This window comes from Pseudomonas fluorescens (assembly GCF_019212185.1).
In the GTDB taxonomy this organism is placed as follows: domain Bacteria; phylum Pseudomonadota; class Gammaproteobacteria; order Pseudomonadales; family Pseudomonadaceae; genus Aquipseudomonas.
In genome coordinates, this window is the sequence record NZ_CP078138.1 from 115,344 (window position 1) to 228,656 (window position 113,313).

The window sequence follows — 113,313 nt, forward strand, 5'->3', positions numbered from 1 at the left end:
TGTCCCAATTCCCGCCGGTCAGCGTCAGCGCCTCGGAGTTTTCCGAAGATGTCGCGCGTACCAACGTCGATCTGGTGCGCGGGTATAAAGCCCTGCAGAACGAGTTCTGAGATGAATAGCGTGCTGATTCGCAACGCGCGTCTGGTCAATGAGGGGCAGCAGTTCGATGCGGATCTGCTGGTAGATCACGGCCGGATCGTCAAAATCGCCAGTAGCATCGAGGGCGAAAATGCGGCATTGGAAATCGACGCAAATGGCCAATGGTTGTTGCCAGGGATGATCGACGACCAAGTGCACTTTCGTGAGCCTGGCGCGCCAGACAAAGGCAGCTTCTACACAGAATCGCGGGCTGCCGTGGTGGGTGGCATCACCAGTTTTATGGACATGCCCAACACTCAGCCCGCGACGTTGACGCTGGCCGCACTGGAGGACAAAAAACGCCGGGCTGCACTCAGTTCCGTGGCCAACTATGGCTTCCACTTCGGGGTCAGCAACGACAACCTCGATACGGTCGCGGCGCTCAACCCAAGCGCCGTGGCCGGCGTCAAAGTGTTCATGGGCGCCTCGACCGGCAACATGCTGGTGGATGACCCGCAGGTACTGGAGCGTCTATTTGCCGAAGTACCCACTGTGCTCCTGGCACACTGCGAGCACACGCCGAGCATTCAGGAAAACCAGCAGCGTTTCGCCGAGCGCTATGGCGACAATGTTCCAGCCGGCGCTCACCCGCTGATTCGCGACGCTCAGGCATGCTTTCGCTCCTCGTCACTGGCGGTGGAATTGGCCAAGCGCTTTGGCACCCGATTACACGTCCTGCACCTGACCACCGCGCAGGAGCTGACCCTGTTCGAGGACAAACCCCTGGCGCAGAAACAGATTACTGCCGAGGTTTGTCTGCATCATTTGTTGTTCGATGACCGTGACTATCCGCGCCTGGGCAACTTGATCAAATGCAATCCGGCAATCAAGACCCAGGCCGATCGTGACGCCCTGCGCCTGGCATTGTTGGGCAATCGACTGGACGTTATCGGCAGTGACCATGCCCCGCATACCTGGGCAGAGAAACAGCGCCCCTACCCACTGGCCCCAGCCGGTCTACCCTTGGTACAACATGCCCTGCCCGCATTGCTGGAACTGGTGGCCGACCACGTACTGCCGTTGACCACGCTGGTCGCCAAGACCAGTCATCGCGTGGCCGACCTGTTCGCCATTCCTGACCGCGGATACTTACGCGAAGGCTACTGGGCCGACCTGGTGCTGATTCGCCCAGAGCCCGAGGGTCGGGCGGTATCCCGCCAGCCGATTTTGGCGCAATGTGGCTGGACGCCCTTTGCCGAGCGGCGGTTTCGCCACAGCGTATCTACCACTTTAGTGTCGGGTCAGATCGCCTGGCACGCCGAAAGTCTTAATGACAGCTGCAAGGGTTTGCCCTTACGGTTCAACCGTTGAATCCGGTTACCTGTATGACTACCGGGGGTCACTGAGCATGCTCCAGATCACTCTGCCAGACGGCACACTGCGTGAGTTCGACCAACCCCTCTCCGTCTCCGAGCTGGCGTCGAGTATTGGCCTGGGCCTGGCCAGGGCCGCCGTCGCCGGTCGGGTCAACGGTACCCTGGTCGATTGCGCCTTCGTTATCCGCCATAACGCCCGCGTGGGCATTGTGACCGCCCGCGAACCTGAAGGCCTGGAAATCCTTCGACGCTCCTGCGCCCTCCTGCTGGCAATGGCGATCAAGCAACTGCACGCTCGCGCCAGCATCCTCGCCGGCTCAGTGGTCGGTGACGGCTTCTATTGCGAGTTCTCCCACAGCCGAACCTTGCACCCCGATGATCTGCGCCTGATCGAAGCGAGGATGTACGCCCTGGCGCTGGCCAATCACTCCATCCGGCATGTCCTGGCCTTGTATCAGTTGGCGCACTGCGCCACGGTCGGCGCAGGTCCCCACGCCCCGTCCACCAATGTATTGCGCGCCTTCAGCCTGGCGCATGTGAATGGCAGCGCACGGCAGCGGATCTACGGGGTGTGCTGGACCGATCAGCAAGAGCTCGACGCATGGCGAGCACCACAGCAGGCGATGGTGGTGAGCGTCGATGAGCGCCAGATCGAATACACCCAGTCGGTGACCGACGCCCTGCGTCGAGCCGGAGTACGAGCCAACTCCGACGTGCGCAACGAGAAAATCGCCGACAAAATCCGTCAGCACCGCTCACAAGCGGTGCCTTATCTATTAGTGGTGGGCGAGCGGGAAATGGCCGGCGACTTCGTCAGCCTGCGCAGCGGCGAGGGTGAGAATTTGGGTCAGATGAATATTGCCGCGGCCTGCGAGCGATTGCGTGGCGGGACGCTCGCTCGCGAGGGCGCAGCACCGTAAGTGCAGACTTCAGGCGCGCGGTTTGACCGTGCCGCAATCCTGCCCCAGCCATACGGCGCGGGTGTCCATGCTGCCCGCTTGCTGAATGCCGGTGGCATTGAAGGTGCCGTTGACCGAAGCATTGAACTCGCGGTCGCTGAGGAAAGTGGCGACGCCTGTGCCCTGGGCTTTCGGGCAACTGAAGCGGAACTTCCACTGATTACCACTGCGGTCGGTGACCTCTTGCTTGCAGCCCGATTGCGGGTCTTGCAGCGGGATATCGTCCGTCTTCACTTGCTCCGGGGTCAGGCACACACGAATCCCCTTGCCGCCCATATTGATCCCCTGCTTCTCCAGCGCCGCTTTCTGCGCCGGAGTGATTTGATTGCCCAATTGGCTGAGGATCAATTGCAGGTCCGGCAGGTTCTGGTTATCGACCTTCATATTGCTCGAGGTCAGTTCCCACAACCCCGGTTGTAGCATCTGCGCCTGCGCGGCGACAGGAACCGACAAGCCAACAGCCATGAGCCAACCCAGCAGACGTACGTTCATCAAGTAACTCCCAGTCAGTAATGGCCGTTAGACGTCGCCAATCTACTTCGGTTGCATGGCGAATTAAATAGCGACATTGCGCCTGGAACATGGTCTGTTAGGCATTGAATTCTCCGGAGCAAGGTTGCCCCATGGATTTTTTCGGACCTCATCTTTTTGCCTACCTGATCGCGCTCATTCATTCCCTGGGCTCGATTGCGGCCATCCATGCCGTTCTCACCGTGCGCACCGCACAAGGCTCAATCGCCTGGGCACTGTCGCTGGTCTTCATCCCCTACCTGACCCTGATTCCTTATCTGGTGTTCGGCCGCAGTACTTTCGATGCCTACATCAAGGCCCGACGCCAGGCCAACGAACAGATGCGCCGGGCCATCGCCGACTTGAACTGGCGACCGTGGGTCGAAGAAGCGCTGACCGCCCGTGCTTCAGCCGCCTACGCCTCTCTGCGCGCCATGCCCAAGCTGGGGCGGATGCCCTGCCTGGCAAACAATCAGGTGCGGCTGTTGATCAACGGTCATGCCACCTTCGACGCAATCTTCGACGCCATCGAGCAGGCACGCGAAGCGATATTGATCCAGTTTTTCATCGTCCATGACGACGAACTCGGGCGCCGCCTGCAAAGCCTGCTGCTGGAAAAAGCTGCGCAAGGGGTCGCGGTGTATTTGCTCTATGACCGCATTGGCAGCCATTCCCTGCCCCACAGCTATGTGCAGACCCTGCGCGACGCCGGCGTGCAGGTCAAAGCCTTCGCCACCCGCAGCGGCTGGCTCAATCGCTTCCAGGTGAATTTTCGCAATCACCGCAAGATCGTCGTGGTCGACGGCCTGCAGGGTTTTGTCGGCGGGCATAACGTCGGCGATGAGTACCTGGGCGCCAAGCCGCCACTGTCGCCGTGGCGCGACACCCACGTGGCGGTCAGCGGGCCGGTGGTGGCCTGCATGCAAGAGTCGTTCGCTGAAGACTGGTTCTGGGCAGCACGGGAGTTGCCACCGCTGATCCTGCCGCAAAGCTATCCGGATGACGGCGTTCTCTGCCAACTGCTGGCCAGTGGGCCGGCGGACCCTTATGAAACCTGCTCGCTGTTTTTTGTCGAGGCCATCCACGCGGCGACCGAACGAGTGTGGATCACCAGCCCCTACTTCGTCCCCGATGAAGCAGTATTCGCCGCCCTGCGCCTGGCCGTCCTGCGCGGCGTCGACGTGCGCCTGCTGTTGCCGTCGCGACCGGACCACCGCATCGTTTACGCCGCCTCCAGCCTCTATGCGTTCGAAGCTGTGCGCGCCGGCGTTCGGGTGTTTCGCTATCAGCCCGGTTTCCTGCACCAGAAGGTGGTGTTGATCGACGGTGAAATCAGCGCCATTGGCAGCGCCAACCTCGACAACCGTTCCTTCAGGCTCAACTTCGAGGTGATGCTGCTCACCGTGGACAGCGTCTTCGCTGGCGAAGTGGAGCGCATGCTTGAACAGGACTTTGCCCTGTCGCAAGAACTGAACAAGGATGCAGGCCGGCAAACCCACCGCCTGCAACAGCTCGGCATGCGGGTCGCCCGGCTGATTTCGCCGATTCTCTAGGGGTGGTAGATATCGTCGCGGGTCCAGGGCAACTCGTGACTGCCATCGGCGTGGGCTTTGACTGCGAGAATCTGGTGCAGGTTGATCCAGCCCCGCGCAAAGGCATAAGCGCAGCCAGCCAGGTATAAGCGCCAGATACGCAGCGCTTGCTGCGGAACCTCTTTGGCCGCGGCATCTAAGTTGTCTTCGAGCCGCTCGCTCCAGTGATCCAGGGTGCGCGCATAGTGCAGGCGCAGGCTTTCGACATCGACGATCTCCAGTCCGGCCTCACTGATCTCGGCGGAGATCATCGACAGATGGGGCAACTCACCATTGGGGAACACATAGCGCTCGATAAAATCACCCGCGCCCCGCCCCACCGGACGCCCATCGATCGATTTGGCGGTAATCCCGTGGTTCATCACCAGGCCGCCTTCACGTACCGCACCAAATAATGTCCGGCAATATTCGGCCAGGTTGGCATGGCCGACGTGTTCGAACATGCCGACACTCACCACCTTATCGAAACGGCCATCCTGCGGCAGGTCGCGATAGTCGAGCAGCTGCAATTCGACCTGATCCTGCAGCCCCTCTTCGTTCACCCGCTCCCGCGCCAGAGCCAACTGCTCCTTGCTTAAGGTAATGCCGAACACCTTGACCCCGAATTCCCGCGCGGCATAGCGCGCCAGCCCGCCCCAACCGCAGCCCACGTCCAGCAGGTATTCCCCCGGTTGCAACCGGAGCTTGCGGCACAGGTGACGGAATTTCGCCTGCTGCGCCTGCTCGAGGGTTTCGCTGCCGGTCTCGAAATAGGCGCAGGAGTACGCCATGTCGCTGTCGAGCCACAGCTGATAGAACGCATTGGACAGGTCGTAATGATAGGAGATCGCCGCCGCGTCGGTGGCTTTGTCGTGGGCGGTGCGTACCGGCTGGCTGTCATCGTCTTCGTTGAGCAGCGCCTGGCTCCACTCGTCACACACCCGGATCACATCGCTGATCGAGCCTTCCAGCTCCAGCTTGCCTTCAACAAAAGCTGCGCCGAGCAGGTCGAGGCTGGGGTGGGTGAACTGCGAGACCATCTGCGGATCCTTGACCACGATAGTGACACTGGGCGCCGGGCCCAGGTTGAATTCGTGGCCGTCCCAGAGTCGCAAACGCAGTGGCAAATGCAGGTTCTGCAAAGCCAGTGGAAGTTGAGCGAGCATGAAAACCCCCTGTTCCAGACGTCTGTCATGAGGGTAGACCATAGTAGAAAATTAGCAGGCTATCGAAATATACGCCTTTTTCCATCGGTCATAGCGCACAGAACGCTGTCGTTAAACCTGTCCTTCAGGCAGAAGAACGCCTGCACAGGCACGCCCTCACTGTGGTTGACTGTCAATTTTCGGCGCAGTTCGAATAATCATGACGGCTTGACTTTGAATCTGCGCAGCGCAAATATTACAAGCATAATATTATCTGGTCGCTACGTTTAATCTCCATCGCACACCGACACAGGAGTAATGCCATGAGCACCTACGACATCGTGATTCTGGGAGGCGGCCCCGGCGGCTACAACGCGGCGATCCGCGCCGGCCAACTGGGGCTCAAGGCCGCCTGTGTCGAAGGCCGAGCGACGCTGGGCGGCACCTGCCTTAATGTGGGCTGCATGCCGTCCAAGGCACTGCTGCACGCGTCCGAACTCTATGAAGCGGCGATGGGAACGGAATTTGCCCACCTGGGGATCGAGGTCAAGCCGACGCTCAATTTGGCGCAGATGATGAAACAGAAAGCAGAAAGCGTTGCTGGCCTGACCAAGGGCATCGAATTCCTGTTTCGCAAGAACAAGGTCGAGTGGATCAAAGGCTGGGGTCATATCGATGGCCCGGGCAAGGTCAGCGTCACCGACGTCGAGGGCAATAAAACAGAACTGCTGGCCAAGGACATCATTATCGCCACAGGCTCTGAACCGACGCCGCTGCCTGGCGTCACCATCGACAACCAGCGCATTCTCGACTCCACGGGCGCCCTGTCCCTCAGCGAAGTGCCCAGACATTTGGTGGTCATCGGGGCCGGGGTGATCGGCCTCGAACTTGGCTCGGTCTGGCGTCGTCTCGGAGCGCAGGTCACGGTGGTTGAATACCTCGACCGCATCTGCCCGGGCACCGACCTGGAAGCGGGTAAAACCCTGCAACGCGCCCTCGGCAAACAGGGCATCAATTTCAAACTGGGCACCAAAGTGACTGCAGCAACCCCCTCCCCCACAGGCGTGCAACTGAGCCTGGAAGCGGCGGCGGGCGGCAGTGCCGAATCACTCGAGGCGGATTATGTGCTGGTGGCTATCGGACGCCGGCCGTTCACCCAGGGCCTTGGCCTCGAAAACGTAGGCCTGACCACTGATTCACGCGGCATGCTGAGCAACCGTGGTCATCGCACCGAAGTGCCCGGGTTCTGGGTGATCGGTGATGTCACCTCGGGGCCGATGCTCGCCCACAAGGCCGAAGACGAAGCCATGGCCTGCGTCGAGCAAATCGTCGGCAAGGCTGGCGAAGTAAACTACGAGTTGATCCCCAGCGTGATCTATACCCGGCCGGAACTGGCCAGTGTCGGCAAGACCGAAGAGCAACTCAAGGCTGAGGGACACGCCTACAAGGTCGGCAAATTTCCGTTCAGCGCCAACAGCCGGGCCAAGATCAACCATGAAACTGAAGGCTTTGCCAAAGTCCTCGCCGACGAGCGCACCGACGAGGTCCTGGGCGTGCATCTGGTCGGACCGAGTGTCAGCGAGATGATTGGCGAGTATTGCGTGGCCATGGAGTTCTCGGCCTCGGCCGAGGATATCGCGCTGACCTGCCACCCACACCCGACACGCTCCGAGGCCTTGCGTCAGGCCGCGATGAATGTCGAGGGGATGGCGACCCAGATGTAACCACCTTTTCTTAACGCGCCCGGCGCCGGCGCAGCATCAGCAAGCCGGCGCCAACCACCAGGAGGATCGCAGTCACCTGCAACGTACGTTTGTAGGGGCGCAAGCCCGTACGCAGACCGTCCAGCGACTGGGTCACGTAACGTTTGTTGGCCGCAGTGAAATCGGGTTGCTGGCATTGCTGCCCGAAGTTCTCCGCCCAAGGCACGTACGGCCCTTGTTCGACATAGCGCCGGTATAACGCGCTCTGGTCGGCAAGGCTGGTGCCCCAACCCGAAGCCTGGCAAAGCACCGCGGCGAATGCCTGGCTGCTGTGGGGCAACAGATCGGCCGCTTGGCTCGCCAACCCAGTGGCGACGTAGCGGTAATGGAAACGCAGATCGGGTTGCGCGGCGCTGGCTTGTTGGCGCTGTACCTCGGCATCGGAAATCAGCGGTGCAGGCTTGATCTCAGGGATGTCCAGGCTGAAATTACCCTCGAAGGTGGCGTAGTCCGGCGCCATCTCGTAACCGAGCAACTCCATGCCATGCTCACGGGCCAAACGGCCGGCGTCGTAGAAAGCTTGCGCGCGTTTGGTCGGCCACCATCCCGATTGCGCCTGCTCGCGTAAGTCACCGTATTCCTTGGCCAGCACCTGCAATTGCGGGTTTTCGAAGTACGCCGGCGCTTGCTCGAAGCGCTGTTCACGCAATAAGCGACGCCCCAGCAGATCACGCAATCGCGCGGCTACCGGGATCGGCTCGTAGTTGTCGCGCTGCGCCTGAGTCAGGGGGGCCGGAGCCGGAACCTGTTGATCGACGAACTGCTTGAGTTCATCGACCGTCAGTACGCGTTCCGCCACCTGCGCCGCATCCTGCCAATACAGGTCCTGGCTGCGATAGAGCTGCTCGAAGGCTTGCAGGTAGTCACCGCGCTCCAGGGCCAGTAAGGCACTTTCGCCCTCGACCCGGCAACCCGGCTTGAGGGTTTCGAAGTCGCCACTCGCCGTGTCGCGATAGCCCCAATCCTCGTCCTGCGGAAAGGCTTTCGCCGCTTTTGCGTAAGCGCTCACGGCCGAGGCTTTGTCGCCATCGCGCAGGGCAATTTTCGCCCGCAACCACCACGCCAGGCCGCCGTCACCGGCATGCTCCAGCAAGGTTTTGCTGGTAGCGTAATCACCCACCTGATAGTTCAGCGCCGCCAGGCGATCGGCATTGTCGAGGCTGCCGGCGGTGTTATGCAGCAGCGCCTTGATCATTTTTTGCTCAGTCGGCGGTTGTTCGCCAAACGACCAGCCGACATGGCTGATCAGCGCCGCCGTGACCAACTGCTGCACCGCCTTGCCCTCGAGCAAGCGATTGAGTTGGGCCTCAGGTAGCGCATTGAGTTCCTGCACCAACTGCTTGAGCGAGCTATAACCCACCGGCGACCCCAGCGAACTCTGGCTGGCATACAACTCGACAGCCGTGTTCCAGTCACCGGCTTGACGCACCACTCGCGCCTCTTCACCCAGGCTGGCAATGCCCAGGTCCAATGGGTCGCTGAAGCCGTCGATGCTCAGTTGCCGGGCCTGGGAAAAGGCCTCGCGCGCCTGTTGCAAAAGGTCGTGGCGCTCGGCGTCATCCAGCTCGCTGGCCTGCTGACTGACAGCGACCAACGCCCGGCCCAGCGAATACGCCGCCCAGGTGCTGCGCAACCCACGCTGATCGGCCGGCAACGCCAGCACTTGGCGGAAATACTCCGCCGCCAGCGCCGCGTCGCCGGCATTGAAAGCGACCGCGCCGGCCGTGTACAGGCTCAGTTCGGCGGCCAGGCCCGCGCTCTCCGCTTGCACTCGCTGAGCAGTGCTCAAGGTTCGCAACTGCGCCACCAGCGTGCGCTGAGCGTCGTTCAAGCCCACTTGCTCCGCCGCAGTCCGCGCCTTCAGGTAGGGATCTTCGTCACTGCCATAGTCATAACGGGGAACCGTGGCCGTCGCCGGCTTGAGCCCGGTAATCGCCTTGCCCAGTCGATTGACCTCGAACTGGAAACTGCCTTCCGGCAACTCGCCGAGGGTCTGTGCCCGATCGCCCAGCAGGCGCAGTGGGAAATCCGGTCCGCAGGCCAGCGCCGTGCCCAGCGGCACACTCAGGCTAATGGCCAACAACAGCCGCGACCCGTTACGGGAAAACATGTGAACCTCCTTGATCGATGGTTGTGCAGCGTGCCCAGCCCAACGTGCGCTGGGCACCGGCAGGCAGGCGGCCGTCCTTGAGACGGCTGAATTCGAGTTGCCCTGGTGTCTGTTGCAACGCGTAGCCGTTGAGCCCGTCTGCCGCCTCACACTGGGTCGCCGCCAGCGTCAGCCGTGCCGGCAAGGCGCTGTCGAGGTTGCCATCATTGCGCAGGACGATGTCGTAGAGACCGTCGTTACCGGAAAGGTTCAGTGCCAAACCGCTGCGCAGCGGATTGCCCTGGGCCACAGCGCGCAAAGTGGTCAGGCTCCAGGCGCGTCGATCACCCGCAAGCGGCAGGCGAAACCAGATCAGGCCGGCGAGATGGGCTGGCGGTGCATGACGCAATTGAGCGGCCAAGGTCGACAGTTGTTGCGGGTCAGCCATCAGTTCACGGCGCTGCCCACCCTGCTCGATGGGTACCTCGCTTTCCACCAGCGGCGCCCCGCCATCGCCCGGCAGCACGGCGATACCGTAGGCCGGTAATGCCAGGTAGAACGGTTTGTCAGTCGCCCGGCTCCAGCGCTCCGCCCACTGCTTGGCCTGCACCGGATCGAACAAACCCCGTTTGGGATCGCTGACGGCGTGTACTTGCAACACGCTGCTGTCGACTTGCGCCAGAAGACCGGGCAGCTGCGGGCTGTCGAGCCAGGCCGGCAATGCGGTGATGCTCAATTTCAAGGAAACCGGCAGCGCATTACGCAACGTCTGGAGAAACTGCCGATAGGCCGGCAGCCGCGCGGTCCCGGCGTCGTGGTCGATTTCCACACCCGCCAGCGTCAGGCTCTGGGCCTGCCAATCGGCGGCTACCTGAAGGATTTGTTTGATGGTTTCGCTAGCGTCCAGCTGCTTGAGCTGCCCATCTAGCCGCACCACCGCAATCAATGGGCGCGCGTCGATTTTCAACAGGGCGCTATCGATCTGCGCCCGGCGCCAGCCAGCGTGTGGATGATTTTGCAGCGCCAACACTCGCAGGGTTGAAAACCCGTCACGCGATTGCGCCAGGGCCTCGGCATGGGCCGGGGTCCATTGCCGTTGCCAGATGTAGAGTTGTTGATCGAGGGACGGCGTACTTGATTGCCCGCAACCGCCTAGGAGCGCGAGGCTGCACAGCAGTGCACAACGCAGGAAATGAATCGTCGACATAACTGGCCTGTGGCTGCTACGGCACTGCCTTTGTAGGAGCGAGCCTGCTCGCGAAGGTCTTCAACGATGACGTTGTTAACCTGACACCCTGCGGCGAACTCAGGTTCTTCGCGAGCAGGCTCGCTCCTACAAGGGGCAGTGCTCGTGCAAATCACGCCAGCCTACGCAGCCTCCGGCTTGCGGGCAATGATCACCTGACTTTTCGCCACCACCCCATCCAGCGCCTGTTTGATCTGCGCCCCGCGCGGTGATTCCAGCACTGCATTCCAGGTCTCGGCCCAGTGATTGAGTAACGGGTGATCGGGATTGCTGAACTCGACCTTGGCTTCCCAGAACAACAGCATCCACAGCGACCAGTAAAAGCCGTATTGGCTATGACTGATCACTTCCAACCCGGCATCGCCGACCATCTGCTTGAACTGCGCCTCGCTGATGATGCGAATGTGGTTGGGCTTCTGGAAATACTCGTCGGCCGCGATGCCCTTTTGCAGGTCTTCGGAACTCGGGTGCGGCACGCTCAGCAGATACAACGCACCGGGTTTGCCGACGCGCACCAGTTCGCAGAGGAACTGCGCCGGGTCGTCGACGTGTTCGATAACTTCGGTGGACACCACGCGGGTCGCCGTTGCGTCGGCAATCGGTAGCGGCGCGCAATCGGTGACATGGCATTCGACGCTTTGCGCAATGGTATCGCCCAGGCGCTGGCGAGTGGCTTCGACCTTGGCCGCGTCGATATCAGCAATGATGATGTGCGCGCCACGGGTGGCACAAAAATGCACATTTCCACCGTCGCCGCAGCCGACATCCAGCAGCGTGTCGTCAGCGGTCACCGGGAAACCGGTAAACAGTTCGCCGGTCTTCTGGTTGAACCAGCCACTGAGCACCGCATCGCGCAAGCCCAGCATGTAAGGATCGACTTTATTCATGGGTGCGGTGACCGGCGCAGCCTCAGGTTGCACAGGTGCAGGGGCAGCAGCGCCCGCGGTCAGCTTCTTCAGCAGGCTCAGCATGAGGTAACTCCAGGTGATGGCAGGGGGTTGCGGGACGCACTCAAGCGTTTCACCAGCGCCGCGCCGCGATTACGCATGGGCATTTCGATCAAGCGATAGTTCAGCTCGCTCAACAGCACGATCAGCCCGAATGCCAGCACCAGCGTGACGACGGGATGCCCGGCCGGGCTCGGCAGCGAGGCCGCCTGAAGACGAAAGGTCAGCTCCCGCACCAGCGAGTAGGCCGGGATGTGAATCAGGTAAATGCCGTAGGAGCGGCTGCCGATCCAGGTCATCAGGGTCTTGAACAAGCCCGTCGGCATCAGGTAATCGCGGTTGTAGGACGCCAGCCAGACCAGCACCGCACTGAGCACGGCAATGGCACCGATGCGGTAATTCGTGAAGGTAAAACGATCGGTCGCCAGGAAGCTCATAAGCAACGCGATCGCCAGCAACAGCGATACCCCCGCCCAAGACCGACGCAGAAAAGTCGGCTCCCAACGCCAGTAACCCGACTGCGCACTCCACATCGCAAGCAATACGCCGAGCGCCAGGGCGTCGGTGCGGATCACCATCAGGATCGGTGTGCGCAGGGTCAACAGTTGCACCGCCACCAGCGCTAGCAACGCCCACACCAGGTACTTGCGGCACAGCAGGATCAGCAGCGGGAATAACAGATAGAACTGCTCCTCCAGCGACAGGCTCCAGTACACAAAACTGATGCCATATTCGTAGTGGAAGAAACTGTCGGCGAAACGAAAGTTGGCGTATTGCAACACCCCGGCCAGCGTCGCCTGCAGGTTGGCGCTCACGCTGCCAAAGGCGCCGGAGCGGTTGAGAAACAGGCAGGCCAGCAGCATCAGCGCCAACCACAGCCAGGCCGATGGCAACAGGCGAAAGGCGCGGCGCAGCCAGAAATTGCGTGTCTGCTGCCAGTACTCCTGACGCGTGGTGCAGCCTTGCAAGGCGGGAATCAGGCTGCGGGCAATGACAAAACCGGAGATCGCGAAGAACAGATCGACGCCCCACCAGGGTTGCCCAAGCGCATGGATCGCATCCAACAGTGGCAACGGCGTGGCAAACAAGCTGCCTTGCAAATGATGAAACAGCACCCCGAGCACGGCGATACCGCGCAACAGTTCGATGTCCATGATCCGCGTGTTGCTCATGCCTGGTCCTCGGCTTTCGGTTTGCGGGCAATGATCACCTGGCTCTTGGGCATGAACTGATCCAGCACCCGCTTGATCGCCAGCCCGTCGGGTTGCATCAGCAGGTCACGCCAGGTACGCGCCCAGCCTTCCATCAGCGGCGGGTACGGTGCCTGGATCCGGTCACGCACCGCCCCGCCCATGTCCTTGCCAGCCGCGCGTTCGCTGGCCCAGAAGAAGATCATGCCCATAACCCAGAAAAAGCCGGTGGCCTGGCGGTGCTCGATGATCAGCCCGGCGTCTTCGACCAATGCGCCGAAACGTTCGTGGGAGAAAATCTGCACATGGTTCGGTGCCTGGAAATAACCGGCCGGGGCTATCCCCTGCTGCAGGTGTTCACCCACCGGTGCCGGCACGCTGAGCAAATACTGGGCGCCCGGGCGCCCCATGCGCACCAGCTCGGCCATGAACCGCTCGGGTTCGTCGACGTGCTCCAGCACCTCCATGCACACCACTTTGCTCGCGCAGCCATCCGCCAGGGGTAACGGCAGGCTATTGCTGACCAGGCCCAAGGACGGAGCCTGACTCTGTGCCTCGACCAATCGAGCGAGGTCGCGGACCTTATCCTGTTCGCTGTCGGTAAAAATCACCGACGCGCCCTGGCGCACGGCAAACAAGGTCGCCGCCCCTTCGCCGCAGCCGACATCCAGCAGCGTATCGTCGGCGCTGATGGCAAAGCCCTTGAGCAACTCGCCGCTGGCACCGAGAAACCAGCCATCGAGCACCGCATCGGTGAAGCCGCAATCACGCGGCGACACCGCAGTTTCAGGTTCCACCACCGGTGCAGGCGCAGGGCGCAGCCAATCGAGCAGACGCCCGATCACGCCGGTTTCGCCTGTGCCGCCACGTCCGCAAGGAACATGCGCAGTCGCTGCTCGGCGACCGCCTGGCTGCAGAACCCTTGCAGCCGGTTGACGGCATGGGCGGCCATGCGCGCATAACGCACCTGATCGTGTTTGGCTACGGCGTAGCTGGCTTGATACGCCGAGCACAACGAGTCCCAATTGGTCACATAACGCAGCGTGCGGTAAGCCGCGCGCGGGTCGTGGGGCCAGGCGGTGAGTTCGTCAGTGGAGTCGACGATGAAGGCGTTATCGGCGTCGATATAGTCCGCCATCGCCGTGTTGAACGGTGCAACAGCCGGCTTGCCGCAGGACATGAACTCCATCAGCGGCAGGCACTGGCCCTCGCCGAACGAACTGTTGACCACAAAACTGGTGGCCTCCACCAGGCGCTCATAATCCGCGTCGGCCAGGAAGCCGTGGATCAGTACCACACGGCAGCGGAACGACTGATTCTTGTACAGGTGGTGGAGCATGTCGTTCAACGCATCAGAGATGTCATGGTGGGTCAGTTTCAACACCAGCGTGGCATCTGCCGTATCGCGGAAGGTCGTGCAGAACGCACTGAGCATGTCCTGCCAATTCTTGCGGCCATCGTAGGGATTGAACACCGAGGTGTAGATCACTCCGTCCAGTTCGACCTGGCAATCCCCCACCGGCCTGTCGAAAGACACCGGCTCGCCCTCGCGCAACGCAGGCGGACCATAGGGGCGCAAGTCGAGGGTACGACTGTCGAGCAACAGGCCACGCAGGTTGAGCGTCACCCGTTGCGCCAGCGCAGATTGCCCCAGAGCCTGGCCGCGATGGGCAAAGCGATCCCAGACCGGCGCCGGAATGGCACTGACGGGATAGGCCGGGCCCATGGCATCACGCACGGCCTGTACGGTGAAGCTGGAATGGGTGATAGCGGCACCGGCGGCCTCCAGCACCACGCGCCAGTCGTGGCGGGGTTCGCCGTGCCAGGTATCGGTGGGAATGGTGCTGAACTCCCAGGCGAAAACCGGAATGGTAGGACAGGCGTAGTGGATCGGCGTGCGATGAGGCGGCGAGAACGACAGGAACACACAGTCTTCGCCGCGGCTGCGGCAATCGAAATACAGGCGATCGACCAGTTCGTCCGGGTCGCTCACCTCGATCACCTGGCCGATGCGCTCCAGCACCGGGCGGAACTCTTTGAGCACAAAGTAATAGCTGTACTCGGGCCGACCGAGGTTCTGCTCGATGTTACTTTTGTTGGTTTCCGAATGAATGATGATCAGCATGATGCGGCCCCCGTCACAGCGACCTGCACCTGCGGCACATCGTCGAGAAAATCGCCAAGGCGCTGCTGTACCCCAGCGAAATTGCAGTACTCACGCATGCGTTCGTTAGCCGCCAGCGCCATCACCTGGTAGCGCTCGGGCTGCTCTTTCGCCATTTGGTAGCTGGCCAGATAAGCATTTTTCAACGACCCCCAATCCGGGCGATGGGAAACCGTGCGATACAGAATCCGCGAGTCCTGCGGCCATATCGCAGGTTGCTGACTGGAGTCGACGATGAACGCGACGCTGTCGTCGATGTAATCCAGCATCGCCGTGTGCCGAGGGGCGATCACCGGTTTGGCGCACGCCATGAACTCCATCAACGGCAGGCACAGACCTTCGCAGCGCGAAGCGTTGACATAGAAACTGGCGGCGCCGTACAGCCGGGAAAACTGTTGATCGTCCAGATAGCCATGCATGACTAACACGCGGCAACTGAAGGGCGAGAGTTGCGACAACAGCGTGAGCATGTGCACGTAATAGGTGGACAGGTCCTTCTGGGTCATTTTCAACACCAGGGTCGCGTCCTCGACATCACGCATCGCCCAACAGAACGCGGTGATCAACTGGTGCCAGTTCTTGCGCCCGTCATCGGGGTTGAACACGCTGACGTAGATCACGCCATCGACCTGGGTTTCGACCACTGCATCGGTCGCGGGAAACTGCGCTTGTGGGTGCATCTCCTCGACCGGCGCTTCGATGACGATCACCTCCTCCACCTCCGGCTCCACCTCGACCATCGGCTCCGGCTCCGGCTCTGCTACTGCTTCGACCGGGCGGTTGCCACGCAGCCGTGCCCGCAGGCTGTCCGGCAGCAGGTCGCTAAAGCCTTCGATGTAGGTCTGCCGCAGGTAATGCTTGGCGATGAACAGCCGGCGCCGCCAGGTCAGTGACGGCGCCTCGACGACAACGAGCGGTTCGGGTTCGGGAATCGGCTCTGGCTCTGGCTCTGGCTCTGGCTCTGGCTCTGGTTCTGGCTCAGGGATAATGGGCGCGATCAGGCCGTCAGCGGACAACCCCAAGCCCCGGCTGTCGATAATGCAACCCTGGATCTGCAGAGTGGCGCCCGGATTGACCGGGGTACTCGGAAACTGCTCACGAATCTCGGCGAATCGCTCCCACAGCGGTGTTGGCAGCACCAGCACCGGAAAGTCCTCACCCAACGCCCGGCGCACGGCTTGCGCGGTATGCGTTGACAGGGTGATCACACGGCCATGGCGCGCCAGGGTGCGACTCCAGTCCTGCTGAAAGTCGTTGTCCCAGTGTTCGGTGGGGATCGAGTCAAACTCCCAGGCCACTACGCAGAGCGTCGGGCAGCTCAGGTCGCAGGGAGTCTTGTGGGGTGGCGCGAACGACACGAACAGAGCTTCTTCACCTTCGGCGGCAAGACGCCGAAACAGCGGATCGACCTCGCCGACCGAGTCCACCACATGCACCCGGCCAAGACTCTCAAGAACCGGACGATAAGCCTTGAGCACGAAGTAGTAGCTGTATTCAGGACGGCCGAGACTCTGGCTGATCGAGCGGTCGTTCACATCCGAGTAAAGAATGAAATTCATGGCATCCCACGATGAGGGCGCCCCTTGGGCAACCTCACTCTGATGACGGCACAGCCACGGCTCGACCCGCACTTGCGGAGTTCGTCAGCGTCTGCATGCCCGTCTACGTTCTTGTTTTTTTGGTCAGTTCCAAGTGTCGAAAGACCCCTGAGCTGATCGCTGGGCAATGGTGCTGAGAGGCATTCTAAACACATCCGTTGGGGGTTCGTGAACACCGCAGGCGAATTAATACGATCGTCCCAATGAGAACTCATCAGTCACGATGAGACCTGTTGAAATTACCGCGCAATTGGCACAGATTGACGGGCAAACAACTACAACAACAACTTTGCTTACCAGAAATTCCTAATGGATTTGTAGGGCTATTCGGAATAGCAACCAGGAATTCTGGTGATGACAGAGTTGACCGACCAAGGGGACCGCTGCGTGAAAAAGCGTCTGTTCGTTACGGGCCTGAATGGATTTGTCGGCCGACATCTCCAGACGCGCCTGAACGCCGCCGACTCGCAATGGGAGTTGCTGCCAGCTGCCGCAGGCTATGACCTGCGCGAACCACAAAGCCTTGAAGGCCTGTGGCCGCAATTGCCCGACGCGGTGATTCATCTCGCCGGCCAGACCTTCATCCCCGAAGCCTTCCGCGACCCGGCCAATACCTTTCAGGTCAATCTGCTGGGCACCCTGAATCTATTGCAGGCGCTCAAGGGACGTGGCTTCCAGGGCACTTTCCTGTATGTCAGTTCCGGCGACGTCTATGGCCAGGTTGGCGAAGAAGCCTTGCCCATCGACGAGCGACAAGCGCCCTGCCCGCGTAACCCGTACGCCGTTAGCAAACTGTCGGCCGAACTGCTGAGCCTGCAATGGGGCATGACCGAAGGCTGGCCGGTGCTGGTCGCTCGCCCGTTCAACCATATCGGCGCCGGTCAGGCTGACAGCTTTGTCGTCGCCAGCGCCGCCCGGCAGATCTGCCGAATCCGCCAGGGCCTGCAAGCGCCTGAGTTGCAAGTGGGCGATATCGACGTCACTCGCGATTTTCTCGATGTGGGCGATGTGGTCTCGGCCTACCTGGCCCTGCTCGCCAAGGGTGAACCGGGCCAGGTCTACAACATTTGCTCCGGTGTCGAGCAGAGCGTGCGTGGGCTGATCGAGCAACTGGCCGACCTGGCCCAGGTCGAGGTTCAACTGATTCAAGACCCTGCACGCATGCGCCGTGCAGAGCAGCGTCGCGTCTGCGGCAGCCATGCCAGGCTGCAGCAGGCCACAGGATGGACGCCAGAACTGACAACACAACAATCTCTGCGGGCGATCCTGTCCGACTGGGAGTCACGGGTAAGACAAGAATGACTAAAAGTGCATTGATCACGGGGATCACTGGCCAGGACGGCGCGTATCTGGCCAAGCTGTTGCTCGATAAGGGTTATGAAGTCTACGGCCTGGTTGCGCGGCGCAGCAGCGATTCGCGCTGGCGCCTGCGGGAAATGGGCGTCGAAAGTGCCATTCACTACCTTGATGGTGACATGGCCGACGCCTGTTCAGTGCAGCGTGCGGTGATCAAGGCCGCGCCCGACGAGGTGTATAACCTGGCGGCGCAGAGCTTTGTCGCGGCGTCCTGGGATCAGCCGGTGACCACGGGCATTGTCGACGGCTTGGGCGTGACCCACCTGCTCGAAGCGATCCGCCAGTTCAGTCCGCACACCCGCTTTTATCAGGCCTCGACCAGCGAAATGTTCGGCCTGATCCAGGCCGCGCAACAGGACGAGAACACCCCGTTCTACCCGCGCAGTCCGTACGGCGTGGCCAAGCTTTATGGTCACTGGATCACCGTCAACTACCGTGAAAGCTTCAACCTCCACGCCAGCAGCGGCATCCTCTTCAATCACGAGTCACCGCTGCGCGGTATCGAGTTCGTGACCCGCAAGGTCACCGACGCCGCTGCCCGGATCAAACAGGGCAAACAACAGGAGCTACGCCTGGGCAACATCGACGCCAAGCGGGACTGGGGCTTTGCCGGTGACTACGTCGAAGCCATGTGGCTGATGCTGCAACAGGACAAGGCCGACGATTTCGTGGTCGCCACCGGCGTCACCACCACGGTGCGCGAGATGTGCCAGATCGCCTTCGACCATGCCGGCCTCGACTATCGTGATTACGTGAAGATCGACCCGGCGTTCTTCCGCCCGGCTGAAGTCGACGTACTGCTGGGCAATCCGGCCAAGGCACAGCGACTGCTGGGCTGGAAACCGAAAACCGATCTGCAGACCCTGATCCGCATGATGATGGATGCGGACATGAAACGAGTCGCCAAGGAGTAGGCCATGCTGATACCTGTGATTCTTTCTGGCGGTGCCGGTACACGGCTCTGGCCGGTTTCGCGTGAAGGCCATCCCAAGCCGTTCATGATGCTGCCCGATGGCGAGACGCTGCTGGGCAAGACCTACCGGCGGGCCGCTTCGCTGCTGGGCAGTCACGGCGACATCGTTACCGTGACCAATCGCGACTACTACTTCCAGAGCAAGGATCACTACCAGCAGGCTCACCTGGGTCATCATCGCGGGCACTTCATCCTCGAGCCGACCGGCCGCAACACCGCGCCAGCAATTGCTGCCGCAGCGCTCTCGCTGCAAGCGCTGCACGGCGACGACGCGATCATGGTGGTGATGCCGGCCGATCACCTGATCCGCAACGAAGAGGCGTTCCGTGCAGCGGTGAAACACGCGGTGAAGCTAGCCGAGTCCGGACACCTGGTGACTTTCGGCATCATTCCCACCGCGCCGGAGACTGGCTTCGGCTACATCGAGCGTGGTGAGCAACTGGATGAGCAAGGCGCATCCCGGGTCGCACGCTTTGTCGAAAAGCCCGATCTGCAAACCGCGACCCACTACGTCGAAAGCCAGGCGTTCCTGTGGAATTCGGGAATGTTCTGCTTCGCCATCAGCACCTTACTGGCAGAACTGAAAATCCATGCCCCGGAGCTGCTGGAGCAGGCGGACTGTTGCCTGGGGGCCAGCGCCGTGGTGGAAACCGGTGGCTGCCTGCAACAGGAACTGTCAACCGCGCACTTCGCGCAAATGACCGACATTTCCATCGACTACGCCTTGATGGAGCGCTCGGAAAAAGTCGTGGTGATTCCGGCCGGATTCGACTGGAGCGACATCGGTTCCTGGGGTGCAGTCAGCGCCCTGCTGCCAGCCGACGCACAGAACAACCGCGCCAGCGGCGAAGCGCTGTTTATCGACAGTCGCGACAACTACGTGCAAAGCGACGGGCGCATGGTCGCGACCGTGGGTGTGGATAACCTGATCGTCATCGACACCGCCGACGCCGTGCTGATCGCCCATGCCGACCGCGCGCAAGACGTGCGCAAGGTGGTCAAGCAGCTCAAGGACAACGACCACGAGAGCTATCGGCTGCACCGGACCGTCTGCCGTCCGTGGGGCACCTACACCGTGCTCGAGGAAGGGCCGCGCTTCAAGATCAAGCGCATCGTGGTCAAGCCCGGCGCCAAGCTGTCCCTGCAAATGCACCATCATCGCAACGAACACTGGGTGGTGGTCGAGGGCATGGCCAAGGTCACCAACAATGGTTCGGGCACACATCTGGTCGCCAAGAACGAGTCGACGTTCATCGCGGCCGGGCACAAGCATCGCCTGGAAAACCCAGGAGTGATCGACCTGGTCATCATTGAAGTGCAAAGCGGTGAGTATCTGGGAGAGGACGATATTGTCCGCTTCGAAGATCAGTACGGAAGGACGGTCTGAATGCTGCTTAACCTGTACCGCTCGATGCGCAGTTATCGTGGCTTCATCCTCGGTAGCGTCAAGCGGGAGTTTCAATCGCGGTATCGCAATTCGTTGTTCGGCGCGCTCTGGACCGTGCTCAACCCGCTGTCGATGATCGTCGTCTATACGGTGATCTTCTCGCAGATCATGCGGGCCCGCCTGCCGGGCGTGGATGACGGATTGGCCTATAGCGTGTACCTGTGCGCAGGCCTGCTGACCTGGGGCCTGTTCTCGGAGATCACCCTGCGCAGCCAGAGCATGTTCCTGGAAAACGCCAACCTGCTGAAGAAAATCAGCTTCCCGCGAATCTGCCTGCCGGTGATCGTGCTACTCAACGCCGGGATCAACTTTGCGATCATCCTCGCCCTGTTCATCGGCTTCCTGCTGATCAGTGGCCGCCTGCCCGGCATGGCGTTGCTGGCGCTGGTGCCGCTGCTGGCGTTGCAGGTGATGTTCTCGGCGGGGCTGGGGATGATTTTGGGTGTGCTCAACGTGTTTTTCCGCGACGTCGGGCAATTCTTCGGGATCCTCCTGCAGTTCTGGTTTTGGCTGACGCCCATCGTTTACCCGATGTCGATCCTGCCGGAAGACATCCAGCGCGTGCTTGCACTCAATCCGCTGACCGCCTTGATGCACAGCTACCAGAACGTATTCCTCTATAACCAATGGCCGGACTGGAGTTCGCTGACGCCACTGCTGGTGGTCGGCCTGTTGCTCTGTTTGATGGGGCTGCGGCTTTTCCGCCAGCGCGTTGGTGAAATGGTGGATGAACTCTAATGGGACACATACGCGTCAGTGGCCTGGGCAAGGCCTACAAACAGTACCCCAATCGCTGGAGCCGCCTGCTGGAATGGCTGGTGCCTTTCTCCCGGGTTCGTCATCAACAGCATTGGGTGCTGCAGGGTGTCGACTTTGAAATCCCGGCCGGTGAAGCAGTGGGGATTGTCGGGGTCAACGGCGCCGGCAAAAGCACGTTGCTGAAAATGATCACCGGCACCACCCAACCCACCTGCGGGCAGATTCACCTGCAAGGGCGGGTCGCCGCGCTGCTTGAACTGGGCATGGGCTTTCACCCGGACTTCACCGGCCGCCAGAACGTGTTCATGGCCGGCCAGTTGCTGGGCATGCAGGTCGAGGAAATCGATGCACTGATGCCAGAGATCGAAGGCTTCGCCGAAATCGGTGCAGCCATCGATCATCCGGTGCGCACCTACTCCAGCGGCATGCAGATGCGCCTGGCGTTCAGCGTCGCCACCGCGCGCCGGCCCGACATTCTGATCGTCGATGAAGCCCTGTCGGTGGGTGATGCCTACTTCCAGCACAAGAGTTTCGAGCGCATCCGCAGCTTCCGCCGTGACGGCACCACCCTGCTGATCGTGTCCCATGATCGCTCGGCGATTCAGTCGATCTGCGACACCGCGATCCTCCTGGAAAAAGGCCGCATGGCCATGCACGGCAAACCAGAAGAGGTGATGGACTACTACAACGCCATGCTCGCCGAACGCGAAGGGCAGATCGTGCGCCAGGAAATGCTCGCCAACGGCCAGGTGCAAACCATTTCCGGCACCGGCGAGGCGACCATCCACAGCGTGCGCCTGCTGGACCAACGTCAGCGTTCGGTGGAGGTTGCCGAAGTCGGCCAGCTGATGGTGCTGGAAGTGCAGGTCGATGTGCGCCAGGACATCGAGCGCCTGGTCCTCGGCTTCCTGATCAAGGACCGCCTGGGCCAGGCCATGTACGGGATCAACACCCATCGCCTGGACCAGGCCCTGACCGACCTGCAGGCCGGCGAACGCGTGACCTACCGCTTCGCCTTCCCCATGCGCCTGGGCAAGGGCAATTACTCGGTGGCCTTGAGCCTGTCGCGCCTGGATTCGCACCTTGACCGCAATTTCGAATGGCGCGACTACGGCCTGGTGTTTCACGTCATCAATAACCGTCAGGAAGATTTCGTCGGCTGTTCCTGGCTGGAAGCCCAGACCAGCATCAGCCGCTCATCCATTACACCCGTGAATCCGGAGACAACTTCATGACGCGTTTGCTGGTTGAATGCACCTATGTGTTCGAATACCCGGAGGCCAATTCGGGCATCCAGCGCGTGGTGCGAAACGTCATCCGCGAGTTGCCAAAAAAAGACCCTTCATTGCAGTGCATTCCGGTAGTGATGCTCAACGACGCGTTGTATGAAGTGACCAGCCTCGCCCCGCTGGCGGTGCCCAAGCTCGACCTGATGGGCCTGCGCGTACGCCTGGAGCAAATCGCCAGCAAATTCTGGCTGCTGCACCGTAAGCTGGAGCGACGCCGGCCATTTTGCCAATCGAATTTCGCCCGACGGGTGCTATACGTGGGTTGCCGGCTCGCCGTGTTCGGCGCCTTGAGCGTGCCGATTCGCCTGCTCAATTTCTGCCTAAAGCGCCAGGAAATCCCTACTCGCTGCAAACCTTTGCAACATCAGGCGGGTGATCAACTGGTGCTGCTGGACTCGTCCTGGCAAACCAATTTTTTTCCCCTGGCCGAACAACTCAAGCGTGATGGGGTGGGCATCGTTTCGGTCGTCTATGACTTGATTCCGCTGACTCATCCTCAGTTCTGCGACGCCGGTCTGGTGCGCGTATTCAGCGACTGGTTCGACTGGATCACGAAAACCGCCGACGGCTATGTTGCGATCTCCGAAACCATTCGCGATCAGGTCCACGATGAAATGCTCCGACGAGTGGGCCCGACGCAGGTGGCGCAACGCTGGTTCGACTATTTCCACCTCGGCAGCGAACTGGATCTGTGCGACGACTCAACGCCGGTGGATCCGGCGCTCAAGCAGATGTTCAAAAGCAAGGACCCGGTGTTCCTGATGGTCAGCACCATCGAGCCGCGCAAGAACCACAGTTACCTGCTCGATGCCTTCGAAATAGCCTGGGCCAATGGTTCGCGGGCCCGGCTGTGTATTGCCGGACGGATCGGCTGGAAATGCGATGCGCTGATCGAACGCATCCGCAAACACCCCGAGCTCAATAAACGCCTGTTCATGTTCAACGACCTCAGCGATCGCAGCCTGGAGCACGCTTACTCCAACGCCACTTCGCTGGTGTTTCCCTCGCATGTCGAAGGATTCGGCCTGCCATTGGTGGAGGCCATGCAACGCGGCTTGCCGGCGATGGGCAGCGATATTCCGGTATTCCGCGAGATCGGCGGGCCGTTCATGGCGTACTTCGATCTGGACGATCCGCAGAATCTGGTGAATCTGATCAGCGAAATGGAGACCACCGGTCGCTTCCCGGCAGAACGCAACGTCAGCGAATGGCGTTGGCTCGGTTGGCGCGAGGCCAGTGCGCAGTTGATCGAGCGGGTCATGAGCCATGTGCACAAGCCTGCGGTGCGCGTCGAGAAGCAGCATGCAGATTGCTCTTAACGCGCGCATCCTCCAGGCCCCGCGTACCGGTATCGGGCATTACCTGACAGAGCTGATTCACGCTCTGAGCCAGGAATCCGACGTTGAGTTGTCGCTGTTCCACGGCTGGGGCTGGAGCCCGGTGCTGCCAGCCGCCGCGCTGCCGGGCTATTCGCGGATCACCCCGGTGCTACGGCAGATTCCCGGTGCCTATCAGGCCCGGCGCTGGCTGGAACAACGGCGCTTCGACAAGGGCCGGCCACAGACGGTCGACCTGTACCACGAACCGAGCCTGTGGCCCTTGGCGTTCAAGGGCCCGACCATCGTCACCCTGCACGACCTGACCCACGTGCACTACCCCGCGACCCAACCGGCGGCGCGCCTGAAGGAAATCGAACGGCGCCTGGAACAGGGCGTGAAGCAGGCCAGTCTGATTCTCACCGACTCACAGTTCATTGCCGACGAGGCGCAGGCCTATTTCGGTCTGGGGCCGGAGCGTTTCATCGTCGCCCCGCTGGGCGCCGCGCCACGTTTCCACCCGCGTACCGACGATGAATTACGCAGCGTACTGCTCAGCCACGGCGTCGAGCCCCGTGGCTATTTCCTTTGTGTCGGCACCCTGGAGCCGCGAAAAAATCTGCTGCAGGCGTTGCGGGCCCATGCCCTTCTGCCGGAGTCGATGCGCCAGCAATTTCCCTTGCTGATCGTCGGAATGGCCGGCTGGAAGACCGAACAACTCAATGAAGAACTGCGCAAGCGCATGCTTGAAGGCACGGTCTGCCTGCTCGGCTATTTGTCCGACGAGCATGTGGCTCAATTGATCGCCGGTGCCCGAGCGCTGATATTTCCTTCGTTGTATGAAGGCTTCGGCCTTCCAGTGCTGGAAGCCATGGCCAGCGGCACGCCGGTGGTCGTCACCCGGCGTTCGGCGATGCCGGAGGTCGCGGGCGCTGCCGGCAACTATATTGAACCCCATGACCTGAACGGCTTGCGCGATGCCATGAGCCGGCTGGTCGATGATCAAACGCATTGGCAAGCATGCCGAGAAGCCGGGCTGCAACAGGCGCGGCTTTTTTCCTGGAATCGTTGCGCGACGCTCACCGCTCGCGCTTATCGCCAGGCTTTGGGAGGTTGAATGCGCGTCCTTCATTTCTTCAAAACCTATCTGTCGGAAAGCGTGGGCGGCATCGAGCAGGTGATGTTCGAGCTGTGCGAAAGCGGCGTTGCGCACGGGATAGAAAGCCAAGTCCTGACTCTGAGTGCCAACCCGGTACCGGTAGTGATTCCATTCGGTCAGCACCAGGTTCATCGCGCCAAGTTGGATGTGCAGATCGCCTCCACCGGTTTTTCTTACAGCGTGCTCAAACAATTTCGTGAGCTGGCGGCTGAGGCTGACGTGGTCAACTACCACTTTCCCTGGCCGTTCATGGACCTGGTGCACTTTCTCAGCGGCATGAACAAACCCAGCGTGGTTACGTACCACTCGGACATCATTCGCCAGAAGCACTTGCTGACCCTTTATCGACCCTTGATGACGCGCTTCCTCGCCAGCGTTGACCGGATCGTCGCGGCATCGCCGAACTACCTGCAAACCAGCGATGTACTCAAGCAATTTCCGCAAAAAACCCGAGTCATTCCCTATGGACTGAACAAATCGGCTTACCCCAAATCCGACCCCGAACGCATGGCCCGATGGCGTGAGCGCCTGGGCGAGCGGTTCTTCCTATTCGTTGGCGTGATGCGTTACTACAAGGGCCTGCACATCCTCATCGAAGCGCTCAAGGACGTGGACTACCCGGTGGTGATCGTCGGTGCCGGTCCGCTGGAAAGCGAGTTGCAGGCCCAGGCTGCAGCCTTGGGTTTGCGCAACATCAAGTTCGTCGGGCGCCTCGACGACGCCGACAAGGCCGCCGTGCTGGAGTTGAGCTACGCCATGGTCTTTCCGTCGCACCTGCGATCGGAAGCCTTCGGCATCTCGCTGCTGGAAGGCGCGATGTACGGCAAGCCGATGATCTCCAGCGAAATCGGTACCGGCACCAGCTTCATCAACAACCACGGCGAAACCGGCCTGGTGGTGCCGCCAAGTAATCCCCAGGCCTTCCGTCAGGCCATGCGCACTCTGTGGGATAACCCAGTGCAAGCTGCCACCATGGGCATCAAGGCCGAAGCTCGCTACCGACAGCTATTCACCGCCGAGGAAATGGGCCGCCAGTGGGCCCGCTTGTATGAGGAATTACTGGCGGAAAAAACCCTGTCGTTTGCCTGAGGCGAAGTCTTACAACTCCAGCACCAGCGGCTGCTCGCCCTTGGCCGGAATCGCACAGCAGATCAGCACCTCTCCGTCTCCCGGCAACTCCGCCGGGGGCTGTGGATAATTCACCTGTCCGCTTATCAGGCGCGTCCGGCAAGTGCCACAAGAGCCTCCCCGACAACTGAACTCCGGACGCAGCCCCTGGCTCTCCGCCAGTTCCAGCAAGCTGCCTGCCTCCGGCTGCCACCGCGCGTTGATCTGCGCGTTTTGAAAGGTCACCGTCACCGCGCCAGTGGCTGCGGCCGGTTGCTCGATGACCGGGGCCAGTGGGTCAGGTCTGCGACGCAACGTCGAGGGCCCGAAAGTCTCGGCGTGAATCCGTTGATCGTCCACATCCAGATCACGCAGTTCGTCATACAGGGCCTGAGTAAAACCGCCTGGGCCACAGAGGACGAAGTCCGCTTGATCGTAGTCCTCGATCTGCAGCACCTCCTGCACCAAGGCCAGATCGATACGCCCACGCCGATCGAAGTCCACGCCCTCCTGCGCCTCCGGCTCCGGTTGGCTGAGCACGCGCACCACCTGCACGGTACCGTCGCCGTTCTCCAGCAAGCGATCCAACTCAGCGCGAAACGGCTGGTCAGCAAGGCTGCGAGAACTCTGCAGCAGCCAACTCGGCCGGGTGTGGCGGGTGCGTTGCCCTTGGTAAACCACCTCGCGCAACATCGACAACAACGGCGTAATTCCCACGCCCGCGGCCAGCAACACCAAGGGCCGGCGCTCGTCAGCAGCGACAGTGAAATGCCCTTGGGGCGCACGCGCCTCGATCACATCACCGACCTTGATTCGCTCATGCAAGTGCGACGACACCCGCCCCTCACGCTTGACGCTGATGCGCATGAAATCATCGGATGGCGCGCTCGACAGGCTATAGGTACGGATGTGCACCTGGTCATCAAGGGTGAAACGCACCGGCAAATGCTGCCCCGCCTGGAACAACGGCAAGCCGGCATCATCCCCCGCTTCAAGGTAGATCGAGCGAATATGCTGACTCTCGCGCTCAATCCGGCTGACCCGCAGGGGCCGCCACCGATCACCCAATGCCCGCGCTTGCAAACGCGCCGCCGCCTGCTCCCAGGTCCCGGTCAGCAAACTGTTGGGGGAAACCCCATCAAAGCGCCAGCGCAACGCCAACGCCGCAGGCCGCCGGACTACCTGCTCGACATGCAGCTTCCACAGCCGCTCGGCGCCCTGAAATGCCTCCACCAATGGCCCCTCAAGGAGGATCTCGGTGCGGCCGGTGAGTTGCAGCAGGTCGCCTGTTTTGAAGTCGATAAACAGCAGGCCGGCACGCGGGTTTAGCAACAGATTGCCCAAGGTGTTGAAGTGCAGGTTGCCGGCAAAATCGGGGACTGTCAGGCAATCACCTTCGATTTTGACGAAACCCGCCTGACCGCCACGATGGGAAACATCGACCGAGCGAGCGTTATCCACATCCACGTAGCTGGCGATAAAAAAAGTGTCGGCTGACTCAATCACCGCTTTGGCAGCGTCATCCAGCCCATCCAGGTGCTGCGCCTTGCGCGTCGCCGGATCAGCCAAAGGCACCGTCTCAAACTGGCGCAGCTGGATGTATTGCGGGCAATTGCCGAAAGCCTGCTCGACTTCAACACTCAAGCCTTGATCATCGAGTGCGCCCACTCGACCATTGAGGCGGTTGCGGCGCCGGGTGTGGAGTTCGATTCCGAGCATGCCGATCGCCGCACCGGCTTGCAGTTGTGCCGGGTCGTCGGACGCCGGCAGGCTGTCGAGCTGCAACAGCGCTGGCGCCGGGGAATGAGCAAAACCGACTGGGCCCTCGAGGATGCTGGCCCAGGGATTGCCCTGGGCATCAACTGCGCCGAACAGCATGAACGGCAGTTGGCTATAGAACTGCCGGTGTTGATCCGGCATTTCCTTGCGGATGACCTTGCGCCCAAACGCCTCCATGCGCTCAGCTACTCCAACGCGAGCCTGCAACTGTTGCTCGCCGGCATGCCACGGTGAAAGCTCCATGACCTCACTCCCCTGCGCACATGGCGCAATCTCAGGCGGTTTGCAGACCAGCCACAGTGCGTGGCATGGGCACGAAGCCGGGCAACGCTTCGATCCGCGCCAACCAGGCACGCACGTGGGGATAGTCGGCCAGCGAGACATTGCCTTCCGGAGCGTGGGCGATATAGCTGTAAGCCGCGACATCGGCGATGGTCGGTGTGTTATCGACCAGGTAGCTCGAGCTGACCAGTTCCTGATCCATCACTTTGAGCAAGGCATGGGCACGGGCGATAACCTCATCGGCGTTGAACGTTGCGCCGAACACCGTAATGAGTCTTGCAGCGGCCGGACCGAAGGCAATCGGCCCGGCAGCCACCGACAGCCAACGCTGCACTCGCGCCGCGCCGAGCGGGTCGCTGGGCAGCCACCGCCCGTTGCCATACTTTTGTGCCAGGTACACCAGGATCGCATTGGAGTCGGCCAGCACCACGCCCTGATCATCAATTGCCGGCACTTGGCCAAAGGAATTTATTTTCAGGAAATCCGCTTGTTTGTGCTCACCCTTAGCCAGATCGACGAAGATCAGCTCCGTGGGCAGCTCCAGCAACGACAGCATCAGCTCCACGCGGTGGGCGTGTCCTGAACGGGGGAAGTTGTAGAGTTTGATGGCGTGCATGATTGGCTCCGGGACTGATTGGCGCGGTTCCGGGTTGGATCGCGCTGTTGAGAGCCATCTTGCGCCGCGTTGAAAAACAACAGAATCACCAGAAAAGACAATCCATTATTTCAGCCAGTGCAATAACGCATCAGCTACGTAACGATGGATGCTCGCGTAAGGCGTGGACGGCGTAGTCGACAAAACTGCGAACCCGCGCCGGCGCCTTGCGTCCACCCTGGTACACCACGTGAATGGGCATGGGCGGAAGTTCAAAGTCTTCGAGGACTATTTCCAACTCACCCGCCGCCACCTTCCCCGCAACCTGGTATGAAAGCACTCGGGTCAGCCCTAAGCCGAGGCTCGCGGCACTGATCGCCGCCTGATTGGCGGTCGTCACCAATCGCGGTTCGAGACGCACATTCAAGGTTTCGCCCGCGACCCTGAACGGCCAACTACGCTGCTGGCCTACGGCGGAGGTCGCAATGATCCGTGCCCGTTGCAGGTCCTCGGGATGGGTCGGCCGACCATGCTGCTCCAGGTAAGCCGCAGAGCCGCAGACCACTCGTCGCACCTGGCCCACCAGCACCGCGTGTTGGCTGCTGTCCGGCAGATCGCCGATACGTACCGCGACATCAACGCCCTCTTCGACCATGTTCACCACCCGGTCGACCAGCAAGGCATTGATGCTGACCTCGGGATACTGCTCAAGGAAACCGACCATCACAGGCGTGACGTACAAGTCGCCAAACAACACCGGCGCGGTGACCGTCAGTTGCCCACGAGGTTGCGCGTGACTGCCCGCCGCCGACGCTTCAGCTTCCTGAATGTCCGCCAGAATCCGCCGGCAGTCTTCCAGGTATCGCTGCCCGGCCTCAGACAGGTGCACATTGCGCGTGGTCCGAATCAGCAACTGCGTGCCGATACGCACCTCCAGCGCCGCCACCGCCCGAGTCACGCTGGCCGCCGACAATCCCAACCGCCGCGCCGCCGCCGAGAAGCCCTGCTCCTGGGCAACGGTGGTGAAGACTTGCATTTCCTGTAGCCGATCCATAGGGGTCCTCGGGGACAATTTGATACCCGCGCTGTAGCACTAGGTAACACGATAGCCCCGTTGCGGTGCATCTTTTCAACGGCTTGCCGCCGCCCGCCTGCTGGACCTGCCCGCTGGGCACTCTCGGCTGTCGGGTTTGAGTCACTGGTTGCGGCAAATATGTCCGATCGACCATTTCGTGCTGTTCGTCTACGAAGGCAATCATGGGCCATTGGCGTTGTTCGACACCTTCTAGCCCCGGCACGGTGAAGATTCACCGCAAGAACATCTACGCCAAACTCGGTATCGGCAGTCAGTCTGAACCGTCACGCTTGAGACGTTAGCTGTACAAAATCATTATTTGGTATAACTTTTAAAGACGTCGATTGAGTCTTGTCGAGGTCTATGCATGACCATGCAGAAGGGCCGCTTAACCTCCCTCCTTATCTGCCTTGTTCTGATACTCCAGAGTGCAGAACTATTGGCGGGTTGGCGCGAGGCTTTACCCGATGCTCGTCGGTTGGGTAGCGGGGAGATGCGCGTCTTTGGGCTCTCCATCTACAGCGCGCAATTCTGGAGCCAACGCCTGATTGCCGGTGACCCGCTGGATTCTGATGCGCCTTTTGCGCTGGAGCTGACCTACAGTCGGGCTGTTAGTCGCGATGATCTGGTTGAGGCCAGCCTTAAGGAAATCCGTCGCCTGTCGCCCAACTCCCTGAATACAGAGCTGATGACCCGCTGGGAGCGAGAGATGCGACAGGCGTTTGTCGATGTGCGTGCCGGTGACCGCATCACCGGAGTCTACATGCCTGGAGAGGGCGCCCGTTTTTACGTCGGCGAGACGCTCCAGCATGTGGTTAGGGATGAGGCGTTCGCCAAAGCCTTTTTTGCCATCTGGCTTGACCCCCGAACACGCAATCCGGAGCTGCGCGCCCAATTACTGGGTGCAGCTAAACCCTGAGAGCGTGGAGGAAATGCACATGTTGAAGATAGGAATAATGCTGCTTTGCATTGGTCTTGCAAGTTGCAGTCGGGTGGATGTGCACACCTACAGCCAAGAGACACCCACGCTTGAGTTGCGCAAATTCTTCGAGGGCCGCGTCATAGCCTGGGGTATGTTTCAAAAGCGTTCAGGTGAGGTCACCAAGCGCTTCCACGTGGAGATCAATGGCCACTCCGAAGGTGACAGGCTGATCCTCGACGAGTCATTTACTTACAGCGACGGTACTCAGCAAAAACGGGTGTGGACGCTCACCCCGGTTGGTTCCAGTCAATGGCGCGGAACCGCTGGCGATGTGGTGGGTGAGGCGCGTGGTGAGATAGCGGGCAATACACTGCGCTGGAAATATGTGTTGAGCCTACCGGTGGATGGCAAGGAGTATCAGGTCGACTTAGACGACTGGATGTACCTGATGGACAAGAACACGATGATCAATCGCTCGTTCATGACCAAGTTCGGGGTGGAGGTCGGCCAGATCACCTTGTTCTTTCGCAAGCAGTCTTGAGTCACCGCGCAGGCTGTTCGGCGATACGGTGCAGTGCCGGCATTAATATCGTCCATATCAATGCGAGTAGCAGCATGCTGGGCCAGGTACCGAGCGGCAGGCCCACGCCTGCCAACTGGGCGCCCCCCCAATAGGAGAGAGGCCCGCCAAAGGCTCCTAGTAGACTTCCCATCCACCAAGGTCGCTTTGTCCAGCTCAGACTGTGACGCAAAGTGCTGGCGAAAAGCAGCCAAAGTATTGCCAGCCAGAGCGGCAGAACCCAAGTGGCGCCGGAAAAGTCGAACAACCCGACATGAAAAAGCGCACTGTCCAGCACCCAACCGCAGGCGGCTACCCGTAACAGACTGCGCCACTCATCAGGGTCGTTGGCAATCCAAAGCAGGTGTATGGCCAGGCAGGCAATTGCAATCAGCAATAGCCACGACCGTTGCGCACCCAACACGCAGGCGAACCAGCCGAGTTGGAAAAGCCCGGCGTTGAGCAACAACCGGCCCCGTCTGCTCACGCCTTGAGCCCGAAGGGCTGCGGCCGCGCCCCGGGTTTGGCGAGCAATAGATGCGCGGTACCGATGCTTCGCTCAAGGAAGCCGCCTTCGCAGTAGCACAGGTAGAACTCCCAGAGGCGATAGAACGTCTGATCGTAGCCCAGTGCTTCCAGGTTGTGCCGGCTGCGCCGCAAGTTATCGTGCCACAGGCGAAGCGTGCGTGCGTAGTGAAGGCCGAAGTCCTCCATGTGGTGAAGGTTCAGGTCAGTGTCGCGACTGATGGTGTGCAGCATCGCGCTCACCGAAGGCAAGGCACCGCCCGGGAAAATGTAGCGCTGGATGAAGTCGACCGTTTTTTTCGCCTGCTCATAACGCTGGTCCCGAATGGTGATGGCCTGCAAAAGCATAAGACCGTGTTCTTTGAGCAGATGGGCGCATTGTTTGAAGTAAGTGGGTAGGAAGCGGTGTCCGACGGCCTCTATCATCTCGATCGAAACGAGCTTGTCGTATTTGCCCGTCAGGTCACGATAGTCCTGCAACAGAAGGGTAATGCGGTCTTGCAGGCACTGTTCCTCAATTCGGCGCTGGGTGTATGCAAATTGCTCCCGCGACAGCGTGGTTGTCGTGACCTTGCAGCCGTAGTGGGTGGCTGCATACAGCGCCATACTCCCCCAGCCAGTACCGATCTCCAGCAGGTGGTCACTGGGTTTGAGATCGAGCTTTTGGCAGATGCGCTCCAACTTATGCAGTTGAGCCTGTTCGAGGCTGTCGCTGCTGGAGCGGAACATGGCTGAGGAATACATCATGGTGGGGTCCAGCAGTTGTTCAAACAGCGCGTTGCCCAGGTCGTAGTGCGCTGAAATGTTGCGCTGCGAGCCTTGACGCGTATTGCGGTTGAGCCAGTGCAGGGCTTTAGCCAGTGGCCGGCGCATACGTGCCAGGCCTCGCTCCATTCCATCCAGCACATCGAGGTTGGCAACGAAAATGCGGACCACCGCAGTCAGATCGGGACTACTCCAGTAGCCTTGGATATAGGCCTCACCAGCGCCAATTGAGCCATTCGCCGCGACCATCGGCCAGAGCGCCGCATTAAGCACTTCGATCTCGCCATGCAGCCCATCGCCTGGCTGGCCGAAGCTCAAGGGCTCACCGTCGACAATGACCACCAAGTGTCCGTAGCGCAGCTTTGCCAACTGACGTACAACCAATTTCTTTAACAGGCGGGCGCCTACTCCGTTGGCCGCAGAGCCACAGGTGCGGATGGGGTTCAGGCTAGGGTTTGTCATGGCGAGACTCCAGATTCGCAGTGCGGTATTCGCCGCTGGCGGCTCCATGGGAAAACAGTGGCAGACGCTTGAGCAGCAAGCGCAGGGCCTGCCAGTAAATGCCGAGCAGGGTCTTGCCCGTCATCCAGGGGAAGTCCAGCAGGTGGCGGTGCAGGCTTTGGCGCGTCAGTTCGATGCGCTCCAGGCCCAGACCCGCTTCAAAGATCTTTTGTTCGCCCTGCCAGTCCTGCATGGTGACGTGCAGCTGTTGGTCGGGAGCAGAGAAACGCATTCGGTACTCCAGATCGCGAGGCAGGAAGGGCGAGACGTGAAAGCTCTTGGCCACCCTATGGCATGACTCACCCGTCGCGTGGGTCGGCAATACGTAGTGGTAACGCTCTCGCCAAGGGGTGTTGCTGACTTCGCAGAGGATGGCGGCCAGACTGCCGTCGGATTCGAAGCAATAAAACAGACTGATCGGATTAAAGGACAGCCCCCAACTGCGCGGCTGGGTGAGCAGGCAGATCCGTCCCTGCGGAGCATGGCCAAGGGCCTGCTCCACGCGCTGACGTACGGCATCGCTCAGCGTTATGCCCTGGCGGGTGAAAAGCGGCAGGTAGTCCGTCTCGCGGAAGGCGAAGGCGGCCCAGCGCGAATGTCCGGCGAGCCACGATAGGCCCAGCACCTGGGATTGCTCCGCAAGATCCAGGTAGAGCATACCCATGCGGTAGCGAAACCCATGAACGCGCGGCAGCAACCGGCGGTGGCTGACCCAGCCGCGGTATAGCGCGCTGTTCACAGGTGTTCTCCGAAAGCAGCCGCCACGCGCAAGGCGCTCACCACACCATCTTCGTGGAAGCCGTTGGCCCAGTAGGCGCCGCAGTAGTAGCTGTTTTGAGCACCCTGTAAATCTTGCCAGCGCGCCTGTGCGAGCAGTCCTGCCTGGCTATATTGCGGATGGGCGTAGCGAAAGCGGTTGAGGATTTTGTCCGGGTCAATGTCCTCGGTCTGGTTCAGGCTAACGCAGAAGGTGGTTTCACTCTGGAGCCCTTGCAAGATATTCATGTTGTAGGTGACAGCGGCCGGTTGCCGGGCTGAGCCGCCGAGGCGGTAATTCCAGCTTGCCCAAGCCAGGCGACGGTTCGGCAGCAGACGAGTGTCGCTGTGCAGCACCACGTCGTTCTCGGCGTAACTCAGTGCACCGAGTATCTCCCGCTCGGCTTGGCTGGGAGCCGCCAGCAGGCTTAATGCCTGGTCGCTGTGGCAGGCGAAAACCACGGTGTCAAAGCGCTCGATGCCGGCGCCGCTGTGCAGGTTCACTCCAGCGATGTCACGTTCTACCCGATACACCGGGCAATTGAGGCGGATGTGCTCGATAAAGCCGGCGCTCAACGCGGCTACATAACTGCGCGAGCCACCGCTGACCACCCGCCACTGTGGCCGCTGGGTGACCGACAGCAGCCCGTGGTTTTTACAGAAGCGCACGAAGAACAGAAGCGGAAAACGATGCATGTCGCCCAGTGACATCGACCAGATCGCCGAGCCCATCGGGACGATGTAATGCTCGATAAAACGCTGACCGTAGCCGTTTTGCCGCAGGTAGGCCCCGAGGGTGGTATCGGCGGCTATGCGTTGTTCCTCCAGGTCACGCAATGCTTCGCGGTTGAAGCGCAAGATGTCGTGCAACATGCCCCAGAAACCGGGCGAGAGCAGGTTGCGACGCTGGGCAAAAAGGCCGTTGAGGTTTTTGCCGTTATATTCAGTGCCAGTGTGCGGATCCTGAACCGAGAAACTCATCTCGGTGGGTTGCGAGGTCACGCCCAGTTGATCCAGTAGTCGGATAAAGTTGGGATAGGTCCAGTCATTGAAGACGATGAAACCTGTATCGATGGCAAAACGTTCACCCTTTACTTCAACGTCAACAGTATGGGTATGGCCGCCAATCCAGTCACTCGACTCGAATACGGTGACATCGTGCTGACGGTTGAGCAGGTAGGCGCAGGTCAGCCCGGAGATACCGCTACCGATGATGGCTACTTTCATGAAGATTCTTCCGTGACGGGACGCGCCATGAGTTTGCCCAGTGCCAGTTGCAGACGTTGAGGCAATACAGCTAATAGACGGAGTGCGGCGATGAATGCCCCGGGAAAGGCGATCTCTAACGGTCGTCGTTCCAGTCGGGTTGTTATGTAAGCGGCAGCCTTGCTCACGGGCCAACGCATCGGCATCGGAAAATCGTTCTGTTGCGTGAGCGGCGTATCGACGAAGCCCGGGCTGACGAGGGTGACGTCGATGCCCTCGTGTGCCACGTCGATACGCAGCGATTGAAACAGGTAACGCATAGCCGCTTTGGAGGCGCCATACGCTCCGGCCCGAGGCAATGGCAGGTAAGTGACCGAGCTACATACCGCCACCAAGTGCGGTTTCTGCGCCTTGCGCAACAGCGGTAGGGCTGCTTCCACGCAGTAGGCCGCAGAAAACAAATTGGCCCGCATCACCCGTTCAACCATATTGGCTTCGAAGGCGCTGACGTCCAGGTACTCGCAGGTCCCAGCGTTCAGGATGGCTTGGTCCAGGTGGCCCCAAACGTGCTCAATTCGCTCGCCCATGGCTCGAACTTCGCACGGATCGGTAAGGTCGCCTGGCAGCAGAAGTACCTGTTGTGGGTACTCCGCGTGTAATTTTTCCAGGGCTTGTACATTGCGCGCGCTGACGGCCAGAAAATGGCCTTGGGTCAGAAGAATGTCCGCCATTGCAGCGCCGATGCCGCTGCTGGCGCCAGTGAGCCAGATGCGTTTCATGCCAGCCTCCTTTTCAACCAGCCAATGGCGGTCCCCATCAACGGCAGGTGCTCATAGAGCAGAGCGCCGGCATCGAAGTAATCACGATGCTGGTACACCTTCTCGTGCCACAGCAGATACGAGCAGCCATCGACCTCTATCAGTTGGCCACGGCGCAGGCGAGGATGGTGATAGTGCAGGGTCCAACGTAGGTAACCGGCATGGTCTTGCACCTGGTCGTAGCCGTGAAACCTGAAACCCAGATTGCTGACGTTGGCGTAGAGCTCTGTGAAATAGTCTTGCAGTGCTGTCAGGCCCTGGATCTCATGAAGCGGATCACTGAAGTGCACATCGTGACTGTACAGCTCCTGGAGTTTGTGCAAATTACTGGCGTCCAGCGCTGCGAAGTCGTGGGCGAAGCGTCGCAGGAAGTCAGACATATTGCGTCTCCAGTGTAGGCAGGTCTTGGACAAGTTCAGCGGCCGCTGGTGCCTGTGGTGGCGACCATTGCCCACACCGGTTCTTGTACAATCTGATGGGTCTTGTACAGCTTTTTAAGAATAAGACGAATACTGTACAAGTCAAATTTCCTGTACAACTATTTCTACGATTTGTTGAGCCACAAGTGCTCACACCTACCGCATCGGCGCCGAGAAGGTGTGGCAGGAAATTTCCGAAACACTTCCTCGGAAGAACGTTTTCCTTTAATGAAAAGAGTTCGCTCCACAAAGGAACGCACAGTTTCCTCTGGCTGAATCGTCAGGATGATTTTGGGCTTTCAAACGTTGAGCTTCGCCCAGAGTAGGGAGGAGCGGAGGGAAGCGTCGCTGGACACCGAACCGGGGGCGTCGGTGCCAGCGACAGACTTTATTTATTTCCGACAGACTTTATTTCGTAGCTTCACAGCGGCCGCGATTCTGTGGATAACTTATTCCACCGTCACCGACTTCGCCAGGTTGCGCGGCTGGTCGACGTCGGTGCCCTTGAGCACGGCGACGTAGTACGAGAGCAACTGCAGCGGGATGGTGTAGAGGATCGGCGACAGGATGTCGTGAATGTGCGGCATGTTCACCACGTGCGTGCCTTCGCCGTTGCTCATGCCAGCCTTTTCGTCAGCAAAGACGATCAGTTGGCCGCCACGGGCGCGCACTTCCTGCAGGTTGGATTTGAGCTTTTCCAGCAGTTCGTTGTTCGGCGCTACAGTGACGACCGGCATGTCATTGTCGACCAGAGCCAGTGGGCCGTGTTTCAACTCGCCCGCTGGGTAGGCTTCAGCGTGAATATAGGAAATTTCCTTGAGCTTGAGCGCCCCTTCCATCGCCACCGGGAACTGTGCACCACGGCCGAGGAACAGAGTGTGATGCTTTTCGGCGAACAGCTCGGCGACTTTCTCCACCGTGCTGTCCATCGCCAGGGCTTCGCCAAGGCGGGTCGGCAAGCGACGCAGCTCTTCGACCAATTCGGCTTCCACACCTTTGCCGAGAGTGCCGCGCACCTGGCCCAAGGACAGGGTCAGGAGCAGCAGGCCGACCAACTGGGTGGTGAAGGCTTTGGTCGACGCTACGCCGATTTCACGACCGGCCTGGGTCAGCAGGGTCAGGTCGGATTCGCGCACCAGCGAGCTGATGCCGACGTTGCAGATCGCCAGGCTGGCGAGGAAGCCCAGTTCCTTGGCGTTGCGCAGCGCAGCCAGGGTGTCGGCGGTTTCGCCGGACTGGGAAATGGTCACGAACAGCGAGTCCGGTTGCACCACGACCTTGCGGTAGCGAAACTCACTGGCGACTTCGACTTGGCACGGAATACCAGCCAGTTCTTCTAGCCAGTAACGGGCCACCATCCCGGCGTGATAGCTGGTGCCACAGGCGACGATCTGCACATTGCGGACCTTGGCGAACAGCTCGGCCGCTTGTGGACCGAAGGCTTGCACCAGCACTTGGTTCTGGCTCAAGCGACCTTCCAGGGTGCGTTGCACCACGGACGGCTGTTCGTGGATTTCCTTGAGCATGAAGTGGCGGTACTCGCCCTTCTCGGCCGACTCGGCGCTGTCGCGGTACTGCACGGTTTCGCGCTCGACGGCCTTGCCGTCGACATCCCAGATCTGCACGCTTTCACGGCGGATTTCGGCGATATCGCCTTCTTCGAGGTACATGAAGCGGTCGGTCACCTGGCGCAGGGCCAGTTGGTCGGAAGCGAGGAAGTTCTCGCCCAGGCCGAGGCCGATCACCAGCGGGCTGCCACTACGGGCGGCCACCAGGCGATCCGGCTGTTTGGCGTTGATCACCGCCAGACCGTAGGCGCCGTGCAGTTCCTTGACGGTGGCCTTGAGGGCGACGGTCAGGTCCGGCTGCTCCTTGAGTTTGTGGTTGAGCAGGTGGGCGATAACTTCGGTATCGGTGTCCGAGGTGAACTCATAGCCCAAAGCCTTGAGCTCTGCGCGCAAGACTTCGTGGTTTTCGATGATGCCATTGTGTACGACCGCCAGATCACCGGAGAAATGCGGGTGGGCGTTACGCTCGCAGGGTGCACCATGGGTGGCCCAACGGGTATGGGCGATACCCAGACGGCCCACCAGTGGCGCGGCTTCCAGGGCCGACTCCAGCTCGCTGACCTTGCCCGGGCGACGCATACGCTGCAACGAATTGTCTTGGGTGTACACCGCCACACCGGCACTGTCGTAGCCGCGGTATTCGAGGCGCTTGAGGCCCTCGAGCAAAATCGCGGTGATGCTACGTTCGGCGACTGCGCCAACAATTCCACACATGTTATTTCTCCTGGCTGACGGCCGCGCAAATCAAATGAATGCCGCGGGCCCGAATCTGATCGCGCGCGTCATCAGGCAGGCGATCATCGGTAATTAGGGTATGGACACTGCTCCAGGGCAGTTCCAGGTTGGGAATCTTGCGGCCGATCTTGTCGGATTCGACCATCACGATCACTTCACGGGCCACTTCGGCCATGACCCGGCTGAGACCCAGCAGTTCGTTGAAGGTCGTGGTGCCGCGGACCAGGTCGATGCCATCGGCACCAATGAACAACTGGTCGAAATCGTAAGAGCGTAGTACCTGCTCGGCGACTTGCCCCTGGAACGACTCGGAATGCGGGTCCCAGGTGCCGCCGGTCATCAACAGCACGGGCTCATGCTCAAGCTCGCTCAAGGCATTGGCGACGTGCAGGGAATTGGTCATGACCACCAAACCCGGCTGCAGGCCAAGCTGGGGAATCATGGCGGCGGTGGTGCTGCCGCTATCGATGATGATACGAGCGTGCTCACGAATCCGCGTGACGGCGGCGCGAGCGATGGCTTGTTTGTGCTGGGAAACGGTTTGGCCCGGCTCACTGACCAGTTCATGGGGCATGGTGATCGCGCCACCATAACGGCGCAGTAGCAGGCCATGGCTTTCAAGTGCGGCCAGATCCTTGCGGATCGTCACCTCCGAGGTCTCAAAGCGCTTGGCCAATTCATCCACACTGACTTCACCCTGCTCGGCGAGCAAGGCAAGGATGTTGTGGCGACGCTGAGGGGTGTTGCGCTTCGACATGCTGACAAGTTTCGTTTCGAAAGATAACGAAAGCAATCAAAACCTATCAGAGGAAATTCGTCAAGCGGACAGGAGAAAAAATCCCTGTGGATAAAAAGACTTGTGGGCAAGTCGTTGTAGATGCGACTTGCCCACAAATGAGCGCTATCAGCTTGTGTATAACTGCTGATGGGGATAACTCAGGGCTTTTTGACTTTTTCCGGACGCTTCCAGCCATCAATGTTTTTCTGGCGCGCGCGGCCCACCGCCAACTGGGACTTATCCACATTGGAAGTGATGGTCGAGCCGGCCGCAGTGGTTGCACCACTGGCGATATCCACAGGCGCCACCAAGGAATTATTGGAACCTATGAACACGTCCTCACCCAAGGTGGTCTTCCACTTGTTCACACCATCGTAATTGCAGGTGATGGTGCCGGCACCAATGTTGGTCCGCGCGCCAATTTCGGCGTCGCCCAGGTACGCCAAATGACCAGCCTTGGCACCTTCGCCCATATGCGCATTCTTCAGTTCAACGAAGTTACCCACATGGGCCCGGGCCTCCAATACAGTGCCTGGACGCAAACGGGCGAATGGGCCGGCATCACTGCCCTCACCCAGTACAGCACCTTCGATATGGCTGTTGGCCTTGATCACCACACCTTTGCGCAGGGTGCTGTCCTTGATCACGCAGTTCGGGCCGATCACCACGTCGTCCTCGATCACCACCCGGCCTTCAAGAATGACGTTGATGTCGATGAGTACATCGCGCCCTACCGTCACTTCACCGCGCACATCGAAACGGGCCGGATCACGCAGAGTTACGCCTTGGGCCATCAGACGACGACTGGCGCGCAGCTGGTAATGACGCTCCAGTTCGGCGAGTTGTTTGCGGTCGTTGGCGCCCTGCACTTCCATGGCGTCATGGGGTTGCTCGGTGGCCACCACCAGGCCATCGCTGACCGCCATCGCGATCACGTCAGTGAGGTAGTACTCGCCCTGGGCATTGTTGTTCGACAGTCGGCCCATCCACTCACCCAATCGCTCGAATGGCAGCGCGAGGATTCCGGTGTTGCCTTCGGTGATTGCCCGCTCGGTTTCGTTGGCGTCTTTCTGCTCGACAATCGCCGCTACTTTGCCCGATGCATCGCGCACGATACGACCGTATCCCGTTGGATCGTCCAGCTCGACGGTCAGCAGACCCAACTGTTGTGGCGTGACCTGAGTGAGCAGGCGCTGCAGGGTCTCGACTTCAATCAGCGGCACATCGCCGTAAAGAATCAGCACGGTATCGGCAGTGATGAACGGTACTGCTTGGGCTACAGCGTGACCGGTACCCAGTTGTTTGTCCTGCAGGACGAAATTCAGATCGTCCGCCGCCAGGCGCTCGCGTACCGCGTCAGCACCATGACCGATGACCACGTGGATACGCTGTGGCTGAAGCTGACGGGCGCTGTGGATAACATGCCCCAGCATCGAATTGCCTGCGACCGGGTGGAGTACTTTCGGCAGGGCCGAACGCATACGAGTACCTTGACCCGCTGCGAGGATAACGATTTCTAGCGACATGACTGGCTACCAATCCTGGGTGGTCAGCGGCTGCGACCAAGAGATGAATATCTGAAAAAGAAAAAGGGTAGCCGAGGCTACCCTTTTTAATCAATCACGCAGTCGTTGCAACGGCTAATGCCGTCTTACTTCTTGCGGATCTGCTGGAGAGTACGCAACTGAGCTGCGGCCTCGGCCAGACGTGCTGCGGCGGCACCGTAATCGAACTCGGCGCCTTTTTCGTGCAGAGCCTTCTCGGCAGCCTGGACGGCTTCCTGAGCGGAGGCTTCATCCAGGTCGGCAGCACGTTGCACGGTGTCGGCAAGTACCTTGACCATGTTCGGCTGAACCTCGAGGAAACCACCGGAGATGTAAAACACCTCGGCTTCCCCGCCCTGCTTGATCAGGCGGATCGGGCCCGGTTTCAGATTAGTGATCAGCGGCGCGTGACCCAGGGCGATACCAAGATCACCCAGTGCACCGTGCGCAATCACCATCTCGACCAGACCGGAAAAGATTTCCCCTTCCGCGCTGACGATGTCGCAATGGACTGTCATATTAGCCATCTGATTGCCTCAACCTGATTAGCGCCCGTTTCCGGGCGCCGGAATTACAGTTTCTTGGCTTTCTCGATCGCTTCTTCGATGCCGCCTACCATGTAGAACGCTTGTTCTGGCAGGTGGTCGTAGTCACCGTTGAGGATGCCTTTGAAGCCAGCAATGGTGTCTTTCAGGGAAACGTATTTACCCGAAGCACCGGTGAAGACTTCAGCCACGAAGAACGGCTGCGACAAGAAACGCTGGATCTTACGAGCACGGTTTACCAACTGCTTGTCGGCTTCCGACAGCTCGTCCATACCCAGGATCGCGATGATGTCCTTCAGTTCTTTGTAGCGCTGCAGCACGTACTGAACACCGCGAGCGGTATCGTAGTGGTCGTTGCCGATCACGTTCGGATCCAGCTGACGCGAAGTCGAGTCCAGTGGGTCTACCGCTGGGTAGATACCCAGGGAAGCGATGTCACGGGACAGAACGACGGTGGCGTCCAAGTGGGCGAAGGTGGTCGCTGGCGACGGGTCGGTCAAGTCGTCCGCAGGTACGTATACCGCTTGGATCGAAGTGATCGAACCTTCTTTGGTCGAAGTGATACGTTCTTGCAGAACGCCCATCTCTTCAGCCAGGGTCGGCTGGTAACCTACTGCCGAAGGCATACGGCCCAGCAGTGCGGATACTTCAGTACCGGCCAGGGTGTAACGATAGATGTTGTCGACGAACAGCAGTACGTCGTTACCTTCGTCACGGAACTTCTCGGCCATGGTCAGGCCAGTCAGTGCTACGCGCAGACGGTTTCCCGGCGGCTCGTTCATCTGACCGTAAACCAGTGCCACTTTGTCCAGAACGTTGGAATCCTTCATCTCGTGGTAGAAGTCGTTACCCTCACGAGTACGCTCACCCACACCGGCGAACACGGAATAACCGCTGTGCTCGATGGCGATGTTACGGATCAGTTCCATCATGTTTACGGTTTTGCCTACACCGGCACCACCGAACAGACCAACTTTACCACCCTTGGCGAACGGGCAAACCAGGTCGATAACCTTGATGCCGGTTTCCAGCAGGTCATTGCCGCCCGCTTGTTCAGCGAACGAAGGCGCTGCACGGTGGATGCCCCAACGCTCGTCGGTGTCGATCGGACCCGCTTCGTCGATCGGGTTGCCCAGTACGTCCATGATCCGGCCCAGGGTCGCTTTACCGACCGGTACGGAGATGGCTGCGCCAGAATCGGTAACTTCCAGACCGCGCTTCAAGCCCTCGGTGGAACCCATCGCAATGGTGCGAACCACGCCGTCGCCCAGCTGCTGCTGAACTTCCAGGGTGGTTTCAGCCGCGCTCACTACTTTCAGCGCGTTGTAGATGCTCGGTACGCTATCGCGTGGAAATTCCACGTCGATAACGGCGCCGATGATTTGAACGATACGTCCGCTACTCATAGCTGGATCCTCTGAATATTTGAACCGTTAAACCGCGGCAGCGCCGCCGACGATTTCCGAGATCTCTTGGGTGATCGCAGCCTGACGCGCCTTGTTGTAGACCAGCTGCAATTCGCTGATCAAATCACCGGCGTTGTCGGTAGCGTTCTTCATCGCGATCATCCGCGCTGCTTGTTCAGCTGCGTTGTTCTCGACCACCGCCTGGTAGACCTGCGACTCGACGTAACGGACCATCAAGCCGTCGAGCAGCTCCTTGGCATCCGGTTCGTAGAGATAGTCCCAGTGGTGCTTGAGTTCCTGATCCGGGGTTGCCACCAGTGGAATCAACTGCTCCACGGTAGGCGTTTGCGTCATGGTGTTGATGAACTTGTTGGAGACTACGGACAGGCGGTCAATACGGCCGTCCAGATAGGCATCCAGCATCACCTTGACGCTGCCGATCAGATCATTGATCGACGGCTCTTCACCCAGGTGGCTGATAGCTGCTACGACGTTACCGCCGAAGTTGCGGAAGAAAGCCGCACCCTTGCTACCAACAACACACAGATCGATCTCGACGCCGTTTTCACGGTTTACCGCCATGTCCTTGACCAGGGCCTTGAACAGGTTGGTGTTCAAGCCACCACACAGACCACGGTCACTGCTCACCACAACATAACCAACGCGCTTAACTTCACGGTCGATCATGAATGGGTGGCGATATTCCGGGTTGGCGTTGGCCAGATGACCAATAACCTGGCGGATGCGCTCCGCGTAGGGACGGCTAGCAGCCATGCGCATTTGTGCCTTGCGCATTTTGCTGACCGCCACTTTTTCCATGGCGCTGGTAATTTTTTGCGTGCTTTTGATGCTCGCAATCTTACTGCGAATCTCTTTTGCGCCTGCCATGTAACACCTATCAGGTTAGCAAGCGGGAGCCTCGCGGCCCCCGCTGCGGCTTACCAGGTTTGGGTGGCCTTGAACTTCTCGATACCGGCTTTGAGGCCAGCGTCGATTTCGTCATTGAAGTCACCCTTCACGTTGATCTTCGCCATCAAATCGGCGTGATCGCGGTTGAAGTAAGCAATCAGCGCTTGCTCGAAGCTGCCGACTTTGGCGTTTTCAACGTCAGTCAGGAACCCACGCTCAGCGGCATACAGCGACAGCGACATGTCGGCGATCGACATTGGCGCGTATTGCTTCTGCTTCATCAGCTCGGTTACGCGCTGGCCATGCTCAAGTTGCTTACGGGTCGCTTCGTCCAGGTCAGAAGCGAACTGGGCGAATGCCGCCAGTTCACGGTACTGAGCCAGAGCGGTACGGATACCACCGGACAGCTTCTTGATGATCTTGGTCTGAGCGGCACCACCCACACGGGATACCGAAACACCGGCGTTCACTGCAGGACGGATGCCCGAGTTGAACATGGCCGATTCCAGGAAGATCTGACCGTCGGTGATGGAAATCACGTTGGTCGGAACGAACGCGGAAACGTCGCCAGCCTGGGTTTCGATGATCGGCAGTGCGGTCAGGGAACCGGTTTTGCCGGTCACTGCGCCGTTGGTGAACTTCTCTACGTACTCTTCCGAAACGCGGGATGCGCGCTCCAGCAGACGGGAGTGGAGATAGAACACGTCGCCTGGGTAAGCTTCACGGCCTGGTGGACGGCGCAGCAGCAGGGAAATCTGGCGGTAAGCCACTGCTTGCTTGGACAGATCGTCATAAACGATCAGCGCGTCTTCACCGCGGTCGCGGAAGTATTCGCCCATGGTGCAACCGGAGTACGGTGCCAGGTATTGCAGTGCAGGAGATTCCGAAGCACTGGCAGCCACGATGATCGTGTTGGCCAGGGCGCCGTTTTCTTCCAGCTTGCGAACAACGTTGGCGATGGTCGATTGTTTCTGACCGATTGCTACGTATACGCAGAAAATGCCGCTGTTCTTCTGGTTGATGATCGCGTCGATCGCCAGAGCGGTTTTACCGATCTGACGGTCACCGATGATCAGCTCACGCTGGCCACGGCCGACAGGGATCATGGCATCGACAGCCTTGTAGCCAGTCTGTACAGGCTGGTCTACCGACTTACGCCAGATCACGCCTGGAGCAACTTTCTCGACCGCGTCGGTCTCGGTGTTGCCCAGTGGACCTTTACCGTCAACTGGGTTACCCAGTGCGTCGACTACGCGACCCAGCAGTTCCTTACCAACCGGAACTTCGAGGATGCGGCCAGTGCACTTGGCGCTCATGCCTTCGGCAAGAGACTGGTAAGCACCCAATACAACGGCACCTACGGAGTCTTGCTCCAGGTTGAGGGCCATACCGTAGACGCCGCCCGGAAACTCGATCATCTCGCCGTACATTACGTCGGCCAGACCGTGAATCCGCACGATACCGTCAGATACGCTGACGACAGTGCCTTCGTTACGGGCTTGGGAGGTCACATCGAGCTTGTCGATGCGGCCCTTGATAATTTCACTTATTTCGGAAGGATTGAGTTGCTGCATTGCTCTGCTGCCCCTTCAAACTCAAGATTTCAATGCTTCGGCAAGTTTCGCGATTTTGCCGCGAATCGAGCCATCGATAACCAGGTCGCCGGCGCGGATGACAACACCACCAATAAGGGAGCTGTCTTCCTCGACTTGCAGGCGCACTTCCCGGTTGAGTCGTGCACTGAGAACCTTGGCGAGTTTGTCTTGCTGTTCTTGGTTCAATGCAAAAGCACTGGTCACTTCTACGTCTACCGACTTCTCTTGTTCGGCCTTGTACAGGTCGAACAGAGCGGCAATCTCCGGCAACAGCGGGAGACGGTCGTTTTCGGCAACGACGTGGATGAAGTTCTGTACCTTTACATCAAACTTGTCGCCGCACACGTCAATAAACGTGGCGGCCTTTTCTGCGCTCGTCAGTCGCGGGGCCTTGAGCACGCGCAGCATGGTGTCGTCTTGCGACACCGCTGCTGCCAGGCCGAGCATGGCTGACCAATTGGCCAGTTGCTGGTGGGCCTGAGCGTGCTCGAAGGCCGCCTTAGCGTAAGGTCGGGCCAACGTGGTCAGTTCTGCCATGATCGCCCTCGCTTAGATTTCAGCAGCCAGTTGGTTAACCAGCTCTGCGTGCGCGTTTTGATCGATTGTGGCACCCAGGATCTTCGCAGCACCACCAACGGCCAGGCTACCCACTTGGGCACGCAGCGCGTCTTTGACACTGTTGATTTCCTGTTCGATCTCGGCCTGAGCCTGAGCCTTCACACGGTCAGCTTCGACGCGAGCCTGTTCACGGGCTTCGTCGACAATCTGAGAACCGCGCTTCTTGGCTTGCTCGATGATTTCAGCTGCCTGAGCTTTCGCTTCGCGCAGTTGTTGACCCGCTTTCTCTTGGGCCAACTCCAGGTCGCGAGCTGCTCGGCTGGCAGCGTCCAGTCCATCCGCGATCTTCTTTTGACGTTCACGCAGCGCCGTGATGACCGGAGGCCATACGAACTTCATGCAGAACAGTACAAAAATCAGGAACGCAACGGACTGGCCAATCAGGGTCGCATTAATGTTCACGCCAACACCTCGCAGTTACGTTGTCCATCACATCAAATTACTCGGAAGATCCGAGTAATTAGCCAGCGATCTGACCAACGAACGGGTTCGCAAAGGTGAAGAACAGAGCGATACCAACACCGATCATGGTTACGGCGTCAAGCAGACCGGCCACGATGAACATTTTAACTTGCAGCATTGGAACCATTTCTGGTTGACGCGCAGCGCCTTCCAGGAATTTGCCGCCCAACAGGCCGAAACCAATTGCGGTACCCAGTGCGCCCAGGCCGATCAACAGTGCAACAGCGATAGCGGTTAGACCAACTACAGTTTCCATCTTTCCTCCCGACTTTTACGTCGTATGGTTTAGGTTTTTTTAATTTAAAGCGGTAAAACAAATCGTTTCATCAAGCCCGTTATGGGCCCCCTCCCGCCGAGACGAGAGGGACATCAGACTAGCCTAAGCCAGCCTTAATGGTTCTCTTCGTGCGCCATCGACAGGTAGACAATGGTCAGCATCATGAAGATAAACGCCTGCAGGGTGATGATCAGGATGTGGAACACAGCCCACGCCCACTGCAGAACAATGCCCAGGCCGCTAAGCCAGAGCAGACCACTGCCGAACATCACAGCGATCAGAATGAACACCAGCTCGCCGGCATACATGTTGCCGAACAGACGCAGTGCCAGCGAGATTGGCTTGGCGATCAGCGTCACGAACTCCAGCAGGAAGTTCACCGGAATCAGCAGGGCTTGAACGAAGATGTTCTTGCTGCCGAACGGGTGCAGGGTCAGTTCGCCGATGAAGCCGCCGATGCCCTTGACCTTGATGCTGTAGAAAATGATCAGTGCGAACACCGAAAGAGCCATACCCAGGGTAGCGTTCGGGTCAGTGGTCGATACGGCGCGGAATGGGATGTGCGGATCGCCGCTGATCGCCATGGCCAGCTGAGGAATCCAGTCAACCGGGATCAGGTCGACGGCGTTCATCAGGAAGACCCAGACGAAGATGGTCAGTGCCAGCGGTGCGATCACCGGGCTACGGCCATGGAAGCTGTCTTTCACGCTGCCATCGACGAATTCGACCAGTACTTCAACGAAGTTCTGCAAGGCACCTGGTTGACCGGAAGTTGCTTTCTTTGCCGCCATGCGGAAAAGAAGAACGAAGATCAGACCCAATGCGACCGACCAGCCGAGAGTATCGACGTGGAAAGCCCAAAAGCCCATTTCCTTGGCTTCTGCTGCGGTGTGGGCAAAACCCCAGCCGCCGGTAGGATGCTGACCGAAAGTCAGGTTCTGCAAGTGGTGCTGGATATAGCCCGAAGCGGTTGTCTCTGCCATGGTTGCCTCAAACGCCCTAAGGTCTCGAAAGTCTTGTTCTCATCAGCAGGGGAGCGAACCAGCTGACCAGTTGGGTCAACACAAAGACACCGAAGACTGCTAACGGCGCCAATGGCTTCACACCTGCGAACGTCAGTGCAAACAGCACTGCCGTTAAAATCAATTTGCCCGCCTCGCCGGCATAAAAAGACCGGACGATGGCTTGAGCTGCTCGGGCGCCGGTAAACCGAAATGCCCTATGAGCGAAATAAACATTGGGAAGCAAGGCTATCAGGCCTCCGCAGAGTCCCGAGTACCCGGCTACGACACCCTGCCATTGCCAGAGCGCCAAAGCGGCCAATAGCAGAATGACAAATTGCGCCAGTAACACCGGAAAAACCGCCAAGCGATGGAACGGCAAGCGGTTTGGCGTGCGTGTCTCCATCACTCTTGCTCCTCAAAGGTCGGCTGCCAGAACGCAATGACTTGGCATAATTTGTGCCGACAAAATGCGCGCAGAGTATAGGGGCGGTTCAGCCCCTATTCAACTGTCAGGTAGTGATTTCCGACTGCACGCTACATGAGGAAATGTTTCAGCGGATGTGTGCAAGGACACCTTGAAGCTCATCCAATGAGTTATAGCCAATTACCAACTGGCCCTTTCCCTTCTTCCCGTGGCGAATCTGCACCGCAGAGCCTAGGCGCTCGGCCAGGCGCTGTTCGAGACGAGCGATATCCGGGTCCGGTTTGGCAGGCTCCACGGCTTCAGGTTTGCCACTCAACCACTGGCGAACCAGTGCTTCAGTCTGTCGGACGGTGAGCCCACGTGCGACAACGTGTCGCGCCCCTTCAACCTGTTGATTTTCCGGCAAACCCAGCAAAGCACGGGCGTGACCCATTTCCAGGTCGCCATGGGACAACATGGTCTTGATGACTTCCGGCAACGCAATCAGACGCAACAGGTTGGCCACGGTCACCCGGGATTTACCCACGGCATCGGCGACCTGCTGCTGGGTCAGTTGGAATTCCTGCTGCAAGCGCTGCAGCGCAACGGCTTCCTCGATCGGATTGAGGTCTTCGCGCTGGATGTTCTCGATGAGCGCCATGGCGACGGCGGTTTCATCCGTCACTTCGCGGACCATCGCCGGGATGGTCTCTTGGCCGGCCTGCTGGCTGGCGCGCCAACGGCGCTCACCGGCAATGATTTCGAAGCGACCGCCACCAATGGGACGCACCACGATGGGCTGCATGACGCCCTGGGCCCTGATCGACTGCGCCAGCTCTTCCAGCGCCTGCGGATCCATGTCACGCCGCGGCTGGTATTTGCCACGTTGCAGCAAATCCAGGGGCAGGTGCTGCAGCTCCCGCTGCTCCGCCTGCACCGCCTGTTCTTCCAGTGCGCTGACAGTCGGACCACTCAGCAGTGCATCCAGTCCACGTCCGAGACCTCGTTTCTTGACGGCCATGGGGATTCCTTAAGTTGCCTGAGCTGCGGTGGCACGTGAATTTTTGCGTTGGCGGCGAACCATCTCGCCAGCCAATGCCAGGTAGGCAATGGCGCCACGCGATGATTTGTCATACGCCAATGCCGGCATGCCATAGCTCGGCGCTTCGGCCAAGCGGATGTTGCGCGGGATGACCGTGTCGTACAGCTGATCGCCGAAGTGTTCCTTGAGCTGGGCCGATACATCGTTCATCAGGCTCAGGCGCGGGTCGTACATCGTACGTAACAGGCCTTCGACTTTCAGATTCGGATTCAGCAACTCGGCGATACGCTTGATGTTATCCACAAGGTCGCTCAGGCCTTCGAGGGCAAAGTATTCGCACTGCATGGGGATAATTACCCCATCGGCGGCAACCAGCGCATTGAGTGTGAGCATCGACAGCGACGGCGGGCAGTCGATCAGAATGTAATCGTAACTCTCGCGAATCGGCGCCAGGGCGCTGCGCAGACGACTTTCCTTCATCTGCATTTCCAGCAGCACCACTTCGGCTGCTGTCAGGTCGCGGTTGGCCGGCAATAACTGGTAGCCACCGTGTTCGGAGTAATGCATGGCCTGGGCCAGGTCGCATTCGCCGATCAACAGGTCGTAGACCGAGTTTTCCAGGCCGTGTTTATCCACACCGCTACCCATGGTGGCGTTGCCCTGTGGATCAAGATCGATCAGCAGTACCCGGCGCTTGGTAGCGACCAGCGATGCTGCGAGGTTGATGCAGGTGGTGGTCTTGCCCACACCACCCTTCTGGTTCGCAATCGCGAATACCTTAGCCATTCTTGCTTGTGTTCCCAATCATGCCGTGCGGCGCAGTATCAGCAGATGGCGTTGGCCTTGGCAACCAGGGACGGCCAAGGCGTGTTCGCTATCGAGGTGGAAGTCTGCCGGCAATGCTACCAGCTCATCCGCGGGATGAACGCCCTTCATTGCCAGCCAACGTGTGTCGCGGTCGCCAAGATGGCGGGTCCAGTTGCTGAAGTTTTCCATGCTGCTGAAGGCCCGGGAAATGATCCCGTTGAAAGGCAACGGCGGCTGGAAGGCTTCGACGCGACTGTGGATAACTTGCAGGTTATCCAGCTTGAGTTCGAGTTTGACCTGGGTCAGGAAGCGGGTTTTCTTGCCGTTGCTGTCCAGGCAGGTGACCTGCGACTCCGGAAACAGGATAGCCAACGGAATGCCGGGCATGCCGCCACCGCTGCCAACATCCAGCCAACGGCCATTTTCGATAAACGACATGACACTCAGACTGTCGAGCAAATGGCGGGAAACCATTTCATCCGGGTCACGCACAGCGGTGAGGTTGTAGGCCTTGTTCCATTTGATCAACAACGCCAGATAACCCAGCAGTTGTTCCTGCTGGGTCTCACTCAGGTTGACGCCCAATTGGCGAGCACCTGTGGATAACTCTTCGGCGTGTTGCGGGGTGACCAACGAACTCAAGCGCTTTGCTCCAACTGACGGCCTGCGCCGCGTTTTTTCAAATGAATCATCAACAACGAAATGGCCGCCGGAGTGACACCCGGAATACGTGAAGCCTGGCCCAGGGTCTCCGGGCGGGTCGCGCCCAGCTTGCTCTGGATCTCTTTGGAAAGGCCGGAAATGCCCGTGTAATCGATATCCACAGGCAATTTCGTGTCTTCGCTGGCACGCAGGCGGGCGATTTCGTCCTGTTGACGGTCGATGTAGCCGGCGTACTTGGTCTTGATTTCCACCTGTTCGGCAACCTGTGGGTCCTCGGCGCCTTCACCGGTGACCGAGATCAGCCCAGCGTAGTCGATTTCCGGACGGGTCAGCAGGCTCAGCAGGCTGTACTCGTGGGTCAGCGGCGTGCCGAATTTTTCCGCAATGGCATCGCCCTGCGCAGTACCGGGACGGACCCAGGTGCTTTTCAGGCGCTGTTCTTCAAGCTCGATGGCTTCACGCTTGTTGCAGAATGCGGCCCAACGCACGTCATCGACCAGGCCCAGTTCACGGCCCTTCTCGGTCAGGCGCAGGTCGGCGTTGTCTTCACGCAGAATCAACCGGTATTCCGCACGGGAGGTAAACATCCGGTACGGTTCCTGGGTTCCCAGGGTGATCAGGTCGTCAACCAACACCCCGATGTACGCTTCGTCACGACGCGGGCACCAACTCTCCTTGCCCTGCGCACGCAGAGCGGCGTTGGTCCCGGCCAGTAAACCCTGGGCGCCGGCTTCTTCGTAACCGGTGGTGCCGTTGATCTGGCCGGCAAAGAACAGGCCGCCAATGACTTTGGTTTCCAGGCTGTACTTCAGGTCACGCGGGTCGAAGTAGTCGTATTCGATGGCATAGCCAGGGCGCACGATATGGGCGTTTTCCATACCGCGAATCGATTGCACGATCTGCAATTGCACGTCGAACGGCAGGGATGTGGATATCCCGTTCGGGTACAGCTCGTGGGTGGTCAGACCTTCCGGCTCGATAAACACCTGGTGGCTTTGCTTGTCGGCAAAGCGGTGGATTTTGTCTTCGATCGACGGGCAGTAACGTGGACCAATGCCTTCGATCTCACCGGCAGCCGAATACATCGGCGAACGGTCGAGGTTCGCGGCAATGATTTCGTGGGTACGGGCGTTGGTGTGGGTAATCCAGCAACTGACCTGCTTGGGATGCTGTTCCTTGTTGCCCATGAACGACATCACCGGGATCGGCGTATCACCTGGTTGCTCGGTCATCACCGAGAAATCCACAGAGCGGCCGTCAATGCGTGGTGGCGTACCAGTTTTCAGGCGACCCACACGCAGCGGCAGTTCACGCAGACGGTGAGCCAAGGCAATCGACGGCGGATCACCGGCGCGACCGCCGGAAAAATTCTGCAACCCAATGTGGATAAGTCCACCGAGGAAGGTGCCGGTGGTTAACACCACCGAATCCGCGAAGAAACGCAGACCCATCTGGGTAACGACACCGCGTACCTGGTCCTGCTCGACGATCAGGTCATCCGCAGCCTGCTGAAATATCCACAGGTTGGGCTGGTTTTCGAGAATCTCGCGCACGGCTGCCTTGTACAGAATACGGTCGGCCTGGGCGCGAGTAGCGCGCACGGCTGGGCCTTTGCGACTGTTCAAGACGCGAAATTGAATACCACCTTTATCAGTGGCCATGGCCATCGCGCCACCGAGGGCGTCGATTTCCTTGACTAAGTGGCTTTTGCCAATCCCGCCAATCGCGGGATTGCAGCTCATTGCTCCGAGGGTTTCCACGTTATGCGTCAGCAATAGGGTTTTCACCCCCATACGTGCTGATGCAAGTGCTGCCTCGGTACCGGCATGACCGCCGCCGATGACGATCACTTCAAAACGGGAAGGGAAATCCACCACGCACCTCGTGCCTGCTGCAGTTAGGTAATCAGAAAGAGTTTGGGCTCAGGTTTTTGGACCTGGTCGACAAGTATAGGGACTTCGCCCTTCCTAAAGAACCCTTTGCACAAAATTTAACCAGCTGTGGGTAAGTCACAAACAATAGAAATTAAAAAGAAAGAAATTTATAAAAGCTTTGTTTTTATGTTTATTTCTATGCACCTACCATTCTGTGGATAAAATGCTGAAGCCCTTTTATTCCGGTGTGTACAGAGATTCAAAAGTCTGTGGTCATTTAGTCAGGAGGGCATGGGATAAGCAGCATAAGCCTGTGGATGAATGGGGTGCTTATCCACAGAGGCAGTTTTCCTCAGTTTTTAGGGTCTGTTATCAACTGAGCTCAATGGCAGTTATTCACAGGGCTTATCTGATTAAAAACTGCTCAACCAGCTGAATCTGCAAAAAAGAGCTGCCCACGGGTGAGCCGCTGATCTGTCTCGGAGGACATCAGCCATCAAGGTTCAGAGGATGAAAGGCAAGGCCTTCTATTGTGGGGGGCTGCAACAAAAGCTAATAATATCTATTATCATTAACTTGCCATTCATCCTCATGTCCATGCCATCCCACACCGCTGCAATCGAGCGAATCTACGTGCAACACCATTCGTGGCTGTATGGATGGTTGAGGGCGAAACTTAACGACGCTTGCGATGCGGCGGATGTGGCACAGGACACGTTTGTACGAATCCTCGTCTCCCGCAACGCGAGCCAGATTCGGGAACCCAGGGATTATCTGGCGACTGTGGCAAAGGGCTTGGTGATCGATCGCTATCGCCGGCGCGCCATTGAGTTGGCTTATCTGGAAACACTGGCGGCTCGACCTGTAGCGACAGCGATCAGTGAAGAAGACAAAGCCGTGATCATTGAAACCCTTGTCGCTGTGGATAAAGCGCTGACCAACCTTGGTGCCAGGACTCAGCGAATCTTCATGTTGTCGCAGATTGAAGGCCTGACTTATCAACAGATCGCCGCACAGATGAAGGTATCTCTGACCACGGTGAAGAAACACATGATCCGCGCGTTGACTGAATGTTCGATGATCATGGCGACGCTCTGATGGCGGCCTCTCCTGATCGCAAGGTTTTTCAGGCGGCAGCTACCTGGTACGTGCAGTTTCAGGCTGAACCGCCTACCGCCGTGCAACGCCAGGCATGGCAAAACTGGATCGACAGCAGCCCGGCGAACCTGGCCGCGTGGAACCAGATGGAGCAGATCCAACGAAATCTACGCGGATCTCGTGACCTGTCGCGCCGGGCATTGTCCTCCACCCAACAGCGTCGCCAGGTATTGAAGCTCCTTATGATCGCGGCCGGAACCGGTTATCTCGGCTGGAATGTGCAACAGCACACTCCATTGAGTAACGTCTGGGCGGATTACCGAACCAAAGTGGGCCAACGCCGCTCAATCGATCTGGCCGATGGCACTCGGATACATCTCAATACCGGTACGGCCATCGATGTGGTGTTTGACAACAAACAACGATTGATCCGCCTGCGTGAAGGAGAAATCCTCGTTCGCACCGGCAAGCTCGGTGATCAGCGTCCGTTCTTTGTCGAGACTCTCGAAGGACGGATCGAGGCTTTGGGCACTTGCTTCTCGGCACGGCACTTGGCGGGAGTGTCGCGAATCGGCGTACTTGAAGATCAGGTCAGGCTGTATCCGGCAAAGCACCCTGAACAGGCTCGCTTACTGGTCGCAGGCGAAAGTGCCGATTTCGATAGCAGCAACGTAGGCGCCATTCATCCCTATCGCGCCACGCAAGCCGCTTGGATCAATGGTCAATTGATCGTTCTCGACGTTCCACTGGGAGAGCTCCTCAGTGAGCTGGGCCGTTATCGAGCCGGGGTCATGCACTGCGATGAGCGCGCCGCGGGCCTGCGCGTATCTGGGACTTTCCGCCTGGATTCGACCGATGCGGTGCTGGCCAATCTACAAGCGTCGTTGCCTGTCAGCGTCGATTATTTCACTCGTTACTGGGTATCGATCAAACATAACGGCTGAACGAGTTCTGACTGAAAAAAATGTCGATTCAGGGTTATCTTTTTTTTTCCAGGAACGGCCCTACAGGTAATCGCGATCCAACGCGGCATTTGCCACCTTCAGGGTTTACCTACTCATGCGACTTTCGATTTTGCGCAAGCGTTTTACCCCCCATTGCATTGCTTACAGTCTGTTGATGACCTGTGCCGCCAGTTGCGCTCTGGTCGCTCCCCTTTGCATGGCTGCCGATGCCACGCAGCGTTACAGCATCGCGGCGGGTTCGGTGGATAATGCACTGAGTCAATTTGCTGCGGCAGCGAACGTGATTCTGTCATTCGCACCTTCGCAGACCACGACACTGCGCACTTCCGGATTGAACGGCAATTATTCCGTCGAGCAGGGCTTTTCGATTTTGCTCCAGGACTCCGGTTTGATGGCCGTACCCGCAGGCCCCGGCAGTTACATCCTGCAGCCGCAACCCGAGGCTGGCACGCTGGTGCTTGGGGCAACCAATATCAATGCCCAACAACCGAATGAGATGAACCTCGATTACGCCTCGGACACGGGATACAAGGCAAATAACAGTCGTGTTGGCAGCAAAACCAGCACTCCGCTTTCCGAAACACCGCGCTCAATCTCGGTCGTCACCGCCCAGCGCATGAAAGACCAAAAATCCCAGACCCTGACTGACGTCCTCGGCTATGTGCCAGGCATCTTTGCGCCGCCGTTCGCGGCAGGTGACAGCTTGGCAGGAGACCTGTTTTTCATTCGTGGTTTCAACGCGACCGATTACGGCTATGGCTTGCTTCGTGATGGTCTGCGAGTTCAGGGCAACCGATACGACACCACGACTGAACCTTATGGCCTGGAACGCGTTGAAGTATTCCGCGGTCCGTCATCACTGCTCTATGGCGAGAACGCTCCGGGAGGACTGGTCAATCTGGTGAGTAAACACCCGACGGCAGCCCCACAAGGCGAAGTACAGCTCAGTTACGGTTCGAACAATCGCCGGCAATTGGGCGTTGATGTTTCCGGCCCGGTTAACGACAACGAAAATGTTCTGGCCCGAGTGGTGATGCTGGGGCGCAATGCTGACACCCAAACCGACCATGTACCGGATGATCGCATTTACATCGCCCCTTCCCTGACCTTGAATTTTGATGAGTTCAACACGCTGACCTTACTGGCGAATTACCAGAAGGATCACACCAATATGGAACTCGGTCTGCCGGCGGCTGGCACCCTGCTGAGCAACCCCAACGGCCAATTGTCCAAGGACACCATGCTCGGTGATCCTGACTGGAATACTTTCGAACGGGAAACCTGGAGCACCGGCTACGAATTCAGCCACAGCTTCAATGACGACTGGCAGTTCCGGCAGAACTCGCGCTACATGCAGTCGCGCATCACCCGTCATGAAACCTGGCCGGGCAGCTTGAACAATGGTGGTTTCGGCACGCGCGTGAACATGACCGCTTATGATCGCTTCAACAAGTCGATGATCTACTCACTGGATAACCAACTCGAGGGCAAATTCCAGCTCGGCGGATTGCAGAACACCGTGCTATTTGGTGGCAGCTTTGACCGTACGTCGTTCAATCAGGACTGGAATGCGGGCCTGGTGGGGCCGATCGATATCTATAACCCGGTCTACCTTGGCGACCCGACAACGCCGATCGCTGTGCAGAACACCTTGCTTGAACAACAAATGAAGGGTGTTTATGCACAGGTGCAAAGCAAATACGACCACTGGCTGTTCCTGCTCGGAGGGCGCCAGGATTGGGTCGACAGTGATTTTCGTGACAAGGTCGCCAGCGCGGGCAATATCAGTTCCGAGGACCGCAAGTTCACCTACCAGGGCGGCGTGATGTATCAGTTCGATAACGGACTGACGCCTTATGTCAGCTACTCCACCGCCTTTGTCCCGGTACAGCAGATCTCCAATGCGGGTCAGCCGCTGAATCCGATCACCAGCAGTCAGTACGAAGTGGGCCTTAAATACGATCCGGTGGGTTGGGATACGTCGTTTACGGCATCGGTGTATGACCTGCGCAAGAAAGATGACACCTACTTCGACGCAACTACCTCCACCTATCGTCAGGTTGGTGAAAGCCGCTCTAAAGGTATGGAACTGGAGCTGAACAGCAATCTCACGCCAAACCTGAATCTCACGGCAGCCTATACCTATACCGACGCCAGGATTACCAAAGATGCACAGACATCTCTGGTCAAGGATCACCAAATGACCGGCGTACCACGTAACCAGGCCTCGGTTTGGGCTAAATACCGCTTCCTCGAGAGCAGCCTCAAGGGAATGTATGTCGGCGGCGGCATCCGGTACTTTGACAGCGCATTTGCCTACACCTCGCCCTCCCTTTACGGAAAACTCGATGCCGGCGATGTCACCTTGGTGGACGCGGCCATTGGCTACCAGATCGACCGTCACTGGACCGTGGACCTGAACGCGAAAAACCTGTTCGACAAGGAATATGTGTCAGGCTGTAACGACGCTGGCCGATGCTACTGGGGCGAAGACCGCTCTCTCTTGGGATCGGTGTCCTATAACTGGTAAGCGATAACGCTGGAGCTGTGGATAACTCCCACAGCTCTAACGGTTATTTGCCAATGCAGAAACTGGAAAAAATCCGGCCCAGCAAATCATCCGAGCTGAATTCACCAGTAATTTCACCCAGCGATTGCTGTGCCTGACGAAGATCTTCAGCCAGGAGCTCGCCGGCGCCGGCCAGTGTCAGCTGTGCATGACCGTGTTCAAGCGAAGCACTGGCATGGCGCAGTGCCTCAAGGTGACGACGGCGAGCGCTGAAACTGCTCTCTGACGTCTGCTCATAGCCCATGCAAGCCTTAAGATGGTCGCGCAATAGCTCCAGGCCTTCACCGGCCGACTTGGCGCTCAGGCTGATGGTCACGTGTCCATCGTCGCAAACCTGCAGTTCAATCGCTTCCCCGGTCAGGTCCGCCTTGTTGCGGATCAACGTCACTTTGCCTGGGTCCGGGCGCTGCTCGAGGAATTCTGGCCACAAGGCAAAGGGGTCCAGGGCTTCAGGCGCGGTCGCGTCGACGACCAGCAACACGCGATCGGCCTCGGAAATGGCCTTCAACGCCCGTTCAACGCCGATTTTCTCGACCTGGTCATCGGTATCGCGAAGCCCTGCCGTGTCCACCACATGCAACGGCATGCCGTCGATGTGGATATGTTCGCGCAGGATATCCCGGGTCGTGCCGGCGATTTCCGTGACAATGGCCGCTTCACGACCTGCCAGGGCATTGAGCAAACTTGATTTTCCGGCATTCGGCCGGCCGGCAATTACGACCGTCATTCCGTCACGCAGCAATGCGCCCTGCCCGGCTTCACGCAGAACGGTGGATAACTCTTCGCGTACCGCGTCTAGCATGCTCAGGACATGGCCATCGGCGAGGAAGTCGATCTCTTCTTCCGGGAAATCGATCGCTGCTTCAACGTAAATGCGCAGCGCAATCAACTGCTCGGTCAACTTATGCACACGTTGCGAAAAAGCGCCCTGCAGGGAGCGCAACGCATTGCGTGCGGCTTGCGCGGAGCTGGCTTCAATCAGGTCGGCAATCGCTTCAGCCTGCGCCAGGTCGAGCTTGTCATTGAGGAACGCACGCTCGCTGAACTCACCCGGCCGCGCCAGGCGGCAGCCCAGTTGCAGGCAACGCTGCAGCAACATGTCCAGGACGATCGGGCCACCGTGCCCCTGCAGTTCCAGCACATCTTCGCCGGTGAATGAGTTCGGCCCAGGAAAGTACAAGGCAATGCCTTCGTCCAGTACGTCCTGTTCATTGCTGAAAAACGGACCGTAATGGGCGTAGCGCGGTTTCAGCTCGCGACCGCTGATGGCCTTCGCCGCAACGCTGGCCAAAGGCCCGGAAATACGAACGATACCGACGCCTCCACGGCCTTGGGCGGTGGCGACGGCGGCGATGGTTTCACGAGGAGCGCTCATAAACCGATATCTCGATAAAAATGGCAGATAGCAAAACGCCCCACGAGGGGGCGTTTTGAATGGTTACACACTGACCGGATTAAGCCTCGGCTTTTTTCGTCGCGGCTTCGATCTTGCGAGTGATGTACCACTGTTGCGCGATCGACAGGCAGTTGTTGACTACCCAGTACAGTACCAGACCCGCTGGGAACCACAGGAAGAAGAAGGTAAAGATGATAGGCATCAGCTTCATCACCTTGGCCTGCATCGGATCCGGAGGAGTCGGGTTCAACTGCTGCTGGATGAACATGGTTGCGCCCATGATGATCGGCAGAATGAAGAACGGATCCTTGATCGACAGGTCAGTAATCCACAGCATGAATGGCGCCTGGCGCATTTCCACGCTTTCCAGGAGTACCCAGTACAACGAAAGGAATACCGGCATCTGCACGAGGATTGGCAAGCAACCACCCAGCGGATTGATCTTCTCTTTCTTGTACAGCTCCATCATGGCCTGCGACATTTTCTGCCGGTCGTCGCCGTGCTGCTCTTTCAGTGCAGCCAGTTTCGGTGCCACTGCACGCATGCGCGCCATGGATTTGTAGCTGGCCGCCGACAGCGGGAAGAAGATCCCTTTGATCAGCATGGTCAGGAAGATAATCGACCAACCCCAGTTACCCACAATCGCGTGGATGTGCTGCAGCAGCCAGAAGATCGGTTGAGCGATGAACCACAGGATGCCGTAGTCGACCGTCAGTTCCAGGCCTGGGGATAACTCTTTGAGTACCGCCTGGCTTTTCGGACCGGCGTACAGGGTAGCGCTGGTTTCAGCCTTGGCGCCTGGCGCAACGGTCAACGCCGGGCCAGTGAAGCCAATGATGTAGTTACCTTGGCTGTCCTTGCGAGTCTGCACCACGTTGCTGTCGTTCTTGGCTGGAATCCAGGCAGTCACGAAGTAGTGTTGCAGCCAGGCCACCCAACCACCGTTAACAGTTTCTTTCAGTGCGCCCTTGTCGATATCTTTCATCGACACTTTTTTGTACGGCTCGGCACTTGTCCACAGGGCCGCGCCCAGGTAAGTGGCGGTGCCAGTGGCGGTAGTGGACGATGGATCTGCACTCGCGTCACGCTTGAGCTGGGCAAACAGGTTGCCGGTCCAGGCCTTGTCACTGGTGTTGTCGATCAGATAAGTCACTTTCAGATCGTACAAACCGCGAGTGAAGGTGAAGCGCTTGATGTAATTGACCCCTGCATCGCTGAATTTCAGGTCAACGTTCAGCTCATTCTGGCCATCAGCCAGTTGATAAGTCTTCTTTTCGGTCGAGTAAACCGGACGGCCGGTAGGTCGTGCGTCCGGACCGTTGGTGCCGGTCAGGCCACTTTGTGCCAGATACGTACGTTCGCCGCCGTTATCAAACAACTGGAACGGAATTTCTGGATGGTCCTGGCGACGTGGATACAGCGGCAGCATCAGCTGGGCAACATCACCGCCTTGAGGATCGATCGCCAGATCGAGCACATCCGTTTTAACGTGGATGAGATCTTTATTGGCAATTACCGGAGTTTCGGTAGGGGTGCTGGTATCGGCATTCGCGCTGGGTACATCGGCACTGGCGGCAGCATTGTTACCAAGAGGGACGTCCGGAATAGCCGGTGCATTCTGATTGGCAGCAACATTCTGAGTCGGCAGGGCAGCCTGGCCATAATCCTGGTTCCATTTAAGAACCATGACGTAGGACACGATTGCCAGGGCGACGATCAGGATCGTGCGTTTAATATCCATGATTACTCGGCCATCGAAGAAGAACGGGAGGTAGGGATAGGTGGAACCGGGTCATAACCACCGGGATTCCACGGATGACAGCGACCTAAACGACGAAAGGTCAGCCAGCCACCGCGCAGAAGGCCATGATTTTCGATGGCTTCATACGCGTAGCAGGAACAACTGGGGTAGAAACGACAGTGACTGGCCATCAGAGGACTAATGGCGTAGCGATAAAACTGGATCGGAACGAGTGCCAGTTTACGCATCGGTGCTGTCTACCCCTACAGTTTCGGTTTTGACTGCTGGGACTGGCGTGTTACGTGCCAGGCGCTTCCAGAGTTTGCCGAAATGCTGAATCAATTCGGGGTTTTCTACGTCACCCAAACCTTTGCGCGCGACGATAACGATATCCCACCCAACCAGAACATCCTGGTGGAGGCGAAATGATTCGCGCATCAGACGTTTGAGGCGATTGCGCTGAACGGAGAGCTTTACACTCTTTTTCCCGATAACCAGCCCTAGACGGGGGTGATCGAGATCGTTGGCGCGTGCAAGGAGCAGGAGATTTTTCCCCGGAACCTTGCCGGTAGGGGAGTCAAAGACTGCCTTGAAATGCCGGGGGGTCAGCAAACGCTTTTCCCGACTGAAGTCCTGACTCACCTCCAGTACCGGATTATCAAACTGCCAGACGCGCACGACCTTTGGCGCGACGACGCGACAGGACTGCGCGGCCGTTCTTGGTAGCCATGCGAGCACGGAAACCGTGGGTACGAGCGCGTTTGATAGTGCTTGGTTGGAAAGTACGTTTCATGTCGTGTTACCTGGTTCGTCCACAACGGGCCGGAATGGCCCCCGTTTTAAGAGACCGGGGATTCTAGAGAAAGCAAGCCTCTAGGTCAATTTCCAACCAGCGTTTCCTTTAAATGGTCTTTCCGGGCCGTTTCGTTGAAAGCGGCCGAACAAAATATAAAAATAAAGAAGGAAAGTATTTAAAGCTTTTCTGTAAAGCTTATAAAAGCTAGGCCCGTCGTTATCTGTGGATAAGTGACCTTAGCCCTTCTATCTTGGGCTGTACAGAGAATGACAACTACCGTGGAAAACAGTGGCAAGCCTGTGCTGCAGTAGCGGATAAGGTGTGGATGGAATCTACTGTTATCCACAGGCAGGTTATCCACTGAGTTTTGCCCTCACTTGTACAAAGACCTCAGACGGGTTTATCCACAGGGCTTATTCACAGACCGCTGGTCGTGTTTTTTACCGATAAAACCTTGTTTCTTCTGAACCTGTAAGCAACCTACGTGTGGATAAGTCTGCGTCCGGTCGCTACAATGGCCGCTTGTTTTTGCCTCACCGGCTTTCAACTTAGGGGATATCCGTGTCAGTGGAACTTTGGCAGCAGTGCGTGGAGCTATTGCGCGATGAGCTGCCTGCCCAACAATTCAACACTTGGATCCGTCCACTACAGGTCGAAGCCGAAGGCGACGAGTTGCGTGTCTACGCACCGAATCGCTTTGTTCTCGACTGGGTCAATGAAAAGTATCTGGGCCGTGTGCTCGAACTGCTCGATGAGCATGGCAACGGCATGGCGCCGGCGCTGTCCTTATTAATAGGTAGCAAGCGCAGCTCGGCACCGCGCGCGGCACCGAATGCGCCATTGGCTGCTGCGGCCTCGCAAGCCCAGGCTGCAGCTGCGCCGGTCAGCACTCCTGTGCCTGCTGCACCGAGCAAAAGGTCCACGCAAAAAGTAGTCGAGGAAAGTGAAGAGCCTTCTCGCGACAGCTTTGACCCGATGGCAGGCGCCAGTTCGCAACAGGCTCCGGTGCGTGCGGAACAGCGCACCGTGCAGGTTGAAGGTGCGCTCAAGCACACCAGCTATCTGAACCGCACCTTTACCTTCGAGAACTTCGTCGAAGGCAAGTCCAACCAATTGGCGCGTGCGGCAGCCTGGCAAGTGGCGGACAACCCCAAGCATGGCTATAACCCGCTGTTCCTGTACGGCGGTGTCGGCTTGGGTAAGACTCACTTGATGCACGCTGTGGGTAACCATCTATTAAAGAAGAACCCGAATGCCAAGGTCGTGTACCTGCATTCCGAGCGCTTCGTCGCAGACATGGTCAAGGCGTTGCAGTTGAACGCCATCAACGAGTTCAAGCGTTTCTATCGCTCGGTTGATGCTCTGCTCATCGATGACATTCAATTTTTCGCCCGCAAGGAACGGTCGCAGGAAGAGTTTTTCCACACCTTCAACGCCCTCCTTGAAGGCGGCCAGCAGGTCATTCTCACCAGTGACCGCTACCCGAAAGAAATCGAAGGTCTGGAAGAGCGTCTGAAGTCGCGGTTTGGCTGGGGGCTGACGGTTGCCGTCGAGCCGCCGGAACTTGAAACCCGTGTCGCCATTCTGATGAAGAAGGCTGACCAGGCGAAAGTTGACCTGCCACATGACGCTGCATTCTTTATTGCCCAGCGCATCCGCTCCAACGTCCGTGAGCTCGAAGGCGCCCTGAAACGGGTCATCGCCCACTCACACTTCATGGGTCGCGATATCACTATCGAGTTGATTCGCGAATCCCTCAAGGACTTGCTGGCATTGCAGGACAAGCTGGTCTCTGTGGATAACATTCAGCGCACCGTCGCTGAGTACTACAAGATCAAGATTTCCGACTTGCTGTCCAAGCGCCGTTCGCGTTCGGTGGCCCGTCCACGTCAAGTGGCCATGGCCCTGTCCAAGGAATTGACCAACCACAGCCTGCCGGAAATCGGCGACGTGTTTGGCGGTCGCGACCACACCACGGTTTTGCACGCCTGCCGCAAGATCAACGAACTTAAGGAATCCGACGCGGATATTCGCGAGGACTACAAGAACCTGCTGCGTACATTGACCACTTGATGAACACCAGCGCAGCTTATTAAGGCAAGGGACTAGACCATGCATTTCACCATTCAACGCGAAGCCCTGTTGAAACCCCTGCAACTGGTCGCAGGCGTCGTCGAGCGCCGACAGACCTTGCCGGTACTTTCCAACGTGCTGTTGGTTGTCGAAGGCCAGCAGTTGTCGCTGACCGGTACCGACCTGGAAGTCGAACTGGTCGGTCGTGTGCAACTTGAAGAGCCTGCCGAGCCAGGCGAAATCACTGTGCCGGCGCGCAAGCTGATGGACATCTGCAAAAGCCTGCCCAACGACGCGCTGATCGACATCAAGGTCGATGAGCAGAAGCTCGTGGTCAAGGCCGGCCGTAGCCGTTTCACCCTGTCGACGCTGCCTGCCAACGACTTCCCGACTGTGGAAGAAGGTCCTGGCTCGCTGACGTGCAGCCTGGAACAAAGCAAACTGCGTCGTCTGATCGAACGCACCAGCTTTGCCATGGCGCAGCAGGATGTTCGCTATTACCTCAACGGCATGCTCCTTGAAGTGTCGGCCGGGGTTATTCGTGCGGTGGCTACCGATGGACATCGCCTGGCCATGTGCTCGATGCAGGCCGACATCGGTCAGCCAGACCGTCATCAGGTGATCGTTCCACGCAAAGGCATCCTGGAACTGGCGCGGTTGCTCACTGAGCCGGACGGTAACGTCAGTATCGTCCTGGGACAGCATCACATTCGCGCCACCACCGGCGAGTTCACCTTCACCTCGAAGTTGGTCGATGGCAAATTCCCGGACTACGAGCGCGTCCTGCCGAAAGGTGGCGACAAGCTGGTACTGGGTGATCGTCAGGCACTGCGTGAAGCCTTCAGCCGTACAGCAATTCTGTCCAACGAAAAGTACCGCGGCATCCGCCTGCAATTGGCCAATGGTCAGTTGAAGATTCAGGCCAATAACCCGGAACAGGAAGAGGCGGAAGAGGAAGTTGGCGTTGAGTACAACGGCGGCTCGCTGGAAATCGGCTTTAACGTCAGCTATCTGCTGGACGTGCTGGGCGTGATGACCACCGAGCAGGTGCGCCTGATTCTGTCGGACTCCAACAGCAGTGCGCTGGTGCAAGAGTCCGACAACGACGATTCGGCTTACGTTGTCATGCCGATGCGTCTGTAAACATGTCCTGTATCCGCTAGATGTCCCTCAGTCGTGTTTCGGTCACCGCGGTGCGCAATCTGCACCCGGTGACCTTCTCCCCCTCTCCCCGCATCAATATCCTGTACGGCGCCAACGGCAGCGGTAAAACCAGTGTGTTGGAAGCCATCCACCTGCTCGGTCTTGCCCGTTCGTTCCGTAGCACGCGCCTGCTGCCGGTTATCCAGTATGAGCAGTTGGCCTGCACTGTCTTCGGTCAAGTCGAGTTGGCCGAAGGTGGTCAGAGCGCGCTCGGTATATCGAGGGATCGCCAAGGAGAGTTTCAAATTCGCATCGACGGGCAAAACGCCCGCAGTGCTGCGCAATTAGCAGAAATCCTGCCACTTCAGTTGATCAATCCTGACAGCTTTCGCTTGCTGGAAGGCGCGCCGAAGATTCGTCGGCAGTTCCTCGACTGGGGCGTGTTTCACGTGGAACCGCGTTTCATGTCGACTTGGCAGCGCCTGCAGAAGGCTCTGCGCCAGAGAAACTCTTGGCTTCGGCATGGTACACTTGACGCCGTTTCGCAAGCGGTTTGGGACAGAGAATTGTGCCAGGCCAGCGCTGAAATTGATGAATACCGTCGCGGCTATATCAAAGCCTTGAAACCAGTCTTTGAACAAACTTTGAGCGAACTCGTTGAACTCGAAGGTTTGACGCTGAGCTATTACCGGGGTTGGGACAAAGAGCGTGAGCTGAGTGCCGTGCTCGCTGCGTCCGTTCACCGGGATCAGCAAATGGGGCACACCCAGGCCGGACCACAACGCGCTGATTTGCGCCTTAGATTGGGCGCCCACAATGCTGCGGACATTCTGTCTCGCGGACAGCAAAAGCTGGTGGTCTGTGCGTTGCGAATTGCCCAAGGGCACTTGGTCAGCCAAGCCCGGCGCGGCCAATGTATTTATCTGGTGGATGATTTGCCGTCGGAACTGGATGAGCAACACCGCCGCGCGCTTTGCCGTTTGCTGGAAGACTTACGCTGCCAGGTATTTATCACCTGTGTAGATCACGAATTATTGAGGGAAGGCTGGCAGACGGAAACGCCAGTTGCCCTGTTCCACGTGGAACAGGGCCGTATCACCCAGACCCACGACCATCGGGAGTGAAGGCATGAGCGAAGAAAATACGTACGACTCAACGAGCATTAAAGTGCTGAAAGGCCTGGATGCCGTACGCAAACGTCCCGGTATGTACATTGGTGACACAGACGATGGCAGCGGTCTGCACCACATGGTGTTCGAGGTGGTCGATAACTCGATCGACGAAGCCCTGGCTGGCTACTGCGACGACATCAGCATCATCATCCACCCGGATGAGTCCATCACCGTTCGAGACAACGGTCGTGGCATCCCGGTAGACGTGCACAAAGAGGAAGGCGTTTCCGCCGCCGAGGTCATCATGACCGTCCTCCACGCTGGCGGTAAGTTCGACGACAACTCCTATAAAGTTTCCGGCGGTCTGCACGGTGTAGGTGTATCGGTAGTGAACGCCCTCTCCGAGGAGCTGGTCCTGACCGTACGCCGCAGCGGCAAGATCTGGGAGCAGACCTACGTCCACGGCGTTCCACAGGCTCCGATGGCCATCGTTGGCGACAGCGAAACCACCGGCACCCAGATCCACTTCAAGGCCTCGAGCGAAACCTTCAAGAACATCCACTTCAGCTGGGACATTCTGGCCAAGCGGATTCGTGAACTGTCCTTCCTCAACTCCGGTGTCGGCATCGTCCTCAAGGATGAGCGCAGTGGCAAGGAGGAGCTGTTCAAATACGAAGGTGGCTTGCGTGCGTTCGTTGAATACCTGAACACCAACAAGACTGCGGTCAACCAGGTGTTTCACTTCAACATCCAGCGTGAAGACGGCATCGGCGTAGAAATCGCCCTGCAGTGGAACGACAGCTTCAACGAGAATCTGTTGTGCTTCACCAACAACATTCCACAGCGCGATGGCGGTACTCACCTGGTGGGTTTCCGTTCCGCACTGACCCGTAACCTGAACACCTACATCGAAGCCGAAGGCCTGGCGAAGAAGCACAAGGTCGCCACTACCGGTGATGATGCTCGTGAAGGCCTGACGGCGATTATTTCGGTGAAAGTCCCGGATCCGAAGTTCAGCTCCCAGACCAAGGACAAGCTGGTGTCTTCCGAAGTGAAGACCGCTGTCGAACAGGAAATGGGCAAGTACTTCTCCGACTTCCTGCTGGAAAACCCGAACGAAGCCAAGCTGGTTGTCGGCAAGATGATCGATGCGGCACGTGCCCGTGAAGCGGCGCGTAAAGCCCGTGAGATGACCCGTCGTAAAGGCGCGCTGGACATCGCCGGCCTGCCGGGCAAGCTGGCGGACTGCCAGGAAAAAGACCCTGCCCTTTCCGAACTGTACCTTGTGGAAGGTGACTCTGCTGGCGGCTCCGCCAAGCAGGGGCGCAACCGTCGTACCCAGGCCATCCTGCCGTTGAAGGGCAAGATCCTCAACGTCGAGAAAGCACGTTTCGACAAGATGATCTCTTCCCAGGAAGTGGGCACCTTGATCACGGCGCTGGGCTGCGGTATCGGCCGTGAGGAATACAACATCGACAAGCTGCGCTACCACAACATCATCATCATGACCGATGCTGACGTCGACGGTTCGCACATCCGTACCCTGCTGCTGACCTTCTTCTTCCGTCAGTTGCCGGAGCTGATCGAGCGTGGCTACATCTACATCGCCCAGCCGCCGTTGTACAAAGTGAAGAAAGGCAAGCAAGAGCAATACATCAAAGACGACGACGCCATGGAAGAGTACATGACGCAGTCGGCCCTGGAAGATGCCAGCCTGCACCTGAACGAAGACGCACCGGGTATCTCCGGTGGCGCGCTAGAGCGTCTGGTCAACGACTTCCGCCTGGTGATGAAGACCCTCAAGCGCCTGTCGCGTCTGTACCCACAGGAGCTGACTGAGCACTTCATCTACCTGCCGCCTGTGAGCATGGAGCAACTGTCCGACCACGCTGCCATGCAGGAATGGCTGGCCCAGTACGAAGTGCGTCTGCGCACTGTCGAGAAGTCCGGCCTGGTGTACAAAGCCAGCCTACGTGAAGACCGCGAGCGTAACGTCTGGCTGCCAGAGGTCGAATTGATCTCTCATGGCTTGTCGAACTACGTCACCTTCAACCGTGACTTCTTCAGCAGTAACGATTACAAGACCGTGGTGTCCCTGGGCGCTCAGCTGAGCACTTTGCTCGACGAGGGTGCCTACATCCAGCGCGGCGAGCGCAAGAAGCCGGTCACCGAGTTCAAGGAAGCCCTTGAGTGGCTGATGGCTGAAAGCACCAAGCGTCACACCATCCAACGATACAAAGGTCTGGGCGAGATGAACCCGGATCAGCTGTGGGAAACCACCATGGATCCTGCCCAGCGCCGGATGCTTAAAGTGACCATTGAAGACGCCATTGGCGCGGACCAGATCTTCAACACCCTGATGGGTGATGCGGTCGAACCTCGTCGTGACTTCATCGAAAGCAACGCTCTGGCCGTGTCGAACCTGGATTTCTGATCCCGCGTTTACTCAGCTGGTACAAAAAAGGCCAACGCTTTGCGTTGGCCTTTTTTATGGGCGTGTATTCAATTAGACAAGGCGCCGGACGGGTATAAAAAAACCGGCTAAAAAGCCGGTTTTCTGGGTCACTGCGAAAACTTATGCACGTTTTTCCGTGTTTTATCAGATTAAGAAATATGTATCTAAATCATAGACTTAAGTGATAAATGAAACGATTTCAAAGAAAACCGTGCACAGGTTATCCACAGAAACTCAAATCGCCTGTGGCTCGGTCGCAGTTGCGAGTGGCGGCAAGGAGCCCATGTCGCGCTGGGTCTGCTCATTCCACGCAGCCGCGCGGTCGTTCAGTTCGGCAATCGCCCGTGGACCGGTGCCTTCGGCATACATGGGCTCACCGATCACCACGGTGATCACCCCAGGCTTTTTCGCCCAGCCGGTTTTCGGCCAGAACTTGCCGGCGTTGTGTGCGATAGGCAGTACCGGCAGTTCAGCATTGACCGCCAGCGCCGTGCCTCCCCGAGAGAACTTGCCAACCGTGCCAAACGGGACGCGGGTGCCTTCCGGGAAAATCAGCACCCAGACATTGTCCTTGAGCAGTTCATCGCCCTTCTTGGCCACATGCTTGAGTGCGGCCTTCGGGTTATCGCGGTCGATAGCAATCGGTCGCAGCATCGCCATCGCCCAGCCAAAAAACGGCACGAACAGCAGTTCGCGCTTGAGTACCTGACTCAATGGCTGGAAGTAAGCCGAGAGGAAGAATGTCTCCCAGGTGCTCTGATGGTTCGACAGGATTACGCAAGGCTGCTGCGGGACGTTCTCAGCGCCTTTGATCTCGTAGTGGATGCCAAGGAACACTTTGCTCAGCCACAGGGCGCAGCGGCACCAATAGACATTGATGAATCGATAACGCGCCTTGAACGGCAGGAAAGGCGCGATAAAAAAGCTCAGGCTGCACCACAGCAACGAACTGGTGCCCAGCAGCAGGTAAAAAAGAAAGGTTCTGATTGCCTGCAAGATCGACATGGTCGCGTTTACCGTTGCGGGTCAGTGCCCGCCTTCCAAAAGCGCGCTCTGAACAGTCCCACGACAGGCTGCCAGAATCGCTCTAGTTGTTAATAAGTTCTGCGGCAATTGCCGCCAGATCGTCAAAAATCAGCGTACCTGCCGGCAAGGTCTTGCCCAGCGTCTTCTCGCCCTTCCCGGTTTTCACCAAAACAGGCTGAGAATCGACGGCTTTTGCGGCCTCCAGGTCACCGAGACTGTCGCCGACGAACCACAGGTGGCTCAGCGACACGTCGTAATGTGCGGCAATGGTTTTCAACATGCCGGGTTTTGGCTTGCGGCATTCGCAGCCTTCGTCAGGCCCGTGCGGGCAATAGACGATCAGGCCGAGTTCGCCGCCCTGCTCGGCCACTAACTCGCGCAAACGCGCGTGCATGGCGTCCAGGGTGGCGATGTCGTAATAGCCACGAGCAATACCGGACTGGTTGGTGGCCACGGCCACTGTCCAGCCGGCCTTGCTCAACTGCGCGATCGCCTCGATCGAGCCCGGCAGCGGAATCCACTCCGCCACCGATTTGATGTAAGCGTCGGAGTCGTAATTGATGACCCCATCCCGATCGAGAATCAGCAGTTTCAAACGGTCTTACCCCAGCAACGAAATGTCGGCTACACCCAGGAACAGGCCACGCAGACGCGCCAGCAGCGCATAGCGGTTGGCGCGCACATTGGCGTCCTCGGCATTGACCATCACCGCTTCGAAGAACGCATCCACCGGCTCGCGCAAGGCGGCCAGGCGCGCCAGCGACTCGCGATACTGACGAGCGGCAGCCATCGGTTGTACCGCCTGGTCGGCTTGCTGAATAGCCGAATAGAGCGAGAACTCGTTGGCGTTGTCGAAGTACTTGGCTTCGACGGTGGTCGGCACGCTGCCTTCGAGCTTGCTCAGCAGGTTCGACACGCGCTTGTTCACGGCGGCCAGGGCAGCCGCTTCCGGCAATTGGCGGAATGCCTGCACGGCTTGCACGCGCTGGTCGAAGTCCAGTGCCGAACCCGGGTTCAGTGCACGTACCGACAGGTAGGTGGCAACATCCACGCCTTCGTCTTCGTAGCGCGCACGCAGGCGGTCGAAGATGAACTCCAGGACCGCGTCAGCCAGACCGGCGGCCTTGACCTTCGGACCGAACGCAGCAACGGCGAAGGCCACCGCGTCGGTCAGATCGAGGTCGAGCTTCTTGTCGATCAGGATGCGCAACACGCCCAGGGCCGCACGACGCAGGGCGTACGGGTCCTTGCTGCCGGTTGGCAGCATGCCGATACCGAAGATCCCGACCAGGGTGTCGAGCTTGTCTGCAATCGCCACCGCTGCACCGGTCAGGGTGCTTGGCAGTTCAGCACCCGCACCGCGCGGCATGTACTGCTCGTTCAGTGCCAGGGCGACGTCTTCTGGCTCGCCATCATTGAGGGCGTAGTAGTAACCGGCGACGCCTTGCATCTCCGGGAACTCGCCGACCATTTCGGTCGCCAGGTCGCACTTGGACAGCAGGCCCGCGCGCGCCGCCCATTGAGCGTTGCCGCCAATGTGCGGCGCGATGAACGCGGCCAGCTTGGAAACGCGCTCGGCTTTGTCGTAGACGCTGCCGAGTTTTTCCTGGAACACCACGTTCTGCAGGCGCTGGTTGAAATCTTCGAGTTTCTGCTTCTTGTCTTGCTTGAAGAAGAATTCGGCGTCGGTCAGGCGTGGACGAACCACCTTCTCGTTGCCGTCGATGATCTGCTGCGGGTCCTTGCTTTCGATGTTGGCCACGGTAATGAAACGTGGCAGCAACTTGCCGTCGGCGTCCAGCAGGCAGAAGTACTTCTGGTTGTCCTGCATGGTGGTAATCAGGGCTTCTTGCGGCACATCGAGGAAGCGTTCCTCGAACGAGCACACCAGCGGCACCGGCCACTCGACCAGCGCGGTCACTTCGTCCAGCAGGTTGGCCGGAACGATAGCCGTGCCTTCCTGGCGGGTCGCCAGTTCTTCGGTGCGCTTGCTGATGATCTCGCGACGCTCGTTGGCGTCGGCCAGCACATAGGCGGCCCGCAGGTCGGCCAGGTAGCTGGATGGCGAACCGATGCGCACGCTTTGCGGGTGATGGAAGCGGTGGCCACGGGAATCGCGACCGGCTTTCTGCGCCAGGATGGTGCAGTCGATGACTTGGTCACCCAGCAGCATCACCAGCCATTGCGTTGGACGAACGAATTCTTCCTTGCGCGCGCCCCAACGCATGCGTTTCGGGATCGGCAGGTCATTCAGGGAGTCTTCGACGATGGTCGGCAACAGGCTGGCGGTCGGCTTGCCGGCGATGTTCTGGCTGTAGCGCAGCTTTGGACCGCTCTGATCGATTTCGCTCAGGTCGACGCCGCACTTCTTGGCAAAGCCCAGCGCCGCTTGGGTCGGGTTGCCTTCGGCATCGAACGCGGCCTGACGTGGCGGGCCGTCGAGGTTGATGCTGCGATCCGGTTGCTGGGTGGCCAGTGCAGTGATCAGCACGGCCAGGCGGCGCGGGGCGGCATAAACGGTTTTGGTTTCGTAGTTCAGGCCGGCAGCTTGCAGGCCCTTGTCGATACCGGCGAGGAACGCCTCAGCCAAGGTGTTCAGGGCTTTGGGTGGCAGTTCTTCAGTGCCCAGTTCAACCAGAAAATCCAGAGCACTCATTGTGCAGCCTCCAGCTTGGCCAGTACTTCATCACGCAGGTCCGGGGTCGCCATCGGGAAGCCCAGCTTGGCGCGAGCCAGCAGGTAGGCTTGCGCAACGGAACGCGCCAGGGTGCGCACACGCAGAATGTATTGCTGACGCGCGGTCACCGAGATCGCTCGGCGCGCATCCAGCAGGTTGAAGGTGTGCGAAGCCTTCAGCACCATTTCATAGCTTGGCAGCGGCAGCGGTTGATCCAGCTCGATCAGACGCTTGGCTTCGCTTTCGTAGAAATCGAACAGTTCGAACAGTTTTTCGACGTTGGCGTGCTCGAAGTTGTAGGTCGACTGCTCCACTTCGTTCTGGTGGAACACGTCGCCGTAGGTAACCTTGCCCATCGGGCCGTCAGCCCAGACCAGGTCGTAGACCGAGTCCACGCCCTGCAGGTACATGGCCAGGCGTTCCAGGCCGTAGGTGATTTCGCCGGTCACCGGATAGCACTCGATGCCGCCCGCTTGCTGGAAGTAAGTGAATTGGGTCACTTCCATGCCGTTGAGCCAGACTTCCCAGCCCAGGCCCCAGGCGCCCAGGGTCGGCGATTCCCAGTTGTCTTCGACGAAACGGATATCGTGCACCAGCGGGTCGAGGCCCACGTGCTTGAGGGAACCCAGGTACAGCTCCTGGAAGTTGTCCGGGTTCGGCTTCAGAACTACCTGGAACTGGTAGTAGTGCTGCAGACGGTTAGGGTTTTCGCCGTAGCGGCCGTCAGTCGGGCGACGACTGGGCTGCACATAAGCGGCGTTCCAGGTTTCCGGGCCGATGGCGCGCAGGAACGTGGCGGTATGGAAAGTGCCGGCGCCTACTTCCATATCGTAGGGCTGAAGTACCACACAACCTTGCTCGGCCCAGTATTGCTGGAGGGCGAGGATCAAGTCTTGGAAGGTACGCACGGCTGGCGTAGGCTGGCTCACGAAATTCACCTGTTTCTTGGGCTGCGATTTAAAGAGCGGGAGTATACCCGATTCGTTCGTGCGCACGCCCCCTGGAGCCTTATGCCACGCTGCTTTTGGTGTTCCGAAGATCCGCTGTACATGGCTTATCACGATCAGGAGTGGGGCGTGCCGCTACGCGACGCGCAGCGCTTGTTCGAGTTGCTTTTGCTCGAAGGGTTCCAGGCCGGTCTGTCCTGGATCACCGTGCTGAAGAAGCGCGAGCGCTATCGGGAAGTGTTGTACGGCTTCGATGTGCAACGTGTGGCGCAGATGAGCGATGCTGAAATCGACGATCTGATGCTCGACCCCGGGATCATCCGCAACCGCCTGAAGCTCAAGGCCGCGCGCCGCAACGCCCAGGCCTGGTTGGCGCTGGAGGATCCGGTGGAGTTTCTCTGGTCGTTTGTTGGCGGGGTGCCGACGGTCAATCATTTCCAGGACCGCACCCAGGTACCGGCCGTCACCCCGGTCGCCGTGGAAATGAGTCGCGGGCTGAAAAAGGCCGGCTTCACCTTCGTCGGTCCGACCATCTGTTATGCCCTGATGCAGGCCTCGGGCATGGTCATGGACCACACGCTCGATTGTGATCGTTACGCCGAGTTGGCGGCGGGCGGTTAGAATAGTCGGCTCGCAACAGGATTCAGACAACAGGAGTGACCTGTGGATAAGTTTAAAGGCGCCTTGCTGGTGGGCGCTCTGCGGTTGTTTGCCCTGCTTCCGTGGCGGGCCGTGCAGGCGGTCGGTTCGGCGATTGGCTGGGTGATGTGGAAAACCCCCAACCGTTCCCGCGACGTGGTGCGCATCAACCTCGCCAAATGTTTTCCCGAGATGGACCCCGCCGAGCGTGAGCGTCTGGTGGGCCAAAGCCTCAAGGACATCGGCAAATCCCTGACCGAAAGTGCCTGTGCGTGGATCTGGCCGGCCCAGCGTTCGATTGACCTGGTGCGTGAAGTCGAAGGCCTGGACGTGCTCAAGGACGCCTTGGCGTCGGGTAAAGGCGTGGTGGGCATCACCAGTCACCTGGGCAACTGGGAAGTGCTCAATCACTTCTATTGCAGCCAGTGCAAGCCGATCATTTTCTACCGTCCGCCCAAGCTCAAGGCGGTGGATGAACTGCTGCGCAAGCAGCGGGTGCAGTTGGGCAATCGGGTGGCAGCGTCCACCAAGGAAGGTATTCTCAGCGTGATCAAGGAAGTGCGCAAAGGTGGCGCCGTGGGTATTCCGGCTGATCCGGAGCCGGCCGAGTCCGCCGGGATCTTCGTGCCCTTCTTCGCCACCCAGGCCCTGACCAGCAAGTTCGTGCCGAACATGCTGGCCGGTGGCAAGGCGGTCGGGGTGTTCCTGCATGCCCTGCGCCTGCCCGACGGCTCAGGCTACAAAGTGATCCTCGAAGCGGCCCCCGAAGACATGTACAGCACCGATACCGAGACGTCCTGTGCCGCGATGAGCAAGGTGGTTGAGCGTTATGTGCGGGCCTATCCGAGCCAGTACATGTGGAGCATGAAGCGCTTCAAGAAGCGTCCGCCGGGTGAAGAACGCTGGTACTGAAATCAGTGCCTAGAGGTGGCGGTCGAGTTTCTTGAGGAACACCGCCATCTCTTTCTCTGCCTGCTTGTCACCGTGGGCCTGCGCCGCGCTGATCCCCTGCTCCCAGGCCCGGCGCGCCGCCGCATGATCTTCCAAGCCCAGCAACGCCTTGCCCAGCAGCTTCCACGCCGCCGAATATTTCGGATCGAACTCGACGCACTTGCGCAGATGTTCGGCGGCCTTGGTGTAGTCCTTCAGGTCCAGATAACCCTTACCCAGACCGAAGCGCAGCAGGGAGTTATCCACACCCTTGGCAAGCATCTTTTCCAGCGACTCCAGCATCTGAAAACCTCCTGGTGATTGTCAGAAAAAGCTCAAGCCCACGTGGAACAGCTTCTCCACATCGCGGATGTGCTTTTTATCCACAAGGAACAGAATCACGTGATCGCCGGCTTCGATCACCGTGTCGTCGTGGGCGATCAGCACTTCTTCGTCACGAATGATCGCGCCGATGGTGGCACCCGGCGGCAATGCGATGTTTTCGATGGCCTTGCCGATCACCTTGCTGGACTTCGCGTCGCCGTGAGCAATCGCCTCGATGGCCTCAGCCGCGCCGCGGCGCAATGAGTGCACGCTGACGATATCGCCGCGGCGTACGTGTGCCAACAGGGTGCCGATGGTCGCCAGTTGCGGGCTGATGGCGATATCGATATCGCCGCCTTGGATCAGGTCGACATAGGCAGGGTTGTTGATGATGGTCATCACCTTCTTCGCTCCCAGGCGCTTGGCCAGCAGCGACGACATGATGTTGGCTTCATCGTCGTTGGTCAGTGCAAGGAAGATATCGGCGTCGGCAATGTTCTCTTCCAGCAGCAAGTCACGGTCCGACGCGCTGCCCTGTAATACCACGGTGCTGTCGAGGGTGTCCGACAGGTAGCGGCAACGCGCCGGGCTCATCTCGATTATCTTGACCTGGTAGCGACTCTCGATGGCCTCGGCCAGGCGCTCGCCAATCTGTCCACCGCCGGCAATGACGATGCGCTTGTAGCTTTCGTCGAGGCGGCGCATTTCGCTCATGACTGCGCGAATATTCGCTTTGGCAGCGATGAAGAATACTTCGTCGTCCGCTTCGATCACCGTATCGCCTTGCGGCAGGATCGGCCGGTCGCGACGGAAGATCGCGGCAACCCGAGTGTCGACGTTGGGCATGTGTTCGCGCAACTGACGCAATTGCTGACCTACCAGCGGCCCGCCGTAATAGGCCTTGACCGCCACCAACTGCGCCTTGCCTTCGGCGAAGTCGATGACCTGCAGGGCGCCGGGGTGTTGGATCAGACGCTTGATGTAGTTGGTCACGACCTGTTCCGGGCTGATCAGCACGTCCACTGGAATCGCGTCGTTGTCGAACAGGTCAGCGCGGGTCAGGTAGGACGCTTCGCGGACCCGGGCGATCTTGGTCGGGGTGTGGAACAGGGTGTGGGCCACCTGGCAGGCGACCATGTTGGTTTCGTCGCTGTTGGTCACCGCCACCAGCATGTCGGCGTCGTCGGCACCGGCCGAGCGCAACACGGTAGGCAGCGATCCGCGACCTTGCACGGTGCGGATGTCGAGGCGATCGCCGAGGTCGCGCAGGCGTTCGCCGTCGGTGTCGACCACAGTAATGTCATTGGCTTCGCTGGCCAGATGCTCCGCCAGCGATCCGCCCACCTGCCCTGCGCCGAGGATGATGATTTTCATCCAGTCACTCCCTTGGAATCGTTTAACCGCGCGCGGCGGCGATCTTGATCAGCTTGGCGTAATAGAACCCGTCATGACCACCCTCTTGTGCCAGCAACTGGCGACCATGGGGCTGCTTGATACCGGCCTGGCTGGCGATATCCAGCTCGCGGGCACCCGGGGTGCGGGCGAGAAACGCCTCGATCACTTCGGTGTTTTCGGTGGGCAGCGTCGAGCAGGTGGCGTACAGCAGGATGCCGCCCACCTCGAGAGTCTTCCACATGGCGTCGAGCAACTCGCCCTGCAGAGTGGCCAGCGCGGCGATGTCGTCGGGTTGGCGAGTCAGCTTGATGTCCGGGTGACGGCGAATCACCCCGGTGGCCGAGCACGGCGCATCGAGCAGGATCCGCTGGAACGGTTTGCCGTCCCACCAGGCCTGAGTGTCGCGGCCGTCGGCGGCGATCAGCTCGGCATCCAGGCGTAGGCGATCGAGGTTTTCCCGTACCCGCAGCAGGCGTTTGGCTTCGAGGTCCACTGCCACCACGCCGGCCAGCGCCGGTTCAACTTCAAGAATATGGCAGGTCTTGCCGCCCGGGGCGCAGCAGGCATCCAGCACGCGTTGGCCGGGTGCCAGATCGAGCAGATCGGCCGCCAGTTGCGCGGCTTCGTCTTGCACACTGATCCAGCCTTCGCTGAAGCCCGGCAGGCTGCGCACGTCGCCTGGCGTGTCGAGGACGATGCCGTCCTGGCTGAATACGCAGGGTTGTGCGGCAACACCGGCCTGGTTCAACAGGGCGAGGTAAGCGTCGCGGGAATGATGGCGACGATTGACCCGCAAAATCATCGGCGGGTGCGCATTGTTGGCCGCGCAGATGGCCTCCCATTGCTGGGGCCAGAAGGCCTTGAGCGACTTCTGCAGCCAGCGCGGATGGGCGGTGCGCACTACCGGATCGTGCTCCAGTTCTGCCAACAGCGCTTCACTCTCACGTTGGGCGCGGCGCAGGACGGCGTTGATCAGGGCTTTTGCCCACGGTTTTTTCAGCTTGTCGGCGCAGCCAACCGTTTCGCCGATGGCGGCATGGGCCGGAACACGGGTGTAGAGCAACTGATACAAGCCGACCAGCAGTAGCGCCTCGACATCGGTATCAGCGGCCTTGAAGGGCTTTTGCAGCAGCTTGGCCGCCAGCGCCGACAGGCGTGGCTGCCAGCGCGCGGTGCCGAAAGCGAGGTCCTGGGTGAAACCGCGATCGCGGTCTTCGACCTTGTCCAGCTGGGTCGGCAGCGAACTGTTGAGCGAAGCTTTGCCGTTGAGCACGGCAGTCAGTGCCTTGGCGGCGGCCAGACGCGGGTTCATTGCGCGTCCACCGCTTGGCCAAGGACGGTGCCGACAGCGAATTTTTCGCGCCGGCTGTTGAACAGGTCGCTGAAGTTCAGGGCCTTGCCGCCGGGCAGTTGCAGGCGAGTCAGGCACAGCGCCTGTTCGCCGCAGGCAACCAGCAGGCCGTCCTTGCTGGCGCCGATGATTTCGCCGGGGGTGCCTTTGCCGTCGGCCAAGGTGGCGGCGAGCACTTTCAACGCTTCGCCGTTGAGTGTGCTGTGGCAGATCGGCCATGGATTGAAAGCCCGGACCAGTCGCTCCAGCTCGACGGCCGGACGGCTCCAGTCAATGCGCGCTTCGTCCTTGTTCAATTTGTGGGCGTAGGTGGCCAGGCTATCGTCCTGCACTTCACCTTGCAGGGTGCCGGCAGCCAGCCCGGCAATTGCCTGGAGCACAGCTGGCGGGCCCATTTCGGCGAGGCGGTCGTGCAAGCTGCCGCCAGTGTCTTGGGCAGTAATTGGGGTGTGGACCTTGAGCAGCATCGGCCCAGTGTCCAGACCGGCTTCCATGCGCATCACGGTGACGCCACTTTCTGCGTCACCGGCTTCGACGGCGCGCTGGATCGGCGCCGCACCGCGCCAGCGTGGCAGCAGCGAGGCGTGGCTGTTGATGCAGCCCAGGCGCGGAATATCCAGCACCACTTGCGGCAGGATCAGGCCGTAGGCCACCACCACCATCAAGTCGGGCTTGAGCGCAGCCAGTTCGGCCTGGGCATCGGCGTTGCGCAGGGTCGGCGGCTGCAGCACCGGAATATTGTTTTCCAGCGCCAGTTGCTTGACCGGGCTTGGCATCAGCTTTTGCCCGCGACCCGCCGGGCGATCCGGTTGGGTGTAGACCGCGACGATTTCGTACGGGCTGTCGAGCAGGGCCTTGAGGTGTTCGGCGGCGAATTCGGGGGTGCCGGCAAAAACGATGCGCATCGGGGGATCTCACAAAAGAAAAAGGCTTGCCGCAGCAAGCCTTTGGAAGAAAGGAGTCAAGCGTTCTGGCGGTGGAGCTTTTCCAGCTTCTTCTTGATCCGGTCGCGTTTGAGCGTGGATAGGTAGTCGACGAACAACTTGCCGTTGAGGTGGTCGCATTCGTGCTGGATGCACACCGCCAGCAGGCCTTCGGCAATCAGCTCGTAGGGCTTTCCGTCGCGATCCAGAGCCTTGATCTTGACCTTTTGCGGACGGTCGACGTTTTCGTAAAAGCCCGGTACCGAAAGGCAGCCTTCCTGGTACTGCTCCATCTCGTCGGTCAGGGTTTCGAACTCGGGGTTGATGAACACCATCGGTTCGCTGCGATCTTCGGACAGGTCCATGACCACGATGCGCTTGTGCACGTTGATCTGGGTCGCCGCGAGGCCGATGCCCGGAGCTTCATACATTGTTTCAAACATGTCATCGACCAACTGCCGCACTTCATCGTCCACTACGGCCACCGGTTTGGCGATCGTTCGCAGGCGCGGGTCGGGAAATTCGAGGATGTTCAAAATGGCCATAAGCGTAATAGCTGCACGTGTGAAGTTGGGTCAGGGCCGAGGCCACCGTTATAAAACGTCGCCCCCGACAGGAGCGAGCCCGGCGGGCCCTGGCGTTTTATGCGAACGGACATGATAAAGGGATTCACTGCATGAGTGAATCATTAGTCGCCCTGCGGCTTTGTACCTGGCGGCATTCGCGGTAAAGCCCTCAACAAGTTACCAACAGAGTTATCCACAGCTTATTCCTGCTAAAGCGGGACCACTTACGATCAAGGATGATCCTATGCCCTGCCCTGAAAATTCGCCGATATCCCCGGCCGAACTTGAAGCTCGCCTGCGTTTGCATTGCCTGCCGGAACTGGGGCAGCGACGTTATCTCAAACTGTTCGAAGCCTTCGGTTCAGCATCCAAAGCCCTCAGTGCGCCGGCCAATGCCTGGCGATCCCTGGGCCTGCCGGCATGTTGCGCCGAGGCCCGACGTAGTCCGCTGGTGCGCGACAGCGCCCAGCATGCCCTGGCCTGGCTTGAGCGCGAAGGCCAGCATTTACTGATGTTCGACCAGCCCGGTTACCCCGCATTGCTGGCCGAAATCAGCGATCCGCCGCCGTTGTTGTTCGTCGCTGGCGATCCGACCATCCTGGAAAAACCGCAACTGGCGATGGTCGGCAGTCGACGCGCGTCCAGGCCGGGCATGGATACCGCCGCGGCGTTTTCCCGCAGTCTGGCGGGTGCCGGTTTTGTCATCACCAGCGGCTTGGCCCTGGGGATTGATGCGGCAGCGCATCAAGCCGCGCTGGATGTGGGCGGTCAAACGATTGGGGTGCTGGGCACCGGCCTGGAAAAATTTTATCCACAGCGTAATCGGCGTCTGGCCGAGATGATGATCGCCCAAGGCAGTGCAGTGATTTCCGAATTCCCGCTCGATGCTGGGCCGCATGCCGGCAACTTCCCTCGGCGCAACCGGATCATAATCCCATGGTATATTTCTCCGAGTGAAATTTGGAGTCACCTTGATGCCCGCCGCCTACGCCTACATACGCTATTCCAGAGCAGTCCAGCAGACTGGCGATAGCGAAGATCGTCAATTCACGGCCCTTGAATTGTTCGAGCACACCATAGGCATGGCCATTGCCGAAGTGGTCTACGACCGTGGCAAGTCTGCGTTCCGGGGCGACAATGCGAAGACAGGCAAGTTTAAGGAGATCCTCAACCGTATCGAGCAAGGGGGCATCCAGAAGGGTGATTACCTTGTCGTCGAATCTATCGACCGGATCACCCGGCAACGGGTGCTGGACGGCGTGGAATTGCTTCAAGGCATCTTGAAGAAAGGGATCAATATCTACACCACCACCGACCAGAAAACCTACTCCTACAACGACCCATCAAAAGACTTTGAAAACCTTTTGATGATTAGTCTTATCGCTAAGCGAGCAAATGAGGAAAGCGAAACCAAATCGAACCGCCTCTTATCATCGTGGAAGAAACGCCGCGAAAAGGCCAAAAGCGGTGGAATAATTATTACGAAAGGGAACTCAATTCCTTATGGGCTTCGCGTTGTAAATGGTCAGTTTACTATTGACGAAGATGAGCAAAAAGAAATCAACAGGCTCTTTGAATCTCTTTTGATTTACGGCCTGAATACCGCAGTTAAAAAAGTCAATCAGTACTCGAAGAAAGTGTGGCACAACGCCACTGTTACTAAACTAATTTCCAGCAAATCAGTTATTGGCTGCCTTGCCACTAATAGAATGGAATATATAAATGGGAAAGCCAAGAAAATTCCCACCGGTTTTATTGAAAATTATTATCCTCAACTGATATCTCCGGCTCTCTTTTATCAAGTAATCGACAAGATGAAGGAGCGTAAAGCAAAAAATTATAATGGAAGAAGAACCGAGCAGGATTTCAATATCTTCAAAAATCAGATTTTTTGTTTTTCTTGTGGCGGTAAACTCTATTATGACCACAGAGGTAGCCGCTACAAAGGAAAGATTTACCCGTATTTCAAATGTAATACTAAACGGTTAAATCCAAGAGAATGTGGCACTGATAACATTCGCTTTGAGTATATTTTCGGACTACTTCTGAAAGGTCTTGAAAAGCTTAAAAAAGTGTCAGATGTTTGGAGCCTTTTAGATATTGATGAGGGGGAGGCAGGAAAAAATAACCGCCTAAATGTTCAATTTAGTGGTTTATTGAGGCGACCTTCTTCGATTGATACCAATGCTCAAGTTGAGCAAAAGTCAGCCGAATTAGGGCAACTTAGGACGACCTACGAAAATTTATCTATCAGTATTAGGGCTTTCAGTGGGAAAATTCCACTCCCAGTGATGCAACAGCTTTCCGAGGTCGAGACCAAAATAGAAGAACTTACCCAAGAAATCGAAGCCTTAGAAGCGGCCAGCCCTAGTGCTGCTATAAACATTGACGACTATAAGACTATCATCGATTTGTTCATGACTGAGGAAGGTAGAGCCAAAATCAATACTTTCTTTAAGGAAAATGATATCGTCTTTTATGCCGAGCATCATAAGCAGTCAACCCTCAGTCAGTTGAAAATCGCAAGAGTTGTTGGCGACACCAACGAGGAGTTAATCCATACAAGTGCATTTTTACCTAAAAAACAGATTTTAAAAGCGTGGAACTTAACCGACCTACAAGATATGTTTGATTTGTCAGTATAAAATTGGTCACAAGGTGTATTTTCTTTTTCTTCGCACCTTGCTTGATATGGGCTTATTTTCAGCCGTATAAGGCTCAGCCTCTACCTCAGCCTGCTCTATCGAACTAAACATAACCATTTCTATTTCATCGTCATACGTCGGGTGTTTTTGAATATTTTCAGCTCGTTCGATAACCTCGACTTTATTCAGCTCCTCCATAATAGGGTCATCGGTCTTAATGCTTTTAATCCACTCGGTTAATGATATTTTAAATTGAGTAAACAATCCTTTCATCTCATTCAAGAGTGAGATCGAGCGATCAGCATCAGCCTTGGCCATTCTAGCGGTTGCTGTGGCTTCCTGTGCTGAAATTCTGGATTGCTGGGCCAGCAATATCTGGCTGGCGGCTTCCTGAGCCGCACCAGCAGCCTCTGTTTTTAATTTGATGGACTTTTCCTGTTCGTCTCTAAGTTTTTGCTGTTCAAGCTTCCAGCTTTCCAATCTTTTGCCACGGCTTGTATTCACCGGCTTATAATTATCATAGTTGATACTACAATGCTTCATAACAGACGCATTAAATTCTTGTTTTAACGCCACTATCATTCCCTTTTTATCCAGCTTATCTAGTCTTTCCCCCTTGTATATGCGTGGAATTAAAAGGTTCATATGGGGTTTATTTTGGTCGTGTAGGTTTGAAAAACAATTCCTGCCAAAGTCATTAACAGGTTCATCAGGTTTTAAGTGCTTATGAGCTGCCCTAATCATATCAGCCGAAATTTTCTTCCATTGTTCATCGGTGGGTTTTCGCACTGTATCAGGCAAACCCAGCACAAAGCTTTGTGCATATGATTCAACCTTTCTACCACCCTTTTTATTGGACATATCAAAGTCCAATGTTTCACATATGGCACCTTTCACAAACTCACTAATTTTGCCATGCAATGGCACTATACGGGTTTCATTTTTTGCATGGTTCTTATGCTTTTCATCCAGCAAGTATTTTGAATAAGCAACTAATCCGTCTTGTCTTTCTTTAACTCGTTGCGATATCACTGTCCAGTTTTTGATTTTTGCCATGATAAAATGTACTGTTGATATGTATGTTTTACCACGAATTTAAATAACTTCAACTACTCTGGTTATTATAAGGTATTCAAGATAGGACAACCCTTCGGGTTGACGGCTTCGCCTTCCTACTTGTTAGGGGGATACCCCCTAATACCCCAGCCCTGACGGGCTTAAAAGCAAGAGCAAAAGCAAAGCAAGAAATAAGAAAAAAGCCATCCTGATAATTCTTTCGTTTTAGCCCTTGAAAATCGAAAAATACATGGTATTGGTATTATGGATACTAAAATGGAGGAATCATTATGGCCTATGAAGAAATAAAAATTGATTGGAGTAACGTTGAGCAGGTTAAAGTGGCAAGAAATATTGAGGTCTTATATTTCACAAAAATAGTTAAGCCTCTTTATAAAAAAGGGGAGTTGCCACGGGAGGAATATGACGAGGTACGTAATAACGCAATAAGGCTAAATACCCTGTATGAAAATCTTATAGCTAACCCGCAATAAATAACCCGCCATAGAGCGGGTTTTTATTGTCTTTAATTTGACATTACGGAATTAAATGGTAGCTTGTAAAAAGGTGAACCCCAAATGTAGTTAGCATTTAGAGTTCGGCGTTGACACTGATGACAGCAGTATCAACTTGTAATTAAAGTTATATCATATAATTTTAACTCTTCAAGTCCCTTCTGCTGTAAAAACTCAATAACTATAAGAAAATCAGTATTAACTCCTGTAAGCAATGTTGGAAATTCAAGAGATTGTTCCGTTGCGTAGCCTAAGAGGAATAGAATGGGGATACTGGAAATTCTTCGACCCGCCAGCCATATAGCGATATATGTTGAACAGGGTTCCAGTGTGGCGATGATAGCTTGTTAGCCACTATAGTGTTCAAAGCTTAAACTGAGTATCACTGAATTTAAGCCCTGAGAAAGTAGCAAATCAGGTCAGGCTTTACTTGTTTTTTTTGATAAAAACGAGGAAGACCAGATTTGCCTGAGAAGATCAAAGGCGTAGCCTTCTTCGAAGGCAATTCTGGAATTAAAAAGCGAGAAAAGCCCAAAGGCTTTTTGAGTAAATAAAGAAGATATCTTTATAGTAAGAAGACACACGTACCCACCCGCGATTCTTCCCTAGAACCACATTAATCAGCTAATAAAGTCAATCGCCGAAACCTTTCCAGCAATTGCTATAAACCAATCCGATTCAATCTCTATCAACTCTCCCCCTAGAAATAAATCATCCTTATTGAAGCTTAGAATTTCCCTTGGCGTCGCGTTGGAGTTTTTTGCGAGACACATTACCATATAGCACTTAGCTCCCCCCTTAATAAGCTCAATATGGCTAAGACGCTCCATATAACCGAGGTTGTCCTGACCCTCACCGTATTTTTGCAAGTGCGAGAGCTGCATATAATGGGTGGTGTCACGCTTTACTTTTCTATCCTGCCATACACGTAGAATAACTGCTCCATCGTCGCGTATTCCGCCCCAAGACCACCGAGGGTTTTTAAGTGGCGAACCAAGTATTTTAAAGAATTGCGTCAAGTTCATATGGCCTCCAATATGCTGAATTCCATTACTTAGTTTTATACGGGGTTAATATAACAGGATAGCACAAGTCATAAATAGTACGAGCCAGAGTCTGGTCATAGTCTATCCAGCATCCTGTTACAACCACACCCTCACTACTCCAAACACCTCCGTCAGATGAGTCAGAGTAAATCCACCAGATTGATTTATTTTCCAATATGGCAAACCAGTTTGAATACCCGGATGGGAGATGCTGCCGTAGTAATCCTTTTCTTTCACTCTCTGCTGCACTTTCCCAAGATCGGAAACGGCTGACCGTTGTGCCGTTCTTAACTATGTATAGCCGGATGCTTTCTCTGGTGTCCATAGTGAGCCTTTTTTCTGCGATAGCCCAAATATACCAAACGAATGGAATCCCGCTCTAAAAGGACATATCCGTGGCCGGTTGCCCTTCTGCTCCCCAAAGGCACGGGTACAAGTCCCCGAACCTTCGGCGACCTCGATCAAAAATCACTTGGTAAAACGTATGCCGGATCATCAGTGGTTTGTCCCTCGGGGTGCTGGTGGTGGAGGCCAGTGTCGCCAGTGGTTCTTTGATTACTGCACGGCTTGCTGCTGAACAGGGGCGCGAGGTCTACGCCATCCCGGGCTCCATCCATCACCCGGTCGCCCGAGGCTGTCACCAGCTAATTCGTGATGGCGCGGTGCTGGTGGAAACCATCGAGCACATTCTCGAAGGGCTACGGGGCTGGCAAAACCTGGCGGTGCCCGCGCAACCGGCCGTGGCTCTCGATCATCCCCTGCTCTGTTTGCTGATTGCTGCACCGCATACCAGCGAAGCCTTGGCTGACGCCTGCGGCTGGACATTGCCGAAAGTGCTGGCGGCCCTGACCGAGCTTGAGATGGATGGGCGCGCCGTGTGTGAAGGCGGACGCTGGTTTGCCCGCCTAAGCTAGGTTCAGACGCTGGGCTTTACAGGGAAGATGGGTAAACTGCGCACAGCCTTAATTTGGAGAGTCGATCATGGTCAACAGGTGGCGTGTGCAGCAAGCCGCACGAGGAATTCGCGCAGGGGCGGTGATTGCCTATCCAACGGAAGCTGTCTGGGGGCTGGGTTGCGACCCCTGGGACGAAGAAGCGGTCTATCGTCTGCTGGCGATCAAGGGGCGCTCGGTTGAAAAGGGCTTGATCCTGGTGGCCGATAATATCCGTCAGTTCGATTTCCTGTTCGAGGATTTCCCTGAACTGTGGATGGATCGCATGGCCAGCACCTGGCCAGGCCCCAACACCTGGTTGGTCCCGCATCAGAACATGCTGCCGCAATGGATCACGGGTGTGCACGAAACCGTCGCCTTGCGCGTCAGCGATCACCCGCAGGTGCGCGACCTGTGTTCGCTGGTCGGGCCGCTGGTATCGACTTCCGCCAACCCGCAGGGCCGTCCGGCGGCGCGCACGCGTCTGCGGGTCGAGCAGTACTTCCGTGGTGAAGTCGACCTGGTGCTGGGCGGCAGCCTCGGTGGGCGCAAGAATCCGAGCGTGATTCGCGACCTGGCCACCGGGCACGTGGTGCGCCCGGATTGACACCGCTTGCCGCTCTTCGCTGGCAGGTGAGCGCCAGCGAAAGCGGCTTATTTCAGGGCAGGAGAATGGTCGAGCCGGTAGTGCGCCGCGCCGACAACTCTGCCTGCGCCTTGGCCGCGTCGGCCAGCGAATAGCGCTGGCTGATATCCACCTTCAGTTGGCCACTGATGATCATCTCGAACAGCTCATCGGCCATGCGCTGCAGGTTGTCGGCGTTGTTGGCGTAGGTCGCCAGCGTCGGGCGAGTGACGTACAGCGAGCCTTTGGCCGCCAGAATCCCCAGGTTAACGCCGTCAACGGCACCGGAGGCATTGCCGAAGCTCACCAGCAGGCCACGGGGCGCAGTGCTGTCGAGGGAGGTCAGCCAGGTGTCTTTGCCGACACCGTCGTAAACTACCGGGCATTTCTGCCCATCGGTCAGTTCCAGCACTCGTTGTGCAACGTTTTCGTGGCTGTAGTCGATGGTCGCCCAAGCGCCGTTGGCCTTGGCCAGTGCGGCCTTTTCCGGCGAGCTGACGGTGCCGATCAGTTTCACCCCGAGCGCCTTGGCCCATTGGCAGGCCAGCGAGCCGACGCCCCCGGCTGCGGCGTGGAACAGGATGGTTTCGCCGCCCTTGAGTTCATAAGTCTGACGCAACAGGTACTGCACCGTCAGGCCCTTGAGCATCACCCCGGCGGCCTGCTCGAAACTGATAGCGTCCGGCAGATGCACCAGGTTGGCTTCGGGTAGCACGTGTACATCGCTGTAGGCGCCCAGCGGGCCGCTGCCATAAGCCACGCGATCACCGACCTTGAACCGGGTGACTTCGCTGCCCACCGCCTGGACCACGCCGGCGCCTTCCGCACCGAGGCCCGACGGCAAGGCCGGAGGCGCATAGAGACCGCTGCGGAAATAGGTGTCGATGAAGTTCAGGCCGATCGCCTTGTTACTCACCCGGACTTGATGCGGGCCTGGCTCGGCGGGCTGATAATCCACGTACTCAAGTACTTCGGGGCCGCCATGGGCGCTGAACTGGATACGTTTGGCCATCTGCACTCTCCTTGGGTGGTTTTGCGTAGGGGGTCTATCGGACTCCTAAGCTTGACCTTCGTCAACTGCGGCAGGTGTGGGTGCAGTGGTATGCTACGCGCCCATTTGCGTTGGCCGCCGCTCCGTGCGGGCGCCACGTAGCTTTGCCCGATTCAAGGTGATGCCATGACTACCCGCACCGAGGCCGTTAAAGCCTACCTGCTCGACCTGCAAGACCGCATTTGTGCTGCACTGGAAACCGAAGACGGCGGCACTCGTTTTGTCGAAGACGCCTGGACCCGGCCTGCCGGCGGTGGCGGTCGCACGCGGGTGATCGAAAATGGCGCGCTCATCGAAAAAGGCGGGGTCAACTTTTCTCACGTCTTCGGCAGCGGTTTGCCCCCTTCCGCCAGCGCGCATCGGCCTGAATTGGCTGGGCGTGGCTTTGAAGCCCTCGGCGTGTCGCTGGTGATTCATCCGCACAATCCCCATGTGCCGACGTCCCACGCCAACGTGCGGTTTTTCATCGCCGAAAAAGAAGGCGAAGAGCCGGTCTGGTGGTTTGGCGGCGGCTTCGACCTGACCCCTTACTACGGCAATGAAGAAGACTGCGTGCATTGGCACCGTGTCGCCGCTCAGGCCTGTGCGCCGTTCGGGGCAGACGTCTACAGCCGCTACAAGGACTGGTGCGACAGCTATTTCCACATCAAGCATCGCAACGAGCCTCGCGGCATTGGCGGTCTGTTCTTCGATGACCTGAACGAGTGGGACTTCGATACCAGCTTTGCCTTCATGCGCGCCATTGGCGATGCCTACATCGACGCTTACCTGCCGATCGTGCAGCGACGCAAGGCCCAAGCCTTCACCGCGCAACAGCGTGAATTCCAGGAATTTCGTCGCGGGCGTTATGTCGAGTTCAACCTGGTTTACGACCGTGGCACATTGTTCGGCCTGCAATCGGGCGGGCGCACCGAGTCGATCCTCATGTCGCTGCCGCCGCAAGTGCGTTGGGGCTATGACTGGAAAGCCGAGCCCGGCAGTGAAGAGGCACGCTTGACCGAGTACTTCCTGCAGGACCGGGACTGGTTGGCAGGCACTGTTTAATAGCGAACCTGAAGGCGCTTACCCAGAGGTTGTGAGATGGATCAGTACGTAGTTTTCGGTAACCCGATTGGCCATAGCAAGTCGCCATTGATCCATCGCCTGTTCGCCGAGCAGACCGCCCAGCAACTCGATTACCAGACCTTGCTGGCGCCACTGGATGATTTTTCCGGCTGTGCCCGGGCATTTTTCCGCGAAGGTCGCGGCGCCAACGTGACGGTGCCATTCAAGGAAGAAGCCTATCGCCTGGCCGATCAGCTGACCCCTCGCGCGCAACGGGCAGGTGCGGTCAACACCTTGAGCAAGCAAGCGGACGGCAGCCTGTTGGGCGATAACACCGACGGCGCTGGACTGGTCCGTGACCTGACGGTCAACGCTGGATTCAGCCTGCGCGGCAAACGCATCCTGTTGCTGGGGGCTGGCGGTGCGGTGCGGGGTGCGCTGGAGCCACTGCTGGCCGAACAACCGGCGTCGGTGATCATCGCCAACCGCACGGTGGAAAAAGCCGAATTGTTGTGTGAATTGTTCACTGATCTCGGCCCGGTGTCGGCGAGTGGTTTCGGTTGGCTGCGTGAGCCGGTGGACCTGATTGTCAACGCCACGTCGGCCAGTCTGTCGGGCGATGTACCGCCGATTGCCGGCAGCCTGATCGAACCGGGCAAGACCCTGTGCTACGACATGATGTACGGCAAGGAGCCGACCTCGTTCTGTCGCTGGGCGGCCGATCAGGGCGGCGTGACGATGGACGGCCTGGGCATGCTCGCCGAGCAGGCTGGCGAAGCGTTCTTCCTGTGGCGCGGCGTGCGTCCGGACACCGCGCCAGTGCTTGCCGAACTACGCCGGCTGCTCGCCTAGTCTTCGAATCGTATCGGGCACTTCTCCAGCCCTTCGAGTTTGCGCAGTTCCTCGATTACATGAACCCGCGCCCGGCGCAGGGTCAGGCTGCGCTTCTGTCTGAGCAGGCGACGGGCCTCTTGATGGAGCATCTCCACGCCCGAGTAATCGATGAAGTTGATGTACTGCGCCTCGATCACCACCTTCAGGCCCTGGGTGCGTTGCAGGCGCACTTGCAGGTAATGGCTGGCGCCGAAAAAGATCGAGCCGCCGACCCGCAGGATTTCCTCGTCACCTTCGCGCCACTGCTGCACTCGCGGCTGCGAGGTGCGTTTCAGATAAAAGAACAGCGAGGCCAGCACGCCGGCGTAGATCGCGGTCTGCAACTCCAACAGCAGTGTGGCGACACAGGTCAGCGCCATCACCACGAACTCGGCACGGCTGACCCGGAACAGCGAGCGAATCCCGCGATGGTCCACCAGGCCCCAGCAAATCAGGAGGATGCTGCCGGCCATAGCCGGAATCGGAATGTGCGCGATCAGCGCCGCGCCGCTCACCGCAAACAGCGCCACCCAGAGCGCCGAGAACACACCGGCCAGCGGCGAACAAGCGCCCGCCTCATAGCTCAACCCGGAACGAGTAAAGGAGCCGGCCGACAGCGAGCCGGAGAAAAAACTGCCGACAATGTTCGACAGCCCCTGGGCGCGGACTTCCTGATTGGCATCGAGCAACTGCTGCGAGCGCGCCGACAACGAGCGGGCAATCGACAGGCTGGTGACCAGGCCGAGCATGCCGACGGCCACCGCACTCGGCAGCAGGCGCAGCACCAATTCCAGATCCAGCGGCAACGGGCTAAATGGCGGCAGGCGTCCAACAAATGCGCTGACCAGCGCCACATGACCGAACATCGATGGCCACAGCCATACCAGCAGGCTGCCGGCGATCAGGCTGATCAACAGGCTCGGCCAACGCGGTCGCCACAACTTGATCAGAATGCCCAGTGCCAGGGTGCCGAGGCCCAGCGCCAACGACGGTTTATCCACGGCGTCGAGATGGTTGACCAGTGACAGCAGACTATTGAGCGCGGTTGCCTGGCTCGGCAGGTCCAGCCCCAGCAGGTTCGGCAACTGTCCGAGGGCGATAACGACGGCGGCGCCCAGGGTGAATCCCAGTACCACCGAGTGCGAGACGAAATTCACCAGGGCGCCGAAGCGCAGAAGTCCCAATAGCCATTGGAAGACCCCGGCGAGGAAGGTCAGCAACAGGATCAGGGTGATGTAGTCCTGCGACGCCGGGACGGCCAGAGGGCTGACGCTGGCATAGAGAACAATGGATATGGCTGCTGTAGGACCGCAGATCAAATGCCAGGAAGAACCCCAGAGGCAGGCGATTAGCACCGGGATGATGGCGGCGTACAAGCCGTATTCCGGGGGAAGGCCGGCGATCAATGCGTAGGCGATGGATTGTGGCAACGCCAGAATGGCGCCGCTCAGGCCCACCAACAGGTCGCGGCCGACGCTAGCGCGGGTTTGCCGGGGCAGCCATTTGAGAAAGGGAAAGAGCGAATGGCGACTGGGGATTGCCATGAATCCTCGCGATTGGGGTGTTTGCCAAAGAGTATCAGGGCCCGGGCGAATGTTCCCGCGCTGCTGGCAGGAACAGACCCGGGTCGAGCAGATTTAGAGCTTGGCTTGCACCGCCGGCAGCGCGTCTTTGCCATCCGCCGTCTTGACCCCGTCCAGCCATTTTTCCAGTACCGCCGGGTTGGCTTTGATCCAGGCTTTTGCGGCATCGGCGTTGCTGACCTTCTTATTCACCACCTCGGCCATGATGCTGTTCTCCATGTCCTGGGTGAAGCTCAGGTTGGTCAGCAGCTTGCCGACATTCGGGCAGGCCTGCGCATAACCCTTGCGAGTCAGGGTGTACACGCTGCCGGTGTCGCCGAAATATTTCTCGCCGCCCTTGAGGTAGTGCATTTTCAATTGCACGTTCATTGGGTGCGGAGTCCAGCCAAGGAAGGTCACGAACTTCTGCTTTTTCACTGCTCGCGAGACTTCGGCGAGCATTGCCTGCTCACTGGACTCCACCAGTTTCCATTGACCCATTTCGAAGTCATTCTTCTTGATGATTTCCTGCAGCGAGAGGTTGGCCGGCGCGCCGGAGCCGATGCCATAGATTTTCCGGTCGAACTTGTCGGCGTACTTGTTCAGGTCGGCAAAATTCCGCACCCCGGCGTCCCACACATAGTCCGGTACAGCCAGGGTGAACTCGGTGCCATCGAGGTTCTTGGCCAACTGGGTGACATCTCCAGTGGCGACGAACTTGTCATAGAAGCCCTGCTGCGCCGGCATCCAGTTGCCGAGGAAGACATCGACCTGACCGTCCTTGAGTCCGCCAAAGGTGATCGGCACGGCGAGGGTATCGACCTTGGCCTTGTAACCCATGCCATCGAGCAGGAAGCCAGTGATCGCATTGGTCGCGGCAATATCGCTCCAGCCGGGGTCGGCCATCTTTACGGTGGCGCAGCTGGTGTCGTCGGCCCAGGCCGGAACGCAGATCACCAGCAGGCCCGCGCTCAATACGGTGGATAACCTTTGCATGCTCTTCTTCCCCTTACGTTATTGGTTTTGGCAGGGTTGTGGATAACGAGCCTTGCGCTCCAGATCATCGAGGTCGATGTGGTTGCGCATGTACTGCTGACTGGCGTCGACCATTGGCTGGTGATCCCAGCTCTTGAGCTTGCCCAGGGTCAGCGCGTCGGCGACGAAGCGGCGGCGGCGCTGGCTGGCAAGGACTTGGTTGTGAATGGTTGGAATGTCCCACTTGGCGCGTGCTTCGGCGAGGAACGCGGCGAACAGTTCCCGGTGGTCCGCTGACTGGCTGAGCTCTTCGCGCTCCAGCGGGTCGTTGCTCACGTCGTACAGCAGGCAGGGATCGCTTTCACTGTAGATAAATTTGTACGGCCCGCGTCGGATCATCATCAGTGGGCTGACGGTGCCTTCGGCCATGTATTCGCCAAACACTTCGTCATGCCCGCCCTGCCCTTGCAGATGCGGCAACAACGAGCGACCGTCCAGTGGCAGACCTGGCTCCAGTTGGCCGCCGGCGAGCGCGACGAAAGTCGGCAGCAGGTCGGCGGTAGAGACTGCGGCACTCACACGCCCGGCTGCGAACTGTCCCGGTGCGCTGATCAGCAGCGGTACCCGGGCCGCCATTTCGAACCAGTGCATTTTGTACCAGAGGCCGCGCTCGCCCAGCATGTCCCCGTGGTCGCCGGAGAAGACGATGATGGTGTCGTCGATCAGACCGGTCTCTTCAAGTGTTTGCATGAGCTTGCCGACATTGGCGTCGATGTAGCTGCACGCACCAAAATAGGCGCGGCGCGCATCGCGGATTTTCTCCACCGGCAATGGCTTGTTCCACAGGTCGTAGACCTTGAGCAGGCGCTGGGAGTGCGGATCGAGGTCGGACTGATCGGGAGTTTCCGGCAGCGGGATGTCCTGGTCGTCGTATAGGTCCCAGAATGCCTTGGGAATGGTGTACGGGTCGTGAGGGTGGGTCATCGAGACCGTCAGGCAAAACGGTTGATCGCCGTCTTCACGAATGTGATCGAACAGATACTGCTGCGCCTTGAACACCACCTCTTCATCAAAATCCAGCTGGTTGGTGCGCACACATGGGCCGGCTTGCAGCACCGATGACATGTTGTGATACCAGCTTGGGCGCACGTCCGGCTCATCCCAATTCACGGCCCAGCCATAGTCCGCCGGGTAGATGTCGCTGGTCAGGCGTTCTTCATAACCGTGAAGTTGGTCCGGCCCGCAGAAGTGCATCTTCCCCGAGAGTGCGGTGCGATAGCCGAGCCGGCGCAGATAATGGGCATAGGTCGGGACGTCGGCGGGGAAGTCCGCCGCATTGTCGTAGGCGCCGATTTTGCTCGGTAACTGACCGCTGACCAGGGTGAAGCGTGAAGGCGCGCACAACGGACTGTTGCAGTAGGCGGCTTCGAACACCACGCCTTCGGCAGCGAGACGGCTCAGGTTGGGCAGCTTGATCGGTGATGAACCGTAGAACGGCAACAGTGGCGCGGCCATTTGATCGGCCATGATGAAAAGAATGTTCTTGCGCTTCATGTGATCGCGGCATTCCATAGTGAGCAGTTATGCGAAAGTGCTGCGATCGAGAATGGAGTCCGCTCACTTCGTGGTAAAGCCCATGGCCGGCAATGACTAGGATAACGACAGCTTATGTATGACGCCCTTGGTGAGTTATCGCTGGATCTGCTGCGTACCTTTGAAGCGGCGGCGCGCCATCGCAGTTTCACCGCTGCGGCAGTTGAACTGGGAACCACTCAACCTGCGGTCAGTCAGCAGCTCAAACGGCTGGAGGAGCAACTCGATACGCGCCTGTTCGACCGCATTTATCGGGGCATCGAATTGACGGAAGCCGGGACCATTCTGTTCGAGCATGTACAGGCCGGCTTGCAGGGCATCGATGATGGCCTGAATGCAATCAGCGCCCAGCACCAGCACGAGGTGTTGCAAGTGGCCACCGACTTCGCCTTTGCCGCCTACTGGCTGATGCCACGGTTGCATCGCTTTCACCAGGCCAATCCCCAGGTGGATGTGAGCCTGGTCACCAGCGAACGCAGTCACAACATGCTGCGTACCGACATTGATGTAGCGGTGCTGTTTGGCGATGGGCGCTTCAAGCAGGGCGAAAGTCATTGGTTGTTCAGTGAAGAGGTGTTTCCAGTTTGCAGCCCTTTGCTACTCAAGGACCGACCTGCTCCCCTTCCCGCCCAGGCACTCATGGAGCTGCCCTTGCTTCATCTGCGCGGCGAGAACCGCAGTCACTGGTTTGATTGGAGCGGCGTGTTCCGCAGTCTGGGGATCGGCACTTCGCCCGCACCGGGGCAACTGCGCTTTGATAACTACACGCTGTTGATTCAGGCGGCGATTGGCGGCCAAGGGGTGGCCATCGGTTGGCGTCATCTGGTTGATAACCTGCTGACGCAAGGCTTGCTGGTGCGCCCGATCAACGAGACGGCGCTGTCGAGCTTTGGCTACTACGTGGTATTGCCTCAGCGCAAAAGGCGGCGCGCGTTGATCCAGCAGTTCGTCGACTGGTTGATGAGTGAGCAGGCCAGTAGTGCTGAATCGCTGACAGGCTTGGCCCTGCCATCAATTGCGGTGTAGCTTGATCATTTGCGCCACGAGAATGATATGCAACGGATCAAGGGCTATCACGCCCACGTTTATTTTGATGCGACCACTATCGACCAGGCCCGGGCTTTGTGTGAGCAGGCTGCTCAGACATTCAAACTGCGGATGGGGCGGGTCCACGAGCGGCCGGTCGGCCCCCATCCCGACTGGAGTTGTCAGTTGGCGTTCGAGCCGGAATTGATTGGCGTGGTGCTGCCATGGTTGGCGCTTAATCGAAACGGCTTGGTGGTGTTCCTGCACCCGGAAACCGGTAATGACCTGCTGGACCACACCGATCACGCAATCTGGATGGGCGCTATTCGGCCGCTGGATCTGTCGAATTTCTAGATGCGCATAAAAAAGGCCCAGGGCAAAAACCTGAGCCTTCGATGCCGCTTTTAGATACTCAAGCAGTGCGCGCGTTACGCACACCTTGTGACAGCGCCGAGCACAGGCTCAACACGCCATCGATGGCTTGCTCGGATGTCGTCGCGTTGGCGATGTGATCGATCAGGGCCGAACCCACCACCACGCCGTCCGCTAGGCGAGCAATCGCAGCCGCCTGCTCCGGAGTGCGGATACCGAAGCCGATGCTGATTGGCAAATCGGTGTGTCGACGCAGACGAGCGACGGCTTCCTCGACATGCTCCAAGGTGGCCGCGCCGGCACCGGTCACACCGGCAACCGACACGTAATAGACGAAGCCCGAGCTGCCGTTGAGTACGGTCGGCAGGCGTGCGTCGTCAGTGGTCGGGGTGGTCAGGCGGATAAAGTCCAGACCTGCCGCTTGAGCCGGATCACAGAGTTCGCCGTTATGTTCAGGCGGCATATCCACCACGATCAGACCATCGACGCCGGCCTCCTTGGCATCGGCGATGAAGCGTGGAACGCCGTAGTAGTGAATCGGATTGAAGTAACCCATCAGCACCAGCGGGGTGTCGTTGTTCTCGGCACGGAACTCGCGAACCATCTGCAGGGTTTTCGCCAGGTTCTGTTTGGCACCCAGCGCCCGGATGTTGGCCAACTGGATCGCCGGGCCATCGGCCATTGGGTCGGTGAAGGGCATGCCGAGTTCGATCACGTCCGCCCCCGCCGCTGGCAGGCCCTTGAGGATCGCCAGGGAGGTGTCGTAGTTCGGGTCGCCAGCGGTGATGAAGGTCACTAGGGCCGCACGGTTCTGCTCTTTGAGTTCGGTGAAACGAGTCTGCAGGCGGCTCATCAGTGTTTCTCCTGCTTGGATTGTTCCATGTGGAACATCACTGTTTGCATGTCTTTATCACCTCGGCCGGACAAGTTGACCACCATCAGGTGATCCTTGGGCAAGGTCGGTGCACGTTTGAACACTTCTGCCAGGGCGTGGGCGCTTTCCAGCGCTGGAATGATCCCTTCCAGGCGGCAGCACTTGTGGAACGCATCGAGGGCTTCGTCGTCGGTCACCGAGGTGTATTGAACACGACCGATGTCATGCAACCAGGCGTGTTCCGGGCCGATGCCCGGATAGTCGAGACCGGCAGAAATCGAGTGTGCATCGATGATCTGGCCATCGTCGTCCTGCAGCAGGAAGGTGCGGTTGCCGTGCAACACGCCCGGTACGCCACCGTTCAAGCTGGCGGCGTGCTTGCCGGTTTCGATGCCGTGCCCTGCCGCTTCAACGCCGATGATCTCGACACCTTGGTCATCGAGAAACGGGTGGAACAGTCCCATGGCGTTCGAGCCACCGCCGATGCAGGCCACCAGGCTGTCGGGCAGACGGCCTTCCTGAGCCTGCAGTTGGTCGCGAGTTTCCTTGCCGATCACTGCCTGAAAATCGCGGACCATTGCCGGATAAGGGTGTGGACCGGCCACGGTGCCGATCAGGTAGAAGGTGCTGTCGACGTTGGTCACCCAGTCACGCAGGGCTTCGTTCATCGCGTCTTTCAGGGTACCGGTACCGGCAACCACCGGGATCACCTCAGCGCCCAGCAGTTTCATACGGAACACGTTGGCCTGTTGCCGCTCTATGTCGGTGGTGCCCATGTAGATCACACATTCCAGGCCAAAGCGCGCGGCGACGGTGGCTGTGGCCACACCGTGCATGCCGGCGCCGGTCTCGGCGATGATGCGTTTCTTGCCCATGCGCCGAGCCAGCAGGATCTGGCCGATGCAGTTGTTGATCTTGTGCGCGCCGGTGTGGTTCAGCTCTTCGCGTTTGAGATAGATTTTTGCGCCGCCGCAGAATTCGGTCAGACGCTCGGCGAAATAAAGCGGGCTTGGGCGGCCGACGTAGTCGCGCTGGAAGTAGGCCAGTTCTTCTTTGAAGGCTGGATCCTCTTTGGCGGCTTCGTATTCACGGGCCAGGTCGAGGATCAACGGCATCAGGGTTTCGGCAACGTAACGGCCGCCGAACGCGCCGAACAGGCCGCTGGCGTCAGGGCCGTTGCGCAGATTAGTCTGGGTCATGGGGCGCTCCAGGTGAATGCGTGAAGAGATAATGGCGTTCACTCTACCCCTGACGCTCCCCGGTGAAAACCGATAAGATCGCCACGACCTGTCAGGAAAACTCACCTATCCATGAGCCACGACCTGCCCCCTCTCAACGCCCTGCGCGCCTTCGAAGCCACTGCTCGCCTGAATAGCGTCAGTCAGGCGGCGGAGCAATTACACGTGACTCATGGGGCCGTGAGCCGGCAACTGAAAGTCCTCGAAGAACACTTGGGCATCAGCCTGTTCGTCAAAGATGGCCGCGGCATTAAACTCACAGATGCCGGCGTACGTCTGCGCGATGCCAGTGCCGATGCTTTTGAGCGACTACGCAGCGTTTGCGCTGAGCTGACGCAGGGTCACGCCGATGCGCCCTTTGTGCTCGGCTGCTCTGGCAGTTTGTTGGCGCGCTGGTTTATTCCGCGCCTGGGACGATTGAATGCCGATCTCCCGGACCTGCGCTTGCATTTGTCGGCGGGCGAAGGTGATCTCGATCCGCGCCGCCCTGGACTGGACGCCCTGCTGGTTTTCGCCGAGCCGCCGTGGCCAGCGGACATGCACGTCTATGAACTGGCCAGTGAATGCATCGGCCCGGTGCTCAGCCCACGTTGCGCCGCATACGAAACATTACGTGCGGCGCCGGCCAGCGCCCTGCTCGAGCAAGCCCTGTTGCACACAACCTCACGCCCGCAAGCCTGGCCCAGTTGGGCGCAACACAATCACCTCGACCCGCATGCCTTGAAGTTCGGCCAGGGTTTCGAGCATTTGTATTATCTGTTGGAGGCGGCGGTTGCCGGTTTGGGAGTGGCTATCGCTCCACAGCCGCTGGTGGCTGAGGATTTGAAGGCGGGTCGCCTGATTGCGCCGTGGGGCTTTTCGCAAACCCCGGCGCAACTGGCGTTGTGGTTACCCAAGCGCGCCGCGGACGGGCGCGCTCGGCAACTGGCGCAGTGGCTGAAAAACGAACTGCGCCAGGCGGATTAGTCGCCGCGTTTGCACAACAGATACGCCGCCAACAGGCCCAGGGCACCGACTGCGACACCCGCCGTGGTCCACGGGTGCTCCTGCGCGTAGTCGCGGGTGGCGATCCCGGTCTCGCGGGTTTTCACTTTGACTTCTTCGTACGCGTCGCTGAGCAGGCTGCGCGAGTGTTTGAGCGCGCTCTCGGCATTGCCTTTCAAGGTTTTCAGGGTTTTCAGCGACTCGTCAGAGGCATCGCTTTTCAAGCTTTCCAACGACTTGAGCAGACTCTCGATCTCGGCTTCCATGCTTTGCAATGAAGCTTTGCGCAACGAGGTGTTGGCCATGGTGACTCTCCTGCATTGATTGAGTGGCATGTGTTGGTTCCGACTCCGGCGCTTCGCGAAAGTGCCGAAAAATCTGAACCTTCTCTGAGGAAATGCACACAGAAGAAATACGAAAAATCACTGCTAGTCTGTATTAACACTTAAGGAGATCGCCATGACTGACCATCACACTTACAAGAAAGTTGAACTGGTGGGCTCATCCCCTACCAGCATCGAAGATGCGATCAACAATGCGCTGGCCGAAGCCAGCAAAAGCATCAAACACCTGGAGTGGTTCGAGGTGGTCGATACCCGCGGGCACATCAAGGACGGCAAGGCGGCGCATTTTCAAGTGACGCTCAAGGTGGGCTTTCGGATCGCCAATAGTTGAGGGTGATCGCAGGCTAATGAACTCGTTCGCTGGCTGATTGCCATAGGAAGTGGCAAAGCGCTATTTAGACTCGGACACTGGAGTCTTGGACTTTATTTATAACCTTTTGATTCGACCAAGGAATGTGACCGATGAAGAAATTGATTCTGGCTTTGGGCTTGCTGAGCATTGCGGGTACAGCGCTGGCGGCGGGTAAGCCGTGTGAGGAACTCAAGACGGAAATTGCAGCGAAGCTCGACGCCAAGGGCGTCTCCGGGTACACGCTGGAAATCGTCGACAAAAACGCTTCGACAGGCGGACAAGTTGTGGGCACCTGCGAAGGTGGCTCCAAGGAAATCGTCTACAAAAAGTGACCCATTCCACACAAGAAAGCCGACGCTCAGGCGTCGGCTTTTTCATGGGTGCTCACAGGGTATTCAACCCTTCATGACCTGCGCCAGCAACTCGTAGGAGTGCAGGCGGTCAGCATGCTCATACAGGTCGCAGGTAAAGATCAGTTCATCGGCCTGGGTCTGCTCGATCAGCACCTCGAGCTTGCCGCGGATCTTCGCCGGACTACCGACCATGGCCAGTCCGAGGAAATCGCCGACAGCCTGTTTCTCATGCGGCAGCCACAAACCGTCCATGGATTTCACTGGTGGGCGCTGCACCAGGCTCTGGCCACGCATCAACGCCAGGATCCGCTGATAGACCGACGTCGCTAGGTAGTCGGCCTGGTCGTCAGTGTCGGCAGCTACCAGTGGCACGCCCAGCATCACGTAGGGTTTATCCAGCACGGCTGAAGGCTTGAAGTGGTTGCGATAGACGCGAATCGCTTCGTGCATGTAACGCGGTGCGAAATGTGAGGCAAAGGCGTAGGGTAAGCCGCGCTCCCCTGCCAGTTGTGCACTAAACAGGCTGGAACCCAGCAGCCAGATCGGTACGTTGGTCCCGGTGCCGGGCATAGCAATGATGCGTTGGTCTGGCGTGCGTGGACCGAGGTAGCGCACCAGCTCTGCGACGTCTTCCGGGAAGTCGTCGGCGCTGCCCGAGCGCTCGCGGCGCAAGGCACGGGCGGTCAGTTGGTCGGAGCCAGGGGCGCGCCCCAGGCCCAAGTCGATGCGCCCGGGATACAGGCTTTCCAGTGTGCCGAATTGTTCGGCAATCACCAGCGGCGCATGGTTGGGCAGCATCACCCCGCCGGAACCCACGCGAATGTTCTTCGTGCCGCCGGCCAGATAGCCCAGCAGCACCGAGGTGGCAGAACTGGCGATGCCGTCCATGTTGTGGTGTTCGGCCACCCAAAAACGGTTGTAGCCCCATTGTTCGACGTGTTGCGCCAAATCCAGTGAGTTACGCAGCGATTGCGCAGGGCTACCGTTCTCCCGGACGGGCACCAGGTCCAGGGTCGAAAACTTGATATCGGACAGCTGTTTCATAAGCCTGCTTCTCCAAAAGGGGGGCGGTGCAGGCTTTTCTCACCAACGAAAACCTGCCGAATGTATAAGCCTGTTCTATGCAATGTGGGCATATACCCGAGTTTCAATAGCAGGCTTGAAATTGCCTACCGGATAGTCGGTCTTATCCGACAATGTGAACTTTGTCCTGCGATCTATCCTCAGAAACCTTGGGAAGCGAAAACCATCAAGGCGCGAACCCTCGCGCCGGATTCTGAGGAGGCACAGATGAGCATCATCAAGAAAGCATCGGCGCATTGGGCAGGTGATCTGAAAACCGGTATTGGCTCGATATCCACGGAAACCGGTGTGCTGCGCGAGGCGCCTTACGGCTTCAAAGCGCGCTTCGAGGGCGGCAAGGGCACTAACCCGGAAGAACTGATTGGGGCCGCACATGCGGGTTGTTTTTCCATGGCCTTTTCCATGATTCTCGGCGAGGCAGGACTTACGGCTGAGAGCATTGATACCCAGGCCGAAGTCACCCTGGATCAGGTTGACGGCGGTTTTGCGATTACCGCAGTTCACTTGGTCCTCAAGGCAAAAATACCTGGCGCCAGCCAGCAGCAATTTGAAGAGCTGAGCAAAAAGGCCAAGGAAGGATGCCCGGTATCCAAGGTGTTGAACGCGAAAATCAGCCTGGACGGTCAGCTCATCACCTGAGCCCTCCCCTGCTGGAGATGGAGGCAGCGCAACGCAGAACTCGTCTGGCACAATGATGGTCGAATTAATGACAGCAGCTTGAGCACACGCCCGTGTGCGCTGCTTAGAGGGAGCTTCAACCATGAAACGTTTTGCCTTGGCGGTAATCTGCGCTGCGCTGACCACATCGGCCCTGGCGGCGCCCAAGCCGTGCGAAGAGCTCAAGGCCGAGATCGAAGCCAAGATTCAGGCCAACAACGTCTCTTCCTACACCCTGGAAATTGTCAGCAACGATGAAGTGCACGACCAGAACATGGTGGTCGGCAGTTGCGAAAATGGCAGCAAGAAAATCATCTACCAGAAGAACGATCGATAAGTCGCCTCAGGGTACGCAATTGATCTGACGTTCTTCGGCGACGATCTGACGCTTGGCGTCGTACAGTCGAGCGCTGGGCGTGAAGGCCAGCGAGCGGGCTTCAAGGCGATAGCGCTGGCCCGCCTGGAAATGGTCGTAAGAGAGGGTCATGTAGCACAACCGCTCCTGCGGATCGGTGTTCATGCCGCCCATGCCGCCGCCAAAAACTTCAAAATCAAAGCGCACCATCAGTTCATGGTGACCGGGCGTGACCTGGAAAAAACGGCCGTCGGTCAGGCGTTGATTGTCCAGGCGCTCGGCCATCAGCACTTTGCCGCCCGGCGACGGCATGGCGAAATCGACCCAGGCCATTTTCGGATCGACCGTTGGCAAGGGTGACGTGGTGCAGCCCGAGAGTGCGGTGAGGGCGAGAAGCAGCAAATACCTGTGCATGATTTATTTCCGTGCGGTCAGGTATTAAGCATAGCGCCGATCAGGTGCCCTGGCAGCCTGTCGGACGGGCCTGACCGACGACTTTTCGCTGCTCATCGTAGAGTTTGGCCCAGGGCCGAAAACCGATATTTCCCGCCTGCAGTTGATAGCGACCGCCGGCGTTGAAATCGGTGTATTTCACGCTCAATTGGCAATCACGCCACAGTGTTTGCGCATCGGGGCCGATGTTGCTCGGCTCGACGGCAAACTGATAGCGCACCGTCAGCTCATGGCTGCCGGGGGGGACTTCGAAGTAACGTTTATCGAGGGTGGCCTTTTCATCGACTTCCAGCGCCTGCAGCGCGGTGTCCTTGGCATGGGGTGTGAGATCAATCCAGGCTTGTGTTGGGTCAGGTTGTGGCAATCCGGCACAGCCGGCTAGCGTCAGCAGGCCTCCACTCAGTATTAATGCGCGCATGGCGAAGCTCCAGTCAGGCGAGATAGTCTTGCAGGCAGACTCCCCAAGGATGATTCGATGTGATCAGGCTGCTTGCGAGCCATCGGTTACTTGATCGCGTTTTGCGCGTTTTGTTTCCGAGTGTGATGTTTTTGCTGCTGAACGGTTGTGCCAGCGTCAGTTACTACAGCCAGTTGGCCAGTGGTCAATTGCAGTTGTTAAACGCTCGTGTTCCGGTCAGCCAGGTCATTGCCGACCCGGCCAGTGACGCGAAACTGCGCGCACACCTGGAGCAATCGCAACGGGCCCGGGACTTCGCTAGCCAGCACCTGCACCTGCCGGATAACCAGAGTTACCGCCTCTACGCAGACATTGGCCGCTCCTACGTGGTGTGGAATGTGTTTGTCACTCCGGAATTTTCCCTCCGTCCGCAGAACTATTGCTTCCCGATTGCCGGCTGTGTGGCCTACCGCGGTTATTACCAGCAGGGTGCCGCGCGCGGTGAGGCGGCTCTCCAGCGCCAGCAGGGCATGGACGTGGCGATCGGCGGCGTCGAGGCCTATTCAACCCTGGGCTGGTTCGATGATCCGATCATGAATTCAATGCTGGGTTGGGGCGACGAGCGGCTGGCGACCCTGATCTTTCATGAGCTGGCGCACCAACGCCTTTATGTGAAAGACGACACTGAGTTCAACGAGTCCTTCGCCAGCTTTGTCGAGCAGGAAGGCACGCGCCAGTGGCGCGCGGCGCGCAACCTGCCTGCGCTGAATGATGCGCAGGAGCGACAGCGCGACCAGTTCATTCAGTTGTTGCTGGACACCCGTGCGCGGTTGGAAAAACTGTATGCCCTGCCCCTGGCGAGCGACGAAATGCGTCGGCGCAAGGCCGCTGAATTCACGCGCTTGCGCGCTGACTACCAGACCCTGCGCGACAGCCAATGGGCTGGCAGCCGACGCTTTGATGCGTGGATCGACGCGCCGATGAACAACGCCCGGCTACTGCCGTTCGGCCTGTATGACCAATGGGTGCCAGCATTCGCCGAGCTGTTCAGGCAGGCGGGCGGCGACTGGCAGAAGTTTTACTTGGCGGCGGAGCGAGTGGGCGCGCTGGCGCCCGCGCAACGCAAACGGGCGCTGATGTCATTGGACGACTGAGTACACCCGGGCGGAAAGCAGACTACCCGCGCAAGAAGGCCTGATGCAGGTCTGCCAGGGTCTCGAAGTGATAGGCCGGTTGTTCCGCGCTCAACTCTTCGTGGCTGCCGAACCCATAACCCACGGCGGCAGCATCCAGGCCATTGCGGCGGGCGCCAATCAGGTCGTGCTTGCGATCGCCGATCATCAGCGTAGTGGAGGGGTCCAGGCCTTCTTCGCCGATCAGGTGGGCAATCAGTTCGACCTTGTCGGTGCGGGTGCCGTCGAGTTCGCTACCGTAAATCACCTTGAAGTGCCGGTCGAAGTCGAAATGTCGGGCAATTTCCCGGGCAAACACCCAGGGTTTGGACGTCGCGATATACAGCTGCCGGCCCTGTACGCTCAGTGTCTCCAGTAATGGCGTGACGCCATCAAACACACGGTTTTCGTACAGGCCGGTGACCTTGAAGCGTTCGCGATAGAAATTCACCGCCTGCCACGCCTTGGCTTCGTCGAAGCCGTAGAACTGCATGAAAGCCTGCAGCAACGGCGGGCCGATGAAGTGTTCCAGTTTGCCCAGGTCCGGCTCGTCGATCCCCAGGTTGCTCAGGGCATATTGGATAGAGCGGGTAATGCCCTCGCGCGGGTCTGTCAGGGTGCCATCAAGGTCGAACAAAACAGTTTGGTAATGCATGAAATGTCCCGAATAAGAGTCAGAGCTGGTCGTAGCCTTCGGCCAGATGCAGGTCTTTGAGCTTGACGTAGTTGCCGGCGCTATAGGTAAAAAATGCGCGCTCCTTGTCAGTCAATGGGCGAACTTGCTTTACCGGACTGCCCACGTACAGGTAGCCACTTTCCAGGCGTTTGCCCGGTGGCACCAGGCTGCCGGCGCCGATGATGACCTCGTCCTCGACAATGGCGCCATCCATCACGATGCTGCCCATGCCGATCAAAATCCGGCTACCGATGTTACAGCCGTGCAGCATGACCTTGTGAGCGATGGTCACGTCATCGCCGATCAGCAGAGGGAAACCGTCGGGGTTGAATGGGCCGGCATGGGTGATGTGCAGGACACAGCCATCCTGCACGCTGGTGCGTTGGCCAATGCGGATGCGGTGCATGTCACCGCGGATCACGGTCAGCGGCCATACCGAGCTGTCGGCGCCGATCTCGACGTCGCCGATGACCACCGCCGAGCCGTCGACGAACGCGCCGTTGCCGAGTACGGGGGTGTGGTTCTGGTACTTGCGAAGGGACACGATAGGCTCTCTCTCTTTTGCTGATAGCTGCGGTGAGCGTCGATTGTAATTAAGATGGCCCCATGTTTCTTCCAGCCAAGGTGCCAACCGTGAGCGTGAACAACCCTCTTTTGCAGCCCTACGACCTACCGCCGTTCTCGGCGATCCGCGCCGAACACGTGCAGCCGGCCATCGAACAGATCCTCGCCGACAACCGCGCCGCCATTGCCGAGATCCTCAAGACCCAGGGCCAACAACCGACCTGGGCCGGCCTGGTGCTGGCGATGGACGAGCTCAACGACCGCCTGGGCGCTGCCTGGAGCCCAGTCAGCCACCTCAATGCCGTGTGCAACAGCGCCGAACTGCGAGAGGCCTATGAGTCCTGCCTGCCGGCCCTGAGCGCCTACTCCACTGAACTGGGGCAGAACCGCGAACTGTTCCAGGCGTTCGAAGCCCTGGCCAACAGCCCTGAAGCCAGCGGCTTCGACGTTGCGCAAAAAACCATCATCGAGCACTCGCTGCGCGACTTCCGTCTGTCGGGTATCGACCTGCCAGAGGCTGAGCAGCAGCGCTACGCCGAAGTGCAGAGCAAGTTGTCTGAACTGGGCAGCCGCTTCTCCAACCAGTTGCTCGATGCCACCCAGGCCTGGACCAAACACGTCAGTGATGAGGCGGCGCTGGCCGGCCTGACCGATTCGGCCAAGGCACAGATGGCTGCGGCCGCACAGGCCAAGGGCCTCGATGGCTGGCTGATCAGCCTGGAGTTTCCGAGCTACTACGCGGTGATGACCTACGCCCACGACCGTGCTTTGCGTGAAGAAGTCTACGCTGCTTACTGCACTCGTGCGTCAGACCAAGGCCCGAACGCCGGTCAGAATGATAACGGCCCGGTCATGGAAGAGATCCTCGACTTGCGTCAGGAATTGGCCAAGTTGTTGGGTTTCTCGAGTTTTTCGGAACTGAGTCTGGCGACCAAGATGGCCGAGTCCACTGATCAGGTGCTGAGCTTCCTGCGCGACCTTGCCAAGCGCAGCAAACCATTCGCCGCCCAGGATCTGCAACAGCTCAAGGCCTATGCCGCTGAGCAGGGTTGTGCGGACCTGCAAAGCTGGGACAGCGGGTTTTATGGCGAAAAACTCCGTGAGCAGCGTTACAGCGTCTCCCAGGAAGCGCTGCGCGCGTACTTCCCGATCGACAAAGTGCTGGGCGGGTTGTTCGCGATTGTCCAGCGCCTGTATGGCATCGAGATCGTCGAGCAAAAAGGTTTCGATACCTGGCATCCCGATGTTCGCCTGTTCGAAATCAGTGAAAACGGCCAGCACGTAGGGCGTTTCTTCTTCGATCTGTACGCACGCGCCAACAAGCGTGGCGGTGCGTGGATGGATGGCGCCCGTGACCGTCGCCGCACCGCCGAGGGCGCGTTGCAGAGCCCGGTGGCCAATCTGGTGTGCAACTTCACCCCGGCTGACAGCGGCAAGCCGGCTCTGCTGACCCACGATGAAGTGACCACCTTGTTCCACGAGTTCGGTCACGGCCTGCACCATCTGCTGACCCGCGTCGATCACGCCGGTGTCTCCGGGATCAATGGCGTGGCCTGGGATGCGGTCGAGTTGCCGAGCCAGTTCATGGAAAACTGGTGCTGGGAGCCCGAAGGCCTGGCGCTGATTTCCGGTCACTATGAAAGTGGCGAACCGCTGCCGCAGGACCTGCTGCAGAAAATGCTCGCGGCTAAGAATTTCCAGTCCGGGCTGATGATGGTGCGCCAGCTGGAGTTTTCCCTGTTCGATTTCGAATTGCATGCCACCCACGGTGATGGCCGCAGCGTTGCACAGGTGCTCGAGGGCGTGCGTGACGAGGTGTCGGTGATGCGTCCGCCTGCCTACAACCGCTTCCCCAACAGCTTTGCGCACATCTTTGCCGGTGGTTACGCCGCAGGCTATTACAGCTACAAATGGGCTGAAGTGCTGTCGGCCGATGCGTTCTCGAAGTTTGAGGAAGAAGGCGTACTCAACGCAGCGACGGGTCGTGCCTTCCGTGAAGCGATCCTGGCGCGTGGCGGTTCTCAGGAGCCGATGGTGCTGTTCGTCGATTTCCGCGGACGGGCGCCGTCGATTGACGCACTCCTGCGTCACAGCGGCCTGAATGAGGACGTAGCAGCATGAGTGATGGGCCTGTGAGCAAAACCAAGAAACGCTTTATCGCCGGAGCCGTGTGCCCGGCGTGCAGCGAGCCGGACAAGTTGATGATGTGGAGCGAAGACGATGTTCCGCATCGCGAATGCGTGGCTTGCGGTTACAGCGATACGCTCAACGAGCAGGGTCTGTCGGTACCCAAGGAGTTGGGTACGCGGGTCAACACCAGTGCGGTGAAGGTTGCGGACGCCAAGGTCCAGACCGTGCAATTTTTCGTCAATCCAAAGCTGAAGAAAAAAACCGACGACGCCTGATTGCGCGGCCGGCTCCTCTCCTCCGGGAGCCGGCCCGAAGGCGTCTATAGCGCCGACTTACCCTCGCTGACGGATTTGAACCAGCTCTTCATTGAGCATGTGGCAAATACGCTGGTGCTGCATTCCCCATTGGCCAGAGCCGCGCGCAGCTTATCGATATCGGCATGCATCATGTAGCGTATGCCGTCCTTGAAATGATGACTGTCGCCGAATCCGCCTTCGGTCATTTCCTGCAGTGCACCCTCCTTGCTCCAACCCTGTACGACCACTCGGTACATTGCCGCAATCAGGCCTGTGCGGTCCGAGCCGTGCTTGCAATGCATCAGTACCGGGCCTTTGCTCTGGCCAGTCTCTATCGCCCGCAGGGCACTCAAGACCAGGCTGTCGTCGACATGGTTGGTCCTGTAGGGAATCTGCACCAGATTGATTCCGGGAGCGGTTAGCCACTGCGCATCGGACTGCGGCAGAAAGGTGATCACTGTGCGCACCTTGAGCCTGTCGAGCAGGGGCAGGACGCCGTCATCCGGCAGTGCACTGCGGTAGAGCGTTGGCGACATCTGAAAGAGGTCGTACTGCGCTTCGATGGGTTGCGCCCATTCGCCGGGGCGCAAGAATGACGTTGATGCGGCTTGAGCCGGATGAATCGAAAAAAACGCCATGAACGATAAGTACAGTACGAACAGCAAGCGTTGATTCGACATGAGCTGGGTAAACCGTGAAGGATGACAGCTTGCTAGCGTGGGCGTTTGGCAGTCAAAGGTCCGTGAGGGGCTTGTCAAAGATTTGTTCAATGATCAAGCCCCTCAACGAACGGCATTCACCTACAGCTTCATGCTGATGAATGCCCTGAGCAGGGGCGCCAGATTGGAAGCCTCGTGTGGCTGACTGCCGCTATGAGGATTCACTCTGTCCAGCTGGAAGTTAATCCCGTTATCGACCGACGTAGCCGTATAAGAGTAATCGTAAGGAAAAAGTTTCTCTTCATCCTCAACCCGTTCGAACAAGGAAACTTTTACTCGAAGCACGTCCGCAGGATTGTTAAGCACCGTGAGAAATACTACAAGTTCTGGATCGATGGTCGATTGACGGTAAAAAGTCACTGCAAGTTTGCGGATAGCTTCAATGTCTTTTTCATCAATGCTGCCGTCAGGGACAACGTTAATGTCGGACCAAGGGTCGAAGTCGAACGTGGTGCTGTTGTCCTGCTTGTCGATATGCAAGGTTAAGTGGGTGGTAGCGCAAACAGAGGAGTCGCTATTACTTCTGGACAATGTAATAAGAATTTTGACGGTGTCTGCGTCATCCACTCTTTGCAGAAATACGCCACTGGCAGTGCATGGAAACATACAGTACCTACCGTGCTTAAGGGCTGACGATGCTGGCGTAGGCTTTGGCGAGTGCTTTTAGTTTGTCTTCGTCGGCGGCATCCAAATCACCGTCGCCGTCCACATCTTTTTTCAGTCCGCTGAGGGTGAAGGTGTTTCCATTATCGCGGGATATTGCGGTGACAAAGATCGAGTCGACCAGGGTTTCCGTTTGGGTTTCATTTTCCGCATTCCACCCCATTTCCTTTCGAGAAAGTTGCATCGACACCCAGGTGTTGGGTTCCGATGGGCCGGGTTGCATGAGTTGCAGGAATATACCGCGTTGATTGAAATAAGACATGACTTAGTCCTTTAGGTTGATGTCGAGTGCAAATTATTTGCGGAGTGAAAACTAAAGCTAAAAACCCAGGCCAAGCCAATAACTATGTAGGTCAAAAGTTACTAATTATTAATTACTTGATTAATCAATGTAGTTGATTGCCATCTCTCCGCACGGCCGATCGGCATGCCGAACGGTACTCGTCGGCGCACGGCCTGTTGGAGTACTGTATGAATATACAGATAAAGGATGAGTTCGATGATCAGTTCCCTGCCACCTCGCGGGCGAGGTACCGCAGCCAATCCGCATAATCGCTTTGCACCCAGTCGTTCGGTCGCCGAGGACGACGGTTGGTATCAGGAAGTGCCGCTGACCCAAGGCACAGAGGTGCGCATGGAGACGGCGAAAACCATCATTACCCGCAACAACTCACCGGACCTGCCGTTCGATCGTTCGATCAACCCCTACAGGGGCTGCGAACACGGATGCATCTACTGTTACGCCAGGCCTAGCCACGCCTACTGGGACCTCTCCCCCGGGCTCGACTTCGAGACTCGCCTGATTGCTAAAACCAACGCGGCCGACGTGCTTGAGCAGCAACTCAGCAAGCGTGGCTATCAATGTGCGCCAATCAATCTGGGTTCCAACACCGACCCCTACCAGCCCATCGAGCGCGAACAAAAAATCACCCGGCGAATTTTGCAGGTGCTCCTACGCTACCGGCATCCGGTGACTATCATCACTAAGGGCTCGCTGATCCTTCGCGACCTGGATTTGTTGAGCGAATTGGCCGAGCAACGGCTGGTGGCGGTGATGATCAGCCTGACCAGTCTGGATGATGAGCTCAAACGCATACTCGAACCTCGCACGGCGGCCCCCAAGGCACGGTTACGGGCGATTCGGGTGATGCGCGAGGTGGGTATTCCGGTGGGCGTGCTGTGTTCGCCGATGATTCCGATGGTCAACGACAGCGAGCTGGAAAGCCTGCTCACGGCAGCCCACGCCGCCGGGGCTCAAAGTGCGGCGTACATGATGCTCAGGCTGCCGTTGGAAGTCGCTCCGCTATTTGAAGAGTGGCTGGCGGCCCACTACCCGCAGCGTGCAGCTCACGTATTGAGCCTGATTCGCCAAAGTCGCGGCGGCGAGCTGTACGACAGTCGATTTGGCGTGCGCATGCGTGGCGAAGGGCCATTTGCCGACCTGTTGGCGCAGCGGTTTGCCAAGACCCTCAAGCGCCTTGGGCTGAATCAGCGTGAGGGGTTCAACCTGGATTGCAGTGCCTTTTGCCCTCCGGGTGCGCAAATGTCGTTGTTATAGCCTACGAATTAATAGTGTTTATAGTGCTATGTAATACGTACCACGGTATGAAATATCTGCAGTAATCCTTTAAATGTGCGGTTTAGAGCCACTGATTCAGTTTGAGTTAAGTTTTGCTGGTTACGGTGCTCATCGAGTGACCGGCTGGTCACGGATTTGTTTTTCGGCCAGCCGTTGGCTCTGTCCCAGGTAAAACGGGAAGATTCGCTAACTCGTCAAAGAGGATGATCCATGAGTGACCAGGATAAACAGCCGCCGGCTGCATTGGTTTCGGCCCCTCCCGGGGCCGAAACCGCAGATGCAGCGCTGCAACATATCGTCGATGGCTTTCTGCATTTTCATCATGAAGTCTTCCCGCAGCAGGAAGAGCTGTTCAAGAAGCTCGCCACGGCGCAACGGCCGCGAGCGATGTTCATTGCATGTGCCGACTCACGCATCGTTCCCGAATTGATTACCCAAAGCGCCCCAGGCGATCTGTTTGTCACCCGTAATGTCGGCAACGTCGTTCCGCCCTATGGGCAAATGAACGGTGGTGTTTCCACGGCGATCGAATACGCCGTTCTGGCCCTGGGTGTGCAGCACATCATTATTTGCGGGCACTCCGATTGCGGTGCCATGCGCGCTGTACTCAATCCGCAAAGCCTGGAGAGGATGCCCACCGTCAAGGCCTGGTTGCGTCACGCCGAAGTGGCGAAAACCATGGTCCAGGAGAACTGCCAGTGCGCTGACGAACACGAAGGCATGCAGGTGCTGACCGAAGAAAACGTCATCGCACAATTGCAGCACCTGCGTACCCATCCTTCCGTGGCTTCGCGCATGGCCAACGGGCAACTGTTTATCCATGGCTGGGTCTACAGCATCGAAACCAGCGAAATCAAAGCTTATGACGCGGATAAGGGCTGCTTCTTGCCGCTGGATGGTCAACATCCGATTCCCATGGCGACGCCCAAGGCGCGCTTCTAGAAACGCCTAAACACCTCGTCTGGCCCGGTCGTGGCTGCTGAAAAAGCAGTCAGGCCTTGTCACGCCTGTAAAAAATCGGGAGACGCGCTATGCGTACTGCGCAATTGAGAGCTGTTTTGCCACGGGAGCTAATGGCTTCGGTGGTGGTATTTCTGGTCGCCCTGCCGTTGTGCATGGGCATTGCCATTGCGTCCGGGATGCCCCCGGCCAAGGGCCTGATCACCGGAATCATCGGCGGGCTGGTGGTGGGTTGGCTCGCGGGGGCGCCGCTGCAAGTCAGCGGGCCGGCGGCGGGGTTGGCGGTATTGGTGTTCGAATTGGTACGCCAGCATGGTGTGGCGATGCTGGGCCCGATCCTGCTGCTGGCCGGTTTGTTGCAATTGCTTGCCGGTCGTCTGCGACTCGGCTGCTGGTTTCGGGTGACGGCACCGGCAGTGGTGTATGGAATGTTGGCGGGGATTGGCGTGTTGATCGTGCTGTCGCAGGTGCATGTGCTGTTTGACGGGGTACCCAAACCCTCGGGTCTGGAAAACCTTATCGGTTTCCCGGCGACTGTGGCGCAGGCGCTCGACGGTGCAGTGGGCTGGCAGGCCGGTTTGTTGGGGCTATCCACCATCGCCGTGATGGGGCTCTGGGAGAAGTTGCGTCCGCCAGCTCTGCGCTTTATCCCCGGGGCTCTGCTCGGCGTCGCGTTGGCGACCATCACCAGCTTGCTCCTGGTGTTGGACGTCAAACGAGTCGAGGTTCCAGCCAATCTAGCCGAGGCCATCGACTGGTTGAAACCTGCGGACTTGCTGAACCTGGCCGACCCCAACCTGTTGATTGCCGCGTTTGCAGTAGCGTTTATTGCCAGCGCGGAAACCTTGTTGTCAGCAGCCGCCGTGGATCGAATGCACAGTGGCGCGCGGGCTGATTTCGACCGTGAATTGTCTGCTCAGGGCGTGGGCAACATGCTCTGCGGTCTGCTGGGCGCCTTGCCGATGACCGGAGTGATCGTGCGCAGTTCGGCCAACGTTCAGGCGGGAGCCAAAACGCGTCTGTCGGCCATTTTGCATGGCGTCTGGTTGCTGGGATTTGTGCTGCTGCTCTCCAGCGTCCTGCAAAGCATCCCGGTAGCCAGTCTTGCGGGGGTGTTGGTGTATACGGGGATCAAGCTGGTCGATCTCAAGGCGTTTCGTGGCCTGCAGCGCTATGGTCGGTTGCCGATGCTGACTTACGCCGTCACTGCACTGGCGATCATCTTCAGCGACTTGTTGACGGGAGTGCTGATCGGCTTTGGCCTGACCCTGGTGAAACTGGCCTGGAAGGCATCCCGCCTGAAAATCAGTCTGGTCGATCTGGCGCCGCAGGGAGAAATGGAATTGCGGCTGACTGGCGCTGCGACCTTTCTCAAGGTGCCAGCGTTGTCGCGGGCATTGCAGGCCATTCCGGCGGGTGCAACGGTGCATGTGCCACTGAACAACCTCAGTTACATCGACCATGCCTGCCTGGAATTGCTGGAGGAATGGGATCGGGCCAATCAGAGCAAGGGATCGCGGTTGGTGATCGAGGCGCGTGGATTGAAACGTCGACTGGAGGGGCGATTGCGGACTACGGTGGGGCTTGGTTAAAGCGAAAGATCGCAGTCTGCAGGGATTTCTGCTGGCTGCGATCTCTCAAAAAGGGGTCAAGCTGCCGGTTGATCCAGTTCCAGACCAACACCCAACTGGCGGGACAGGCACGGCCAGCGTTTCCAGGCAGCACCGGTGTCCGGGCTGTTGAGTTTTTCCCGGTAGGCTTCGACCGATTCCAGGGCGAAGCTGTCTTCGTCGAGCATTTCGTCGACGGCATGATGAACCGCCTCATCCAGTTGATTGGCGAAATCTTCGCCGATCAACTGGTGGGCAATCAGGTTGGCGACAGTCATGTCCAAGGGGATCAGTGGCTGGCCAAAATGCTTGATGTACAGGTCATTCACTTCCTCTACCAGGCGATGTGCGAGGTAGGCTTCGTCCAGCAGACAGTCGAGGCCGACATGGCCCTGCATGATTTCCGGTGGCTGGATGAAGAACTGTTCGGCGATCTTCAATACCGGTTTGATCTGCGATTCGATACCGGCTTCTCGCGCGACTTCATTGGCCGCGTCCAGCAGGTCGGGTACCTGGTCGATGTAAGCAGCAACAAAACGGGTCATCGCGCCGTTGGCGTCGACCTCGGGTAACTTGATGGCGTCATGCAGGTGAGGCAGTTGGTCTTCCAGCTGACGGCTCAGCTGACCGGTTTCGGACTCATGTTGCTGTGCACGTTGAATCTGCTCGCGCAATGCGGCGGTGTTCATGAAAACTCCAGGAAACGAAGGCAGGAAAATAGGGGAAGACATAAGTTAGCTTGCTTATGAAAACCCTTAAGACGTATTTGTCATAATTATTTCACCTTTGATGCGTATAGGTTATATCCATTTGCCATCATCCACCCCACATCCTTCTCCATCCGTGGCCCATGGCGCAAGTCTAGGGTGTTTCAGCTGATTTACGCCGTCGCGTTGCGAGGTCGTACTCCCTGTCTATACTCGGTTTTGTATGAAGTTAGCTGATGACGCCCGACTGCATGTGCAGCAAGGCTTGGCGGTTTAAGTTCGTAGTCTAGGTAGCCGCTCCCTTGGACGCAGGTGAAAGCCGGCGGGATAACAAGAACGATAAGGGGAACCCGCAATGATGCGACATCCACAAGTCTGGATGGGCCTCCTGTTGTGGTCGGTTTTCAGTCAGGCGCAAGCCGCCTGGACTGTGAATATGGCGCCTGGGGCTACTGAAATCAGTCACGCAGTGTTCGACCTGCACATGACCATCTTCTGGATCTGTGTAGTGATCGGCATCATCGTCTTTGGGGCGATGTTCTGGTCGATGATCATGCATCGGCGCTCCACCGGACAGGAAGCCGCCAAATTCCATGAAAGCACGACGGTCGAGATTCTCTGGACCATCGTGCCTTTCATCATCCTGGTCGCCATGGCTGTTCCGGCGACCGCCACCCTGATCAAGATGTACGACAGCAGTGAGCCGGATATCGATATCCAGGTCACCGGCTATCAGTGGAAGTGGCACTACAAATACCTGGGCCAGGACGTCGAGTTCTTCAGCAACCTGGCCACGCCTCAAGAACAGATCCACAACAAGAGCGCCAAGAGCGAGCATTACCTGTTGGAAGTCGACCAGCCGCTGGTGCTGCCGGTGGGGGCCAAGGTGCGCTTCCTGGTGACCTCGGCCGACGTTATCCACTCGTGGTGGGTGCCGGCATTCGCGGTCAAGCGTGATGCGATTCCCGGGTTCGTCAACGAGGCCTGGACTCGCGTCGACAAGCCCGGCCTCTACCGTGGGCAGTGCGCCGAGTTGTGCGGCAAGGACCACGGCTTCATGCCGATCGTGGTCGACGTCAAAACCAAGGCCGACTACGACACCTGGCTCGCCGAACGCAAGGCCGAAGCCGCCAAGCTCAAGGAGCTGACCAGCAAGGAATGGACGCTGGACGAGCTCAAGGAGCGCGGCGACAAGATCTATCACACCACCTGCGTGGCCTGTCACCAGGCCG

Annotated in this window: 109 protein-coding genes and 3 pseudogenes (2 of these 112 running past the window's edge); 46 read left to right on the forward strand and 66 right to left on the reverse strand. The window is 58.4% G+C overall.

Features of this window, described 5'->3' with window-relative positions:
* The 3 genes in view from KW062_RS00535 to KW062_RS00545 are tightly spaced (at most 37 nt apart) and all read left to right on the forward strand, a layout consistent with a single transcriptional unit that may run on beyond the window.
* Positions 1-110, forward strand: partial view of a gamma carbonic anhydrase family protein gene (locus KW062_RS00535; protein ID WP_105753545.1) — the 3' portion only. The gene continues 451 nt to the left of window position 1, outside the view; the window shows 110 of its 561 coding nt (coding positions 452-561); its start codon lies beyond the left edge, outside the window; its stop codon occupies positions 108-110.
* Between the two features lies 1 nt (position 111).
* The gene (locus KW062_RS00540) at positions 112-1,449 is read left to right on the forward strand and encodes a dihydroorotase (RefSeq protein ID WP_105753544.1); all 1,338 of its coding nucleotides are present in this window, start codon (positions 112-114) and stop codon (positions 1,447-1,449) included.
* A gap of 37 nt (positions 1,450-1,486) precedes the next feature.
* Complete coding sequence (locus tag KW062_RS00545; protein ID WP_027616743.1) at positions 1,487-2,374, forward strand: His/Gly/Thr/Pro-type tRNA ligase C-terminal domain-containing protein; 888 nt, start codon at positions 1,487-1,489, stop codon at positions 2,372-2,374.
* A gap of 9 nt (positions 2,375-2,383) precedes the next feature.
* Here the strand turns inward: KW062_RS00545 and KW062_RS00550 are convergent, their stop codons facing one another.
* Positions 2,384-2,905, reverse strand: a complete 522-nt coding sequence (locus tag KW062_RS00550) for a DUF3617 domain-containing protein (RefSeq protein WP_027616742.1) — start codon at positions 2,903-2,905, stop codon at positions 2,384-2,386.
* 131 nt (positions 2,906-3,036) lie between these two features.
* On the opposite strand from KW062_RS00550, the gene cls reads away from it, so the two are divergent.
* Complete coding sequence (cls, locus tag KW062_RS00555) at positions 3,037-4,476, forward strand: cardiolipin synthase (protein WP_105753543.1); 1,440 nt, start codon at positions 3,037-3,039, stop codon at positions 4,474-4,476.
* On the opposite strand, the gene cfaB is transcribed toward cls, so the two are convergent.
* Positions 4,473-5,660 (reverse strand): C17 cyclopropane fatty acid synthase CfaB, encoded by a 1,188-nt coding sequence (gene cfaB, locus KW062_RS00560; RefSeq protein ID WP_027616740.1) that lies wholly within the window; start codon positions 5,658-5,660, stop codon positions 4,473-4,475. The genes cls and cfaB overlap by 4 nt on opposite strands.
* 302 nt (positions 5,661-5,962) lie before the next feature.
* Between cfaB and lpdA the strand changes: the two genes are divergently transcribed.
* Entirely contained in the window at positions 5,963-7,363 is a 1,401-nt protein-coding gene (gene lpdA / locus KW062_RS00565; RefSeq protein ID WP_105753542.1) for a dihydrolipoyl dehydrogenase, read from the forward strand.
* A gap of 10 nt (positions 7,364-7,373) precedes the next feature.
* Here lpdA and KW062_RS00570 read toward each other — a convergent pair whose 3' ends face one another.
* The 7 genes from KW062_RS00570 to KW062_RS00600 all read right to left on the reverse strand — a co-directional run bounded on the left by KW062_RS00570 (position 7,374) and on the right by KW062_RS00600 (position 16,597).
* Positions 7,374-9,512 carry a hypothetical protein gene (locus KW062_RS00570; RefSeq protein WP_105753541.1) on the reverse strand — a complete coding sequence of 713 codons (2,139 nt, stop codon included), beginning with the start codon at positions 9,510-9,512 and terminating at the stop codon, positions 7,374-7,376.
* Entirely contained in the window at positions 9,499-10,698 is a 1,200-nt protein-coding gene (locus KW062_RS00575) for a DUF3142 domain-containing protein (protein WP_105753540.1), read from the reverse strand. Before KW062_RS00575 ends, KW062_RS00570 begins: the two co-directional genes overlap by 14 nt.
* A gap of 161 nt (positions 10,699-10,859) precedes the next feature.
* Positions 10,860-11,708, reverse strand: coding sequence for a class I SAM-dependent methyltransferase (locus KW062_RS00580; protein ID WP_105753539.1), 849 nt, complete (start codon positions 11,706-11,708; stop codon positions 10,860-10,862).
* Positions 11,702-12,856, reverse strand: coding sequence for an acyltransferase family protein (locus KW062_RS00585; RefSeq protein ID WP_105753538.1), 1,155 nt, complete (start codon positions 12,854-12,856; stop codon positions 11,702-11,704). The genes KW062_RS00580 and KW062_RS00585 overlap by 7 nt, the downstream gene beginning before the upstream one ends.
* Positions 12,853-13,719 (reverse strand): class I SAM-dependent methyltransferase, encoded by an 867-nt coding sequence (locus KW062_RS00590; protein WP_027616734.1) that lies wholly within the window; start codon positions 13,717-13,719, stop codon positions 12,853-12,855. Before KW062_RS00590 ends, KW062_RS00585 begins: the two co-directional genes overlap by 4 nt.
* A complete protein-coding gene (locus tag KW062_RS00595; RefSeq protein ID WP_105753537.1) occupies positions 13,716-14,999 on the reverse strand; it encodes a glycosyltransferase in 1,284 nt (427 codons plus the stop codon). The genes KW062_RS00590 and KW062_RS00595 overlap by 4 nt, the downstream gene beginning before the upstream one ends.
* The gene (locus KW062_RS00600) at positions 14,993-16,597 is read right to left on the reverse strand and encodes a glycosyltransferase (RefSeq protein ID WP_105753536.1); all 1,605 of its coding nucleotides are present in this window, start codon (positions 16,595-16,597) and stop codon (positions 14,993-14,995) included. The genes KW062_RS00595 and KW062_RS00600 overlap by 7 nt, the downstream gene beginning before the upstream one ends.
* 426 nt (positions 16,598-17,023) lie before the next feature.
* On the opposite strand from KW062_RS00600, the gene KW062_RS00605 reads away from it, so the two are divergent.
* Genes KW062_RS00605 through KW062_RS00640 form a run of 8 tightly spaced genes read left to right on the forward strand, consistent with a single transcriptional unit; the run spans position 17,024 to position 26,024 of the window.
* The gene (locus tag KW062_RS00605) at positions 17,024-17,938 is read left to right on the forward strand and encodes a GDP-mannose 4,6-dehydratase (protein WP_027616731.1); all 915 of its coding nucleotides are present in this window, start codon (positions 17,024-17,026) and stop codon (positions 17,936-17,938) included.
* Positions 17,935-18,906 (forward strand): GDP-mannose 4,6-dehydratase, encoded by a 972-nt coding sequence (gene gmd / locus KW062_RS00610; protein ID WP_105753535.1) that lies wholly within the window; start codon positions 17,935-17,937, stop codon positions 18,904-18,906. Before KW062_RS00605 ends, gmd begins: the two co-directional genes overlap by 4 nt.
* Positions 18,907-18,909: 3 nt before the next feature.
* Positions 18,910-20,352 (forward strand): mannose-1-phosphate guanylyltransferase/mannose-6-phosphate isomerase, encoded by a 1,443-nt coding sequence (locus KW062_RS00615; protein WP_027616729.1) that lies wholly within the window; start codon positions 18,910-18,912, stop codon positions 20,350-20,352.
* The gene (locus tag KW062_RS00620; protein WP_027616728.1) at positions 20,353-21,150 is read left to right on the forward strand and encodes an ABC transporter permease; all 798 of its coding nucleotides are present in this window, start codon (positions 20,353-20,355) and stop codon (positions 21,148-21,150) included. It begins immediately after the preceding gene.
* A complete protein-coding gene (locus KW062_RS00625; protein ID WP_105753534.1) occupies positions 21,150-22,406 on the forward strand; it encodes an ABC transporter ATP-binding protein in 1,257 nt (418 codons plus the stop codon). Before KW062_RS00620 ends, KW062_RS00625 begins: the two co-directional genes overlap by 1 nt.
* Entirely contained in the window at positions 22,403-23,779 is a 1,377-nt protein-coding gene (locus KW062_RS00630; protein ID WP_027616726.1) for a glycosyltransferase family 4 protein, read from the forward strand. The genes KW062_RS00625 and KW062_RS00630 overlap by 4 nt, the downstream gene beginning before the upstream one ends.
* Positions 23,763-24,893, forward strand: a complete 1,131-nt coding sequence (locus KW062_RS00635; protein ID WP_105753533.1) for a glycosyltransferase family 4 protein — start codon at positions 23,763-23,765, stop codon at positions 24,891-24,893. Before KW062_RS00630 ends, KW062_RS00635 begins: the two co-directional genes overlap by 17 nt.
* Positions 24,894-26,024: a glycosyltransferase family 4 protein gene (locus KW062_RS00640; RefSeq protein ID WP_027616724.1), complete on the forward strand. Its 1,131-nt coding sequence runs from the start codon at positions 24,894-24,896 to the stop codon at positions 26,022-26,024.
* Between the two features lie 9 nt (positions 26,025-26,033).
* Here the strand turns inward: KW062_RS00640 and KW062_RS00645 are convergent, their stop codons facing one another.
* The 3 genes from KW062_RS00645 to KW062_RS00655 form a co-directional block, all read right to left on the reverse strand.
* Positions 26,034-28,064 carry a pyridoxamine 5'-phosphate oxidase family protein gene (locus tag KW062_RS00645; protein WP_105753532.1) on the reverse strand — a complete coding sequence of 677 codons (2,031 nt, stop codon included), beginning with the start codon at positions 28,062-28,064 and terminating at the stop codon, positions 26,034-26,036.
* 31 nt (positions 28,065-28,095) lie between these two features.
* Positions 28,096-28,719 carry a glutathione S-transferase family protein gene (locus tag KW062_RS00650; protein ID WP_027616722.1) on the reverse strand — a complete coding sequence of 208 codons (624 nt, stop codon included), beginning with the start codon at positions 28,717-28,719 and terminating at the stop codon, positions 28,096-28,098.
* A gap of 130 nt (positions 28,720-28,849) precedes the next feature.
* Complete coding sequence (locus KW062_RS00655; RefSeq protein ID WP_105753531.1) at positions 28,850-29,752, reverse strand: LysR family transcriptional regulator; 903 nt, start codon at positions 29,750-29,752, stop codon at positions 28,850-28,852.
* A 97-nt stretch (positions 29,753-29,849) separates the two neighbouring features.
* On the opposite strand from KW062_RS00655, the pseudogene KW062_RS28785 reads away from it, so the two are divergent.
* The 3 genes and pseudogenes from KW062_RS28785 to KW062_RS00665 all read left to right on the forward strand — a co-directional run.
* A pseudogene (locus KW062_RS28785) lies at positions 29,850-29,984 on the forward strand (helix-turn-helix transcriptional regulator); the annotation flags it as partial.
* A gap of 156 nt (positions 29,985-30,140) precedes the next feature.
* Entirely contained in the window at positions 30,141-30,692 is a 552-nt protein-coding gene (locus KW062_RS00660; protein ID WP_027616720.1) for a chalcone isomerase family protein, read from the forward strand.
* Positions 30,693-30,711: 19 nt separating this feature from the next.
* Positions 30,712-31,236 (forward strand): DUF3833 domain-containing protein, encoded by a 525-nt coding sequence (locus tag KW062_RS00665; protein ID WP_027616719.1) that lies wholly within the window; start codon positions 30,712-30,714, stop codon positions 31,234-31,236.
* A gap of 1 nt (position 31,237) precedes the next feature.
* Here the strand turns inward: KW062_RS00665 and KW062_RS00670 are convergent, their stop codons facing one another.
* The 22 genes from KW062_RS00670 to mnmG all read right to left on the reverse strand — a co-directional run bounded on the left by KW062_RS00670 (position 31,238) and on the right by mnmG (position 52,474).
* Complete coding sequence (locus KW062_RS00670) at positions 31,238-31,720, reverse strand: DUF2878 domain-containing protein (RefSeq protein WP_256350868.1); 483 nt, start codon at positions 31,718-31,720, stop codon at positions 31,238-31,240.
* A gap of 17 nt (positions 31,721-31,737) precedes the next feature.
* The gene (locus KW062_RS00675; RefSeq protein ID WP_027616717.1) at positions 31,738-33,006 is read right to left on the reverse strand and encodes an SAM-dependent methyltransferase; all 1,269 of its coding nucleotides are present in this window, start codon (positions 33,004-33,006) and stop codon (positions 31,738-31,740) included.
* The gene (locus tag KW062_RS00680) at positions 32,993-33,784 is read right to left on the reverse strand and encodes a DUF1365 domain-containing protein (protein ID WP_027616716.1); all 792 of its coding nucleotides are present in this window, start codon (positions 33,782-33,784) and stop codon (positions 32,993-32,995) included. Before KW062_RS00680 ends, KW062_RS00675 begins: the two co-directional genes overlap by 14 nt.
* Entirely contained in the window at positions 33,781-35,028 is a 1,248-nt protein-coding gene (locus tag KW062_RS00685; RefSeq protein ID WP_105753530.1) for an NAD(P)/FAD-dependent oxidoreductase, read from the reverse strand. Before KW062_RS00685 ends, KW062_RS00680 begins: the two co-directional genes overlap by 4 nt.
* Positions 35,025-35,786, reverse strand: coding sequence for an SDR family NAD(P)-dependent oxidoreductase (locus KW062_RS00690; protein ID WP_105753529.1), 762 nt, complete (start codon positions 35,784-35,786; stop codon positions 35,025-35,027). The genes KW062_RS00685 and KW062_RS00690 overlap by 4 nt, the downstream gene beginning before the upstream one ends.
* Positions 35,783-36,205 (reverse strand): nuclear transport factor 2 family protein, encoded by a 423-nt coding sequence (locus tag KW062_RS00695; protein WP_027616713.1) that lies wholly within the window; start codon positions 36,203-36,205, stop codon positions 35,783-35,785. Before KW062_RS00695 ends, KW062_RS00690 begins: the two co-directional genes overlap by 4 nt.
* A gap of 488 nt (positions 36,206-36,693) precedes the next feature.
* The gene (glmS, locus tag KW062_RS00700) at positions 36,694-38,526 is read right to left on the reverse strand and encodes a glutamine--fructose-6-phosphate transaminase (isomerizing) (RefSeq protein WP_105753528.1); all 1,833 of its coding nucleotides are present in this window, start codon (positions 38,524-38,526) and stop codon (positions 36,694-36,696) included.
* A gap of 1 nt (position 38,527) precedes the next feature.
* A complete protein-coding gene (locus KW062_RS00705; RefSeq protein ID WP_027616711.1) occupies positions 38,528-39,304 on the reverse strand; it encodes a DeoR/GlpR family DNA-binding transcription regulator in 777 nt (258 codons plus the stop codon).
* A gap of 179 nt (positions 39,305-39,483) precedes the next feature.
* The gene (glmU, locus tag KW062_RS00710) at positions 39,484-40,851 is read right to left on the reverse strand and encodes a bifunctional UDP-N-acetylglucosamine diphosphorylase/glucosamine-1-phosphate N-acetyltransferase GlmU (protein WP_105753527.1); all 1,368 of its coding nucleotides are present in this window, start codon (positions 40,849-40,851) and stop codon (positions 39,484-39,486) included.
* A 125-nt stretch (positions 40,852-40,976) separates the two neighbouring features.
* Positions 40,977-41,387 carry a F0F1 ATP synthase subunit epsilon gene (locus tag KW062_RS00715; protein WP_371321463.1) on the reverse strand — a complete coding sequence of 137 codons (411 nt, stop codon included), beginning with the start codon at positions 41,385-41,387 and terminating at the stop codon, positions 40,977-40,979.
* Positions 41,388-41,440: 53 nt separating this feature from the next.
* The gene (gene atpD / locus KW062_RS00720) at positions 41,441-42,820 is read right to left on the reverse strand and encodes a F0F1 ATP synthase subunit beta (protein WP_027616708.1); all 1,380 of its coding nucleotides are present in this window, start codon (positions 42,818-42,820) and stop codon (positions 41,441-41,443) included.
* Positions 42,821-42,847: 27 nt separating this feature from the next.
* On the reverse strand, positions 42,848-43,708 hold the full coding sequence (atpG, locus tag KW062_RS00725; protein ID WP_027616707.1) for a F0F1 ATP synthase subunit gamma: 861 nt from the start codon (positions 43,706-43,708) through the stop codon (positions 42,848-42,850).
* A 50-nt stretch (positions 43,709-43,758) separates the two neighbouring features.
* Positions 43,759-45,303 (reverse strand): F0F1 ATP synthase subunit alpha, encoded by a 1,545-nt coding sequence (gene atpA, locus KW062_RS00730; RefSeq protein ID WP_027616706.1) that lies wholly within the window; start codon positions 45,301-45,303, stop codon positions 43,759-43,761.
* Between the two features lie 21 nt (positions 45,304-45,324).
* Positions 45,325-45,861, reverse strand: a complete 537-nt coding sequence (locus KW062_RS00735; protein ID WP_027616705.1) for a F0F1 ATP synthase subunit delta — start codon at positions 45,859-45,861, stop codon at positions 45,325-45,327.
* A 12-nt stretch (positions 45,862-45,873) separates the two neighbouring features.
* Positions 45,874-46,344, reverse strand: a complete 471-nt coding sequence (locus KW062_RS00740; RefSeq protein WP_027616704.1) for a F0F1 ATP synthase subunit B — start codon at positions 46,342-46,344, stop codon at positions 45,874-45,876.
* Positions 46,345-46,402: 58 nt separating this feature from the next.
* Positions 46,403-46,660 (reverse strand): F0F1 ATP synthase subunit C, encoded by a 258-nt coding sequence (gene atpE, locus KW062_RS00745; RefSeq protein WP_003097235.1) that lies wholly within the window; start codon positions 46,658-46,660, stop codon positions 46,403-46,405.
* A 134-nt stretch (positions 46,661-46,794) separates the two neighbouring features.
* Positions 46,795-47,664 (reverse strand): F0F1 ATP synthase subunit A, encoded by an 870-nt coding sequence (gene atpB / locus KW062_RS00750; RefSeq protein WP_027616703.1) that lies wholly within the window; start codon positions 47,662-47,664, stop codon positions 46,795-46,797.
* 16 nt (positions 47,665-47,680) lie between these two features.
* A complete protein-coding gene (locus tag KW062_RS00755; protein ID WP_027616702.1) occupies positions 47,681-48,088 on the reverse strand; it encodes a F0F1 ATP synthase subunit I in 408 nt (135 codons plus the stop codon).
* A gap of 148 nt (positions 48,089-48,236) precedes the next feature.
* Positions 48,237-49,109, reverse strand: a complete 873-nt coding sequence (locus KW062_RS00760; RefSeq protein ID WP_027616701.1) for a ParB/RepB/Spo0J family partition protein — start codon at positions 49,107-49,109, stop codon at positions 48,237-48,239.
* A gap of 9 nt (positions 49,110-49,118) precedes the next feature.
* Positions 49,119-49,916 carry a ParA family protein gene (locus tag KW062_RS00765; RefSeq protein WP_027616700.1) on the reverse strand — a complete coding sequence of 266 codons (798 nt, stop codon included), beginning with the start codon at positions 49,914-49,916 and terminating at the stop codon, positions 49,119-49,121.
* An 18-nt stretch (positions 49,917-49,934) separates the two neighbouring features.
* On the reverse strand, positions 49,935-50,579 hold the full coding sequence (gene rsmG / locus KW062_RS00770; protein ID WP_027616699.1) for a 16S rRNA (guanine(527)-N(7))-methyltransferase RsmG: 645 nt from the start codon (positions 50,577-50,579) through the stop codon (positions 49,935-49,937).
* Positions 50,576-52,474: a tRNA uridine-5-carboxymethylaminomethyl(34) synthesis enzyme MnmG gene (gene mnmG / locus KW062_RS00775; protein ID WP_027616698.1), complete on the reverse strand. Its 1,899-nt coding sequence runs from the start codon at positions 52,472-52,474 to the stop codon at positions 50,576-50,578. Before mnmG ends, rsmG begins: the two co-directional genes overlap by 4 nt.
* A gap of 591 nt (positions 52,475-53,065) precedes the next feature.
* On the opposite strand from mnmG, the gene KW062_RS00780 reads away from it, so the two are divergent.
* From KW062_RS00780 to KW062_RS00790, 3 genes are all read left to right on the forward strand, one after another.
* The gene (locus tag KW062_RS00780) at positions 53,066-53,572 is read left to right on the forward strand and encodes a sigma-70 family RNA polymerase sigma factor (RefSeq protein ID WP_027616697.1); all 507 of its coding nucleotides are present in this window, start codon (positions 53,066-53,068) and stop codon (positions 53,570-53,572) included.
* Positions 53,572-54,516: a FecR domain-containing protein gene (locus tag KW062_RS00785; RefSeq protein ID WP_105753726.1), complete on the forward strand. Its 945-nt coding sequence runs from the start codon at positions 53,572-53,574 to the stop codon at positions 54,514-54,516. Before KW062_RS00780 ends, KW062_RS00785 begins: the two co-directional genes overlap by 1 nt.
* 115 nt (positions 54,517-54,631) lie before the next feature.
* Entirely contained in the window at positions 54,632-57,067 is a 2,436-nt protein-coding gene (locus tag KW062_RS00790) for a TonB-dependent siderophore receptor (protein ID WP_105753526.1), read from the forward strand.
* Between the two features lie 43 nt (positions 57,068-57,110).
* Here the strand turns inward: KW062_RS00790 and mnmE are convergent, their stop codons facing one another.
* From mnmE to rpmH, 5 genes are all read right to left on the reverse strand, one after another.
* The gene (mnmE, locus tag KW062_RS00795) at positions 57,111-58,481 is read right to left on the reverse strand and encodes a tRNA uridine-5-carboxymethylaminomethyl(34) synthesis GTPase MnmE (protein WP_105753525.1); all 1,371 of its coding nucleotides are present in this window, start codon (positions 58,479-58,481) and stop codon (positions 57,111-57,113) included.
* 79 nt (positions 58,482-58,560) lie between these two features.
* Positions 58,561-60,243 carry a membrane protein insertase YidC gene (yidC, locus tag KW062_RS00800; protein WP_027616693.1) on the reverse strand — a complete coding sequence of 561 codons (1,683 nt, stop codon included), beginning with the start codon at positions 60,241-60,243 and terminating at the stop codon, positions 58,561-58,563.
* 2 nt (positions 60,244-60,245) lie between these two features.
* Entirely contained in the window at positions 60,246-60,491 is a 246-nt protein-coding gene (gene yidD / locus KW062_RS00805; protein ID WP_010465488.1) for a membrane protein insertion efficiency factor YidD, read from the reverse strand.
* Positions 60,484-60,885, reverse strand: coding sequence for a ribonuclease P protein component (gene rnpA / locus KW062_RS00810; protein ID WP_027616692.1), 402 nt, complete (start codon positions 60,883-60,885; stop codon positions 60,484-60,486). Before rnpA ends, yidD begins: the two co-directional genes overlap by 8 nt.
* Positions 60,886-60,901: 16 nt before the next feature.
* Positions 60,902-61,036: a 50S ribosomal protein L34 gene (rpmH, locus tag KW062_RS00815; protein WP_003213577.1), complete on the reverse strand. Its 135-nt coding sequence runs from the start codon at positions 61,034-61,036 to the stop codon at positions 60,902-60,904.
* A 564-nt stretch (positions 61,037-61,600) separates the two neighbouring features.
* Here rpmH and dnaA point away from each other — a divergent pair.
* From dnaA to gyrB, 4 genes are read left to right on the forward strand one after another with little or no spacing between them, the layout of a single operon-like run.
* Complete coding sequence (dnaA, locus tag KW062_RS00820; protein WP_105753524.1) at positions 61,601-63,112, forward strand: chromosomal replication initiator protein DnaA; 1,512 nt, start codon at positions 61,601-61,603, stop codon at positions 63,110-63,112.
* Between the two features lie 39 nt (positions 63,113-63,151).
* Entirely contained in the window at positions 63,152-64,255 is a 1,104-nt protein-coding gene (gene dnaN, locus KW062_RS00825; protein WP_027616690.1) for a DNA polymerase III subunit beta, read from the forward strand.
* A gap of 20 nt (positions 64,256-64,275) precedes the next feature.
* Positions 64,276-65,379: a DNA replication/repair protein RecF gene (gene recF / locus KW062_RS00830; RefSeq protein WP_105753523.1), complete on the forward strand. Its 1,104-nt coding sequence runs from the start codon at positions 64,276-64,278 to the stop codon at positions 65,377-65,379.
* A 4-nt stretch (positions 65,380-65,383) separates the two neighbouring features.
* Positions 65,384-67,801, forward strand: coding sequence for a DNA topoisomerase (ATP-hydrolyzing) subunit B (gyrB, locus tag KW062_RS00835; RefSeq protein ID WP_027616688.1), 2,418 nt, complete (start codon positions 65,384-65,386; stop codon positions 67,799-67,801).
* A gap of 255 nt (positions 67,802-68,056) precedes the next feature.
* Here gyrB and KW062_RS00840 read toward each other — a convergent pair whose 3' ends face one another.
* The 4 genes from KW062_RS00840 to glyQ all read right to left on the reverse strand — a co-directional run bounded on the left by KW062_RS00840 (position 68,057) and on the right by glyQ (position 72,454).
* Positions 68,057-68,827 carry a lysophospholipid acyltransferase family protein gene (locus KW062_RS00840; RefSeq protein WP_027616665.1) on the reverse strand — a complete coding sequence of 257 codons (771 nt, stop codon included), beginning with the start codon at positions 68,825-68,827 and terminating at the stop codon, positions 68,057-68,059.
* A gap of 82 nt (positions 68,828-68,909) precedes the next feature.
* On the reverse strand, positions 68,910-69,443 hold the full coding sequence (gene gmhB, locus KW062_RS00845; protein WP_105753522.1) for a D-glycero-beta-D-manno-heptose 1,7-bisphosphate 7-phosphatase: 534 nt from the start codon (positions 69,441-69,443) through the stop codon (positions 68,910-68,912).
* A 6-nt stretch (positions 69,444-69,449) separates the two neighbouring features.
* Positions 69,450-71,504 carry a glycine--tRNA ligase subunit beta gene (gene glyS, locus KW062_RS00850; protein ID WP_027616663.1) on the reverse strand — a complete coding sequence of 685 codons (2,055 nt, stop codon included), beginning with the start codon at positions 71,502-71,504 and terminating at the stop codon, positions 69,450-69,452.
* The gene (glyQ, locus tag KW062_RS00855; RefSeq protein ID WP_008155694.1) at positions 71,501-72,454 is read right to left on the reverse strand and encodes a glycine--tRNA ligase subunit alpha; all 954 of its coding nucleotides are present in this window, start codon (positions 72,452-72,454) and stop codon (positions 71,501-71,503) included. The genes glyS and glyQ overlap by 4 nt, the downstream gene beginning before the upstream one ends.
* A gap of 81 nt (positions 72,455-72,535) precedes the next feature.
* On the opposite strand from glyQ, the gene tag reads away from it, so the two are divergent.
* Together tag and KW062_RS00865 are read left to right on the forward strand one after the other, a co-directional pair.
* Positions 72,536-73,093 carry a DNA-3-methyladenine glycosylase I gene (gene tag, locus KW062_RS00860; protein ID WP_027616662.1) on the forward strand — a complete coding sequence of 186 codons (558 nt, stop codon included), beginning with the start codon at positions 72,536-72,538 and terminating at the stop codon, positions 73,091-73,093.
* A gap of 42 nt (positions 73,094-73,135) precedes the next feature.
* A complete protein-coding gene (locus KW062_RS00865; RefSeq protein WP_027616661.1) occupies positions 73,136-74,023 on the forward strand; it encodes a lysophospholipid acyltransferase in 888 nt (295 codons plus the stop codon).
* A gap of 9 nt (positions 74,024-74,032) precedes the next feature.
* On the opposite strand, the gene KW062_RS00870 is transcribed toward KW062_RS00865, so the two are convergent.
* From KW062_RS00870 to def, 5 genes are read right to left on the reverse strand one after another with little or no spacing between them, the layout of a single operon-like run.
* A complete protein-coding gene (locus KW062_RS00870) occupies positions 74,033-74,344 on the reverse strand; it encodes a tetratricopeptide repeat protein (RefSeq protein WP_027616660.1) in 312 nt (103 codons plus the stop codon).
* 21 nt (positions 74,345-74,365) lie between these two features.
* Positions 74,366-75,739: a Trk system potassium transporter TrkA gene (trkA, locus tag KW062_RS00875; RefSeq protein ID WP_027616659.1), complete on the reverse strand. Its 1,374-nt coding sequence runs from the start codon at positions 75,737-75,739 to the stop codon at positions 74,366-74,368.
* Positions 75,740-75,761: 22 nt separating this feature from the next.
* Positions 75,762-77,072 (reverse strand): 16S rRNA (cytosine(967)-C(5))-methyltransferase RsmB, encoded by a 1,311-nt coding sequence (gene rsmB, locus KW062_RS00880; protein ID WP_105753521.1) that lies wholly within the window; start codon positions 77,070-77,072, stop codon positions 75,762-75,764.
* Positions 77,069-78,016, reverse strand: coding sequence for a methionyl-tRNA formyltransferase (gene fmt / locus KW062_RS00885; protein ID WP_027616657.1), 948 nt, complete (start codon positions 78,014-78,016; stop codon positions 77,069-77,071). Before fmt ends, rsmB begins: the two co-directional genes overlap by 4 nt.
* Positions 78,017-78,072: 56 nt before the next feature.
* Entirely contained in the window at positions 78,073-78,579 is a 507-nt protein-coding gene (def, locus tag KW062_RS00890) for a peptide deformylase (protein ID WP_027616656.1), read from the reverse strand.
* Positions 78,580-78,844: 265 nt separating this feature from the next.
* Here def and KW062_RS00895 point away from each other — a divergent pair.
* Positions 78,845-79,531: pseudogene (locus tag KW062_RS00895) on the forward strand (DNA-processing protein DprA); the annotation flags it as partial.
* A gap of 43 nt (positions 79,532-79,574) precedes the next feature.
* The gene (locus KW062_RS00900) at positions 79,575-81,245 is read left to right on the forward strand and encodes a recombinase family protein (RefSeq protein ID WP_105753520.1); all 1,671 of its coding nucleotides are present in this window, start codon (positions 79,575-79,577) and stop codon (positions 81,243-81,245) included.
* Positions 81,246-81,251: 6 nt separating this feature from the next.
* On the opposite strand, the gene KW062_RS00905 is transcribed toward KW062_RS00900, so the two are convergent.
* Positions 81,252-82,301 carry a hypothetical protein gene (locus tag KW062_RS00905; RefSeq protein ID WP_146118197.1) on the reverse strand — a complete coding sequence of 350 codons (1,050 nt, stop codon included), beginning with the start codon at positions 82,299-82,301 and terminating at the stop codon, positions 81,252-81,254.
* A gap of 290 nt (positions 82,302-82,591) precedes the next feature.
* Between KW062_RS00905 and KW062_RS00910 the strand changes: the two genes are divergently transcribed.
* Positions 82,592-82,795 (forward strand): hypothetical protein, encoded by a 204-nt coding sequence (locus KW062_RS00910; protein ID WP_105753518.1) that lies wholly within the window; start codon positions 82,592-82,594, stop codon positions 82,793-82,795.
* A gap of 641 nt (positions 82,796-83,436) precedes the next feature.
* Here the strand turns inward: KW062_RS00910 and KW062_RS00915 are convergent.
* Positions 83,437-83,841 carry a hypothetical protein gene (locus KW062_RS00915; protein ID WP_105753517.1) on the reverse strand — a complete coding sequence of 135 codons (405 nt, stop codon included), beginning with the start codon at positions 83,839-83,841 and terminating at the stop codon, positions 83,437-83,439.
* A 509-nt stretch (positions 83,842-84,350) separates the two neighbouring features.
* Between KW062_RS00915 and KW062_RS00920 the strand changes: the two are divergent.
* Together KW062_RS00920 and KW062_RS00925 are read left to right on the forward strand one after the other, a co-directional pair.
* A pseudogene (locus tag KW062_RS00920) lies at positions 84,351-84,776 on the forward strand (DNA-processing protein DprA); the annotation flags it as partial.
* 67 nt (positions 84,777-84,843) lie between these two features.
* Positions 84,844-85,401: an L-threonylcarbamoyladenylate synthase gene (locus KW062_RS00925; RefSeq protein WP_027616654.1), complete on the forward strand. Its 558-nt coding sequence runs from the start codon at positions 84,844-84,846 to the stop codon at positions 85,399-85,401.
* 52 nt (positions 85,402-85,453) lie between these two features.
* On the opposite strand, the gene KW062_RS00930 is transcribed toward KW062_RS00925, so the two are convergent.
* Positions 85,454-86,431 (reverse strand): NADPH:quinone reductase, encoded by a 978-nt coding sequence (locus KW062_RS00930; RefSeq protein WP_105753516.1) that lies wholly within the window; start codon positions 86,429-86,431, stop codon positions 85,454-85,456.
* Between the two features lie 165 nt (positions 86,432-86,596).
* Here KW062_RS00930 and hemF point away from each other — a divergent pair, with 165 nt between their 5' ends.
* Positions 86,597-87,514, forward strand: a complete 918-nt coding sequence (hemF, locus tag KW062_RS00935) for an oxygen-dependent coproporphyrinogen oxidase (RefSeq protein WP_027616652.1) — start codon at positions 86,597-86,599, stop codon at positions 87,512-87,514.
* A gap of 36 nt (positions 87,515-87,550) precedes the next feature.
* Positions 87,551-88,366: a shikimate dehydrogenase gene (aroE, locus tag KW062_RS00940; RefSeq protein ID WP_105753515.1), complete on the forward strand. Its 816-nt coding sequence runs from the start codon at positions 87,551-87,553 to the stop codon at positions 88,364-88,366.
* Here the strand turns inward: aroE and KW062_RS00945 are convergent.
* The 3 genes from KW062_RS00945 to betC form a co-directional block, all read right to left on the reverse strand.
* Positions 88,363-89,931 (reverse strand): SulP family inorganic anion transporter, encoded by a 1,569-nt coding sequence (locus tag KW062_RS00945; protein WP_105753514.1) that lies wholly within the window; start codon positions 89,929-89,931, stop codon positions 88,363-88,365. The two genes, aroE and KW062_RS00945, sit on opposite strands and share 4 nt — an antisense overlap.
* Before the next feature lie 93 nt (positions 89,932-90,024).
* Positions 90,025-90,945, reverse strand: a complete 921-nt coding sequence (gene choX, locus KW062_RS00950; protein ID WP_027616649.1) for a choline ABC transporter substrate-binding protein — start codon at positions 90,943-90,945, stop codon at positions 90,025-90,027.
* An 18-nt stretch (positions 90,946-90,963) separates the two neighbouring features.
* Positions 90,964-92,478 carry a choline-sulfatase gene (betC, locus tag KW062_RS00955; RefSeq protein WP_105753513.1) on the reverse strand — a complete coding sequence of 505 codons (1,515 nt, stop codon included), beginning with the start codon at positions 92,476-92,478 and terminating at the stop codon, positions 90,964-90,966.
* 114 nt (positions 92,479-92,592) lie between these two features.
* Here betC and KW062_RS00960 point away from each other — a divergent pair, with 114 nt between their 5' ends.
* Together KW062_RS00960 and KW062_RS00965 are read left to right on the forward strand one after the other, a co-directional pair.
* Positions 92,593-93,543 carry a choline sulfate utilization transcriptional regulator gene (locus KW062_RS00960; RefSeq protein WP_027616647.1) on the forward strand — a complete coding sequence of 317 codons (951 nt, stop codon included), beginning with the start codon at positions 92,593-92,595 and terminating at the stop codon, positions 93,541-93,543.
* A 27-nt stretch (positions 93,544-93,570) separates the two neighbouring features.
* Positions 93,571-93,897, forward strand: a complete 327-nt coding sequence (locus KW062_RS00965; protein ID WP_027616646.1) for a DOPA 4,5-dioxygenase family protein — start codon at positions 93,571-93,573, stop codon at positions 93,895-93,897.
* 58 nt (positions 93,898-93,955) lie between these two features.
* Here KW062_RS00965 and trpA read toward each other — a convergent pair whose 3' ends face one another.
* Together trpA and trpB are read right to left on the reverse strand one after the other, a co-directional pair.
* On the reverse strand, positions 93,956-94,768 hold the full coding sequence (gene trpA / locus KW062_RS00970; RefSeq protein WP_027616645.1) for a tryptophan synthase subunit alpha: 813 nt from the start codon (positions 94,766-94,768) through the stop codon (positions 93,956-93,958).
* Complete coding sequence (gene trpB / locus KW062_RS00975; protein WP_027616644.1) at positions 94,768-95,988, reverse strand: tryptophan synthase subunit beta; 1,221 nt, start codon at positions 95,986-95,988, stop codon at positions 94,768-94,770. The genes trpA and trpB overlap by 1 nt, the downstream gene beginning before the upstream one ends.
* 111 nt (positions 95,989-96,099) lie before the next feature.
* Between trpB and KW062_RS00980 the strand changes: the two genes are divergently transcribed.
* Entirely contained in the window at positions 96,100-96,993 is an 894-nt protein-coding gene (locus KW062_RS00980) for a LysR family transcriptional regulator (protein WP_105753512.1), read from the forward strand.
* On the opposite strand, the gene KW062_RS00985 is transcribed toward KW062_RS00980, so the two are convergent.
* Positions 96,990-97,316, reverse strand: coding sequence for a DUF883 family protein (locus KW062_RS00985; RefSeq protein ID WP_027616642.1), 327 nt, complete (start codon positions 97,314-97,316; stop codon positions 96,990-96,992). The genes KW062_RS00980 and KW062_RS00985 overlap by 4 nt on opposite strands.
* Before the next feature lie 154 nt (positions 97,317-97,470).
* Here KW062_RS00985 and KW062_RS00990 point away from each other — a divergent pair, with 154 nt between their 5' ends.
* Together KW062_RS00990 and KW062_RS00995 are read left to right on the forward strand one after the other, a co-directional pair.
* Positions 97,471-97,686 (forward strand): dodecin, encoded by a 216-nt coding sequence (locus KW062_RS00990; protein ID WP_027616641.1) that lies wholly within the window; start codon positions 97,471-97,473, stop codon positions 97,684-97,686.
* Between the two features lie 131 nt (positions 97,687-97,817).
* On the forward strand, positions 97,818-98,039 hold the full coding sequence (locus KW062_RS00995) for a DUF1161 domain-containing protein (RefSeq protein WP_027616640.1): 222 nt from the start codon (positions 97,818-97,820) through the stop codon (positions 98,037-98,039).
* Positions 98,040-98,102: 63 nt separating this feature from the next.
* Here KW062_RS00995 and KW062_RS01000 read toward each other — a convergent pair whose 3' ends face one another.
* Positions 98,103-99,104 (reverse strand): LLM class flavin-dependent oxidoreductase, encoded by a 1,002-nt coding sequence (locus tag KW062_RS01000; RefSeq protein ID WP_027616639.1) that lies wholly within the window; start codon positions 99,102-99,104, stop codon positions 98,103-98,105.
* Between the two features lie 246 nt (positions 99,105-99,350).
* On the opposite strand from KW062_RS01000, the gene KW062_RS01005 reads away from it, so the two are divergent.
* Both KW062_RS01005 and KW062_RS01010 read left to right on the forward strand, forming a co-directional pair.
* Positions 99,351-99,782 carry an OsmC family protein gene (locus KW062_RS01005; RefSeq protein ID WP_027616638.1) on the forward strand — a complete coding sequence of 144 codons (432 nt, stop codon included), beginning with the start codon at positions 99,351-99,353 and terminating at the stop codon, positions 99,780-99,782.
* 121 nt (positions 99,783-99,903) lie between these two features.
* The gene (locus KW062_RS01010) at positions 99,904-100,137 is read left to right on the forward strand and encodes a DUF1161 domain-containing protein (RefSeq protein ID WP_027616637.1); all 234 of its coding nucleotides are present in this window, start codon (positions 99,904-99,906) and stop codon (positions 100,135-100,137) included.
* A gap of 6 nt (positions 100,138-100,143) precedes the next feature.
* On the opposite strand, the gene KW062_RS01015 is transcribed toward KW062_RS01010, so the two are convergent.
* On the reverse strand, positions 100,144-100,569 hold the full coding sequence (locus KW062_RS01015; RefSeq protein ID WP_027616636.1) for a PA0061/PA0062 family lipoprotein: 426 nt from the start codon (positions 100,567-100,569) through the stop codon (positions 100,144-100,146).
* A 40-nt stretch (positions 100,570-100,609) separates the two neighbouring features.
* Positions 100,610-101,026: a PA0061/PA0062 family lipoprotein gene (locus tag KW062_RS01020; protein WP_027616635.1), complete on the reverse strand. Its 417-nt coding sequence runs from the start codon at positions 101,024-101,026 to the stop codon at positions 100,610-100,612.
* 59 nt (positions 101,027-101,085) lie between these two features.
* Between KW062_RS01020 and KW062_RS01025 the strand changes: the two genes are divergently transcribed.
* On the forward strand, positions 101,086-102,159 hold the full coding sequence (locus KW062_RS01025) for an aminopeptidase (RefSeq protein WP_027616634.1): 1,074 nt from the start codon (positions 101,086-101,088) through the stop codon (positions 102,157-102,159).
* Between the two features lie 22 nt (positions 102,160-102,181).
* Here KW062_RS01025 and KW062_RS01030 read toward each other — a convergent pair whose 3' ends face one another.
* Together KW062_RS01030 and KW062_RS01035 are read right to left on the reverse strand one after the other, a co-directional pair.
* Entirely contained in the window at positions 102,182-102,832 is a 651-nt protein-coding gene (locus KW062_RS01030) for an HAD family hydrolase (protein WP_105753510.1), read from the reverse strand.
* 19 nt (positions 102,833-102,851) lie between these two features.
* Positions 102,852-103,397 carry a gamma carbonic anhydrase family protein gene (locus KW062_RS01035; protein WP_105753509.1) on the reverse strand — a complete coding sequence of 182 codons (546 nt, stop codon included), beginning with the start codon at positions 103,395-103,397 and terminating at the stop codon, positions 102,852-102,854.
* Positions 103,398-103,459: 62 nt separating this feature from the next.
* On the opposite strand from KW062_RS01035, the gene prlC reads away from it, so the two are divergent.
* The gene (prlC, locus tag KW062_RS01040; RefSeq protein ID WP_177327209.1) at positions 103,460-105,538 is read left to right on the forward strand and encodes an oligopeptidase A; all 2,079 of its coding nucleotides are present in this window, start codon (positions 103,460-103,462) and stop codon (positions 105,536-105,538) included.
* The gene (locus KW062_RS01045; RefSeq protein WP_027616630.1) at positions 105,535-105,822 is read left to right on the forward strand and encodes a YheV family putative zinc ribbon protein; all 288 of its coding nucleotides are present in this window, start codon (positions 105,535-105,537) and stop codon (positions 105,820-105,822) included. The genes prlC and KW062_RS01045 overlap by 4 nt, the downstream gene beginning before the upstream one ends.
* A gap of 44 nt (positions 105,823-105,866) precedes the next feature.
* On the opposite strand, the gene KW062_RS01050 is transcribed toward KW062_RS01045, so the two are convergent.
* From KW062_RS01050 to KW062_RS01060, 3 genes are all read right to left on the reverse strand, one after another.
* A complete protein-coding gene (locus KW062_RS01050) occupies positions 105,867-106,523 on the reverse strand; it encodes a phosphatase domain-containing protein (protein WP_027616629.1) in 657 nt (218 codons plus the stop codon).
* A 120-nt stretch (positions 106,524-106,643) separates the two neighbouring features.
* Positions 106,644-107,168, reverse strand: a complete 525-nt coding sequence (locus tag KW062_RS01055) for a hypothetical protein (RefSeq protein WP_105753508.1) — start codon at positions 107,166-107,168, stop codon at positions 106,644-106,646.
* A 16-nt stretch (positions 107,169-107,184) separates the two neighbouring features.
* Entirely contained in the window at positions 107,185-107,487 is a 303-nt protein-coding gene (locus tag KW062_RS01060; protein WP_027616628.1) for a hypothetical protein, read from the reverse strand.
* Between the two features lie 237 nt (positions 107,488-107,724).
* Between KW062_RS01060 and KW062_RS01065 the strand changes: the two genes are divergently transcribed.
* From KW062_RS01065 to KW062_RS01075, 3 genes are all read left to right on the forward strand, one after another.
* Positions 107,725-108,783 carry a PA0069 family radical SAM protein gene (locus KW062_RS01065; RefSeq protein ID WP_105753507.1) on the forward strand — a complete coding sequence of 353 codons (1,059 nt, stop codon included), beginning with the start codon at positions 107,725-107,727 and terminating at the stop codon, positions 108,781-108,783.
* 231 nt (positions 108,784-109,014) lie between these two features.
* On the forward strand, positions 109,015-109,746 hold the full coding sequence (locus KW062_RS01070) for a carbonic anhydrase (protein ID WP_027616626.1): 732 nt from the start codon (positions 109,015-109,017) through the stop codon (positions 109,744-109,746).
* A gap of 89 nt (positions 109,747-109,835) precedes the next feature.
* The gene (locus tag KW062_RS01075; protein ID WP_105753506.1) at positions 109,836-111,356 is read left to right on the forward strand and encodes a SulP family inorganic anion transporter; all 1,521 of its coding nucleotides are present in this window, start codon (positions 109,836-109,838) and stop codon (positions 111,354-111,356) included.
* Between the two features lie 56 nt (positions 111,357-111,412).
* Here the strand turns inward: KW062_RS01075 and KW062_RS01080 are convergent, their stop codons facing one another.
* Entirely contained in the window at positions 111,413-112,063 is a 651-nt protein-coding gene (locus KW062_RS01080) for a hypothetical protein (protein ID WP_105753505.1), read from the reverse strand.
* A gap of 373 nt (positions 112,064-112,436) precedes the next feature.
* Here KW062_RS01080 and coxB point away from each other — a divergent pair, with 373 nt between their 5' ends.
* Positions 112,437-113,313: the 5' portion of a cytochrome c oxidase subunit II gene (gene coxB / locus KW062_RS01085; RefSeq protein WP_105753504.1), read on the forward strand. 251 nt of this gene lie beyond the right edge of the window; 877 of the gene's 1,128 nt are visible here — the first part of the coding sequence; it begins with the start codon at positions 112,437-112,439; its stop codon lies beyond the right edge, outside the window.

Bases quoted from the DNA above. Each gene is read 5' to 3' on its own strand.
- KW062_RS00540 (WP_105753544.1), top strand. From the start codon at position 112: ATGAATAGCGTGCTGATTCGCAACGCGCGTCTGGTCAATGAGGGGCAG.
- KW062_RS00545 (WP_027616743.1), top strand. From the start codon at position 1,487: ATGCTCCAGATCACTCTGCCAGACGGCACACTGCGTGAGTTCGACCAA.
- KW062_RS00550 (WP_027616742.1), bottom strand. From the start codon at position 2,905: ATGAACGTACGTCTGCTGGGTTGGCTCATGGCTGTTGGCTTGTCGGTT.
- cls (WP_105753543.1), top strand. From the start codon at position 3,037: ATGGATTTTTTCGGACCTCATCTTTTTGCCTACCTGATCGCGCTCATT.
- cfaB (WP_027616740.1), bottom strand. From the start codon at position 5,660: ATGCTCGCTCAACTTCCACTGGCTTTGCAGAACCTGCATTTGCCACTG.
- lpdA (WP_105753542.1), top strand. From the start codon at position 5,963: ATGAGCACCTACGACATCGTGATTCTGGGAGGCGGCCCCGGCGGCTAC.
- KW062_RS00570 (WP_105753541.1), bottom strand. From the start codon at position 9,512: ATGTTTTCCCGTAACGGGTCGCGGCTGTTGTTGGCCATTAGCCTGAGT.
- KW062_RS00575 (WP_105753540.1), bottom strand. From the start codon at position 10,698: ATGTCGACGATTCATTTCCTGCGTTGTGCACTGCTGTGCAGCCTCGCG.
- KW062_RS00580 (WP_105753539.1), bottom strand. From the start codon at position 11,708: ATGCTGAGCCTGCTGAAGAAGCTGACCGCGGGCGCTGCTGCCCCTGCA.
- KW062_RS00585 (WP_105753538.1), bottom strand. From the start codon at position 12,856: ATGAGCAACACGCGGATCATGGACATCGAACTGTTGCGCGGTATCGCC.
- KW062_RS00595 (WP_105753537.1), bottom strand. From the start codon at position 14,999: ATGCTGATCATCATTCATTCGGAAACCAACAAAAGTAACATCGAGCAG.
- KW062_RS00600 (WP_105753536.1), bottom strand. From the start codon at position 16,597: ATGAATTTCATTCTTTACTCGGATGTGAACGACCGCTCGATCAGCCAG.
- gmd (WP_105753535.1), top strand. From the start codon at position 17,935: ATGACTAAAAGTGCATTGATCACGGGGATCACTGGCCAGGACGGCGCG.
- KW062_RS00615 (WP_027616729.1), top strand. From the start codon at position 18,910: ATGCTGATACCTGTGATTCTTTCTGGCGGTGCCGGTACACGGCTCTGG.
- KW062_RS00620 (WP_027616728.1), top strand. From the start codon at position 20,353: ATGCTGCTTAACCTGTACCGCTCGATGCGCAGTTATCGTGGCTTCATC.
- KW062_RS00625 (WP_105753534.1), top strand. From the start codon at position 21,150: ATGGGACACATACGCGTCAGTGGCCTGGGCAAGGCCTACAAACAGTAC.
- KW062_RS00630 (WP_027616726.1), top strand. From the start codon at position 22,403: ATGACGCGTTTGCTGGTTGAATGCACCTATGTGTTCGAATACCCGGAG.
- KW062_RS00635 (WP_105753533.1), top strand. From the start codon at position 23,763: ATGCAGATTGCTCTTAACGCGCGCATCCTCCAGGCCCCGCGTACCGGT.
- KW062_RS00640 (WP_027616724.1), top strand. From the start codon at position 24,894: ATGCGCGTCCTTCATTTCTTCAAAACCTATCTGTCGGAAAGCGTGGGC.
- KW062_RS00645 (WP_105753532.1), bottom strand. From the start codon at position 28,064: ATGGAGCTTTCACCGTGGCATGCCGGCGAGCAACAGTTGCAGGCTCGC.
- KW062_RS00650 (WP_027616722.1), bottom strand. From the start codon at position 28,719: ATGCACGCCATCAAACTCTACAACTTCCCCCGTTCAGGACACGCCCAC.
- KW062_RS00655 (WP_105753531.1), bottom strand. From the start codon at position 29,752: ATGGATCGGCTACAGGAAATGCAAGTCTTCACCACCGTTGCCCAGGAG.
- KW062_RS00660 (WP_027616720.1), top strand. From the start codon at position 30,141: ATGACCATGCAGAAGGGCCGCTTAACCTCCCTCCTTATCTGCCTTGTT.
- KW062_RS00665 (WP_027616719.1), top strand. From the start codon at position 30,712: ATGTTGAAGATAGGAATAATGCTGCTTTGCATTGGTCTTGCAAGTTGC.
- KW062_RS00675 (WP_027616717.1), bottom strand. From the start codon at position 33,006: ATGACAAACCCTAGCCTGAACCCCATCCGCACCTGTGGCTCTGCGGCC.
- KW062_RS00685 (WP_105753530.1), bottom strand. From the start codon at position 35,028: ATGAAAGTAGCCATCATCGGTAGCGGTATCTCCGGGCTGACCTGCGCC.
- KW062_RS00690 (WP_105753529.1), bottom strand. From the start codon at position 35,786: ATGAAACGCATCTGGCTCACTGGCGCCAGCAGCGGCATCGGCGCTGCA.
- KW062_RS00695 (WP_027616713.1), bottom strand. From the start codon at position 36,205: ATGTCTGACTTCCTGCGACGCTTCGCCCACGACTTCGCAGCGCTGGAC.
- glmS (WP_105753528.1), bottom strand. From the start codon at position 38,526: ATGTGTGGAATTGTTGGCGCAGTCGCCGAACGTAGCATCACCGCGATT.
- KW062_RS00705 (WP_027616711.1), bottom strand. From the start codon at position 39,304: ATGTCGAAGCGCAACACCCCTCAGCGTCGCCACAACATCCTTGCCTTG.
- glmU (WP_105753527.1), bottom strand. From the start codon at position 40,851: ATGTCGCTAGAAATCGTTATCCTCGCAGCGGGTCAAGGTACTCGTATG.
- KW062_RS00715 (WP_371321463.1), bottom strand. From the start codon at position 41,387: ATGACAGTCCATTGCGACATCGTCAGCGCGGAAGGGGAAATCTTTTCC.
- atpD (WP_027616708.1), bottom strand. From the start codon at position 42,820: ATGAGTAGCGGACGTATCGTTCAAATCATCGGCGCCGTTATCGACGTG.
- atpG (WP_027616707.1), bottom strand. From the start codon at position 43,708: ATGGCAGGCGCAAAAGAGATTCGCAGTAAGATTGCGAGCATCAAAAGC.
- atpA (WP_027616706.1), bottom strand. From the start codon at position 45,303: ATGCAGCAACTCAATCCTTCCGAAATAAGTGAAATTATCAAGGGCCGC.
- KW062_RS00735 (WP_027616705.1), bottom strand. From the start codon at position 45,861: ATGGCAGAACTGACCACGTTGGCCCGACCTTACGCTAAGGCGGCCTTC.
- atpE (WP_003097235.1), bottom strand. From the start codon at position 46,660: ATGGAAACTGTAGTTGGTCTAACCGCTATCGCTGTTGCACTGTTGATC.
- atpB (WP_027616703.1), bottom strand. From the start codon at position 47,664: ATGGCAGAGACAACCGCTTCGGGCTATATCCAGCACCACTTGCAGAAC.
- KW062_RS00755 (WP_027616702.1), bottom strand. From the start codon at position 48,088: ATGGAGACACGCACGCCAAACCGCTTGCCGTTCCATCGCTTGGCGGTT.
- KW062_RS00760 (WP_027616701.1), bottom strand. From the start codon at position 49,109: ATGGCCGTCAAGAAACGAGGTCTCGGACGTGGACTGGATGCACTGCTG.
- KW062_RS00765 (WP_027616700.1), bottom strand. From the start codon at position 49,916: ATGGCTAAGGTATTCGCGATTGCGAACCAGAAGGGTGGTGTGGGCAAG.
- KW062_RS00780 (WP_027616697.1), top strand. From the start codon at position 53,066: ATGTCCATGCCATCCCACACCGCTGCAATCGAGCGAATCTACGTGCAA.
- KW062_RS00785 (WP_105753726.1), top strand. From the start codon at position 53,572: ATGGCGGCCTCTCCTGATCGCAAGGTTTTTCAGGCGGCAGCTACCTGG.
- KW062_RS00790 (WP_105753526.1), top strand. From the start codon at position 54,632: ATGCGACTTTCGATTTTGCGCAAGCGTTTTACCCCCCATTGCATTGCT.
- mnmE (WP_105753525.1), bottom strand. From the start codon at position 58,481: ATGAGCGCTCCTCGTGAAACCATCGCCGCCGTCGCCACCGCCCAAGGC.
- yidC (WP_027616693.1), bottom strand. From the start codon at position 60,243: ATGGATATTAAACGCACGATCCTGATCGTCGCCCTGGCAATCGTGTCC.
- yidD (WP_010465488.1), bottom strand. From the start codon at position 60,491: ATGCGTAAACTGGCACTCGTTCCGATCCAGTTTTATCGCTACGCCATT.
- rpmH (WP_003213577.1), bottom strand. From the start codon at position 61,036: ATGAAACGTACTTTCCAACCAAGCACTATCAAACGCGCTCGTACCCAC.
- dnaN (WP_027616690.1), top strand. From the start codon at position 63,152: ATGCATTTCACCATTCAACGCGAAGCCCTGTTGAAACCCCTGCAACTG.
- recF (WP_105753523.1), top strand. From the start codon at position 64,276: ATGTCCCTCAGTCGTGTTTCGGTCACCGCGGTGCGCAATCTGCACCCG.
- gyrB (WP_027616688.1), top strand. From the start codon at position 65,384: ATGAGCGAAGAAAATACGTACGACTCAACGAGCATTAAAGTGCTGAAA.
- KW062_RS00840 (WP_027616665.1), bottom strand. From the start codon at position 68,827: ATGTCGATCTTGCAGGCAATCAGAACCTTTCTTTTTTACCTGCTGCTG.
- glyS (WP_027616663.1), bottom strand. From the start codon at position 71,504: ATGAGTGCTCTGGATTTTCTGGTTGAACTGGGCACTGAAGAACTGCCA.
- tag (WP_027616662.1), top strand. From the start codon at position 72,536: ATGCCACGCTGCTTTTGGTGTTCCGAAGATCCGCTGTACATGGCTTAT.
- KW062_RS00870 (WP_027616660.1), bottom strand. From the start codon at position 74,344: ATGCTGGAGTCGCTGGAAAAGATGCTTGCCAAGGGTGTGGATAACTCC.
- trkA (WP_027616659.1), bottom strand. From the start codon at position 75,739: ATGAAAATCATCATCCTCGGCGCAGGGCAGGTGGGCGGATCGCTGGCG.
- rsmB (WP_105753521.1), bottom strand. From the start codon at position 77,072: ATGAACCCGCGTCTGGCCGCCGCCAAGGCACTGACTGCCGTGCTCAAC.
- fmt (WP_027616657.1), bottom strand. From the start codon at position 78,016: ATGCGCATCGTTTTTGCCGGCACCCCCGAATTCGCCGCCGAACACCTC.
- def (WP_027616656.1), bottom strand. From the start codon at position 78,579: ATGGCCATTTTGAACATCCTCGAATTTCCCGACCCGCGCCTGCGAACG.
- KW062_RS00900 (WP_105753520.1), top strand. From the start codon at position 79,575: ATGCCCGCCGCCTACGCCTACATACGCTATTCCAGAGCAGTCCAGCAG.
- KW062_RS00905 (WP_146118197.1), bottom strand. From the start codon at position 82,301: ATGGCAAAAATCAAAAACTGGACAGTGATATCGCAACGAGTTAAAGAA.
- KW062_RS00910 (WP_105753518.1), top strand. From the start codon at position 82,592: ATGGCCTATGAAGAAATAAAAATTGATTGGAGTAACGTTGAGCAGGTT.
- KW062_RS00915 (WP_105753517.1), bottom strand. From the start codon at position 83,841: ATGAACTTGACGCAATTCTTTAAAATACTTGGTTCGCCACTTAAAAAC.
- KW062_RS00925 (WP_027616654.1), top strand. From the start codon at position 84,844: ATGGTCAACAGGTGGCGTGTGCAGCAAGCCGCACGAGGAATTCGCGCA.
- KW062_RS00930 (WP_105753516.1), bottom strand. From the start codon at position 86,431: ATGGCCAAACGTATCCAGTTCAGCGCCCATGGCGGCCCCGAAGTACTT.
- hemF (WP_027616652.1), top strand. From the start codon at position 86,597: ATGACTACCCGCACCGAGGCCGTTAAAGCCTACCTGCTCGACCTGCAA.
- aroE (WP_105753515.1), top strand. From the start codon at position 87,551: ATGGATCAGTACGTAGTTTTCGGTAACCCGATTGGCCATAGCAAGTCG.
- KW062_RS00945 (WP_105753514.1), bottom strand. From the start codon at position 89,931: ATGGCAATCCCCAGTCGCCATTCGCTCTTTCCCTTTCTCAAATGGCTG.
- choX (WP_027616649.1), bottom strand. From the start codon at position 90,945: ATGCAAAGGTTATCCACCGTATTGAGCGCGGGCCTGCTGGTGATCTGC.
- betC (WP_105753513.1), bottom strand. From the start codon at position 92,478: ATGAAGCGCAAGAACATTCTTTTCATCATGGCCGATCAAATGGCCGCG.
- KW062_RS00960 (WP_027616647.1), top strand. From the start codon at position 92,593: ATGTATGACGCCCTTGGTGAGTTATCGCTGGATCTGCTGCGTACCTTT.
- KW062_RS00965 (WP_027616646.1), top strand. From the start codon at position 93,571: ATGCAACGGATCAAGGGCTATCACGCCCACGTTTATTTTGATGCGACC.
- trpA (WP_027616645.1), bottom strand. From the start codon at position 94,768: ATGAGCCGCCTGCAGACTCGTTTCACCGAACTCAAAGAGCAGAACCGT.
- trpB (WP_027616644.1), bottom strand. From the start codon at position 95,988: ATGACCCAGACTAATCTGCGCAACGGCCCTGACGCCAGCGGCCTGTTC.
- KW062_RS00980 (WP_105753512.1), top strand. From the start codon at position 96,100: ATGAGCCACGACCTGCCCCCTCTCAACGCCCTGCGCGCCTTCGAAGCC.
- KW062_RS00985 (WP_027616642.1), bottom strand. From the start codon at position 97,316: ATGGCCAACACCTCGTTGCGCAAAGCTTCATTGCAAAGCATGGAAGCC.
- KW062_RS00990 (WP_027616641.1), top strand. From the start codon at position 97,471: ATGACTGACCATCACACTTACAAGAAAGTTGAACTGGTGGGCTCATCC.
- KW062_RS00995 (WP_027616640.1), top strand. From the start codon at position 97,818: ATGAAGAAATTGATTCTGGCTTTGGGCTTGCTGAGCATTGCGGGTACA.
- KW062_RS01000 (WP_027616639.1), bottom strand. From the start codon at position 99,104: ATGAAACAGCTGTCCGATATCAAGTTTTCGACCCTGGACCTGGTGCCC.
- KW062_RS01005 (WP_027616638.1), top strand. From the start codon at position 99,351: ATGAGCATCATCAAGAAAGCATCGGCGCATTGGGCAGGTGATCTGAAA.
- KW062_RS01010 (WP_027616637.1), top strand. From the start codon at position 99,904: ATGAAACGTTTTGCCTTGGCGGTAATCTGCGCTGCGCTGACCACATCG.
- KW062_RS01015 (WP_027616636.1), bottom strand. From the start codon at position 100,569: ATGCACAGGTATTTGCTGCTTCTCGCCCTCACCGCACTCTCGGGCTGC.
- KW062_RS01020 (WP_027616635.1), bottom strand. From the start codon at position 101,026: ATGCGCGCATTAATACTGAGTGGAGGCCTGCTGACGCTAGCCGGCTGT.
- KW062_RS01030 (WP_105753510.1), bottom strand. From the start codon at position 102,832: ATGCATTACCAAACTGTTTTGTTCGACCTTGATGGCACCCTGACAGAC.
- prlC (WP_177327209.1), top strand. From the start codon at position 103,460: ATGTTTCTTCCAGCCAAGGTGCCAACCGTGAGCGTGAACAACCCTCTT.
- KW062_RS01045 (WP_027616630.1), top strand. From the start codon at position 105,535: ATGAGTGATGGGCCTGTGAGCAAAACCAAGAAACGCTTTATCGCCGGA.
- KW062_RS01050 (WP_027616629.1), bottom strand. From the start codon at position 106,523: ATGTCGAATCAACGCTTGCTGTTCGTACTGTACTTATCGTTCATGGCG.
- KW062_RS01055 (WP_105753508.1), bottom strand. From the start codon at position 107,168: ATGTTTCCATGCACTGCCAGTGGCGTATTTCTGCAAAGAGTGGATGAC.
- KW062_RS01060 (WP_027616628.1), bottom strand. From the start codon at position 107,487: ATGTCTTATTTCAATCAACGCGGTATATTCCTGCAACTCATGCAACCC.
- KW062_RS01065 (WP_105753507.1), top strand. From the start codon at position 107,725: ATGATCAGTTCCCTGCCACCTCGCGGGCGAGGTACCGCAGCCAATCCG.
- KW062_RS01070 (WP_027616626.1), top strand. From the start codon at position 109,015: ATGAGTGACCAGGATAAACAGCCGCCGGCTGCATTGGTTTCGGCCCCT.
- KW062_RS01075 (WP_105753506.1), top strand. From the start codon at position 109,836: ATGCGTACTGCGCAATTGAGAGCTGTTTTGCCACGGGAGCTAATGGCT.
- KW062_RS01080 (WP_105753505.1), bottom strand. From the start codon at position 112,063: ATGAACACCGCCGCATTGCGCGAGCAGATTCAACGTGCACAGCAACAT.